Source organism: Nocardia sp. CA-135953 (assembly GCF_050955735.1).
GTDB lineage: Bacteria > Actinomycetota > Actinomycetes > Mycobacteriales > Mycobacteriaceae > Nocardia.
The window spans coordinates 6,095,798-6,211,140 of the sequence record NZ_CP192082.1; the positions used below are offsets into that span (position 1 = coordinate 6,095,798).

A 115,343-nucleotide genomic window follows, 5' to 3' on the forward strand; every position below is an offset into this window, starting at 1 on the left:
CTGCAGCGTCGAATCCGGACCGGCCACCACGCCCGCGGCGCCGATCTCGGCGATCCAGCTCAGCCCGAGCGACTGTGCCTTCTCCTCGCTCATCACGACCACCGCGGCCGCACCGTCGGAGATCTGCGAGGCGGTGCCCGCGGTGATGCTGCCGTCCTTGCGGAAGGCCGGGCGCAGCTTGGCCAGCGATTCGACGGTGGTCTCCGCGCGAATGCCCTCGTCGGTGCTCACCACGATCGGATCGCCCTTGCGCTGCGGCACCGACACCGGGACCACCTCGTCATCGAAGACGCCGTTCTTCCACGCTGCCGCCGCCCGCTGATGCGAGGCCGCCGCGAACGCGTCCTGATCCTCGCGGCTGACCGGCTCGGCGTCGTTGCGCTGTTCGGTCAGCGCGCCCATCGGCTGGTCGGTGAAGATGTCGTGCAGACCGTCGTAGGCCATGCTGTCGCGCAACGTCACATCGCCGTATTTGTAACCCTCCCTGCTCTTTTCGAGCAGATGCGGGGCCTGGCTCATGGATTCCTGACCGCCCGCGACGACGATCTCGTACTCGCCTGCACGAATCAGCTGATCCGCGAGCGCGATCGCGTTGATGCCGGACAGGCACACCTTGTTCACCGTCAGCGTGGGGACGTCCATCGGGATGCCCGCGGCGACCGCCGCCTGCCGGGCCGGGATCTGCCCCGCACCCGCGGTGAGCACCTGGCCCATGATCACGTAGTCGACCTGCTCCGGCGCGACGCCGCTCTTCTCCAGCGCCGCCTTGATGGCGAAACCGCCCAGGTCGGAACCGGTGAAATCCTTCAGACCCCCGAGCAGCCGACCGACCGGGGTACGCGCACCGGAAACGATCACGGTTGTGGTCACGACGAGCCTCGCATTCATTGATCGAACAGCGTCGCGCACCGAGCACCCGCGACGTCAACCTCTGTAACCCACGGTAGCTTGTCCTGCTCGAACACCCTTACCAGGTTCGCGCTACGTTCGAAGGGTGAGCAACGTTATCGACCCGTCGAACTTCATCCCCGGCGACTACGTCATCGCCGTCGACCACGTGGGCATCGCGGTACCCGACCTGGATGCCGCAATTGCCTGGTATGCCGACAATCTCGGCATGATCGAGACCCATCGGGAGGTGAACGAGGCCCAAGGTGTGCACGAGGCGATGCTGTCATTGCCCGGCGCACCGGACGGCGCGACTGCCCTGCAGTTGCTGGCGCCACTCAACGCGGACTCCACCATCGCCAAGTTCATCGACCGCAGCGGACCAGGCCTGCAGCAACTCGCCTATCGAGTTACCGATATCGAGGCCGCCTCCATGTATCTTCGTGATCGAGGTCTGCGTTTGCTGTACGACACCCCGCGTCACGGAACCGCCGATTCCCGCATCAATTTCATTCACCCGAAGGATGCTGGCGGTGTGCTGATCGAGTTGGTCGAACCGAGCGCGAATGTTACGCACTAGTATCAAGATCGGGCCTGAAAAACTCGTCCGCATCACATTCGCGGTCGAGTCACCATGATGTGCAAGTAGGCTGTAGTTTGTGTGCCATGTCGTCACCTGAGTCCGATCGCAATCGCTTCGTTGCACTGCCCTTCACCGTTGTGCGCAAGGGTTATGCGCAAGACGAGGTACGCAACTACTTCGACCGTTTCGATGCCGAGTTAAGGGTCACCGCCACAGATCGGGATGCCGCTGCGGCGCAAGCCCGTAACCTCGCCAGCCAGCTGGAGGACGCGCGGGACGAGATCGACGAGCTCCGTAAGGAAGTCGATCGCCTTTCGGTTCCGCCGACCACTGCGGAAGGCATGTCCGACCGCATCTCTCGGATGCTGCGCCTGGCTTCCGACGAGGCGTCCGAGGTCCGCGCGCTCGCGCAGGCCGAGGCGGCGGAAATGGTGTCGATCGCCGAGCAGCAGGCCACCGAAATGCGTGGCAAGTACGAATCGTTGCTCGCCGAGACCAAGGAGAAGCGCGAGGCGCTCGAAATCGAATTCGAGCAGACCCTGGCGAATGCGCGTACCGAGTCTGCCAAGATCATCGAGGCCGCTCAGGCCGAGGCCGACCGCCTCGGCAAGGAAGCCGATGCCAAGCGCAAGGCGACCCAGCAGGACTTCGAGGCCACCATGGCGGAGCGTCGCACCAAGCTCACCCGCGCGATGGAGGAGCTCGAGGCCACCAGCCGCGCCGAGGCCGCTCAGCGGATCAAGGACGCGACCGACGAGTCCAACCGCCTCATCACCTCCGCCACGCAGACCTCCGAGCGCAAGATCGCGCACGCCAAGGAACTCGCCGAGGAGATGCGCGTGCTGCGCGGCCGGGTGCTCGCCCAGCTGCTCGGTATCCGCGGCCAGCTCGACTCGGTGCCCGCCATGCTCGCGGCCGTCAACCGGGAAAGCGAACTGCTGGACGGGGTTCCGGATCAGCGCAAGTCCATCGGCGGTGGCACCAAGTCGGTCACCGGCGGTTCGCGCGCCAAGGCCATCCCCGAGGTCTCGGCCGAGGAAGACGACATCGACGAGCGCGAGAACGCCGAAATCACCAACTGACGACGGCGGGCTGAGCGGCGACAAACGCAACACCCCAACCGAATTCACACCAAGGCCGCCCCACACCGGGGCGGCCTTCCTGATGTCCCGAGTAAGCGGACACCGCTTCGCTACAAGACAGACACCACCACAACGACATTCCGTCCACCGAGGCACCCAGCGCCGCTGGAAAATTCAGGTTTGCGGCCATGACCCGCTCCCCCAAGGAGATCCACAGACCCACCGGAATCCCCCGCCGTCCGACGACGGGTGCCGTGTCCAAGCCCTGACTCGGACACGCACCGTTTGTCGTAGCCGCACACCGTCTACGCGGAGTCCGCAGTGGCAACGCGGGTGCGCTGTGGGTTGCTCTGGGGCACAGGGGGATTCAGGACCAGCGGCGGGTGATCCGGCGAGTGCGGCGGCCGTTCCAGCAGCCGCGGTGCCAGTGTCTGCGGTCGTCTTCGCCGTCGTCGACCGCCCAGGCGACGATATGGGCTACGCCGGGCGGGATTTCGTGATCGCAGCCCGGGCAGCGATAGGTTTTGACGGCCCGGCTACCTGGGATGGCTCGCACAATGTACATATCGTCGCTGTCCGGCCCGGCCTCCCGCCTGCCGAAGACATCGCCGATCGGCGGGTTGCCCTCCTGCGAGCGGCCCACCTGGCGTTCCGTCCGCGGTTTCCGTCGGGGCATCCCATAAGCCTAGGTCGTGACCTACTTCACGCAGCGCCCGCCGCCCTTCCCTTCCCACACACCACCCACGCCGCGCACGTCGAATCCATGCGCACGCGCGAGCCGACGAACAGGCCGCAAATCCATGCCCAGCCCCGCCCCCCAGTACTAGAAGAGGCGGAACTAGAAGAGGCGGAATTCGTTGCTCTCGGTGCCGCGTAGAGCGTCGTAATCGAGGGTCAGACAGCGGATGCCGCGGTCCTCGGCGAGGGTGCGGGCTTGGGGCTTGATCTGTTGGGCGGCGAAGACGCCGGCGACAGGTGCGAGGAGTGGGTCCCGGTTCAGGAGTTCGAGGTAGCGGGTGAGTTGTTCGACACCGTCGATTTCACCGCGGCGCTTGATCTCGACGGCCACGGTTGCACCGTCGGCATCACGGCACAGCAGGTCGACCGGGCCGATGGCGGTCATGTACTCACGGCGGATCAGTGTGTAGCCGGGGCCCAGGGTCTGCACGTGTTCGGCGAGCAGCTCCTGGAGATGGGCCTCCACACCGTCTTTCACCAGACCGGGGTCCACACCCAGCTCGTGCGCGGAGTCATGCTCGATGCCCTCGATGGTGATGCGCAGTTCCTCACCGGCTCTATTGGTAACCACCCAGAAGGCCTTCGCTCCCTCGGGCACCGCATCACCGTCACGCTCCTCCAACCAGCACGGCGGGCTCATCCAGTTCAGCGGCTTATACGAGCCGCCGTCGGAATGCACGAGGACCGATCCGTCCGCTTTGATCAGCAACAATCGGCGGGCCATCGCGAGATGGGCGGTGAGTCGCCCTACGTAGTCGACCTGACAGCGAGCAATCACTAGGCGCACCCAAGCACTGTAGGTGAGCGCCCGGCCCGACCCGGCGTCACCCCTGCTGCGTCGGCTGTCAGCCCATGAGCAGAATTGCCGCGAGGAACGCGCTCACGGCGAGCAGACCGGATTCGATCCGGGTGAGTCGGCGGGTAGATGCCGCGTTTGCGCGCAGCATGCCGAAGCCGACCCCAGTTCCGATACAGAAGGCAAGCAGGTGACCGACATTGGTGAAGGTCTGTTCGATCAGCACGCCCTCGGCCGCAACGATAAACCACACCGTCGACCAAGCGATTCGCCAGCGATGCGGAATGGCGACCACAATCGCCCCGACCAACGCCATGGCGCCGTAACTCACGCCGACGTCCTGCGCCCAGCGGATGCTCGCGGGCAACCAATCGGCCTCGATCGCGATCCACAGACCGACCGCGACAAGGAGGGTGGCACCGATATGCCCAGCCAGGAATACCCGCACCATGTGGACCGCGCCGAAGCGCAGTTCGGCTAGCGCGAGCAGACAACCGAGCAAGGGAATCAGCACCCACGCGGCACTGACATCACCGATCACCAGTGCGCTCGAGAGCACGGTGCCGACTCGGCCATTCAGCAGATTGTGCAGATTCGTGCTCGCGTGCAGCACCACCCGTGCCTGCGAGGTCTCACTCATCGCGGAGAAGACAGCGGTGACAGCGACAAGGGCCGCCACGTATCCGAACGTCGCCGGGAGCCTCAACTGCCACCAGCGCAAGCGAAGTGGTCTGAGGGGTTCGACCGGCGCGCGGTCGGCGGTTGTCGTCGCTGCGACCATCAACACCTCCATGCGCATCGACCGCTCCTATCGAGCATGCCGACGCTGATTACTACTTACTGTCACTCTCCATGATGAACGCCGGAGCGCCGCATAGGGTGACTGTTCCCTGTGAGATTGCTACGAAACCTCGTGGCATACAGCACACAAAGAAGATATGAAAGCAAAAAGGCCCCCAAACTGGTGTTGGGGGCCTTTCGCAATGATGTTCCGGCGGTGTCCTACTCTCCCACACCCTGTCGAGTGCAGTACCATCGGCGCTGGTGGGCTTAGCTTCCGGGTTCGGAATGGGACCGGGCGTTTCCCCACCGCTATAGCCGCCGTAACTCTATGAAACTATCCACACCCACAACACCCTCGAGAACACACGATCCTCGGGATACCAGCGGGTGTTTGTGTGTTGTTTCAGATACCGCACAGTGGACGCGTAGCTTCTTCGTTGGTAAGTCCTCGGCCTATTAGTACCAGTCACCTCCACCCGTTACCGGGCTTCCAGTTCTGGCCTATCAACCCCATGGTCTGTAGGGGGCCTTAACCACTCGAAGGTGGTGAGAAACCTCATCTTGGAACAGGCTTCCCGCTTAGATGCTTTCAGCGGTTATCCCTCCCGAACGTAGCTAACCAGCAGTGCCCTTGGCAGGACAACTGGCACACCAGAGGTTCGTCCGTCCCGGTCCTCTCGTACTAGGGACAGCCTTCCTCAAGTTTCTGACGCGCGCGGCGGATAGAGACCGAACTGTCTCACGACGTTCTAAACCCAGCTCGCGTGCCGCTTTAATGGGCGAACAGCCCAACCCTTGGGACCTACTCCAGCCCCAGGATGCGACGAGCCGACATCGAGGTGCCAAACCATCCCGTCGATATGGACTCTTGGGGAAGATCAGCCTGTTATCCCCGGGGTACCTTTTATCCGTTGAGCGACACCGCTTCCACTTGCCGGTGCCGGATCACTAGTCCCGACTTTCGTCCCTGCTCGAGCTGTCACTCTCACAGTCAAGCTCCCTTGTGCACTTGCACTCGACACCTGATTGCCAACCAGGCTGAGGGAACCTTTGGGCGCCTCCGTTACATTTTAGGAGGCAACCGCCCCAGTTAAACTACCCACCAGGCACTGTCCCTGAACCAGATCATGGCCCGAGGTTAGAAGTCCAATACGATCAGAGTGGTATTTCAACGACGACTCCACAAACACTGGCGTGCCCGCTTCACAGTCTCCCACCTATCCTACACAAACCGCACCGAACACCAATACCAAGCTATAGTGAAGGTCCCGGGGTCTTTTCGTCCTGCCGCGCGTAACGAGCATCTTTACTCGTAATGCAATTTCGCCGAGTCTGTGGTTGAGACAGCAGAGAAGTCGTTACGCCATTCGTGCAGGTCGGAACTTACCCGACAAGGAATTTCGCTACCTTAGGATGGTTATAGTTACCACCGCCGTTTACCGGGGCTTAAATTCTCAGCTTCGCCCTTTACAGGCTAACCGGTCCTCTTAACCTTCCGGCACCGGGCAGGCGTCAGTCCGTATACATCGTCTTACGACTTCGCACGGACCTGTGTTTTTAGTAAACAGTCGCTTCTCTCTGGTCTCTGCGACCACCCCCAGCTCAGGCTGCAAGAACCATCACCAGACGTGGTCCCCCTTCTCCCGAAGTTACGGGGGCATTTTGCCGAGTTCCTTAACCACAGTTCTCTCGATCGCCTCAGTATTCTCTACCTGACCACCTGTGTCGGTTTGGGGTACGGGCCGTGCACCAACTCACTAGAGGCTTTTCTCGGCAGCATAGGATCACTGAATTCACCTCAATCGGCTACGCATCACCTCTCAGGCACAAGAGACACGGATTTGCCTATGCCTCGCCCTACAGGCTTACACCAGTACAACCACTGACTGGCCCAGCTACCTTCCTGCGTCACCCCATCGCTTGACTACTACAGCAAGGGTCGTATGCAGCCACTTCCGGCTCCCCGAAGGAAGTCCATCCGCTTTTGGATACTTAGCACCACTGATTCGCCACTGGGCGCGGATACACGGGTACGGGAATATCAACCCGTTGTCCATCGACTACGCCTGTCGGCCTCGCCTTAGGTCCCGACTCACCCTGGGCGGATTAACCTGGCCCAGGAACCCTTGGTCATTCGGCGGACGAGTTTCTCACTCGTCTTTCGCTACTCATGCCTGCATTCTCACTCCCACAGCCTCCACAACTAGCTCACACTGCTGCTTCCATGGCTGCAGGACGCTCCCCTACCCATCCACACCACTACACCACAAACCGTAATCTGTGGCGGATGTATTGTGTGAATGCCGCGGCTTCGGCGGTGTACTTGAGCCCCGCTACATTGTCGGCGCAGAATCACTTGACCAGTGAGCTATTACGCACTCTTTCAAGGATGGCTGCTTCTAAGCCAACCTCCTGGTTGTCTTCGCGACTCCACATCCTTTTCCACTTAGTACACGCTTAGGGGCCTTAGCCGGCGATCTGGGCTGTTTCCCTCTCGACTACGAAGCTTATCCCCCGCAGTCTCACTGCCACGCTCTCACACACCGGCATTCGGAGTTTGGCTGATTTCGGTAAGCTTGTAGGCCCCCTAGACCATCCAGTAGCTCTACCTCCGGCGTGAAACACGTGACGCTGCACCTAAATGCATTTCGGGGAGAACCAGCTATCACGGAGTTTGATTGGCCTTTCACCCCTACCCACAACTCATCCCCTCAGTTTTCAACCTAAGTGGGTTCGGGCCTCCACGACGTCTTACCGTCGCTTCACCCTGGCCATGGGTAGATCACTCCGCTTCGGGTCTAGAACACGCGACTGAAACGCCCTCTTCGGACTCGCTTTCGCTACGGCTACCCCACACGGGTTAACCTCGCCACATGCCACTAACTCGCAGGCTCATTCTTCAAAAGGCACGCCATCACCCACCACAACAAGTTGTGCGCAGGCCCTGACGGATTGTAAGCGCACGGTTTCAGGTACTATTTCACTCCCCTCCCGGGGTACTTTTCACCTTTCCCTCACGGTACTAGTCCGCTATCGGTCACCAGGGAGTATTCAGGCTTACCGGGTGGTCCCGGCAGATTCACAGCAGATTTCACGGGCCCGCTGCTACTCGGGCACCCACTACAACAGAGCACGCGTTTTCACCTACCGGGCTATCACCGTCTACGGCGGGCCGTTCCAGACCACTTCAACTAACACGCACTTTTCTGACTGTCGCTCGACTCGGCAGAATCGAGAAAGTGAGCCCCACAACCCCAGAAACACAACCCCTGCCGGGTATCACATGCCCCTGGTTTAGCCTCATCCGCTTTCGCTCGCCACTACTCACGGAATCACAATTGTTTTCTCTTCCTGCGGGTACTGAGATGTTTCACTTCCCCACGTTCCCTCCACACACCCTATATATTCAGATGCGGGTAACACGACATCACTCGTGCTGGGTTTCCCCATTCGGAAATCCTCGGATCTCAGCTCGGTTGACAGCTCCCCGAGGCATATCGCAGCCTCCAACGTCCTTCATCGGCTCCTGGTGCCAAGGCATCCACCGTACGCTCTTAAACACTTACAAACAAAGATGCTCGCGTCCACTGTGCAGTTCTCAAACAACACACAAGATCGAAACCCGATGCAGCACCAGCACTTCCGAAGAAGCCGGTATGACTACGGCCCAATCTCGTCGTTACCTTGCCTGGAAAGAAACACTCGCGTGTTCTCTCAGGACCCAACAGTGTGCCGATATATTCACCGCGACCAACCACACAGGATTGACCGAACACGATAAAACCTGTCAGCGTTCCACCCATGAGCATCCGCCGGAAAACACATGTTCCCGAAACGGTCTCTGACACAGTCGTTCTCGACTCTTCGAGCCGACCATGTAGAAGTGCTCCTTAGAAAGGAGGTGATCCAGCCGCACCTTCCGGTACGGCTACCTTGTTACGACTTCGTCCCAATCGCCAATCCCACCTTCGACGGCTCCCTCCACAAGGGTTAGGCCACCGGCTTCGGGTGTTACCGACTTTCATGACGTGACGGGCGGTGTGTACAAGGCCCGGGAACGTATTCACCGCAGCGTTGCTGATCTGCGATTACTAGCGACTCCAACTTCACGGGGTCGAGTTGCAGACCCCGATCCGAACTGAGACCGGCTTTAAGGGATTCGCTCCACCTCACGGTATCGCAGCCCTCTGTACCAGCCATTGTAGCATGTGTGAAGCCCTGGACATAAGGGGCATGATGACTTGACGTCGTCCCCACCTTCCTCCGAGTTGACCCCGGCAGTCTCTCACGAGTCCCCGCCATAACGCGCTGGCAACATAAGATAAGGGTTGCGCTCGTTGCGGGACTTAACCCAACATCTCACGACACGAGCTGACGACAGCCATGCACCACCTGTACACCAACCACAAGGGGGCACCTATCTCTAGGCGTTTCTGGTGTATGTCAAACCCAGGTAAGGTTCTTCGCGTTGCATCGAATTAATCCACATGCTCCGCCGCTTGTGCGGGCCCCCGTCAATTCCTTTGAGTTTTAGCCTTGCGGCCGTACTCCCCAGGCGGGGTACTTAATGCGTTAGCTACGGCACGGATCCCGTGGAAGGAAACCCACACCTAGTACCCACCGTTTACGGCGTGGACTACCAGGGTATCTAATCCTGTTCGCTACCCACGCTTTCGCTTCTCAGCGTCAGTTACTTCCCAGAGACCCGCCTTCGCCACCGGTGTTCCTCCTGATATCTGCGCATTTCACCGCTACACCAGGAATTCCAGTCTCCCCTGAAGTACTCTAGTCCGCCCGTATCGACCGCAAGCCCACCGTTGAGCGGCAGGTTTTCACGAACGACGCGACGAACCGCCTACAAGCTCTTTACGCCCAGTAATTCCGGACAACGCTCGCACCCTACGTATTACCGCGGCTGCTGGCACGTAGTTGGCCGGTGCTTCTTCTACTCCTACCGTCACTCCCGCTTCGTCGGAGTCGAAAGAGGTTTACAACCCGAAGGCCGTCATCCCTCACGCGGCGTCGCTGCATCAGGCTTCCGCCCATTGTGCAATATTCCCCACTGCTGCCTCCCGTAGGAGTCTGGGCCGTGTCTCAGTCCCAGTGTGGCCGGTCACCCTCTCAGGTCGGCTACCCGTCGTCGCCTTGGTAGGCCATTACCCCACCAACAAGCTGATAGGCCGCGGGCCCATCCTGCACCGATAAATCTTTCCACCACAAGACATGCATCCTGCAGTCATATCCGGTATTAGACCCAGTTTCCCAAGCTTATCCCGAAGTACAGGGCAGATCACCCACGTGTTACTCACCCGTTCGCCGCTCGTGTACCCCGAAGGGCCTTACCGCTCGACTTGCATGTGTTAAGCACGCCGCCAGCGTTCGTCCTGAGCCAGGATCAAACTCTCCGTTGAAGACTCACAACCACACCCCCAAAAAAAGGGGCGCAATCAGAAGAAATAACCAGAGTCCGAAAACCTTGGCAAAACCAAACGCCAGCAAAAAGTATTCGCTGACTAAAATATCCAACCTCACCACACGGGGGTATGAGAGGCCGGAACCAAAAATATTTGGCACTGACATTCATCGACACACTATTGAGTTCTCAAAGAACACACGCACACACCATCTAGCGGGTTTGACCCCGGTCGATCGGTGAGACAACTTATCCAGCTTAGCTCAGCCGTGAACCCGATTCAAAATCGGGGTCTCGTTCGAGCTAGTGTGATCGTCAGGCGCTCAACGTCCTACCTCGTTTCCCTGGTCCTTCGCTCAGCCTTTCGGCTCAGCGCGTCGGCCCCGGGTCGGTGTCCGTGTCGCTCTGACTCGGATAAAGTTACGTGTCGGTGTGCACGATGTCAAATCGCCTGGTCAGTAATGGTTTTCGGCAAGAGGTGATCGTCGCCTTCCGTTCACATGATCAATCCCCGGCACCGACGCGCTCGACCTGACCACCCAACGCCTGCAGCTGCTCGACGAAATTCGGGTAGCCGCGGTCGATATGGAAGACGTCGTGCACCTCGGTGGTGCCATCGGCAACCAGACCGGCAAGTACCAAACCGGCGCCGGCCCGAATATCCGACGACCACACCGGCGCGCTCGACAGCCGCGGAATTCCGCGCACCACCGCGTGATGTCCATCGGTCCGCGCGTCGGCGCCCAGCCGGATCATCTCCTCCACGAAACGGAACCGCGCCTCGAAGATGTTCTCGGTGATCATCGAGGTGCCGTCGGCAATCGCCGCCAGACCGATGGCCATCGGCTGCAGATCGGTCGGGAATCCGGGGAAAGGCAGCGTCGAGAAATTCACCGCGCGCGGCCGATCGGCCTGGATCACCCGGAAACCATCCGGTTCGAACGAAATACGCGCACCCGCCGAGCGCAGCTTGTCCAGCACGAGGGACAGATGTTTGGGGTTCACACCGGTGACCCGGACATCGCCCATGGTCATCACGGCGGCGATCCCCCAAGTCGCGGCCACGATCCGGTCGCCGATCACCTGGTGCGTCGTCGGCGCGAGCCGCTCGACCCCCTGAATGGTGAGCACCGAGGTACCCGCACCGCTGATCCGCGCGCCCATCCGAACGAGCATGTTGCACAGATCGACGATGTCGGGTTCACGGGCCGCGTTATCGATGACCGTCTCCCCCTCGGCCAGCACGGCCGCCATGAGGATGTTCTCGGTGGCGCCCACCGAGGGAAAATCCAGCCTGATCCGCGCACCCTGTAGTTCTTCGGCGCGCGCGACCACACAACCGTGCTCGATTTCGCTGGTCGCGCCGAGCAGACGCAGACCCGCCTGGTGCATATCCAATGGTCGCGAACCGATCGCGTCACCGCCGGGCAGGGCGACAACAGCTCGCTTACAACGCGCCATCAGTGGACCCAGCACACAGACCGAAGCACGGAACTGCGTAACCGCCGGAAAATCGGCGTGGTACTTGGGCTCCGCAGGCGTGTTGATCATGACGACCGACCCGTCGATCGTGACGTCGCAGCCGAGGCCGCGCAGCACATCACCCATCAACGGCACATCGAGGATGTCCGGGCAGTTCGTAATGGTGGTCGTGCCTTCGGCCAGCAATGCAGCCGCCATCAGTTTGAGGACGCTGTTCTTCGCACCCCCGACCGCGACCTCACCGACGAGTCGATTCCCGCCAGTAACCAAAAACCGTTCCATGCCGCCTCTCCGCGTATTCGGCGCACTGTTGGTGCAAAGGATAGTTGCGTTGCGGGCCGGTGGTAGCAGTGCCGGGGTTATATCCAGGTAGCTGGGACGACTTTCGGGGTGTCCAGCAACTTTTGCGCGTGTCGGTGCGGATCGGACAGTTCACGAACCACCTTGTTCGCCACCAGGCTTCCACAACACGTCACCGCCCGGGTTGGCGACACGGCTGAGGATGAACAGCAGGTCGGAGAGGCGGTTCAGGTACTTGGCCGGAAGGATATTCGTATCGTCCGGATGCGCCTGCACCGCGGCCCATGCCGAACGCTCCGCCCGCCGCGCCACTGTACGAGCAGTATGCAGCAGGGCGGCGAGCGGCGTACCGCCGGGCAGAATGAACGAATTCAGTGCGGGCAGATCGGCATTGAATTCGTCGCACCAGGCTTCGAGACGGTCGATATAGGGCTGGGTGATGCGCAGCGGCGGATACTTCGGCTCCTCGACCACCGGGGTCGAAAGATCCGCGCCCGCATCGAACAGATCGTTCTGCACTTGGCGCAATACCTTCAGCAATTTTGGGGCAGGGTCACCGAGCGCGACGGCGACACCGATGGCGGCGTTCGTTTCGTCACAGTCGGCATAGGCGACCAGCCGCGGATCGGTTTTGGCCACCCGCGAGAAATCGCTGAGACCGGTCGACCCGTCATCGCCGGTTCGCGTATAAATCCGCGTCAGGTGCACACTCACCTGCCCACCCTATCGCTACACACGCCGCAACTGATTTGGTAAGTACAAGGGCAACTCGTCGGGGACAGGCTACTGTGCCCCACAGCTCACCACCGCCCGCCAACATCACAGTTGCCGCGACTGAATCTGGCGCCCAATGATTCGGGGAGGCGGAGGAGCCTAGAGTCCGGGCAGCCGACGGGTGCGATCCGAGGGCCGGGATTCGACCCAGGAGAGGAAGGCGGCCAGTGAGCCGCGGTCCAGGGCCAATTCGTAATTGCCGTCACTATCGGAAACCGCGGTCACCGCGATCTCGTCGGTCATGATGTCGTATTCGTCGCCACGCGGGCCGCGCCGATCACCGATCTCGATGCCCTGGCGTCGAATGGTGGAGTCGGGTCCGAGTTTCAGACTGGAGAGCTTGTAGAAGACGAGGCGATCCTCGTCATATCGAATCAGGCCGTGCCGCCACCCCTGACCGCCGCGCGCGGGCAGCACCCGCAGAATCGCGGCGGTGCCGCCGCGGCGCAGCATGATCAGCCGGTAGGTGGAGGCCAACGCCAGCAGAACGAGCGTGAGCACCAGAATGATCAGGAGAACCATCCCGGTCTGCAATGCCGTTCGTCCCTTCGTTCCGCCGCCGTTTCGACGACGCGGTATTCGATGGCGGTGTTCGCGGGCCCTCCGTGGCCACGCAGGCTACCGCCTCCGGGCCTGACGCTCACACCGCGTCCGGCCATTCAACCACGACCCCGAGTTTACAAATGGCGGGGCCTTGTCTTTGAACATTCGAAGCCGGGAACGGCGCTGTCGGCGGCAAATACCTTCGCCGCCGACAGCGCCGTGCTATCGGGTCGTACCCAATCCTGGTGCGGTACTACGCCTTCGCCTCTTCGACCGCGCGCACCTGGCCCTGGGCCGCGATCTTCGCTTCCTCGGAGGCATCGGCGTCGGCCAGCACCCGACGGGCCGCCTCGATGTCGATTTCATCGGCGAACTCCGCCGATTCGGCCAGCACCCGGACCGAGGTCGCGGTCACCGAGAAGAACCCACCATGCACCGCCGCGGTGATCCGCTCACCCTCGGTGGGCACGATGCTCACGATTCCGCCCTCGACCAGCTGGCCGAGCAGCGGCTCATGACCCGCCATGATGCCGATCTGACCTTCGGTGGTCTGCGCGCTGACGAACGTCGCCTGGCCGGACCAGAGCAAACGTTCGACGGCGACCAGATCAACTGACATCTCCGCCATGGGTGACTACTTTCCGGCGATCTTCTTCGCGGCCGCCTCGACGTCGTCGAGACCACCGCAGGAGTTGAACGCCTGCTCCGGGAAGTGGTCGAACTCGCCCTTGCAGACGCGGTCGAACGCCTCGATGGTGTCGGTCAGCGGCACCACGGAGCCCGGCTGGCCGGTGAACTTCTCGGCCACGATGAAGTTCTGGCCGAGGAACTTCTCCAGACGACGGGCCCGGCCTACGAGGACCTTGTCCTCTTCGGAGAGTTCGTCCATGCCGAGGATGGCGATGATGTCCTGCAGTTCCTTGTACTTCTGCAGGATCCGCTTCACCTCGTTGGCGACCCGGAAGTGCTCCGCACCGACGATCGAGGCCTCCAGGATGCGGGAGGTCGAGGTCAGCGGGTCGACGGCCGGGTAGATGCCCTTCTGCGAGATCGGGCGGGAGAGCTCGGTCGTCGCATCGAGGTGGGCGAAGGTGGTCGCCGGGGCCGGGTCGGTGTAGTCGTCGGCGGGCACGTAGATGGCCTGCAGCGAGGTGATGGACCGACCACGGGTCGAGGTGATGCGCTCCTGCAGCTCACCCATCTCGTCGGCCAGCGTGGGCTGGTAACCGACGGCCGAAGGCATGCGGCCGAGCAGGGTCGACACCTCGGACCCGGCCTGGGTGAACCGGAAGATGTTGTCGATGAACAGCAGCACGTCCTGGTGCTGCACGTCACGGAAGTACTCGGCCATGGTCAGGGCCGAGAGCGCGACGCGCATGCGGGTGCCCGGCGGCTCGTCCATCTGACCGAAGACGAGGGCGGTGTCCTGGAGGACGCCCATCTCTTCCATTTCCAGGTGCAGGTCGGTGCCCTCACGGGTGCGCTCACCGACGCCGGCGAACACCGACGTGCCGGAGAACTCACGCGCGATACGGGTGATCATCTCCTGGATCAGCACGGTCTTGCCGACACCGGCACCACCGAACAGACCGATCTTGCCGCCCTTCACGTACGGGGTCAGCAGGTCGATGACCTTGATGCCCGTCTCCAGGATCTCGGTCTTACCCTCGAGCTGGTCGAATGACGGAGGCTTGCGGTGAATGCCCCACTGCTCACCGTCGCGGCCGAGGCCAGGGGTGTCGAGACAGTCGCCGAGGGCGTTGAACACGTGGCCCTTGGTGATGTCGCCGACGGGCACCGAGATCGGCTTGCCGGTGTCGGTGACGGTGGCGCCACGGACCAGACCGTCGGTGGGCTGCATCGAGATGGTGCGCACGATGTTGTCACCGAGGTGCTGGGCGACCTCGAGGGTCAGGGTCTTGGCCACCGAGGTCAGGGTGATCTCGGCGTGCAGAGCGTTGAACAGCTCAGGGATGGAACCCCGCGGGAACTCGACGTCCACGACGGGGCCGATGACGCGGACGACGCGACCTGTTTTCGCGCCGGTCCGGCTCTCTTGTGTGACTGCTGCAGTCATTTTTCTCTTCCGTGTCCTATTCGCGGCCTTCGGGGGCCCTCCGTGGTTACGCTGCGCTTCCGCCTCCGGGCCCTGACCTCAGGCCGCGGGCAGCCTTTAGTCGCGGTCCGAGCTCGAAGCCAGCGCGTTCACGCCGCCGACGATTTCGCTGATTTCCTGCGTGATCTGGGCCTGCCGCACCGAATTCGCCTGCCGGGTAAGCACATTGGCCAGTTCGTTGGCGTTGTCGGTGGCTGCCTTCATTGCGGTGCGCCGAGCCGCGGACTCGGATGCCGCTGCCTCGAGCAACGATGAGTAGATGCGCGTGTTGATGTACTTGGGCAGCAGCGCCGCCAGCAGCACATCGGCATCGGGCTCGAACTCGTACTGCGCGGTGAGTTCCGCGGTCGGCGAGTCGGTGAAGCTGTCCTCACCCATGTCGTAGTCTTCGTCGACATAGCTGACCTGGATCGGCGCCAGGCGACGCACCTCGGGGGTCTGGGTCAGCATCGAGACGAAACGGGTGTACACGATGTGCAACTCGTCGACGCCCTCGATATTGCCCACCCCGTTCGGGGCCGGAACTTCAGCCTCGGAGCCTGCCATGAACGCGTCCACCAGGTGGTGGCATGCGGCCGTGGCATCGTTGTACTTCGGCTGCTGGGAGAACCCGGTCCACGCGTTGACCACCGGCCGATTCCGGAAGGTGTAGTACGTGAGGCCCTTATTGCCCATCACGTAGAGCACCGGCTCCTTGCCCTCGCCACGCAGGGTGACCATGAGCTCCTCGGCGCGCTTGAGCACGTTGGAGTTGTAGCCACCACACATGCCGCTGTCACTGGTGATCACCAGGACGGCGGCGCGGCGCGGGTTGGCCCGCTCGGTCAGCAGCGGGTGCGACAGATTCGTCGACGCACTCGCGAGTTCACCGAGGACCTTGGTGATCTCCTCGGCGAACGGCTTCGCGGCCGCTACCCTGGCCTGGGCCTTGGAGATTCGCGAGGTCGCGATCAGCTCCTGGGCCTTGGTGATCTTCTTGATCGAACTCACACCACGAATGCGGGAGCGCAATTCACGCAAGCTTGCCATCAGCGGTTCACACTCCCTTCATTCGACGGTGTCGGATTACAGCATTCACGAGGCACTGCGTGGTTACGCAAGCTACCGCCTCCGTGCCCGTCGCTCATGCTGCGGATCGAATAACGCATCAGCGGGCTCGATTACTTCTCGACGTGCTTGCGGGTCACCGACAGCGATTCGACCTCTTCGTGGTCGAGCTCACCGGCGGCGGCCTCGTTCACGACGCGCGAGCCGTCGGAAGCGAGAAAGCCCTGCTTGAACTTGTCGGTGGCCGCCTTGATGGCATCGCCGTTCTCGTTGTCGAGGACCTTGCCGCCCTGGATCGACTTGAAGGCGTCGGCCGCACTGCGGTGCAGATCCTCGAGCAGTTCCACGTTGAAGCGACGGATGTCGGCAACCGGAACCGAGTCGAAGTAGCCGGCGTCGACCAGGAAGATCGAGACGATCTGGTCCTCGACCGGAACCGGCGAGTACTGGTCCTGCTTGAGCAACTCGACCCAGCGGGCACCGCGCTCCAGCTGTGCGAGCGAGGCGGCGTCGAGGTCGGAGGCGAAGGCGGAGAACGCCTCCAGCTCGCGGTACTGCGCCATCTCCAGACGCAGCGAACCGGCGACCTTCTTCATGCCCTTGGTCTGGGCGGCGCCACCGACACGGGAGACCGAGGTACCGACGTTGATCGCCGGACGGACACCCTTATTGAACAGGTCGGACTCGAGGAAGACCTGGCCGTCGGTGATGGAGATGACGTTGGTCGGGATGAACGCCGAGATGTCGTTGGCCTTGGTCTCGATGATCGGCAGACCCGTCATCGAGCCGGCGCCCATCTCGTCGGACAGCTTCGCGCAACGCTCCAGCAGACGCGAGTGCAGGTAGAAGACGTCACCCGGGTAGGCCTCGCGGCCTGGCGGACGACGCAGCAGCAGCGAGATGGCGCGGTACGCCTCGGCCTGCTTGGTCAGGTCGTCGAACACGATCAGGACGTGCTTGCCCTGGTACATCCAGTGCTGGCCGATCGCCGAACCGGTGTAGGGCGCAAGCCATTTGAAGCCGGCCGAGTCCGAGGCGGGGGCCGCGACGATGGTGGTGTACTCCATCGCACCGTGCGATTCCAGCGCGGTCTTCACGCCCGCGATGGTGGAACCCTTTTGGCCGACCGCGACGTAGATGCAGCGAACCTGCTTGGTCGGGTCGCCGGTCTCCCAGTTCGCCTTCTGCGCCAGGATCGCGTCGATGCAGACCGCGGTCTTACCGGTCTTGCGGTCGCCGATGATCAGCTGACGCTGACCACGGCCGATGGCGGTCAGGGCGTCGATGGCGGTGATACCGGTGGCGAGCGGTTCCTCGACCGGCTGACGCTGCAGCACGGTCGCGGCCTGCAGCTCCAGCACGCGCTGCTCTTCGGCCTCGATCTCGCCCAGGCCGTCGATCGGCTGGCCGAGCGGGTTGACCACGCGGCCGAGGAACTTGTCACCGACGGGGACCGAAAGCACGTCGCCGGTGCGGCGAACCTGCTGGCCCTCTTCGATTTCCGCGAACTCGCCGAGGATGACCGCACCGATCTCACGGTCCTCGAGGTTCAGCGCGACGCCGAGCACACCACCCGGGAATTCGAGCAGTTCATTGGCCATCGCCGAGGGCAGGCCGCTGACGTGCGCGATGCCGTCACTGCAGTCGGTGACAACACCGACTTCTTCGATGGAGGTTTCCGGGGTGTAGCTCTGGGTGTAGCTCTCGATCGCGCTACGGATCTCATCGGTGGAGATCGTCAGCTCCGCCATAGTCTTCCTGCTCTCGCTGTCTGGTGTGGATGTCGGGGGAGGTGGGTCGTCAGGCCAGAGCGCTGCGCTATGAGGCCAAGGCCCGACGCAGCCGTTCCAAGCGGCCGGTGGCGCTGCCGTCGATCAGGTCGTCGCCGACCTGTACCACGACGCCGGTCAGCAGACTTGGATCGACCTGCACGTGCACCGTGACCGGCTTGCCGTAGATGCGCTGCAACGACGCCCCGAGATGGTCGCGCTGCTGGTCGGTCAGCGCGACCGCGGCACGCACATGCGCGACGATCTGATCGCGCCGCGCGGCCGCGAGATCGGACAGTTCGCCGAACGCGCCGCCGATATTCGTCGACCGGGTGACCACCTGATCCGCCAGGGTCTGGGTGATGGTCTCGGTCTTGCCCGCGAGCAGCCGGTCGATCAGTTCGCGCTTGGCCGCTGCGGGCTTCGCACGATCCGAAAGTGCCTGCTCCAGTTCGGGATTGTCGCCGATGATCCGGCCGAGCCGGAACAATTCGTCCTCGACCGCCCCGAGTCGTCCGCTGTCGGCGGCGGACTCCAGCAACGCCTCCTGGCCGAGCAACACCAGGGTGTCGACCAAATCGGCGGTGCGCGACCAGTTCTGGGCCACCGCGGTGGTCAGCACCGCCAGGGTGGCGGGGCTGACCTTGCCGCTGAAGACCCGCTCGCTGAGTTCGGCGCGCACCGAGCCGGGCACCGACACGTCCGCGAGCGCAACACGCAGCGAACGCTGGTCATCCAGCACGGCGACAACGGCGAACAGTTCCGACCCCGTCGTGGCCGCAACACTGTCGCTTCCGGTCAGAGCGGCCCGAAGCGCCTCCCGTGCCCGGGAGCTTGCCTGGCGGCTCGCTGCGTACATGCTTCTCACTTTCACTGTGTTGGACCCTGCCTGCCCGGGGCGGCCTCCGTGGTAACGCTCCGCTGCCGCCTCCGGCCGCTGACCCGTTCAGGCATGGCTACCTTCCGACCCCGATGCCGGCATCCGACTGATCGAGTTCGGCCAGGAACCGGTCGATCGATGCCGCCTGCTTAGCTTCGTCCGAAACCGACTGTCCGATAATCTTTTCGGCCAAATCGACGGCAGTTTTGCCGACTTCGGCGCGCAGCTCGGTCAGGATCTGCTGGCGCTGTGCTTCCAGCTGGCTGTGACCGGCAGCGACGATGCGGTCGCTTTCGGCCTGTGCTTCCGCGCGCATCTGCGCGAGGATCTGCTGGCCCTGGGTGCGTGCGTCCTCACGGATGCGCGCGGCCTCGAGCCGGGCGTCAGCCAACTGCTGCTGGTACTGCTGCAGCGTCAGCTGGGCTTCTTCCTGCGCGGCCTCGGCCCGCTGGATTCCACCCTCGATCTTGTCCGCACGTTCATCCAACACCTTGATAAGGCGGGGGATGACGTACTTGTAGAAAATGGCGCCGATAATCGCAATGCAGACCACCGACCAGACGATGTCGTAGGTCTCGGGGATGAGGGGATTGATGTCCTCCCCTGTCTCCGCCGCGAGCATAGAAAGCGTGCTCATAGCAATCTCAGAAGATGAAGCCGGCCACAAGGCCGATCAGGGCGAGGGCCTCGGTGAACGCGATACCGAGGAACATGTTGGTGCGGATGGTGCCCTGGAGCTCGGGCTGCCGGGCGATGCCCTCGATGGCCTTACCGACCACGATGCCGACGCCGATGCCGGGGCCGATTGCGGCGAGACCGTAGCCGATGGCGCCGAAGCCCTTGAACTTCTCGGTGGTGGTGGCGGCTTCCTGGGCCAGGTACGCGAGGCTCATGAGTCTTCCATTCCCTTTCTTTTGCTCACCCGCCGGTCGGCGTGGTGCAGCAGATATCCGGTAGTTGTGCGGTCAGTGCGAATCGGCGTGTTGTGCGAGTCCGATGTAAACGGCGGTCAGCAGCGCGAAAACGTAGGCCTGCAGGAAGATGACCAGCATTTCGAACAGCGTGAACCCGAGTCCGGCCAGCAGCGAGAACGGCGAGAACACCTTCATCCAGGCCGCGGCGTCGAACAGGAAGAACCAGGTGGCGCTGAAGAACAGCACCAGCATGATGTGGCCGGCCAGCATATTCGCCATGAGTCGGACGGTCAGCGTGAACGGACGCAGGATGAATGTCGAGACGAACTCGATCGGAATCAGCAACACGTGCAATGCGGGCGGAACATTCGGAACGACGATGCTGCTGCGCATGTAGGTGACGAACCCATATTTCTTGATACCCACGAAGTTGAATGCGAGGTACGCGATGAGGGCCAGCACCAGCGGCATGCCGATTCGGGCGTTCGACGAGATGTTCAGCCCCGGAATGATGCCGGAGAAGTTGAGGAAGAGAACCGCGAAGAAGATCGTCGCGATCAATGGGAAGTACTTGCGACCGGATTCCTTGCCGAGCACCTCGTCACAGATCTGATCCTTGACGAAGACCAAAACGGTTTCGGCGATATTCTGCAGACCACGCGGGACGATGCGAGGATTGCGGAATGCCAGCACCATGACGAGTACCAATGCGGCGGTCATCACCAGCCGGATCAGCATCAAACGGTCGAGTTCGAACGGCGTACCCTCGAACAGCACGGCTGGAGGGAAGAAGTCGGACAGCGATGGCGCGTGGAACTCGCCCGCCAAAGTGGTGACGCTCAGCGTTCTCTCCCGTGTTCGGGCCGCGGGTACGGTTCTTCCCGCGGTTCGATCGGACATTGACGATCAATTGGGTCGACTCAGGTCGGCTCGAAAATTCGTCAGCAGCTGTGCGGCATCCCCGCCCGGGCGTCTGTACGTAGTGTCGGCGACATTCGTCGACATGCAGAACCGGAACCTCTCGAAGCCCGGCACGGCAGTAAGCATAGCGGCAGTCAGCGGGATCTCGGTGATCCCCCTTGCTTGGTCGCTTGCTTACCAACACTTTACCAAGTTATCTACGACAGCGTGTAGGTGGGGGTGATTATTGCTGCGCAGAGGGCAAATCAGACTCACCGGTCGGTACGTTTACGTACGGAACCTTCTGCCGCAGAACGCCATACGTCTCCGCGCCGAGGACGATGAGCAAGGACCCGACCACGGTCAGGAACAGCGCCATTCGATCGTAGAAGTCGAACCGCTGCAGCACCGCGATCACGATCATCGCGACCAGCAGCTTGCCCACCCAACTCACCAGCATGACCAGGCCCGCGGTGCTCGCCGGCAGCTTCGCGCCGAACAGCACGACGGCCGCGGTGGTGAGAATGAAGCCACCGCCGATGGCCGCGCCGAGCAGTGCGCCCCAGAGTCCGGACAGGCCAGCGACGGCCGAGGCAATGGCCACCGAAACCACCACCAACACGGCCGATCCGATCACGCCGTAGCGCAGCGCCGCCTTCAGCGGGGCGTCGGGACCGGGGACAGGGTTGATGAGACTCACGACTGCGCCTCGCCGACGCTTGGCTCCGTCGTTCCTCTGGACGCTGTGTTCATGGTTCGCTCGCTTCGATCCCTCACGACCCGAACTTTACCTGGAGCTTGCCTTACGAATCTGCGGGCTCCTTGCGCCGCAGGCCCGGTATGGCGGTCACCACCAGCGCGAAAACCAGCCCGCCCGCCATCATCAACACCACAATCCGGCGATCATGGATCAGCGAAGTGCCGACGGCGCCGAAGGCGAGCACACCGACCCATAAATAGATCACCAGCACAACGCGACGGTGTGAATGTCCGATCTGCAACAGCCGGTGATGCAAGTGCATTTTGTCCGGTGTCGAGAAACTCACACCGGCCCGAACCCGGCGCACGATCGCCAACAGCAGGTCCAATACCGGAATGAACATCACCGCACCGACGAGCAGCAGCGGCGAAAGCAGACCGACGATGTCGCGAGGTCCGTAGCCCGCCAAATTGATTCGGCCCGAGGCACCCGTCGACACCGCGGCCAACATGAGCCCGATCAACATCGATCCGGAATCACCCATGAATATCCGGGCGGGCGAAAAGTTGTGTGGCAGGAATCCCATGCATGCGCCCGCGAGCGCGGCGGCGAGCAGGGCAGGCGGATAGGTGTCGACCGAACCGCCCTGGCTGTAGAGCAAGCCGACGGTGAATACGAAGACCGCGCCCGCGCAGATCAGGCCCAATCCAGCCGCGAGACCGTCGAGTCCGTCGACGAAATTCATCGCGTTGACCAGCGTCACAGTGATGCCGACGGTGACCAAGCCGCCCTGCAGCGCGTCCAGCACCACCGTCGTGTCGTTGAACGGGTTGTAGATGACGTACCAGCTCAGGCCCATCACCGCCATCACACCGGCGGCGGTGACCTGACCCGCGAATTTGGTCAGCGCGTCCAGGCCCCAGCGGTCGTCGACGATGCCGACGAGCACGATGAGGGTGGCCGCCACCAGTACGGCCGGAATATCCGGCGCGTAATCGAAGCCCCTTCGCAGCGCGGGCAATTGGTGCGCGAACAGCACCGCCGCTACCACCCCGATGTACATGCCGACGCCGCCCATTCGCGGAATGGGTTTGACGTGCACATCGCGCTCGCGCGGCACCGCCACCGCGCCGAAGGCGATGGCGAGCACCCGGATTCCGCCGGTGGCCAGGAAGGTCACCGTGCCCGAGATGAGAAGCACGAGCAGCAGCTCGCGCAAAGGAACTACCGCACCCGAACCGATCATCCGTTTATCTGATCCGCCATCTGATCACTGGGTCCCGAGGTCACCGCGTCGCGACGCCGGTCAGCGCCTCCGGGGACATTCCGAGCACATCGGCGATATCGCCCACCGGTACCGCGCCCGCGCGCAGGATCCGCGGCTGATCGGCGGTGAGGTCGACGATGGTCGACGCGACCGCATGTTCGGCCGAGCCACCGTCGAGATAGACGCCGACCAGATCGCCGAGCTGATCGCGCGCCTCGGCGGCGGTCTTGGCGGGTGGCTGTCCGGAGACATTGGCGCTGGAAACCGCAAGCGGGCCGACCTCGCGCAGCAGTTCCAGCGCGACCGGGTGCAGCGGCATCCGGAGCATAACCGTGCCACGGGTGTCACCGAGGTCCCAGGCGAGCGAAGGCGCCTGCTGCACAACGAGACTCAACCCACCGGGCCAGAATGCCCGGATCAGCTCGCGGGCTTGCGGGCGCACCGAGAACACCAGGCCGTCGATGGTGTGCCAGGAGCCGACCAGCACCGGTACCGGCATATCGCGACCACGCCGCTTCGCGGCGAGCAGATCGCTCACCGCGGTGGAATCGAACGCGTCCGCGGCCAGACCGTACAAGGTATCGGTCGGCAGTACGACCAGCCGACCGGATTTCAGGGCACTGGTGGCCGCGGTCAGTCCGGCGGCGCGCGAGTCGGGATCCGCGCAGTCGTAGACGGTACTCACGGCCACCATCCTGTCACGCGTGCCACTCGATGCCACCATCGGCGGGGTGCCCAAACTCCCGCCACCCACGAACCACTCTCCGACGCTAGTCGAATGGTCGCTCCTCCAGGGCTTCGGAACCACCATTCGACTCCCCTCGGCGACCTGCCGGGTTCCAGGGTGGCGATCAGGGGCGGGTGGCGGTGACGAAGCGGGGTTTACCCGCGAGGTCGGGGTGTTCGATGATGTGGGTGAAGTCACCGTGCTCGGCCAGCAGAGCGGCGAGATCGGAGCCGTTGGTGTCGTCGTGTTCGATGGCGCAGGAGCCGCCGGGACGCAGGAGACGGGTAATCGTGGGGATCATCCGACGGATGACATCCAGCCCGTCCGGACCGCCGAAGAGGGCCAGATGCGGATCGTGATCGGCGACCTCGGGATCGAGTTCGGCGCCTTCGGGAATGTACGGCGGATTGGCGACGATGAGATCGACCTCACCGTTCCGTTCGGTAAGCAGAGTCGGATCGGTGACATCGTCGGCGTACAGGGTGATCGGGGTGTCGCCCTCGGCAATGCGCAGATCGGCATTGCGGCGCGCCCATTGCAGGGCGGCGGGATCGATTTCGATCGCGTGCACGTCCGCATCCGGGCGGGCACGGGCAATGGCAAGTGCCAGCGCACCGGAACCGGTGCACAGATCGACGACGACCGGTGTGTGATCGTGCGGCAGCGCCTCCAATTGCGCCAATGCCCAGGCGAACAGCAGCTCGGTCTCGGGACGCGGCACGAAGACGCCGGGGCCGACCGCGACCTCGATTTCGCCGATCGCCGCGGTGCCGGTCAGGTGCTGCAGCGGAATACGTTGGGCGCGCCGGTCCACCAGGGCGCGATAGGCCTCGAGTAGCTCCGGGGCGACCAGCGGTGTCAGCACCAGCCGGGTCCGATCGACACCGAGCAGGTGGGCGGCCAAATGTTCGGCGTCGGCCTGCGGACTGTGCACGCCCGCCGCCCTCAGAGTCTCCACCGCCTGGTTGATGGCCGGGCGCAACGCCACACGCGTCATGGGCTCGTCCGCCTCTTCCTTTGCCGGTCGTACATACTCGCATCGCGGGACGCGGATCGATTACCGGGATGAGTTATGGGCCTACCCGGCGGAGTTACCCATGTTCTTACCAAACTTCGCCGGATCCAGCGGTCGGGACCGGATTACTCCGCGGCCATTCGGGCTTCGCGATCCGCCTTGCCCAGGGCATCCAGGAGTGCGTCCATATCACCGTCGAGTACGGCGTCGAGGTTGTGCGCCTTGAAGCCGATGCGGTGATCGGTAATGCGGTTTTCCGGGAAGTTGTAGGTGCGGATCCGCTCGGAGCGGTCCACGGTGCGGATCTGGGAGGCCCTGCCTGCCGCCGCTTCCTGATCGGCCTGCTCCTCGGCGAGCGCCTGCAGTCGAGCCGCGAGCACCTGCATGGCGCGGGCCTTGTTCTGCAGCTGGGAGCGCTCGTTCTGGCAGGTCACCACAATGCCCGAGGGCAGGTGGGTGATGCGGACCGCGGAGTCGGTGGTGTTGACGCCCTGGCCCCCCTTGCCGGAGGAACGGTAGACGTCGATGCGCAGATCCGATTCGTCGATCTGCACCTCTTCGACCTCGTCGGGCTCCGGGTAGATCAGGACACCGGCCGCCGAGGTGTGGATGCGGCCCTGCGATTCGGTCACCGGAACCCGCTGGACGCGGTGCACGCCACCCTCGAATTTGAAGCGGGACCAGACACCGTCGCGCGCGGCGTCGCGACTCTTGATGGAGATGGTCGCTTCCTTGTAGCCGCCCAGGTCGGAAATGTTCACATCGAGAATCTCGACCTTCCACCCGTGCCGCTCGGCATACCGGACGTACATGCGGGCCAGATCCGAGGCGAACAGCGCCGATTCCTCGCCGCCCTCACCGGATTTCACCTCGAGCACCACATCGTCGCCATCGTGCGGGTCACGCGGAGCCAGCAGATCCGCGAGGGTCTGCTCCAGCTCGGTGACCTGTTGTTCCAAGTCCGGCACCTCGGCGGCGAAGGACGCGTCGTCGGCCGCGAGTTCCTGCGCGGCGGCGAGATCCTCACGGGCGGACTTCAGCTTGTTGTAGGTGGCCATGATCGGGGCCAGCTCGGCGAACCGTTTGCCGACCCGGCGCGCGGCACCCGGATCGTTGTGCAGCGCCGGATCGGCGAGCTGCGTCTCCAGGCCCGCGTGCTCGGCCAGAATGTCATCGATCGCGGACGGTTGCGTCACGGTGCTTCCTCTCGTTATCCGTACTGGCCACACAAAAGCGCCGACGCCCGGCCTGCAGTGCAGGACCGGGCGTCGGCGGGGAAGCTACTTTGCGTCGGCCTTCTTGCCGGCACGCTTGCCGTAGCGAGCCTCGAAGCGGGCCACGCGACCACCGGTGTCGAGGATCTTCTGCTTGCCGGTGTAGAACGGGTGGCACTGCGAGCAGACCTCGACGGTGATGTGTCCCGACTCCTTGGTGCTGCGAGTCTGGAAGGTGTTGCCGCAACCACAGACGACCGTGGTGTCGACATACGACGGGTGGATTCCTGCCTTCATGGGTGTCCTCTCGATATTGGCCGCCGGGTCGCCCGCGCAGATCGCGAGGACGTGAACCGGAGCCGACTTAGGCGGGAGGCCTGCTCGTCGGAGCAGACGCAACGACCGCTCAGTATGCCAGAACGGTGGTTACGCACTCAAAACACCCCAGACCTCCGGTTTGTTCCCGCCCCCTGGGTAGTCCCCAAGTCCTGTTGCCAACTGAACTACTGGCACGCGTTGATCGTGTTCTTACGGAACCCTTAATACAGGTAGTCAACTACTCGTGGATACGAACACTAATGTTCATAGAGTTTAAGGCCTGATGCACATCGGCGTGCCGAGACAGAAGGGAGAACACTGTGAACAGCCGCGTTGCTCTGGCGGTCTTCGTTTCGTTGATTCTCGCTGTCGCGGTCGGCTGGTCAACCACTCCGGATCGCCCGGACACCTACGCGTACACGAAACCCACTGCCGCACAGTTCGACCCGGCCACTACCGCCGCGAACAGCGGTAGCCCCGCCGCCACGACCGCGATCATCCTGGCCTTCATGATCGCGGGCGCGGCAGGCATAGGTCTGGCATTCTTCAGCCCGAGAACGCCGAAAGGGCGCTCCCACGCCTCCCCGCGCCTTTTGCCGGATGCCATGTGCGTGGAGACCACCGCAGCGGACCGGCGGCAGGCAGTGGACTTCAGTTCTGGATGTACCCAACGGGTTATCCATGTGCCCACGAAATCAGTTGTGACGTTTGCGCAAAAAGCACGGGGACTCCGCCTCCGCGGAGTCCCCGTTCACTCATTCGTCCAGCGCGCCCGGCGCGGTCTTGCTGACCTGCATCAGGAACTCGAGGTTGTTCTTGGACTTCTTCAGACGGTCGATCAGCAGATCGATCGCCTGGTGCGAGTCCAGGCCGGACAGTACGCGACGCAACTTGTGCAGCACCGCCGCCTCGTCGGGGCTGAGCAGTAGCTCATCCTTACGAGTACCGGACGGGTTGACGTCGACGGCCGGGAACACGCGCCGTTCCGCGATCTTGCGGTCCAGCTTGAGCTCGGCGTTACCGGTGCCCTTGAACTCCTCGAAGATCACCGTGTCACCGGTCGAACCGGTCTCGACCATGGCGGTCGCGATGATGGTGAGCGAGCCGCCGTTCTCGATATTGCGCGCCGCGCCGAGGAACCGCTTGGGCGGGTACAGCGCGGTCGAGTCGACACCACCGGAGAGGATGCGGCCCGATGCCGGCGAGGAGTTGTTGTACGCGCGGCCCAATCGGGTGATCGAGTCGAGCAGCACCACAACGTCTTTGCCCATTTCCACCAGGCGCTTGGCGCGCTCGATGGCCAGTTCGGCGACCGAGGTGTGATCTGACGGCGGACGGTCGAAGGTCGAGGCGATGACCTCGCCCTTCACCGAACGCTGCATATCGGTGACCTCTTCCGGACGCTCGTCGACCAGCACAACCATGAGGTACACCTCCGGGTTGTTGATGGCGATGGCGTTCGCGATGTCCTGCATGATCGTCGTCTTACCGGCCTTGGGCGGGGAGACGATCAGGGCGCGCTGGCCCTTGCCGATCGGCATGATCAGGTCGATGACGCGGGTGGTCAGCTTGTTCGGCTGGGTCTCCAGGCGCAGACGCTGGTTCGGGTACAGCGGGGTGAGCTTGCTGAACTCGGGCCGCCGCTTGGCCGCGTCGACCTCACCGCCGTTCACCGTGTCCAGGCGCACCAGCGGATCGAACTTCTGGCGCTGGTTGCTCTGCTCACCGTCACGCGGGGCGCGCACCGCACCGGTGATCGCGTCACCGCGGCGCAGGCCGTTCTTGCGGACCAGATTCATCGAGACGTAGACGTCGTTCGGTCCGGCCAGGTAGCCGGAGGTGCGCACGAAGGCGTAGTTGTCCAGCACGTCGAGAATGCCCGCGACCGGCTGCAGGACATCGTCCTCACGGATCTCGAGCTCGCGGGCCTCACCGCCACCGGTGCCACCCTCGCGGTCGCGACCACGACGACGTTCCCGGAACCGGCGTCCACGCCGTCCGCGACCGCCCTCGTCCTCGTCACCGCCACGGTTGGCCTCGCCGCGGCCGCCGCCCTCGCCCCCACGGCCGCTGTTGGCACTGCCGTTCTGGTTGCGGTCGCCGCCCTGATTGCGGTCGCCGCCCTGATTGCGGTCGCCGCCCTGATTGCGGTCGCCGCCTTGGCTGCGCTCGCGGCGGCGTTCGCCCTGCTCCTGCTCCTGCTTGGGCTCGTCACCACGGGCCTCGCCGGCAGCGGCATCGCCACCGGCGCGCGCCTGGTCGCGACCGCGACGCTGCCTGCCGCGACCGCGCTGACCGCCCTCGCGACCGGAATCCTCGGTGGTCTCCGCCGGCGCGGCGTCGGCCTGGGTCTGATCGGACTTCGACTCGGCAGACTTCTCGGCGGCCTTCGGCGCTGCGTCCGCGACGGCCTCCTTCGCGACAGCCTGTTTCGCCGGAGCGTCCTTGGCCTGGGCCTCCTTCGCCGGAGCGGGAGCGTCCTTCGCCGGGGCGGAAGCGGCGGGCGTCACGTCGAGGGTGCCCTGCTCGGCCTTCGCCGGCGCCGCCTTGGCGGCGTCCACATCGGACTTCACCTCGCCTCGCGCGGACTTTTCCGCCTTCGCCGACTTTCCGGCCTGATTTTCCTTGATGGCGGCGATCAAATCGCCCTTGCGCATTCCAGAGGTGCCTCGGATACCGAGCTCCCCCGCGAGCGCGCGCAATTGCGGCAACAGCATTCCAGTCAGCCCCGATCGTGCGACGTCGGTTTGTTCGCTCATCTTCGAAATCTGTCCGGAGTCACTTTCGCGGTCCCCGGTCGGGTTGGAATCCACCCCGGGTGTCGCGAGCAGGTCCGTATCTGTCACGGAAATCCTTTCCTTCCCTCGATTGCCGTGTGCTGTTTCGAGGGTTTCGTCCCGCAGTCCGTGCGTTCTGCCGGACTCGGATGCGAGGGCCGAGCACAAAGCTCGGACCGGCGCTTTTTGCCGTATCACCTGCCCCGCCGGACCGGCGGCTTCGCCACCAGTTCCCGAAAGGTGGGAGAGATCATTCCAGTTGCGCAGCTACGCAGCACCCCCATGGCCTGGAGGCTCGAGCCTGGAGCCTGCTGGAGCGATTGCCCTGATGAAGCACCGGCGTCTGATGCGCACGATGTACGGACGTGCTCAGGATAGCTGGCAACCTGGAACATCGGCAAGGCAGACGCGCCGTCAGTCGACCTGGACGCCTTCTGCGAGTCCCGGCTCGACCACGCGGAGCCCGTCGATGGCCGCGAGTTGGCGGAGTTCGGCGGGGAATTCGCTGGTACCCAAGGCCAGTACGGTCGGTCCCGCGCCGGATACCGTGGCCGCGATCCCGGCCGCACGCAGCCTGGCGATCCATTCGGTGGTCAACGGCAGTGCGGGCGCGCGCTGGGTCTGATGCAGACGATCGGCCGTCGCGGGCAGGAGCAGGTCGGTACGTTGCGTCAGGGCGACCACCGCGAGCGCGGCGCGGCTGACATTGAATGCGGCATCGCCATGCGGCACGACCTCGGGCAACAGGCCGCGAGTATGCGCGGTCGAGGAGCGCTCTTCGGGAATCAGCACCACCGGACGCAGCGTGGGATGCGGATCGAGGCGCACCGCACGGTAGACGCGGCCGTGATCGAGCGCCACGGCACCGTCGTCGGCGGCGTCGGCAGCGGTTTCGGTCCAGGACACCACGATTCCGCCGAGCACGCTGGCCGCGGCATTGTCGGGGTGACCTTCGAATTCCGATGCGAGCTGGACCAATTGGTCACTGCCGATGGCCAATGCCGGATCCAATTTCGCGGCGAGCCCGCAGCCCGCGGCGAGCCCGCCGACGACCGCCGAGGCCGACGAACCGAGACCACGCGAATGCGGAATTACGTTGCGGCACACCACATCGAGACCATCGGCCCAGACGCCGGCCGCCTCCAGGCCGCGCTCGATCGCGCGCACCACGAGATGTGAAGGGCCCCATGGCACATCGTCGGCGCCCTCGCCCTCCACTCGGATGGTAAGGCCGGAATCGGTAGTGCGCACCTCGATCTCGTCGTAGATGCCCAAAGCCATACCGAGCGAATCGAATCCGGGGCCGAGATTGGCGCTGGACGCGGGCACCCGCGCGGTCACGGACAGACCGGCGGGCAGCGTCCTCGTCATCAGTTGGCTTTCGCGCGAATTCAACTCAGGCCAGCTCGAGTTCGTGGGCGACCGCGATCGGGTCGACCGGAATCGCCTGCACCCGCGGCATTCCCGCGAGCGCGTTGTCCGGATCCTTGAGGCCGTTGCCGGTCACCGTGCACACGACGGTCAGCCCGGAATCCAGCCACCCCTCCTTGCGCGCGGCGAGCAGGCCGGCGATGCTGGCCGCCGACGCGGGCTCGACGAAAACTCCCTCGGTCGCGGCGACCAGTCGGTACGCCTCCAGGATCTCCTCGTCGGTGGCGGCGCGGAAGGCGCCATCGGACTGCTCCTTGGCCTCCACCGCGCCGTTCCAGGACGCGGGCGCGCCGATCCGGATGGCGGTCGCGATGGTCTCGGGATCCTTGACCGGTGCACCGTTGACCAGCGGCGCAGCGCCCGCGGCCTGCACACCGAGCATGCGCGGCAGGCCGGTGGTGATGCCGTCGGCGTAGTACTCGCGGTAACCGCGCCAGTAGGCGGTGATATTGCCCGCATTGCCCACCGGAAGGGCGTGCACGTCGGGCGCCTTGCCGAGCACATCGCAGATCTCGAACGAGGCGGTCTTCTGGCCCTCGATACGGGCCGGATTCACCGAATTCACCAGACCGACGGTCGGGAATTCCGCGGTGACCTTGCGCGCCAGCTCGAGACAGTCGTCGAAATTACCGTCGACCTGGATGATCTTCGCACCGAGCATGACGGCCTGGGCCAGCTTGCCCATGGCGATCTTGCCCTGCGGAATCAGCACCGCACAGCTCATCCCGGCCCGGGTCGCGTAGGCGGCCGCCGATGCCGAGGTATTGCCGGTGGACGCGCACAGCACGGCCTTCTGCCCGCGGTACTTCGCGTCGGTGATGGCCATGGTCATGCCGCGGTCCTTGAAGGATCCGGTCGGATTCAGGCCCTCGACCTTGAGGTAAACATCACAGCCGGTGAGGCGCGAGAGGTGCGGTGCGGGCACCAGCGGGGTGCCGCCCTCGTACAGGGTGACCGGGTCCCAGTCGGCGGTGCCCGCCAGGCGATCACGGTAGGCGGCGATCAGGCCGGGCCACCGCGAGTGCACTCCCGCCTGCGGCGCAACGCCAGTCGTAGGCCCACCCGTCGCCCGACCGCCGCCCCTCACGGAATCGCTGCGCGATGCAGTTGTCATTCGTTGGTGCCTTCCAATCTCAGAACGCTGGTCACGGATGTGACGGATTCCATTTCCGCCAGGGCGGCGACGGTGTCCGCGAGCGCCGACTCCGACGCCTGGTGGGTAACCACGACCAGGCGCGCACCCGCGCCGTGTCCTTCCTGACGGACCGTGGAAATGCTCACCTCGTGGTTGGCGAATTCGCCCGCCACCTTGGCCAGCACCCCGGGTCGGTCCGCGACCTGCAGGTTCACGTGGTACCGCGTGGGTGTATCGCCGATCGGCGCGATCGGTAGCTCAGCATAAACCGACTCGCCTGGAGCACGGCCACCGAAGAACTTGTTGCGCGCCGCCATCACCAGATCGCCGAGCACCGCCGACGCCGTCGGGGCGCCGCCCGCGCCCTGGCCGTAGAACATCAGCCGACCGGCGTTCTCCGCCTCGACGACCACCGCGTTGAATGCGCCGGTGACCGTGGCAAGGGGGTGCTTGCGCGGTATGAGGGCCGGGTAGACGCGCACCGAGACGCGCTCCTTGCCGCCCTCCTCCGGTCCCGGTTCGCCCGGACCCGCGGCGACCCGCTCGCAGATGGCGAGCAGTTTGACGGTGCAGTCCAGTGCGGAGGCGGTCTCGAGATCCTCGGCGGTGATCTTGGAAATGCCCTCGCGGTACACATCGGCCGCGGTCACTCGGGTGTGGAAGGCCAGCGAGGCCAGGATCGCGGCCTTGGCGGCGGCGTCGTAGCCCTCGACGTCGGCGGTCGGATCGGCCTCCGCGTAGCCGAGGCGGGTGGCCTCTTCCAGGGTGATCTCGTAGTCCGCACCGGTCTCGTCCATCGCGGAGAGGATGAAGTTGGTGGTGCCGTTGACGATGCCGACGACCTTGTTCACCCGGTCACCGGACAGCGACTGGATCAGCGGGCGCACCACCGGGATCGCGCCGGCGACGGCGGCCTCGAAATACAGGTCGGCGCGGTGGTGCTCGGCGGCGGCGGCGAGTTCGCCGGTGTAGTCGGCCAGCAGTGCCTTATTGGCGGTCACCACGGATTTGCTCGCGTTGAGTGCGGCCAGAATGAGGCGGCGGGCCGGATCGATGCCGCCGATGACCTCGACCACCAGGTCGACATCCTCGCGGGCGACCAGCGCATCCGCGTCGGTGGTCAGCAATTCGGCCGGGATACCGCGGTCGGCATCCAGGTTGCGCACGGCGACACCGCGCAGCACCACCGGCGCGCCGACGCGCGCACGCAGGTCATCGGCGTGGTCGCGCAGAATGCGCACCACCTCGGTGCCGACATTGCCCATGCCGAGGACCGCGACTCCGATCGGACGATCGGTCCCCCATACGCCGAATTTCGCAGCGTCCGTCATGATTCCACCTCCAGGCTGAGCAGGTCCGCCACCGTTTCCCGGCGCAGAATGAGTCGCGGCACACCGCCTCGCACCGCGACGACCGCCGGCCGAGTCAGCTGGTTGTACCGGCTGGACATCGAGTAGCAGTACGCGCCGGTCGCGGCGACGGCCACCAGGTCGCCGGGGCCGACATCGGCGGGCATCCACGTATCGCGGATGACGATATCCCCACTCTCGCAATGCTTTCCGACGACCCGGGCGACCACGGGCGCGGCGTCGGAGGAGCGCGAAACCAGGCGGCAGTCATAGTCGGCCTGATACAGCGCGGGGCGGATGTTGTCGCTCATGCCGCCGTCGACGCTGACGTAGCGCCTGCGCAGTCCGGCATCGAGCGAGACGTCCTTGATGGTGCCGACCTCGTAGAGGGTGACGGTGCCCGGTCCGGCGATGGCGCGGCCGGGTTCCACGGCGATCTTCGGCTCGGGCAGTCCGGCACGGCTCGCCTCGGTGGCGACAAGCTTGCGCAGGCTCGCGGCGAATTCGTCGAGCGGTGGCGGGTCGTCGTGGGGTAGGTACGAAATGCCAAGTCCGCCACCGAGATCCAGGGTGGCGATCTGCGCGGTGCGCTCGATGCCGAACTTGTCGATGGCCTCGCGCAGCAGGCCGAGCATGCGGCGCGCGGCGATCTCGAAACCATCGATTTCGAAGATCTGCGAACCGATGTGGCTGTGCAGACCGACGAGTCGGAGATTATCCGCCTCGAAGACGCGCGCGAGCGCCTCCATGGCATCGCCGCCCGCGATCGAGAAGCCGAACTTCTGATCCTCGTGTGCGGTCGAAATGTATTCGTGGGTATGGGCTTCCACGCCGACGGTGACGCGGACGAGCACATCCTGAACGACTCCGGCGCGGCCCGCGATGGCCTCCAGGCGCTCGATCTCGATCAGCGAGTCGACCACCACATGCCCGACGCCCGCCTCGACCGCGGCCGCCAGCTCGACGACCGATTTATTGTTGCCGTGCAATGCGATTCGGTTCGCGGGGAAGCCCGCGTGCAGTGCGATGGCCAGTTCGCCGCCGGAGCAGACATCGAGAGAAAGGCCCTCGTCGCGAATCCAGCGAGCGATCTCGCCGCACAGGAATGCCTTGGAGGCGTAGTGAACCCGCGCGTCCGGGCCGAAGGCGGCGACCATATCGCGGCAGCGGGAACGGAAGTCGTCCTCGTCGACCACGAACAGCGGGGTGCCGAACTGCTCGGCGAGCTCGTGCACCGGCACACCGGCCAGGTGCACGACACCCTCGGCATCGCGAGAAGCGTTGCGCGGCCATACATTCGCGGGCAGATCGATCATTTGTTTCGGATCGCTCGGACGCTCGGCGAGACTGGGTGCGTGTGGAATATCTGCATGCCGAGGACCGGCGGGATGGACGCTCACGACTCCACCTCGCTGACGCTCGGCTCCGCCGTGACCGTCCGAGACGCTGTGTCTATGGTTCGCTCGCTGTGCTCGCTCACTACATTCGCTCCGGTGCACTAACGCCGAGCAGTTCGAGGCCGTTGCTCAGCACCTGACGGGTGGCATTGGCCAGGGCCAGCCTGGCGGCATTGGTCGGCGTGACGGGTTCGTCGCCGAGGGGCAGTACGCGCAGGTTCTTGTTGGTCTGGAACCGGTGGTAGGCACCGGCCAGTTCCTCCAGATACCGTGCGACGCGGTGCGGTTCGCGCAGGCTCGCGGCGCTGGCGACGGCACGCGGGTATTCGCCGATGGTGCGGATGAGTTCACCCTCTTCATCGGCGGTGAGCAGACCGAAATCCGGTGTCACCGTGTCGTATTCGAATTCGGCCGCATTGCGTGCGATGGACGCGGTCCTGGCGTGCGCGTATTGCACGTAGTAGACCGGGTTCTCGTTGCTCTGGCTGGTCCACAGGTTCAGGTCGATATCGATGCTCGAGTTCACCGAGCTGCGCACCAGCGAGTACCGGGAGGCATCGACGCCGATGGCCTCGACCAGATCGTCGAGGGTCACCACGGTGCCGGCACGCTTGGACATTCGCACGGCCACACCGCCTTTGACGAGATTCACCATCTGTCCGATGAGCACCTCGACGGTGGCCGGATCATCGCCGAAGGCGGCCGCGGCGGCCTTCAAACGTCCGATATAGCCGTGATGGTCCGCACCGAGCATGTAGATGCACAGATCGAAACCGCGCGCACGTTTGTTCTGGAAGTAGGCGATATCACCGGCGATATAGGCGGCATTGCCGTCGCTCTTGAGAACGACGCGGTCCTGATCGTCACCGTATTCGGAGCTGGCGATCCACCAGGCGCCGTCCTTTTCGTAGAGGTCACCGGAATTCTCGAGCTTGGTGACCGCCTGTTCGACGGCACCGGATTCGAATAGCGAACTCTCGTTGAAGTACACATCGAAATCGGTGCCGAATTCGTGCAGCGATTCCTTGATATGGGCGAACATCAACTCGACGCCCTCGGCCCGGAAAAGTTCGAGCTGCTCGTTTTCCGGCAGCGTCGGCGCCTCGGGGTGCGCGGCCACGATCTCGGCGGCGATCTCGCCGATGTATTCACCCGCGTAGCCGTTTTCCGGGGTCGGCGCGCCGGTAGCGGCGGCGACCAGGGATTTGGCGAAGCGGTCGATCTGCGCGCCGTGGTCGTTGAAGTAGTACTCGCGGGTCACGTCGGCGCCCTGCGCGGCCAGGATGCGGCCGAGCGCATCACCGACGGAGGCCCAGCGGGTGCCGCCGAGATGCACCGGACCGGTCGGATTGGCCGACACGAATTCCAGATTGATCCGGGTGCCCCTCAGGGGGTCCGAGGTGCCGTAGGCCGCGCCCGCGGTCAATACCTGTTGCAGGATCGCGCCCTGCGCGGAGGCGGCGAGCCGGATATTGAGGAAGCCGGGACCGGCGACCTCGGCGGTATCGATGGCGTCCGTAGTAGCCAGCGCGTCGGCCAGCCAGGTCGCCAACTCGCGCGGATTCGTTCCGGCCTTCTTGCCTACCTGCATGGCCACATTCGTGGCATAGTCGCCATGTTCCGGATTACGGGGGCGCTCCACGTTGACCTCGTCGGGCAGGACCGCAGGGTCCAGTCCACGTTCGACAAGCACCTTCGCCGCGGTCGCGCGAAGGAGATCTGCAAGGTCAGCTGGAGTCACGAGTCTCTATCCTATGGTCTGGGCAGGTGTACGCCTCGAGTGGGCACCTCCGCGGAGTCCTCCGCAACCACCCAGCACCGTGGATCAATACGTGGAAAGAGCACAGCGAGCATGCCGAGCAGCACGAGCGCCAAATCGGCCAAGGCCGTCCGGGCCGCAGGGAAGGTCGCACCGTCGCGGAAAAAGGGCGGCGGCAAGGTTCCGATGGGCAAGGGCCCGTTGAAGAAGCGCCAGGTCCCCTGGTTGGTCATCGGAGCCGCCGTGGTGATCGTCGCATTGATCGGCGCGCTCGCGTTCAGCCTGGTGCCGAAGTATCGGGACAAGGCCGAACTCGAGAAATTCACGCCGAGTGCACAGAAGAAGGATCCGTCGGATCAGATCGCCGGGGTGACCAAGAAGGACTACCCGGCGGGACTGCACGTCGCGGGTACACAGCGCGTCGCGTACGACCAGACCCCGCCGTTCGGTGGTCCGCACGATCAGGTCTGGGCGAACTGCATGGGCGTGGTCTACAGCAAGCCGGTCCGGGTCGAGAACGCGGTGCATTCGCTCGAGCACGGTGCGGTGTGGATCGCCTACAACCCCGACAAGGTCGACGCGGCGGGCATCGACACGCTGAAGCAGCAGGTCGAAGGTAAGCCGTTCACGTTGATGTCGCCGTTCCCCGGACTTGCCTCGGCGATATCGCTGCAATCCTGGGGGCATCAGCTGAAGCTGGACAGCGCCGACGACAAGCGGGTCAACCAGTTCATCACCGCCTTGCGCGCGAACCAATACGCCTACCCCGAGGTGGGCGCGAGCTGCTCGAACCCCGCGTTCGACGCGAACAACCCGACGCCGTACGACCCGACGCCGCCCGGACCGGATGCGGTGCCGATGGACGGTAAGGGCCTGTCGCAGGACCGCACCGAACTCGGCGGGGCTTCGGGTGGACTGCCCGGTATGCCGAACATTCCGGGTGTGCCGAATATCCCGGGCGTGCCCGGCGGAATTCCGACCCAGCCGACGGAAGGTCAGTAGATGCCCGTGGATACCGAAATCGAGCCTGACGTGGCGAGCGATTCCACGGGTTTGGCCGCACAGGCACGGCGGCAGCGCACTCCGCTGCTGGTGCTCGGCGCGATCGGCATCCTGCTGATCGGTTTCGCGGTCGGCGTGCTGGCCCGGCTCCCGCTGGACAGCAATAGCGAACCCGATCCCGGCGCGGTCGATATCGGATTCAGCCAGGACATGTCGGCACACCACGCGCAGGCCGTCGAACTGGCCGGTATCGCGCTGATCGCTTCCACCGATAACGATGTGCGCAGGCTGGCCTACGACATTCTGACCACCCAGCAGGAACAGATCGGCCGGATGCAGGGCTGGCTGCAGATGTGGGGTAAACCGAACCAGAATGTGGACGGCTATATGGGCTGGATGACCGAAGAGCCGGGCCATTCGCATTCCGGTGCGTCCACCGACCACGCGATGTCGGGACCATCGGCGTCCATGCCGGGCATGGCGACCACCGCGGAAGTAACCGCGCTGCGCCAGGCCACCGGTCCCACGCTGGACACGATGTTCCTGCAGCTGATGCTGCGCCACCATCAGGGCGGACTCTCGATGACCGAATACGCCGCCCAGCACGCCGAAACCACCGCGGTGCGCACACTCGCAGCCGCCATGGCGACCACTCAGCAGGGCGAAGCACAGCTCATCACCACCATGCTGGCCGCTCGCAACGCGAAACCACTGCCGCAGAACTGATCCATCGCATCGGGCCGGGAACCGAAACTCCCCGGCCCGACACGCTTTTTGGCGGACGCCCCGCAATGCGATACGCTTGGCCCCGCCCGAACGGCCGCCCCCACCGGCACCGTTCGAAACCTATCCCGCCCTCGTAGCTCAGGGGATAGAGCGTCTGCCTCCGGAGCAGAAGGCCGCAGGTTCGAATCCTGCCGAGGGCACAACGAGAAGGCCCTGACCAGCGCACATATGGTCAGGGCCTTTCTCTGCGATACACGTTGCGCAGTTGCCGGATTCGCAGGAGACGGGCGGGTGCGTCCGGCGCGGAGTCGAAGGTAAGGGTGGCGCTGTTGCGTGCGCGCACAATCGTGTGTCGCTGTGAGCTGATCGGTGTTCCGGTCGTGGCGGTCCGAGTTGCCGTAATCTCACACACAGTTGGGCAGCGGGAGGACGGGACGATGACATATCCGCCGGGTGGGCAGCCGCCGTTCGGGGCGCCGCAGGGGCAGCCGCAGCAGCCGTATGGCTATCCGCAGCAGGGTGGCTATCCGCAGCAGGGTGGTCCGGGATATGGACCGCAGCAGGGGTATCCGCCGCCTGGTGGTTATCAGCAGCCGGGGTATCCGCCGCCGAAGAAGCGCAGGACGGGGCTGATCATCGGTCTGTTGGTACTGGTGCTCGTCATCGCGGGTGCGGTCGCCGCGGGCGTGGTGCTGACTGTGCAGGGCAAGACGCCACTGGCCTCGGACGAGAAGAAGATCCAGGCGGCCATCCACGACTTCTACGACACACTCGAGTCGAACGGGTTCGCCGCCGCGGCGGACAAGGCATGCGCGGCCGACCGTGCCGAGTTCGACACGCTGACCGATGAGCAGAAGAAGGAATTCGATACTGCCAAGATCGAGGTCAGCATCGACAAGATCGATGACATCGTCGTCACCGGCGACCGTGCGACGGCCCGGATCACCGGCAAACTCACGCTGACCGTCCCGGGTGAGACGCCGGATACCGATACGGGAACCACCGAACACCTGCGCAAGGAAGACGGGAAGTGGAAGATCTGCTCGGCGGAGTCGGGTAAGAACTGACGTAATCTCGTCGGATGAGCTGCTGCGGACCGTCGCGCCGGACCCTCCTCAGCGCCCTCGGGCTGGCCGCGCTCGCGAGCCTCGCGGACCCGGGTTCGGTTCGGGCTCAGCCGAATCCGCTCTTCGCGACCGATCTGGAAGTCGTCACGGTCACCGATCGATCGGTGATTCTCACCTGGACGACGGTGGCTCCGGATCCGAGCGGCCGACTGCTGCCGATCGACACGGCCGCCGAAGTGCGCCTCGGTCCGGCCGATTCAGCGCTGACCACCGGCTATGCCGAGGAGGAGCCCACCCCGTTCCACTATGCGCAGATCGACGGTCTGGATCCAGGCCGTCCCTACCGATTCGAGGCATGGTCGAACGGCGTCCGCGCTGTCCCCGCGCTCTCGCTGACCACTCGCATCCCCGGAAGTCCGGAATCCACCGGCGAATTCACCACCCTGACACCACCGCCCGGTCGTCCGCTGCGCACCGTCACACTAGCCAATGACGTGCACTACGGCGAGCAGGTCAGCGGCCTCGTCGTCGAAAACCTGCCGCCAGGTTTCCGGCAGGAGCCCGGCCTGCCGCCCTACCCGGAGGTGATGCTCGCGGCCATGCTCGATGATCTGCGCCGCACCGACCGCGCCGCCGACGTCCTGCTCATCGCGGGCGATCTCACCGCCGAGGCGACGCCGGAGCAATCGCGTTCGGTTCGCAGGCACCTGGACTCCTGGGGTGCGCAGGGCCGCGACTACCTCGCCGTGCGCGGCAATCACGACCGTCCGCACATGGGCTCGGAATATCAGGGCTGCATTCCCGCGCCCGCGGATCATTACGATTGCTGGGCAGAGCAATTCAATCCCCGCCAGCAACTGATCGAGCACGAGTTGGGCGGCCTGCGGCTGCTCGGACTGGACACCAGCGAACTCGACGGTTCGGGCGGCAGCATCGAACGCCCGCAATTCGACCGGCTCGGCGAACTGCTTCGCGCTGACCCGGACCGCCCGACGCTGGTCTTCGGACATCACCCGGTGACCATCGAATCCGGTCTGACCAATACCGCCGGACCGGGTTTCGTCCTCAACCGCCCCGACAGCATCGAGCTCCAGACGCTCTACTCGCGCGCACCCGGGGTATTCCTGCAGCACAGTGGCCATACCCACCGAAACCGTCGCACCCGCCCCGACACCGGTGCCGCGGTGGAATTCCTGGAGGTCGCCGCCGTCAAGGAGTATCCGGGCGGCTACAGCTTGCTGCGCCTGTACGAGGGCGGGTACATGATCAACTTCTACAAGACACGCACCGCGGCCGCCCGCCGCTGGAGTGCGACCACCCGCGGCGAATACTTCGGCCTGCTGCCGGATTACACGCTCGGCACCTTCGCCGACCGCAATCACGTTGTGCTGCGGGACTTCTCGGGTCTGTCCTGACCGGCAGACAAACGCACGTCCGCCGCGGCCGTACCGATACCATCGCCGCAGTTCGGACGCGGTATCTTGCTTAGGTAAGCCTCATCATATGAAGTGAAACCTTGCACGCGTCGGAAGGACTCGAACATGTCGATCAGATGGAAAGCGATTTCCGCAGCGCTGGCCGTCGCTGTCGCGGCGCTCGGCGTGACGGCCTGTTCGAATTCCTCGGACGACAAGAACGAGATCACCGTCTACAACGCCCAGCACGAATCGCTGACCAAGGAGTGGGTGGACGCGTTCACCAAGGAGACCGGCATCAAGGTCACACTGCGCCAGGGCGGTGACACCGCACTGGGCAACCAGCTGGTCGCCGAGGGCGCGGCGTCCCCCGCCGATGTCTTCCTCACCGAGAACTCCCCCGCGATGGCGCTGGTGGAGAATGCCGGACTATTCGCCGATGTCGACAAGAAGACCCTGGAACAGGTCCCCGCGCAGTTCCGCCCGTCCACCGGGAAGTGGACCGGAATCGCCGCCCGCTCAACGGTTTTCGTCTACAACAAGGATAAGATCGCGGCCGATCAGCTGCCCGCGTCGCTGCTCGATCTGGCGCGGCCGCAGTGGAAGGGACGCTGGGGTGCCGGCGTTTCCGGCGCCGACTTCCAGGCCATTGCGGCGGCCTTGCTCGCGCTCGAGGGCGAAGACGTCACGAAGGCGTGGCTAAAGGGCATGAAGGACAACGCCACCGCATTCCCGAACAATGTCGCCACCATGAAGGCGGTCGACTCGGGACAGCCCGACGGCGGCGTGATCTACCACTACTACTGGTACCGCGATCAGGCCAACACCAAGGAGAGCAGCAGCCACACCGGACTGCACTACTTCAAGAACCAGGATCCGGGCGCCTTCGTCTCGGTTTCCGGTGGCGGCGTGCTGAAGTCGAGTAAGAAGCAGGAGTCGGCGCAGAGGTTCCTGGAATTCATCACCGCCAAGGCCGGCCAGGAGATCCTGCGCGACGGCACCTCGTTGGAGTACCCGGTCGCCAGTGACGTCGCGGCCAATCCGGCGCTGCCGCCCCTCGCCTCGCTGCAGGCGCCCGCCGTCGATCCGAGCAAGCTCGATGCCAAGAAGGTGACGGCGCTGATGACCGAGGCAGGTCTGCTCTAGCCATGGCCGTCCGGACCGCCGTCGCCGCACCCCGGGTCGGAAGACCAGGGCCACTCGTCACGACCGTCGCGCTGCTATTGGTGGCGGCGACGTTCGTGCCGCTCGGCTATATCGTGTCCACTGTCTTCTCCACCGGTCTGCACGAGGCGGCGGAATTGGTTTTCCGCCCGAGGGTCGGTGATCTGCTGCGCAATACGGCCGGGCTGGTAGTCGTCACCGTCCCGATCTGTGTGGTGCTAGGGGTCGGGCTGGCCTGGGTGGTGGAGCGGACGAATGTGCCGGGCGCGGCGTGGTGGGGGCCGGTATTCGCGGCACCGCTCGCCGTGCCCGCGTTCGTGAACAGCTACGGCTGGGTCAGCGTTTTCCCGACCATGCACGGGCTGTGGGCGGGCGTGGTGATCTCCACCATGTCGTATTTCCCGCTGGTGTATCTGCCCGCGGCGGCCACACTGCGCCGCCTCGATCCGGCGGTGGAGGAATCGGCGCGTGCGCTGGGTTCGGGTCCGGTCGCGGTCTTCACCCGAATCGTCCTGCCGCAGTTGCGATTGGCGATCCTCGGCGGCGGACTGCTCATCTCGCTGCATCTGCTCGCCGAATACGGCGCGTTCGTGATGATCCGGTTCGACACCTTCACGACCGCGATCTTCGAGCAGTATCAATCCAGCTTCGCCGGTCCGGCAGGCAGCATGCTGGCCGGTGTGCTGGTGCTGTGCTGTCTGGTGTTGCTGGCGGGCGAGGCGGGCGCGCGCGGTAAGGCGCGTTACGCCAGGATCGGCAGCGGTGCGCCCCGGGCAGCTGTCCGGATTGCGTTGGGGCCCAGCACCATTCCGGTTCTGGCCGCATTGGCCGCAGTGGTCGTCGGCTCGATCGGTGTGCCGCTGTGGACCATCGTGCGCTGGCTACGCATCGGCGGTGCACAAGTCTGGGATTACACCGAGATCGGCACGGCACTCGGACAGACCATCGCCCTTGCGGCGATGGCCGCGCTGCTCACCACACTGTGCGCGTTCCCGGTGGCCTGGATCGCGGTGCGCTCGACATCGGCTTTCGCCCGAATGGTGGAGGGCGCCAACTACATTACGAGTTCGCTGCCGGGCATCGTGATCGCGCTGGCCATGGTGACGGTCACGATTCGGTGGGCGCCGCCGCTCTATCAGACGGTGACCATGGTCGTGGCCGCCTATGTGCTGATGTTTCTGCCGCGGGCGCTGGTCAGCGTGCGGGCCGGGCTGGCGCAGGTGCCGGTCGGGCTGGAGGAAGTGTCGCGCTCGCTCGGCCAGTCGGGGCCGGTCACCTTCGTGCGCGTCACGCTGCGGTTGACCGCGCCCGCCGCGGCCTCGGCCGGTGCGCTGGTATTCGTTGCGGTCGCGACCGAATTGACCGCGACATTGCTGTTGGCGCCCAGCGGAACTCGCACGCTGGCTATGCGATTCTGGTCGCTCTCGGGCGAATTGGACTATGCCGCGGCCGCGCCCTACGCACTCATCATGATCGTCGCGGCCGTGCCGGTGACGTATCTGCTGTTCACCCAATCCAGGAAGGCGGCCGGGTTATGAGTCGGCTTGTCGTGGCGGACGTTTCGAAGACATTCGGCCACCACCGGGTACTCGGCGGGATCGATCTCGAAGTGCCGAACGGCAGTTCGACGGCGGTGGTCGGGTCATCGGGGTGCGGAAAAACCACGCTCTTGCGGGTGATCGCCGGATTCGAGACGCCGGACACGGGTTCGGTCGCGATCGGCACCGAAACCGTGACCCGCGACCGGTTTTCGGTACCGCCGCAGCGGCGCAATGTCGGGTATGTCGCGCAGGACGGTGCGCTGTTCCCGCATCTGACCGTCGGCCAGAACATCGCCTACGGTCTGCACAACGGATTCTTCGGGATGCGACGCGGCCGGAATCGGGTGAACGAGCTGCTGGAGATGGTCTCGCTCGATCCGTCCTACGCTGACCGCCGCCCCCATCAGCTTTCCGGCGGCCAGCAGCAGCGCGTCGCGCTCGCGCGTGCGCTCGCCCGCAAACCCGATGTGATGCTGCTCGATGAGCCGTTCAGCGCACTCGATGCCGGGCTGCGAGCCACCACCAGGCAGGCCGTTGCCGAGACGCTGCGCGCGGCGGGCATGACGAGCATCCTGGTCACCCACGACCAGGAGGAGGCACTCTGCTTCGCCGAACAGGTCGCGGTCATGCGCGAGGGGGTATTCACCCAGGTCGGCGCACCAGAAGAGGTCTACGCCGCGCCCACCGATCTGTTCACCGCCAAATTCCTCGGCGATTGCGTACTGCTCGATGCGGTGGTCGACGGCGATGTGGCCAAATGCGCGCTCGGCCGGGTTCCCGTGCAGAAGTCCGCGCCAACCGGGTCGACGACTATCATGATCCGTCCGGAACAGCTCGTGGCGCAGGTGGTTTCGGATAGCGAAGCGAGTAGCGGGATCGTGCACGAGGTGGAGTTCCGCGGGGCGGATGTGATGCTGACCATCGCGCTGGACGACGATGTCGATCCGGTGCGGGTGCGCCGGGCCAGCGTTGCGGCGCCGACCACGGGCGAGCGCGTCCGTCTGGAGGTGCTCGGGAACGCCGTGGCCTTCGAACCGGCCTGAACCACGGACACCCGACCCGGCGGTGGCGTATCACCGGGTCGGGCACCCATGGCGCACCCTCACCTTTGGAGCGAGCGGCGGGAATTGAACCCGCGTAAACGGCTTTGCAGACCGTTGCCTCAACCACTCAGCCACGCCCGCCTCGCAATGAATATTGCCGTCGCCGGATCGGAATGCCCACGTTTGCGCTCAGTGTGATCCGAACCGATGACGCTCGGCTCTTCGGAATCCGACTTCTGCGGCGCTCACCGATCGGGAGAAGATCCGGAGCGGGCGGAACGTGGAATGATCAAGACCATGTCGCGGCCACGCCCACTTCCGATTGATCCGATCGAGGAGGCCCATCGTCAATGGGTCGGCCACGGCTGGGGCGATTTCGCCGACGGAATGGCGACGGTGACCTCGCTGGTTCGCGCCCAGCAAATCGTGATGGCTCGAGTGGACGAGGCCCTGAAACCGACCGGTCTGACATTCTCGCGATATGAACTCCTCATGCTGCTCGCTTTCAGCAAGACGGGCGCACTGCCCATGGCGAAGGCCAGTGCGCGACTGCAGGTGCACCCGACCAGCGTGACGAATACCGTCGATCGACTCGAAGCAGCCGGGCTCGTCGAGCGGGTGCCACACCCTAGCGATCGACGTGCTACTTTGATCGAAATCACGTCCGCAGGAAGGAAATTGGTTGCCGAGGCGACCGAGGAACTCAACGCGAAAGTGTTCGCGATTCCCGGTCTTCCGCCGGACCGGCTGCACACGCTGTTGCAGTTGCTCGCGGAATTCCGCCATGCCGCAGGGGACTTCGACACCGGCGATGAACCGGCCCGATGGTCGGCGCACGAGCAGTAGCCAAACAGCCGGACCGGTCGGTCTTTACACCGCGCGCACGGCCGTGCGGTAACGGTCTGGCATCCAACTAGCGAATTTACTGCCCCGTCTTCTTGGCAGCGGAGGCGAAAGGGTCCACCATGGAATCCATGGTGCTGGTCTTGGGAGTATCGGCGGGCGCTGGTGGTGCCCGCGCGATGCTGACGCATTCCGATCAGCCGCATCTCCCCCCGATCGATCGATGCCAGGTGCCGCGTCGGGCGGGCGGTGGGGTCGAGGAACCGGTCTTCGAGGCGATCCGCCAGATGCGCGTGGCCGCCGACCGGCGCGACGAGCTCATTACCGGAACCGCCGTGACCTGCCGCTGTCCGCTGCACGCCGACGCTATTCGCACCACTGCGGGCCGCACCCGGCTCGCCATCGTCGACGAACCGCTGGCCCAGCTGCGCTACCTGCGCTTCACCGGCTGCCTGCCCACCACCGGCTCGGTCATCCTCTACGACCTCGGCAGTTCCGGCCTGACCATCACCCACGCCGACTGCCGCACCGACACCATCCTGTCCAGCAAACGCAGCACCGTACTCGGCGGCGACGGCTACGACGCACTGCTGCGCTGGCAATTGGCCCGCAGCGGTGTACTCACCGACAAACTGACCAGCCGCAGGCATCGCGAAGAACTCAGCAGCGCCCGGGTAATTACCGCCACAGACACCAGTTCCGGCGGACGCGCCGTGGTCACCCGCAGCGACCTCGCCGAACTGTGCGCCGCGGGCATCCACCACTCCGCATCATTCGTCCGCCAACTGATCGAGGAGACCGGCGTCCAACCGGAAGCTCTGATCTTGCTCGGCGGCTGCACCCGCAGCCCCGATATCCGCGACGAATTGTCCGAAATGATCGAACTGCCGGTCATCTACGACGAGGAGCCCGAATACGTTTCGGCCCGCGGGGCGGTATTGCTTGCCGCGGAACGTCCCACCGGCGATGTGCGGATGGCGCGCCTACGCAGCGGAGCACTGACCGGTTCACTGGTGCCGACCACCACCGGCCGCCGCAAACTCATTGCCGCCGTTGCGGTTACGATCGCCTTGGGCGCGACGATCGCCGGACTGCTCGCCATGGACCACAGCTCCGCCCCGCCACCCGGTGGCGTCAACGCGCCGACCCCCGTCGAAGTCGCGGAAATCCCGGCGACGTCCTTCAACTGAACCTGACCGGTATACGAAGACCGACGGTGCCTTTCAAGGCAGGTGGTGACATTCCTGGTATTGCCGAAGATCGTGCTGGAGGATCGTAATGTGGTTGCGGCGGTGAAGGATTCTTCGGCGGCTTTGAAACGGACCTGGGGAATCTGGTCGGCAATGCCGGGCTCGGATTGTTCGGCTTGCAGTTCGCCCTGCCGGCCATTCCGGTGATGTTCGTCGGATTCGTGATGCTCGGCACGGGTGCGGTAGCCGGGCCGGCAGTGATCGCGCTCGGCGTCGCATGGCTCATGGCGACCGGGGTTATCGTGTCCGCGCTGTCGGGCATCTACCAGACGACGCTGTACCGGCACAGCGTCGATGGCAGCGCGGTCGATGGCAGCGCGCCGATCGCGTTCGCCACGGCTGATCTGTCGCATTCGTTCCGGCAATGTGGCCGCCGCTGATCGAATACACCTGTGCCCGGTCGAGATTCACTCGACCGGGCACAGTGCTGTACATCGGCGCTAGCTGTTGCTGAACTTCGCCGGACGCTTCTCGACGAAGGCGCTCATGCCTTCCTTCTGATCGTCGATTGCGAAGAGCGAGTGGAAGACTCGGCGTTCGAAGCGCAGGCCCTCGGCGAGGGTGGTTTCGAAGGAGCGGTCCACGGCTTCCTTGGCGATCATGGTGACCGGCAGTGACATCGAGGCGATGGTCTCGGCGACCTCGAGCGCGGTGTCGAGCAGTTCGGCGGCGGGCACGATGCGGGATACGAGGCCGGCGCGCTCGGCCTCCTCCGCATCCATATTGCGGCCGGTCAGCACCAGATCCATGGCCTTGGCCTTGCCGACGGCGCGGGTCAGGCGCTGTGAGCCGCCGATGCCCGGGATGACGCCGAGCTTGATTTCGGGCTGGCCGAATTTCGCGTTGTCCGCCGCGAGCAGGATGTCGCAGATCATGGCCAGCTCACAGCCACCGCCCAGGGCATAACCTGCGACGGCGGCGATGGTGGGCTTGCGGAACTGCGCCAGCCGGTCCCAGCGGGCGAAGTAGTCGTTCATGAACATGTCCATGTACGACTTGGGCTGCATCTCCTTGATATCGGCACCGGCCGCGAAGGCCCGCTCCGAACCGGTGATGACGATGGCGCCGATCGCGTCATCGTGCTCGAGTTCGTCGAGCGCGGCGATGACGTCGTCGAGGACCTGCGCGTTCAGCGCGTTCAACGCCTTCGGCCGGTTCAGCGTGATCCAGCCGACCCGGCCCTTGCGCTCCAGCAGAATCGTCTCGAAGTCACTCACTTGACACCCTCTTCATCGGAACGGTCACGGATATCCGTGACGATAGCGGAGAAGTCCTTGCCGCCCTGCGACTGGTTGAACCGGGTGTAGATCTCGGCGGCGAGCATGCCGAGCCGGCCGTCGACGTCGTTATCGCGCAGGGCATTCGCGGCCAGACCCAGGTCCTTGGTCATCAATGCGGTGGCGAAACCGGGCTGGTAATCGTTGTTCGCGGGGCTGGTCGGCACCGGACCCGGAACCGGACAGTAGCTGGTCAGCGCCCAACTCTGGCCGGATGCGGTCGAGACCACATCGAAGAACGACTGGTGGCTCAGGCCCAGCTTCTCGCCGAGCACCAGGGCCTCGGACAGGCCGATCATCGAGATGCCGAGCAGCATGTTGTTGCAGATCTTCGCGGCCTGGCCGACACCGGAGCCACCGCAGTGCACGACCTTGCCGCCCATTACCTGGAGCACGTCGAGCGCATCGGCGAAGTCGGCCTCGGTGCCGCCGACCATGAAGGTGAGCGTGCCCGCCGCGGCACCCGCGACACCACCGGAGACTGGGGCGTCGAGTGCACGATGACCCGCGTCGACGGCGTTACCTGCGGCCGCTTTGGCGTCGGCGACATCGATGGTGGAGCAATCGATGAACAGAGTGCCCGGATCCGCGGCGGAGAGCAGATCGGCGTAGACGTCGAGGACGAGCTTGCCATTGGGCAACATGGTGATCACGACATCGCGGCCCGCAGCCGCCGCAGTGGCCGAATCCGCCACGGTGGCACCGTCTTTGCGTGCCTGCTCCTGTGCCGCGGGGACAGGATCGAAGGCGAGCACCTCATATCCGGCCTTCACCAAGTTCGCGGCCATCGGCCCGCCCATATGGCCGAGGCCGAGGAAACCGATCTTCTTCGTCACTTGTTCGCCTCCAAACCCAGTTCCTTATCGCCCAATTCGACGAAGTACGCGTCGACCTGCTCGGCGGTGACATCGGCGAGCGTCGCGGGCGACCACTGCGGGTTGCGGTCCTTGTCGATCACCTGCGCGCGGATGCCTTCGACCAGATCGTGCGAGGCCAGCGCGGCGATGGACACCCGGTACTCCTCGTTCAGCACCGCCTCGAGGCTCCGCGCGGCACGGGCGGCACGCAGCGAACGCAACGTCACCTTCAGTGCCACAGGCGATTTGGCGAGCAGTTCGGTCGCGGCCTTGGCAGCCTCCGGCGCGCCGTGCGACCGCAACCGATCGACGATCTCCTCAACGGAATCAGCGCTGTAGCAGGCGTCGATCCAGTCCTGCTGGGCGACCAGCTCGGATTCCGGCGCGTCCGTGGCGAATTTGGCAATCGCGATCTCCGCGGACTCGGTCCGCAGCGTTTCCAGCAGTGCCGGAATATGTTCCGAAGCCACGTAGTAATCGGCGAAACCCGCGGCAATGGCGTCACCGGCGCTCATTCGCGCGGTGGTCAGTGCGACGTGTGTGCCGATTTCGCCCGGCGTGCGGGCGAGCAGGTAGGTGCCACCGACATCCGGAATGAAGCCGATGCCGACCTCCGGCATGCCGATCTTGGAGCGCTCGGTGACGATCCGGTGGCTGCCGTGGCCGGAAAGACCGACGCCGCCGCCCATCACGATGCCGTCCATGACCACCACATAGGGCTTCGGATAGCGGCCGATCAGGGCATTGAGGATGTACTCGTCGCGCCAGAACACACCCGTGGCCGAATCCGCATCGGCGGCAATGCCCGGGGAGCCACCCCGCAATGCGGACGCGTCACTGTGGATGGCGACGATATCGCCGCCCGCGCAGAGCCCGCGGTCTCCCGCACCGGTGACGACGACGGTGCGCACCTCGTCGTCATCGGCCCACACCTGCAGTGCGGCGAAAATGGCGAGGGCCATCGGATGATTCAGTGCATTGATGGCCTTGGGCCGGTTCAGCGTGATCAGACCGAGTCCGTCGCGCTTATCGATGAGAACTTCGGATTCCGTCATGCTGCTCCTACCACCGAGCGGGCGACGACCACCCGCATGATTTCGTTGGTGCCCTCCAGAATCTGGTGCACCCGCAGATCGCGGACGATCTTTTCCACGCCGTATTCGGCCAGATATCCGTAGCCGCCGTGCATCTGCAGCGCTTTGTTCGCAACCTCGAATCCGGCATCGGTCGTGAATCGCTTTGCCATGGCACACAATTCGACCTTGTCGTCGGCATCGGCATCCAGTGCGGCCGCGGCCCGCCACAGCAGGGTCCGCGCCGCCTCCAGAGCGGTGCGCATATCCGCGAGCTGGAATTGCAATGCCGGGTTGTCCAGCAGTCGGCTGTCGAACGCCTTACGCTGAGCCAGGTAGGTCACGGATTTCTCGAGCGCCGCCTGGCCGCCGCCCAACGAGCAGGCCGCGATATTGAGTCGCCCGCCGTTGAGCCCGTTCATGGCGATGCGGAAGCCATTGCCCTCGACGCCCAGCATATTCGCGGCGGGCACCCTGGCGTTGTCCAGAATCACCTGACGAGTGGGCTGGGCATTCCAACCCATTTTCTTCTCGTTGGCGCCGAAGGAAATCCCCGGGGTATCGGCCGGAACAATGAATGCCGAAATCCCACGCGCACCCGCATCGCCGGTGCGCGCCATGATGACGTACACATCGGTGCTGCCCGCCCCGGAGATGAATTGCTTTACTCCGGTGAGCAAGTAATCGTCACCGTCGCGGACGGCCTTGGTGCTCAAGGCCGCCGCATCCGATCCGACGCCCGGCTCGGTGAGCGCGTAGCTGCCGAGCCATTCCATCGAGGTCAGCCGGGGCAGCCAATGGTTGCGCTGCTCGGCATTGCCGTAGTTGTCGATCATCCACCCAACCATGTTGTGGATGGAGATATACGCCGCGATAGCCGGGCAGCCGGTGGCCAGTTGTTCGAAGATGCGCACGGCGTCGAGCCTGCGCAGTCCGGATCCACCGACGTCCTCGCCGATATAGATGCCACCCATGCCGAGCGAACCCGCCTTGCGCAGCACATCCACTGGAAAGTGCTTTTGCTCATCCCATTCCAGGGCGTTCGGGGCGAGGTATTCGTCGGCGAAGTCGCGCGCCATTTCGGTAATGGCGCGCTCGTCGTCATTCAATGCGAACACGATCGTCGACCTCCCGTCCGTGGGCCATTCAGTCCATCGTCGGAATGACGAAGTGGTTGCTGTCCTTCAGCCCGGAAGGCCAGCGCTGGGTAACGGTCTTGGTCTTGGTGTAGAAGCGAATCGAATCCGGACCGTGCTGGTTCAGATCGCCGAAACCGGAGCGCTTCCAACCGCCGAAGGTGTGGTACGCGATCGGTACCGGAATCGGCACATTGATGCCGACCATGCCGACCTGCACGCGGGCGGCGAAATCCCGTGCGGTATCGCCGTCCCGGGTGAAGATCGCGACGCCGTTGCCGTATTCGTGCTCGTTGGGCAGGGCCAACGCTTCGTCGTAATCCTTGGCCCGCACGATCGCGAGCACCGGACCGAAGATCTCTTCCTTGTAGATCCGCATTTCCGGGGTGACATTGTCGAAAAGCGTTGCGCCGGTGAAGTACCCGCCTTCGCCGCCGTCGACAGCGAGGCCGCGCCCGTCGATCACCAGCTCGGCCCCCTCATCGACGCCGATCTGAATGTAGTTCTCGACCCGGCCGAGTGCATCCTTGGTGACCAGCGGGCCGAAATCGGCACCGGCATCGTCGGAGCGCCCGACATTCAGTTTGGCGATCCGCTCGATCAGCTTCTCGCGCAGGCGGTGCGCGGTCTCTTCGCCGACCGGGACAGCAACCGAGATGGCCATACAGCGCTCGCCCGCCGAGCCGTAGCCCGCGCCGATGAGCTGGTCGGCGACATCGTCGAGGTCGGCGTCCGGCATCACGATCGCGTGGTTCTTGGCACCGCCGAAGCACTGTGCGCGTTTGCCATTCGCGGTCGCGGTCTCGTAGATGTACTGCGCGATCGGGGTGGAGCCGACGAAGCCGACGGCCTTGACGGTCGGCGAGTGCAGGATCGCGTCGACGGCTTCCTTATCGCCGTTGACCACGTTGAACACCCCCGCGGGCAGGCCCGCCTCGAGGAAAAGCTCGGCGAGCCGCAGCGGCACCGATGGGTCGCGCTCGGATGGCTTGAGCACGAAGGCGTTTCCGCAGGCCAGCGCCGGACCGGCCTTCCACAGCGGAATCATGGCCGGGAAGTTGAACGGGGTAATGCCCGCGACCACACCGAGCGGCTGACGCATCGAGTAGACGTCGATGCCGGTGCCCGCGCTCTCGGTGTACTCCCCCTTGAGCAGATGCGGAATACCCGCCGCGAATTCGATGACCTCGATACCGCGCTGGATATCACCCCTGGCGTCGGGGATGGTCTTGCCGTGTTCGGCGGACAGCAGCGCCGCAAGGGAGTCCATCTCGTCCTGCACGAGCGTCAGGAACTTCATCAGCACCCGGGCCCGCTTCTGCGGGTTGAACGCGGCCCACACCTGCTGCGCCTCGGCCGCATTCGCGATGACGGCATCGACCTCGGCCTTACTCGCCAGCGGCACCCGTGCCTGCACCTGTCCGCTATTCGGATCGAAGACATCGGCGAAGTTGCCCGAGGCCCCGGCGACATGCTGTCCGCCGATGTAATGAGTGAGTTCGCGAACCATGCCAGTCCTGTTCTCGTAGTGGACGCCGCGCATCGCGCGATTTACGGTCATCCTATAGTTGGATGTCCAAGTAAATATAGGCACGCGAGCAGACTGTGATTCATCCCACGGCAACTAACCAGCGCACCGAGTCGCCCCGGCAACCTCGTCGGTCGCCCGACCAGCAGAACTGATCAGCCGCTCAGGCGGAGGACTTCGACGAGCGGGTGAGCGGCCACGCACCGGCGGCGAGGACCACCGCGCCGATGATCAGGATTCGGACCATCGCGCCGACCGCATCGTCGAACCAGTGCACGACCGCCGAGCCCACGGCCAGCGCGATCATCGCAGCGCCACCGATCATGAGCACCGCCGAGCGCTGCGTTGCGTGCAGTGCTGAGCAGCCGCCCGGCGGGTACGAAACCCGTGCGCTCGGCGGCGACGTAGACCTGGTTAGCGCGACTTCACAGGCCGCCACCGCCTGCCACATTCCGCCGAGCCGGCGAACCGAATTCGGTGACAGCTGCGGCCATGACCGCATTGCGCATCCCGGTCGTGACTGTCGGGGCTTCGACTGCGGTCCATGCCCCGGCACTGATATCGCACCAACGTGAGATCCGATCGACACCAGCGGCGCACCACCGCCGGACAACCTGCGAGTTCATTTCGACTCACCACCAATCGCATTCGTGCGGTGTGCGGAATCCCCACCCTCCATCGGAACTCGAGTCGGGGTGGATGTCGCGGGTTGCGGTCACGGTGAGCGGAATCCCCTGGCAATCATTCGGCCAACAATCCGGGCGCGGTTCACCTGGCGCTGTGACTGCCATCACCGTAATATTAGTTTGACGTCCTAGTATCGGGCGCCAAACAGGATCTCCCCCGGAGGACCCCCGTGGCCGACAGCACCGCGCTCCACACGCCCACCCATCCCGTCCGATTCGTGACCTCGGCCGCGCTCTTCGACGGGCACGATGCGGCGATCAACATCATGCGACGGATCCTGCAGACGCAGGGCGCCGAGGTCATCCACCTCGGACACAATCGCGCGGTCAGTGAGGTCGTGGACGCGGTACTCACCGAGGATGCCCAGGGTGTCGCGGTGAGTTCGTATCAAGGCGGACATGTCGAGTACTTCGAATACCTCGCCGACGCATTGAAAAAGGCCGGCGCCGGCCATGTCCGGATCTTCGGCGGTGGCGGCGGGGTGATCGTCGCCGAGGAGATCGCGCGTCTCGCCGAATCCGGGGTGACCATCTTCTCCCCCGAAGACGGCCAGCGACTCGGCCTGCCCGGCATGATCAATCAGCTGATCCGCACCTGCGATTTCGATCTCGCCGCCGAGCCGCCGGTGCTGGACGCGGTACTCGCCGGTGAACGGGCCGCGCTCGCCCGCACGATCACCTGCCTGCAACAGGACACGCTGTCGGAGTGTGATCGCCAGGCCCTGGCCTCGGCCGCCGCCGCACGCACGGTACCGGTGCTCGGCATCACCGGCACAGGTGGTTCCGGAAAGTCTTCCCTCACCGATGAATTGGTGCGCCGTCTGCGCTCCGATCAGCAGGACAAGTTGCGCGTCGCGATTCTCGCGGTGGATCCGACCCGGCGACGCGGCGGCGGTGCGCTGCTCGGCGACCGCATTCGGATGAACACCCTCGACGGCGATCACATCTTCTTCCGCTCACTGGCCACCCGCGGCGGCCATGAGCTGCCGCGGAATATCGACGCCATGGTGACCGCCTGCAAAGCCGCGAGCTACGACCTGGTCATCCTGGAAACTCCCGGCATCGGCCAGGGCGATGCCGCGGTCACCGACCACGTCGACGTCTCGATGTATGTGATGACACCGGAATTCGGCGCGGCCTCCCAGCTGGAGAAGATCGACATGCTGGATTACGCGGATGTGGTGGCGATCAATAAGTTCGAGCGGCGCGGCGCCGAGGATGCGCTGCGTGATGTCTCGCGCCAGTTGATTCGCAATCGCGAGGAATTCAGCAAATCTCCCGACGAGATGCCGGTATTCGGTACCAGTGCAGCCACTTTCAACGATGACGGTGTGACCGCGCTCTATCAGCACCTCACCGGATTGCTCGCCGAGCACGGTCTGCACCTGGAGCCCGGCGTACTTCCGAAAGTAGAAACCCGCTCCTCCACCAGGTTCGCACAGATCATCCCGCCCGCTCGGGTGCGCTACCTCGCCGAGATCGCCGATACGGTCCGCGACTATCACGCCGATACAGCTACCCAAATCGTCGCGGCACAGCGCCTGCAGCGGCTCGAGCAGGTGGCGGCCGAGCTGCCCGATGACATCGCGGTGGCCGAACTCGCCGAAAAGGCCCGCACCGCACTGCATGCCGACAATGCCGAACTGCTCGCGGGTTGGCCCGAACTGGCCGACTCCTACCGAGGCGATGAGCAGGTGGTCCGGGTTCGTGATCGGGAGATCCATACCCCGCTGCGCCGGGAGACGCTGTCCGGCAATTCCATTCCGCGCGTCGCGCTGCCGCGCTTCGCCGATCACGGTGAGCTGCTGCGATTCCTGCGCTCGGAGAACCTGCCCGGACGGTTCCCGTTCACCGCGGGCGTCTTCGCGTTCAAACGCGATAACGAGGATCCGGCGCGGATGTTCGCCGGTGAGGGCGATCCGTTCCGCACCAACCGGCGCTTCAAGACGCTCAGCGAACATGCCGAGGCAACACGGCTTTCCACCGCTTTCGATTCGGTGACGCTCTACGGTCACGATCCCGCCGAGCGCCCGGATATCTACGGCAAGGTCGGCACGTCCGGTGTCTCGATCGCCTCGCTCGAGGATATGAAGGCGCTCTACGACGGCTTCGACCTGATCGCGCCGACCACCTCGGTATCGATGACCATCAATGGCCCGGCACCGACCATCCTGGCCTACTTCCTCAATACCGCCATCGACCAAGCGCTGGCACAGTTCTCGACCGCCGAAGGCCGCGAACCGACCGCCGAGGAGACCGCCGATATCACGGCACGCACGCTGGCGACAGTGCGCGGCACCGTGCAGGCCGACATCCTCAAAGAGGATCAGGGCCAGAACACCTGCATCTTCTCCACCGAATTCAGCCTGCGCATGATGGCCGATATCCAGGAATGGTTCGTGCGCAAGGGTGTTCGCAACTTCTACTCGGTCTCGATTTCGGGCTATCACATCGCCGAGGCCGGTGCTGATCCGATCAGTCAGCTGGCCTTCACCCTCGCCAACGGATTCACTTATGTCGAGGCATATCTCGCACGCGGCATGCAGATCGATGACTTCGCACCGAATCTGTCGTTCTTCTTCTCCAACGGCATGGATCCGGAATATTCGGTGATCGGCCGGGTGGCGCGACGCATCTGGGCCGTTGCGATGCGAGATCGCTACGGCGCCAACGAGCGTTCGCAGAAGTTGAAGTACCACGTGCAGACCTCGGGTCGTTCGCTGCACGCACAGGAGATGAGCTTCAACGACATTCGCACCACCCTGCAGGCGCTCATCGCCATCTACGACAACTGCAACAGCCTGCACACCAACGCCTATGACGAGGCGGTCACCACACCCACCGAGGAATCGGTGCGCCGCGCGCTGGCCATTCAGCTCATCATCAATCGCGAGTGGGGCATCACGATGAACGAAAACCCGCTCCAGGGTAGTTTTCTCATCGATGAACTCACCGATCTCGTCGAGGAGGCCGTGCTCGCCGAATTCGATCGCATCAGCGAGCGCGGCGGGGTCCTCGGGGCCATGGAGACCGGCTACCAGCGGGGCAAGATCCAAGACGAATCCATGCGCTACGAGCATCGCAAACACGATGGCTCGCTGCCGATCATCGGCGTCAATACCTTCCGCAACCCGCACGGCGAACCGCATCGGGTCATCGAATTGGCGCGCGGCACCGAAGCGGAGAAGCAGTCACAACTGCAGCGCGTGCGCCAGTTCCAGAACGACCATCGCGATGCCGCACATGCCGCACTCGCCCGCCTGGACGCGGTGGCCCGCACCGACGACAACATTTTCGAGGTCCTGATGGACGCCGCCCGGGTCTGCACCCTGCAACAGATCACCGACGCCTTCTTCGCCGTCGGCGGCCAATACCGCCGCAACGTGTGAATTAGGTTGGTCCGTCAGAAGATTCGCACCTCCGGAATCGAATCCATCTGACGCGCCCACTCCGGATACTTCGCCACCTTGGCGTTGTGCAGGGCCATGATCTTGTCGCCAAGTTCGGGATCCGGCTCATCCGATACATCGGGACCGATGGCGATCTTCTGGAAGTGCGGGACGATATGCGGATCCCCGGCCAGGTGGACCGGATCGTGCAGGTAGCGCTCCATCGCATCGAGATCCTCGATGCCCACACAATAGGCATGGGTCAGCCCTTCGCTCACGTCGCCCAGATTCTGGCCGACGGTCGCGAACGACACCGATTCGACTGAGGCGGTGCGCTTCATCAACGCGAGTACCTCGGCCTTCTGCGCCTCGGTGGTCTCTTCGCGGAAGCCGAAGCGCAACAGATGAACGATCACGGATACCTCCCAGTTTTGAACCACTGAGTTCAATCTAGATAACTGCCTGGTAGATGCACAAGAGTGAACCCGCAAGTTCAACCGGGCGCTAGTATGCAGGGGTGACGGGTACGACGGCGGCGCGCGGGCGCATCGATAAGCGGCAGGCGATCCTGGACGTCGCATTCACCGTCTTCGCGCGGCGCGGCTACGACAAGGCCTGTGTGCAGGAGATCGCGGACGAGGCGGGCGTCGCGAAACCGACGGTCTACAACCACCTCAATGACAAGCAGACCCTGTTCCGGCACGCCGTGCTGGCCGCCGCCGATACCGTGGCCGCCGAAACCCTGGCGATCGTCGATCGCCTGCGCGAGCCAGGCGATGATCTGCCCGTCGCCCTCACTACGACGGCGCGCGCGCTGCTCGCGGAATGCTCCGGCGCGCGCGCCCGTTCGCTGCGTGCGCTGACCTACGCGCAGCTCGCCGCCTTTCCGGACCTGGCCGACACCGTGCTGGAGCGCACCTCGCGACACATAGCCGAGGCGCTGGCCGATCGACTTGCGCGACTCGCTCTGGCGGGTCGGCTGCGGACCAGCGATCCGGCGCAGGCCGCCGAACAGCTGCTCGCCCTGCTCACCGCACCGCTGGAGGCCCGGTCGCGGCTCGGCACTCGCGAGGTGAGCGACGCCGAGCAGGCCGATATCGCCGATGCGGCGGTGCGGACATTCTTGTCCGCATACGGTTCCCGCTGAACCCGAACGCGCCCGCCCGCGCGCGTGTGACAATCGCGATGTCAGGGCCTGCAGCGTGGTTGGGACGGCGGACATGGATCTCTCGAATATCCGGATTATCGACAGCCATATTCATCAGTGGGATCCGTTCCGCACGCCGCGCGAATTCAGCCAGACGGCGAAGTTGCTCCGGATGCTGCCCATTCCGATCGATTGGGCCAAGCGGGTGGCACCGCGCCGGGACCGGGAATTCGTCGGGGATCCGACCGCCTATGCGAATCCATATCTGCCCGCGAATTACCGCGCGGATGCCGACGGTGTCCCGATCGAGTCGATCGTGCATATCGAGGTCGGATGGACCGGAAAGGGCGCGCTGGCCGGGGCCGACGAGACGAAGTGGGTGGCCGGGCTGCCATTCGGCGGCGACCATCCGGCACTCGGCGCGATCATCGGGAATGCCGATCCGGCGGCACCGGACTTCGCAGCGCTACTCGATGCCCATGTGGCCGCATCGCCGCTGGTGCGCGGCATTCGCGCGCATGTCGCACACCATCCCGATCCGGATGTCCGGCCCTATACCGAGCACGCGAGCGCGCTCACCACCAAGGAATTCCGCAACGGTTTCGCGGCACTTGCCGAGCGCGGGTTGTCTTTCGAGGCCTGGGTGTATTCGCATGCGCTACCCGATGTGACGGCGCTTGCCGAACGTTATCCGGAAGTCCCGATCGTGCTCGACCATCTCGCCACGCCCGCAGGGATTTTCGGCCCGGTCGGCAAACACACCGGAACGAATCCAGGTCTGCGCCGGGAACTATTCATCCGCTGGCGCGACGATCTCACCGCGCTCGCCGAAAACCCCAATGTGGTCGCGAAAGTCAGCGGATTGATGATGCCGATCCTCGGCCACCCGGTACCACCACCTGGCACGTCGACACCGATTCCGGTGCTGCTGGACCGAATTCGCCCGCTCGTCGCACATGCCTACGAAGTCTTCGGCGCGGACCGCCTGCTGTGGGGCTCCAATTTCCCGGTGGACAAACCGATTACGAGCATCGCCGACAGCGCCGAGCTCATTGCCACCGCAGTCGCCGAGCACAGCGCCGGACGCGATGAGCTCGAGCGGATCTTCCGAACCAACGCCCAACGGATCTACCGAATCGAATCCTGAACCGAACCGAAGCGCGGGAGCAAGGTTCGCGGCCCAGGATTCGGACCCGGCTGGTACCGCTCGATCAAGGGATGAAGGCTTCGGCGATTTGGCGGGTCAAGGTGTCGCGGGCGCTGGCCAGGGATGGGCCGTACCAGGTGAGGCTGCGGCCTTCGACCAAAGCGACAGACAAGCCGGGGAATGCCTCCGGACCATCGGATCTGGTGAATACGTACGGTTCATCCGGGAGCAGGACGAGTTCCACATCGCGGGTCAGCTCGTCCTCGGAGACGTGCGGATAGCGCTCGGTGCGGTCGGCGTGCACGAGCCGGAGGCCGAGGCGCGCCGCCAGATCGCCGGTGAAGGTGTTGTGGCCGACGACCATCCAGGGGTTGCGCCAGATCGGAATGACCGTACCGCGCGTCGGCGCGGGAGCTGGTGCGGCCCAAGATATTTCGGCTTCGACAAGCCAGTCCGGCATCGGGCCGTCCAGCGCTTCGGTGAAGAGTCGGCGCAGCGAGGCGAAACCCTCTTCCAGCGTTTCGATTCTGGTGACCCACACCGGGATTCCCGCATCGCGCAGCCGCTCCACATCGATGCGGCGATTCTCCTCCTGATTGCACAGCACCAGATCCGGTGCCAGCTCGATGATTCGGCGCACATTCGGATTCTTGGTGCCGCGAACCCGCTCGACGTCCAAATCCGCGGGGTGTGTGCACCAATCCGTCGCCGCGACAAGGACTTCGGGGCGACTGACCGCGACGGCCTCGGTCAGTGACGGAACCAGCGACACCACCCGATGCACTGGGCGGTCGATGGGCACGGCCGCGCCCAAATCGTCGATCATGACAGCACCCGGCGGCAGAGGACGCGCAACTGTTCGGACGGCACCGGACGGCACAGACGGCACGGACGGCACAGACGGCACAGACGGCACAGACGGCACAGACGGCACAGACGGCACAGACGGCACAGACGGCACAGACGGCACAGACGGCACAGACGGCACAGACGGCACAGACGGCACAGACGGCACAGACGGCACAGACGGCACAGACGGCACGGACGGCACGGACGGCACGGACGGCACGGACGGCACGATATTGCCCGCGCCGAGAACTAGCAGATGAAGGATCTGCGCCGTCTGCTCGGCATCGGCGTATCCGCAGTCCGCGAGCAGCGCGCGCGACACACCGAGCCGGGTACCGACGCGCTCCTTGGCCGCGGCCGCGATCGGATCGTCCAGCGCCCAGGCCCGCACGGCCACCTCGATGGCGGCGGGCTCGTCGTCGTCGAGCACCAGATCGATGAACAGGTCGAGCCGACCGCGCGGATCGAGGTCGGCGGCCTGGATCTCGCGCAGGTACCGCGTGGTGTGCATTTGCGCACCATTATTCACGGCAGGTCGCGATGACCGCGCCAACCACACACACCGGCACATCCGCCCGGTGGGCCACACCCGTGCATATGGCCGGTGCCACGCTCATCGGCCTCATCGGAGCGGTTCATCTGCTCGTCGTGCACATCTTCAACGGCCCCGACTCCGCGGGCGAAGAGGTGGTCGACGAACTTGTCCAAACACACCTCCGCGACCTTGTTCGACAGCGACAGACGGGTCAGCTTCGTCGATCTGAATACCGCTAGAGCGCCGGAGTGGGCCTGTTGGGCTGCTGGTGATCAGCGCGGTCCGGGCCGCGCCACAGTTGATCGCCCGCTGGTCGTTGTCCAATCTCGGCTGTGTGGTGGCGGCGGGCGGTCTCTGCTGTGTTGCCGCGCTGTATTTCCGCTTTCGGTGATCGCGCTTTCCGGCATTGCCACACCGCGTTTGCGGCCGTGCCGGTAGCCGGGCCGATCGAACAGCACTGAACCGAACTCAGCGCCCCAGGGCTTCGTAAAGCGCGCGTATGTCGCGCAGCCCAGCCACGGCCGTCGGTTCGTCCTCGGCGATCATGCGCAGCGCGCGACGCAGCAAGGTCGGGTCCAGATCATCGATGGCGGGGCGGAATTCGAGCTTCGGGAGGTCGGGCAGTTGGATACGGTCGCCGTAGGGGTCGTCGGAAACCGTCGGGGTCGTATCGCGTTCGATGCCGACGATAAGGGTGTCCAGGTCGAGGCCGCGCAAGGTGAGGATTTCGCGAGGACGCTCATCAAGACGTTCGGCGAGCAGATAGCAGACCGCGGCCACATGTTTGCACGGCCAGCCGGGATCCGGGCAGGTGCAGGAGAAATCGAGATCGGCGGCCGTTGTCGGGAGCAGATGCTCGCCTAGGCTCGTCGGCAGCGCACCGGAGGCGATTTCGGCCAGTACGCCCGGCGTGGTCCGGATGGTCTCGATGAGCAGTTCGAGTTCCTCGTCGCGCAGTGGCCGGATGGCGAATACCGAGGTGAACGGGCGCAGCTGACTCCCTTGGACTTCCGCGGTGACCGCACCGGGTTCGATCCGATAGCTCACAACCTGTCCGGCTCGGGCGTAGGTGCGGCCGCGAGCGAGTCGACCGGGTTCGGCCATTTGCTCGACCGCCTCGATCAGCGCCTTGCCCCACCAGGTTCGTCCGAATCCGCCACGACGACTGCGTGCTGCTACCCCACCGCGCACCGGGCGGCGTTTGCCGTACTTGCTGTAATCCTCGAAGGGACTCAATCGCCGACCGCCTCCGCGCCGAGGGCGAAGAGCCGATGCAGTTCGTCCGTGCTCAATTCGGTGATCCAATTCTCGCCCGCACCGATGGCCAGATCGGCGAGTTGGCGTTTGCCGCTGATCATTTCGTCGATCTTCTCCTCGATGGTGTCGACGCAGATCAGTTTGCGCACCTGCACATTGCGCTGCTGACCGATCCGGAAGGCTCGATCGGTCGCTTGGTTCTCGACTGCCGGATTCCACCAACGATCCAGATGCACAACATGGTTGGCCGCCGTGAGATTCAAACCGGTGCCACCGGCCTTGAGCGACAACAGCATCAGCGGTGGGCCTTCCGGTTCCTGGAAGCGCTCGACCATGGTGTCTCGGTGCTTCTTCGGCACGCCACCGTGCAGGAACGGGATCTTCGTGCCGAAGCGCTCGATCAGATAGGGCGCGATGAGCTCGCCGAATTCGCGGAACTGGGTGAACAGCAATGCCTTCTCGCCATCTGCCAGCACCGCATCGAGGACGTCCTCCACCAGGCCGAGTTTGCCGGAGCGGTGACTGCCGCGATGCAGCACACCGGAGCCGTCGCCGAGGAAATGCGCGGGATGGTTGCAGACTTGCTTGAGCCTGGTCAGCGCGCCGAGGACCGCGCCCTTGCGGGCCATGCCCTTCGCATCCTTCAGTTTGGCCATCATGTCGTCGACGACCGCCTGGTAGAGCGCGGCCTGCTCTACGGTCAGGTTGGCGCGCACCGTCATCTCCAGTTTCTCCGGCAGATCGCTGATGACGGCGGGATCGGTCTTCACCCGGCGCAGTACGAACGGCTGCGTGACAGTGCGCAGCCGGCTGATGGCGTTCTCGTCCCGATCGCGTTCGATCGGCACGGCGAACCGGGCACGGAAAGTCTGTGCGCTACCGAGCACCTTCGGTAGCGTGAAGTCCAGAATCGAGCGCAATTCTTCGAGGCGGTTCTCCACCGGAGTTCCGGTGAGCGCCAACCGATGTCGGGCAGGCAGCGCCCGCGCCGCCTTCGCCTGTCTGGTTCCCGCGTTCTTGATGTGCTGCGCCTCGTCGAGCACCACGCGATCCCACTGCTGCCGCGCCAATTCGACTGCGTCCCTTGCCAGGAGCGAGTAGGTGGTGATCACCAGATCCGCACCCGCAACGGCTTCGTCCAGTTCCGTACCTGACTTGCGGCCGACACCGTGGTGCACCAAAACTCGCAGATCGGGGGCGAATCGCTCCGCCTCGCGCTGCCAGTTGCCGACGACCGACATGGGGCATACGAGCAGGGTCGGCCCTGGCGCACCGTCGCCACCGGGTGCCTCCTGCCCGCCAGCGCGCGCATCGCGGTCATCCCGGCGCCGGGCCGCACCCCGCTGCCTCACATCGCGTGCGCCCTCGGACCGCGCGGTACCGGTGTGCCGTTGCGTCAGTTGGCGATCGACCTCGCATTCATGCACCAAGAGCGCCAAGATCTGCACAGTCTTACCCAGCCCCATGTCATCGGCCAGGATTCCGCCCACCCCGTAGCGACTCATGGTGGCGAGCCAGGCCAACCCACGCTCCTGATACGGCCGCAACTGCGCCTTCAAACCGACCGGCGCAATCACCGGTACCGGCTCGCGGGTCCGGTCCAAAAGGTCCGCGGCCCAACCGGTTGCGCTGACCTCGGTGATCGGGACCTTCTCGACATGGCCGGTGACGAGTTCGCCGACCAGATCGGCGAAGGTGATTTCGGTGTCGTCGAGATGGGCGGCGACATAGCGGGCGGCGGCGGCCAGCACCTTGTGGTCGGCCTGCACCCATTCGCCGCGTAGTTGCACCAGATCCGATTTCGAGCGGACCAGCCGTTCCATCTCGGCCTTGGTCAGCACGGCATCGCCGAGGGCGAGTTCCCAGCGATAGGAGACGAGTCCGCGCATGCCGACGGTGCTCTCGGCAGCGGGTACGCCGCTCTCCACGCGCAGCCGCATGGTCGGGGCGCTGATATTCCAAGCGCGCGGCAGCAGCAGCCGCACACCCGCCGCCTGCAGCGCGTGTGCACCGTGTTCGACCAGGTCCGCGACTACCTCGGTCGGCAGCAGCAGGTCCATCGACTGCGGATCGTTCGGCAGGTCGCGCAGGCGCGGATAGGCCCGCGTCGCCTCCCCCAACTTCTCGATCGCGGTGCGGACCAGCACCGGATCACCCAGCAGCGGAACCGGATTCGGCGCTTCACCATCGGCGCGCAGACAGACCTGCAGCCGCCACAGCGCCACCACGTCATCGGCATCGGTATCGGCCTCGCCGAGCGCGATATCGCCCTCGGGCTCCAGCAGGCGCAGCACCAACTCGGGCTCGTCCCCGGTCAGACTCGCCCGCCAGCGTTCCAGCACCTCGGCCAGCTGATGGCTGCCGCCGTCCAAGGCGACGTCATCGATGAGTGCGGCCACCAGCGGATGCGCCGACGGCGGCGGATCCATCAACTCCCGGACGATCGGATCGGCGAGTTCGGTGACCATATCCTCGAGCAGCATCCCCGGCTTCCCCGCGACGCGCAGCGCGGGCGGCATCGCCACCGCCAACTCCGCCAGCCAAGCACGCTGACGCTCGCCGCCGACCAACCGCCAGCGCACCCACCACTGCCCGTCGTCGCGGCGCAGCTCGGGCACCACGCGCCCCGCCCGCACCCACCGTTCGACACCGTGCGCCACATGCGCGAGAAACCGCAGATCCCCCGAAACCGCATCGACCGGCAGCCGTTGTCGCAGTGCGACCGCGGCCGCCGCGGGCACCATCGCATGCGCCCTGACCTGCTCGGTCGTCCCCGGTGACCCGCTGACCAGTACCTGCGCCCGATGCCGGAACTTCGACGCCGCCAGCACCCCGCCCAACGGTTCGGGTAGCGCGACCGGGGCCTCCTGCCAGAGCAGCAAGCCCGATCCCGGCGACCACAGACCGTGCAACATCACCCCATCCAATCAGGCGGACCCGACAGACGCTGCGGCCATCCTCGCCCGCTGCTCAGTCGAGTTCGTAATCGAACCAGATGTGGTGCACACCGTCGGTGTCGACGGTGAGACCGCCGGTGCCGGTGATACCGGTCAGCTCACCGGCGCCGCTGGTCGGCACGATGGTGAAGAACTCGGCGGTGCGGTCGGTGCCGAGGGTGGTCGCCGAATGCGCGAAGCTGCCCACACGATCGTGCAGCGCGCCCTCGATCGATTCCATGGCGACATACATCCCCGCACCGGTCGCCTGGTCGAAGGCGAACAGGGTCGTCGACCGTCCGGTGATCTCGCCCGCGAACTCCTTCTCGATCTGCGCGATGCCGACCGGCAGCGCGGTCGCGACGGCCGGATCCGGCACGACATCGGTTGGGGTGCGGCAGGCGACGGAGAACGTGCCGATTGCTTTCATGCGGCGGAGCGTAACGGCAGGTACCGACATCTTTCACGAGTCTGGGTTCACGAGTCTGGGTTCATGAATCTGGGTTCACGAGTCTGGGCGGTGGGCGAGCACCCTGCGCACGACAAGACCGACGACCAGTGCCCAGAAGGCCGCGCCGATGCCGAGGAAGCCGACGCCGGACGCGGCGATCAGGAAGGTGACCACACCCGACTCGCGGTGCTGTTCGGATTTCAGGGCACCAGCAAGGGCGGCCGCGAGAGTGGCCAGCAGGGCAAGGCCCGCAACGGTTTCCAGCGTGCCCTTGGGCGCGGTGGCGATCAGGGTGACCAGCGCCGCCGAGCCGAGAGCGAGAATCAGATAGGAGGCACCCGCGGTGCAGGCCGCGATCCAGCGGCGCCGCGGATCCGGATGGGCGGCGGGGGCGGCCGAGAGCGCGGCACTGATCGCGGCCAGGTTGATGGCGTGCGCACCGGCCGGTGCACCCAGAATCGTGCCGATACCGGTGACGGACATCGAAGCGCGCCAAGGGACTTGATAGTCGAAGGACTTCATCACGGCGGTGCCCGGAATGTTCTGCGAGGCCATGGTGACGATGTAGAGCGGAATGGCGATACCGATCATCGCCTGCCAACTCCAATGCGGCACCGTCAGTACGAGCGAGGGGCGCATCGCCGCGAGATCGAGATGCTTGTGCTGCACCGCGATACTGATCCCCGCCCCGATCGCCGCGGTCGCGAAGGCCGCGATCACCGCCCAACGCTTGGCGAATCGATGCAGCACCAGCCACACCACGATCACCGGCACCACCACCGCCGGACTGGCCTGCACAGCCTTCACCGGCGCGAGACACAGCGGCAGCAGCACACCGGCGAGCATGGCCTGCGCGATCTCCACCGGAATCGCGGCGACCAGATTGCCCAGCCGCTGCCACAGTCCGGTGATCACGATCAGCACACCGGTTATCGCGAACGCCCCGACTGCCGCGGCCCAGCCACCGGCGACCGCGCCGGTGCCGGTGCCGGCGAGCAGTGCCGCACCGGGCGTCGACCAAGCCAGTGTGATCGGCAACCGATACCGATAACTGAGCAGCATCATTCCGATGGCCAGCGTGAGGCAGAGCACGAGCAGTCCCGACGCCGCCTGTGCCGGGGTGGCCCCGACCGCCGTCAATCCGCTCAGCACCACCGCGAATGAGCTGGTGAATCCGACCAGCGCGGTAACGACTCCGGCCCCGACCGGCTGGGCGAGCCGCGCCTCACGGTGGACCGGTGTCGGGATGTCGGCGAGCGCCGGGGAAAGCCTGGACATTTCTGCAATCCTCCCCGGTCATCAGTCCAGTTGTCACAGCCAGTCCCCGGAAACTGGACTGAATTGCGTGGGATCCGGCTAGGGCGCATCACCGAAACCGCACTCGATTCGAACGTGGACGTACCAACTGATTCGGCGTGTACACGGGTAGCTCGTCGGGTACACCCAAAACTGATGTGGCACACGACGCAGGACCTGTACACAGGCATAGCGGCTCTTACTAGTATGGCCTGAATATTCGGGGAGGCGGAACGGAGAGGCGGAACAGAGCTTTGTTGAGCGCGGTACTGATCTCGGCGGATGAGCTTCGGGAAGTATTGGCGGACAAGCGGGTTCGTCTACTCGATGTGCGGTGGGCGCTCGGTGATCCGGACGGCCCGCAGCATTATCTGGACGGACATATTCCGGGCGCGGTCTTCGTCGATCTGGAGACCGAACTGGCCGCACCCCCGTCCCCCGCGCGCGGGCGGCATCCGCTGCCCGATCCCGCGCAGCTCGAAAAATGCGCACGCAGCTGGGGTTTGCGGACCGGCGATCCGGTGGTCGTCTACGACGCGACGGGCGGCATGGCGGCGGCGCGGGCCTGGTGGCTGCTGCGCTGGGCCGGGATCGCTGACGTGCGGATTCTCGACGGCGGTCTGCCGGCGTGGACCGATTCGGGCGGTGCGATCGCCTCCGGCGAGGAGGACGATCCCGAACTCGGTGACGTCGAGGTGAATCCGGGGCAGCTGCCGGTCATCAATGCCGATGCGGCCGCCAAATGGTCCGGCGTACTGCTCGACGCACGCGCCGGCGAACGCTACCGCGGCGAGGTGGAGCCGGTCGATCCGCAGGCGGGCCACATTCCGGGCGCGATCAGCGCACCGACCGCGGAGAACCTCGACGCCGACGGGCGATTCCGCAGCGTGGAAGTCTTGCAAGACCGCTTCGCCGCATTCGGGTCCGGGTCGGTCGCGGTCTACTGCGGATCCGGTGTGACCGCCGCCCACCAGATCGCCGCACTCGCCGCCGCAGGCATCGAAGCGGCACTGTATCCGGGCTCGTGGTCGCAATGGTCGAACGACCCGAAACGCCCGGTCGCCACCGGGGCATAGCTCGCTACGGACACGAGCGGGCAATGTCGTTCAGTACGGCATTGTCCGCAGCGGTCACCGGTAGGTCGTACCGGACCGCGACCGTCAGGTATTTGCCCGCATAGAAACAATGGTTCGTGCGCGGCGCCCATTCCGATGGTGTGCCGTCCCCCTTGGCCTGGTTGGCATTCGCTGCGGTGGCCAGCAGATTCACGTCGATATCGTTGGCGAAACGCACCCGCCGCTCGAGCGGCCAGGACGCCGCACCCATATCCCAGGCCGCGGCCAGCGGATAGACGTGGTCGATCTGGATATCGCCCGCGTCGGCCTTGCTGAAGGCGGTCCGCTCGCCGGTGTACGGATCGTCGAGCGTGCCCGCGGTGACCACGCAATCGTGGGTGCCCGGCCGGAAGCTCACCCCGATCAGCTGCGCGCTCAGTACGTTGTTGCGGGTATCGCAGCCGTCGTGACCGCCGGGACCGTCGTAGTCATCGGTCCATGACGGTCCGAACACGCACCGCTGCCCTTCCTTACAGCCGCGCTCATAACCGCCGGGATGTCCCCGTGCGGCAACGACTCGCACCGACGCCGACAGCTGCTCGAGCTGAACCCGGGTCGGACCGAGTTCACCCTGCCCGCTGCGAGATGTGGGCGCGGCCGGTCCACCGCTCACCTCGGCGCATCCGGACAGCGCGAACATCGCCGCCGCGATCAAGGCAGGCAACCATGGTCGGATGTCGGCACGCACGGTGCCAGATGTACCCGTATGGACCGACATTCGTAGAACCCGGCTGGAGCGCCTCGGAGCCGATCAAGACCTACAGCCAGGCGCGAGCCAGCAGATCGTCGTTGGCGACTTCACTTGACCGGGGTGGGAATCTGGTGGCCACAATGGACTCGGTGTGCGCGCCGTCGTGTCCTATCAGCCACGAACCACCGCGCTCCTCGCACTCGGCGATCTTCGCGAAGGTGGTGAGCAGGAACGTGACGGCGTCACGCGGGTCCAGAGTTCGGGCCAGGCGCTGTGATTCACCGGGCCGGGACAGGTCCAGCCACACGCCGGACTGTCCGTCCAGTCGCATGCCGACGATCTTGTCGGCATTGACAAAGGTGAATTTGCGCCGTTCCCACGGCGTGGTCGGCGTGAAGCTCTGCTCGAGTACCTGGAGCAGAATCGTCATGCTTTGCCCTCCGCTTTCCGTTGACGCCCAAATGCGGTTCTCATGCGATGACCAGCGGATATACCAGTATGTTCCGAAAGTGGTGCCAAGGGGTAGTAACTGGTCCATCTCGGCGAGTTCAGGGATCTTTCCGGCGACCGATTAGTTCGCCGACCGGGCCGCGTCTATATCTGCAAACGCAAAACGATCAGGGAGGACCCTCATGAATGCTCTGCCGCCCGTCGTCGGTGCTGAAACCTGGCAGCGCCAACTCGATGCACTGCGTGTCCGGGAGAAGGCAGCGACCCGAGAACTCGATGCGATCGCTGCCGAGCGGCGGCGCCTGCCGATGGTCGAAATGCCCGAATACACCCTCGAGGGCGAGGAGGGATCGGTCCGGCTGGCGGATATCTTCGACGGTAAGTCACAGCTGATCGTCTACAACCACATGTGGTTCCCGGGCGAGAAGTGGCAGTGCGGTGGTTGTACCGGGTTCACCTCGCAGTTCACCCGGTTGGGGTTCCTGGACAACTATGATGCCCGGTTCGTCATCGTCACCCAGGGGCCGATCGAGGAGGCACTCGCGTACAAGCGGCGGGTCGGGAACAAAATGGCCTGGTATTCCACGGCGAACAGTTCGTTCGGCACCGACGTCGGCGCACCGCCCGGTGGCGGATTCGCGGTCAACGTATTCCTGCGCGACGGCGACACGGTCTATCGCACCTGGCACACCAACGGCCGTGGCACCGAGCAGCTCAGTCACAGCTTCGCGCTGATCGACGTGCTGCCGTACGGGCGGCAGGAGCAGTGGCAGGACTCGCCCGAGGGGTGGCCGCAGTCGCCGACCTACAGCCGATGGAGCGGCTCCGAAGACATCGCCGCGCACTACGGCGAACCGGGGGCGTGACTACATCCGGCCCAATAGCGTGAGCGGATCCTCGAGCAATCCGGCGACGGTCGCGAGGAAGCGCGCCGCCAGCTCACCGTCGATCATCCGGTGGTCGAAACTGATGCCGATGGTGGTGACCCATCGGATGGCGAGTTCGTCGCGGAATACCCACGGACGCTTGCGAATCGAGCCGAGGCACAGGATCGCGGCCTCACCCGGATCGACCAGCGGAACACCGGCGTCGACACCGAAGACGCCGACATTGGTGATGGTGAAGGTGCCGCCGCGCAGGTCGGTCGGGGTGGCGCTGCCCGAACGCGCCGTCTCCGCGAGCCAGCCGATCTCGCGGCACAGGTCGCGCAGACTCAATGCCTGGGCTTCCTTGAGATTGGGCACCAGCAGGCCGCGTTCGGTGGCGACCGCGATACCGAGATTCACATAATGCTTGGTGACGATCTGCTGATTCGCCTCGTCCCAGAATGCGTTGATGCCGGGATATTCCGCGAGGGCGGCGAGGACGGATTTGGCGACCAGGGCCAGCGGTGTCAGCGTCAGGCCCACGAAGGATTTGGTGGTGCGCAGGTGGTCGAGCAGTTCCATCGATGCGGTGAAGTCGATGGTGACGAAGGTGCTGGCCTGCGGGATGGTGCGCGCGCTCGCCACCATGGCGGCCGCGGTGCGTTTACGAATGCCGTGGATCGGCGTGCGTTCCTCACGGGTCGCGGGGCGGATGATGCCAGCATTCGGATCGGTGACCGATGACGTCGTCGGCGTGGCCGGGCCGTCGGTGTGGGTCGCCGCGGCGCGCGGCTGCGATACCGGGACCGCCCCGCGCACGTCCTCGACCGTTACCGCACCCTCGGGACCCGAACCCGCGACGTACCAGAGGTCGATGCCGAGTTCCTTGGCGAGTTTGCGCGCACCGGGGGTCGCCGCAGCCCTGGCCGTTCCCGACTCGACCGGCTCAGCGGCCGAACTCTCCTGCGGCGCGGTCGGTTCCGCGACCCTTCTGCGCCGCCGGGACACCGTCTCGTCCTCGGGCCCATATCCGACCAGTACCGACGTCCGCCCGTTCGCCCCTTCCTGCGCGACCGCCAGATCACTGCGCACCCGGATCAGCGGCGCCCCGACCGCAACCGTCTCACCGGGCTGCGCGAGCAATTCGATCACCGTGCCCGAGAACGGCGACGGCAGCGAGACCACCGCCTTGGCCGTCTCGACGTCGGCGATCGTCTGATTCAACTGCACGGTATCGCCGACGCCCACCGACCACGACACCAACTCCGCATCGGCCAGTCCCTCGCCGAGATCGGGTAGCCGGAATTCCAGGATATTTCCCTGATCATCCTCGGGGGCACGATCTTCCACTGTGGCACCTCTCAGTGAGCGGTAGTCAGGCGGCGAGTGAGCGATCGACCGCGGCGAGGATGCGGTCCGGATCGGGCAGGTGGTGCTTTTCGAGCTTAGCCGGGGGGTAGGGGATGTCGAAGCCACCGACGCGCAGCACCGGCGCCTCCAGGTAGTAGAAGCAGCGCTCGGTGATCCGCGCGGCGATCTCGGCGCCGAGCCCGCCGAAGACCGGCGCTTCGTGTGTCACGATCAACCTGCCGGTCTTGGCCACCGAGGCCTCGATGGTGTCGAAATCGATCGGCGACAAACTGCGCAGATCGATCACCTCGAGCGAATGCCCCTCTTCGGCAGCGATTTTCGCGGCGGCAATTGCCGAGGCCACGGTGCCGCCATAAGCGAGGACGGTGGCATCGGTACCGCTGACGCGGACGCGGGCCCGATCCACCGGCATGGCCTCGGCGTCGAAATCGACCTCGGCCTTATCCCAGTAGCGTCGCTTGGGTTCGAAGAAGATCACCGGATCATCGAGCGCGATCGCCTGGCGGATCATGGAATACGCGTCGGCGGGATTGCTCGGCGTCATGACACGTAGTCCCGCGGTATGGGCGAAATACGCCTCCGGCGACTCGGAGTGATGCTCCACCGAACCGATTCCACCGCCGAACGGAATGCGAATCGTGATGGGCGCGGTCACCTTTCCCTGTGTCCGGTAGTGGATCTTGGCGACGTGCGAAACGATCTGGTCGAAGGCCGGATAGACGAAGCCGTCGAATTGAATCTCGCAGACCGGCCGGTAGCCGCGCAGCGCCATACCGAACGCCGTTCCGACAATGCCGGATTCGGCGAGCGGCGTATCGATGACACGGCGGTTTCCGAAATCCTTTTGCAGCGTATCGGTTACTCGGAAGACCCCGCCGAGGCGGCCGATATCCTCGCCCATCAGAACGACTTTCGGATCGTCGTCCATGGCCCGCCGCAGCCCGGCATTGAGCGCTGCGGCGAAAGTCGTGATCATGTGGGGACTCCTTCCGGTCGCGCGGCACTGTCACCGGGATCGCCGGCCAGATACTCCGCGTACTCGCTCCGCTCCTGGGTGATCAGCGGATGCGGGGTGGCATAGACGTGATCGAACAGCTGTGTCGGCGCCGGATCCGGCATATCGATGGTCGCGGTGCGCACCTGTTGCGCGACTTCGTCGGCGCGCGCATCGACGTGGCGCTCGAATGCGTTGTCCCACAGAGACTCTCGTTCCAGCAGCTGGCGCAGCCGCGCGATCGGGTCGCGGCGCGCCCATTCTTCGGTCTCAGCGGCGGAGCGGTACCGCGTCGGATCGTCTGCGGTGGTGTGCGGACCCATCCGATAGGTGAGCGCCTCGATGAACGACGGTCCGCCACCGGTGCGGGCGCGGGCGGCGGCCTGCCTGGTGACGGCGAGGACGGCGAGCACATCATTGCCGTCGACCTGCAGGCCGGGAATGCCATAACCGTAGGCACGCCGCGCGATCGGGGTCGCGCTCTGGATCCGGACGGGGGAACTGATCGCCCAGTGGTTGTTCTGACAGAAGAAGATGACCGGTGCGCTCCAACTCGCGGCGAAGCCCAATGCCTCGGCGAGATCGCCCTGACTCGAGGCGCCGTCACCGAAGTAGGCGATGGTCGCGATCTCCGCGCCGTCGAGGTGGGCGGCATAGGCGTAACCGGTCGCGTGCAGGCCTTGCGAGCCGACGATGATATTCGGGTTGGTCATATTGACCGCTTCGGGATCCCAGCAGGAATGCGCGACCCCACGCCACATCCGGGTGAGTTCGGTGGGATGGACGCCGCGGCAGTAGGCGACGGCGTGCTCGCGGTAGCTGCAGAAGACGTAGTCGTCGGGGCGCAACGCGTATGCCGAGCCGACCTGGGCGGCCTCCTGCCCGATCATCGGCGCCCACAGTCCGAGCTGGCCCTGGCGTTGCAGAGCGGTTGCCTCGGTGTCGATCCGGCGGGTCACAACCAGGTCCGTGTACATCGCGCGCAACTGGGCGGGCCCGATGTCGGTGATCAGGGCCGCGTGTTCTCGGTCGAATACGCGGCGGCCGTCGGGTTGGACCAACTGAACCGGATAGTCGGATTTGTTCGTCATTCGGGATCGCCTCCTGACAATGAGCGCAGGGCTGGTGTGCCCCATATCACATAGCATCCACGAGTAGGCGAAGTGCGCAAGTGATCAACGCACGAGTAAGCAGAATGCCCAAATCTGGGCGGCGAACTGATGTCATACTGCGTTGTATGACCAGTAGAGAACCCGCCGACGTGACACTGGACGCCACCGACGCGCGGCTGTTGCTCGAGCTGGTCGCCAACCCACGCGCGACCGGTGTCGAGCTGGCGACCCGGCTCGGGTTGTCCCGCAATACCGTGCAGGCGCGGTTGTCGCGCTGGGAGGCGGCCGGTGTGCTCGCCAGCTTCGAACGTCGAGTGCAACCGCAGGCGCTGGGCTACCCGCTGGCGGCCTTCGTCGCCGTCGTCGTCGATCAACACCGATTGGATTCGGTGGTCGCCGAACTCGCCCGGGTGCCGGAGGTGACCGAGGTGTGCGGCATGACCGGCCTGACCGATCTCACCGTGCGCGTGGTGGCGCGGGATGCGGACGATCTGTACCGGATCGCCGGTCAGATATTGAAGATTCCAGGGGTGGAACGCACCAACATGGCTTTGGTGATGCAGCAATTTGTCGGACCGCGCACGGCTCCACTACTGGATCGTCTGGCCGGCACCGCCGATCGCTCGCTACGAGCCTGATCCGGACGCCTCGTCAGCGCAAGTGTCGCTCGCGCTCTTCGATCGCATCCTTGGCCTCCCGCAGACCGCGGCCCGTCAGAGTGCGATAGAGCTTGATGGCGTGGATCTTTTTGCCCTGCCGAATGAGTTCGTCGATTTCGTCATAGGGCGTCGCCGGGTCATGGTTCGGGAGACCGAGGTGCTTGATGATCATGTCGAGCTTGCGTTCGAGCTGATCGATCCGGCGCTCGAGTCTGTTGTTGTCGAACATCTTTCGAACTTACCGACGCTATCCGATTGGACGACGCGTGGCATCCACGACAACCCGCAGCGATCCGGATGCTCCGGATGGGTGCAGCGCCGAGCTGCCAGTGCGTGCTCACTGCCGATCCGACCGAGCTGGCCCCTGCCGCAAATGGCGTGAGTTCGCCGCGCTTGCCCGGGAATCAGCTGCTATCCGGTAGTCCGTTGTGGGACAACCGCACCCGCGTAGCCACAGCAGAGCAGGACCGCGATGAGCGGAACGACCATTGCGGCGGTGAGTGGGACCAGTGCGGTAAGCCAGCCGATGATGGAGGGGCCCGCGAGCAGGCCGAGGTAACCGAGGCTGAATACCCGCGACATATCGGTAGCCGCCGTGGTCGAGCCGAGATTGCCTGCGGCGGTGAAGATTTGCGGGATGCCGCCAGAGAGGCCGAGGCCGCACATCGCCCAGCCGAGCAGCGTCAGCGGCACCCATCCCGAAGCCATGATCAGGCCCAATCCGAATGCGGCGATCAAGGTGCCGTAGCGGACGACGGCGACACGTCCGAACGCACCCGCGACGCGGTCGGCGGTGAAACGGCCCGCGGTCATGGTGCAGGAGAATGCGCCGAATGCCAGTGCGGCGGTGGCATCGTCGACATCGAGGTGGTCGCGGACCTGCAGGGCGCTCCAGTCGGCGGCGACGCCCTCGGTGAGGAGCAGCGCGAAGGCGATCGCGGCCAGCGCCCAAACTTTTCGGGAGCGGTTCGGTGCGGTCGTCGACCGGGCTGTTCCGTCATCATGCGGTGCCGCTTCGGACTCACGACCGTGGTCCGTGCTTTCCGGAATGTGGTCGGGTGGCCCGCTTTCCAGGAGCGCGTCCGAATTCGTCTCTCGTGCCGGAGATCCGGTGCCGACCAGCAGACGTGGCACCAGCGCGGCGGTAATCGCCAACCCCGCCACCGAGGCGAGCGACAAGCTCAGGCGCACATCCCATCCCGCACCCTGAGCCGCCGCACCCAGCAGCGAGCCGAGGAATCCGCCACCGGAGAACAAAGCGTGGAACGCCGACATGATCGGTCGGTCATAGGCCCGCTCGACATGCACCGCTTGGGTATTCATCGAAACGTCGAGCGCGCCGTTGCCGAAACCGAAGCAGGCCAAGGCAGTCGCCAGGCTGACAGGTCCGGTCGCGAGTCCGGGGCCGAGCACGGATATCGAGACGATCGCCGCGGCGGCCGCGACCACGGTCCGGCTGCCGAATCGGTCGGCGAGCGGGCCCGCGATGCGCATGCCGACAATGCCCGCACCGGCCAGCATCAGAATGAACATGCCGAGTGTGGAATGCGCGATACCGGTCCGGTCGGTAATTGCCGGTATGTGCACCACCCAATTGGCCAGCAGGAAACCGTTCAACGCGAACACCACGAATACCGCGGCGCGTGCTATCCGTATCTGCGGATCGATCGTCGTGGTCGCCACCGATTCGACGGTACCGCGTCGGGCGCGATCTCGCGGCCGCACGGGGAGCCGGTCAAGGACATCATCGGCCGAGGGTCCGGCTCCGCGGATCTCGTCGTTGAGATCGGGCGTCCGTGCGGCGGTCTTACTTCCTACAACCACCTACTCGCTCGAGATGTTCCAAATTCCGGTGGCCGCAGTCTCGTCGGCGTAATCCCGGAAGTCTTTCGGTGCCCGGCCGAGCGCACGCTGGACGCCGTCCGTGGTCTCGGCGTTCCTGCCGTCCAGGATCGTGCCGAACAGGTAGTCCAGCAGGCTGACGGCGTCGGCGGGAACCCGGTACTCGGTCAGTGCCGCAACGAAATCCGTGCGCGAGATCGGGATGAAAGCGACTTCGCGTCCGGTCGCCGAGGCGATTTCCGCGACGGCTTCGGAGAACGTCAACGACCTGGGGCCGGTCAGTTCGTAGAGTTCGCCGCTGTGCGCGTCCTCGGTCAACGCGGCGAACGCGACATCGGCGATATCGTCGGCATGCACGAACGGTTCCGGCACATCGCCATTGGGCAGCGCCACCGCACCGGCGAGCACATACTCCAGGAATGCGCCTTCGCTGAAGTTCTGTGCGAAGAAGCTGCAGCGCACGATGGTCCAGTCGAGCCCCGAACCCTGCACGATCTGCTCACACGCCACGGCCTCCGGTTCGCCGCGTCCGGAGAGCAGCACGAGTTTGCGCACACCGTTGACCTTGGCCGCATTGATGAATGCGCGGATGATCTCGGGCGCACCCGGTACCGCCAGATCCGGCTGGAAGGCGATGTACACCGTGTCCACGCCGAACAGTGCCGGTGTCCACGTGCTGCGGTCGGCCCAGTCGAAGGGGATCTCGGCCGCGCGCGATCCGATCCGGATCCGATGACCGGCCTGCCGGAGCCGGGTCGCGATGCGGCTGCCGGTCTTGCCCGTACCGCCGGTGACGAGGATGAGGCGCTGGTGGGAGGTGCTGTTTGTCATGTTTCCAGTACATCGGCGCGGCGCGCGACGAAACATACTTCAGCGACTCGTGATCATGCGTCAGCGTCTACTGTTTGTGGTGTGGATGCGCTCGCCAGTCTGCTCGAAGGTCCACGCGCCCGAGGTGCGTTCGTCATGTGTTCACTGCTCGACCCGCCGTGGTCGCTGCGCATCCAGGATCGGGCGCCGCTGACGGTGGTGTCGATGGTCCGCGGCACCGCCTGGATCATGACCGATGCCGCGGGCAGTAAGCCGCGACAAGTGAGCGCCGGCGATATCGCGATCTTCCGCGGTCCCGATCCGTATACGGTCGCCGACGATCCGGCCACCGCACCGCAGATCTTCATCGATCCAGGCAACATCACCAAGACGGCCGACGGTGAAATCCTCTGCGAGACATTGAGTCTCGGCGTGCGCCAGTGGGGCACCGATGCGGACGGCGCCACCCTGATGGTCACGGGCACCTATGAGTCGGCCGGCGCGGCGAGTCAGCGGCTGTTGCGTGCCCTCCCGCCGGTAATCATCTTGCAGCGCGGCGATTTCGACACCCGGCTGCTCGACATCCTGGTCGATGAAGCCATCAAGGACGAGCCGGCACAAGGTGTCGTCCTGGACCGACTGCTCGATATGGTGCTGATCGCGGCCCTGCGCGCCTGGTTCGCCCGCAATGACGCGCCCGCCTGGTATCACGCCTACAGCGATCCGCTGGTCGGCAAGGCGCTGCGGCTGTTGCAGCACAATCCGGGGCACGGCTGGACGGTCGCCAGCTTGGCGGAGGCGGTGGGGGTTTCGCGGGCTGCGCTCGCTCGCCGGTTCACCGATCTGGTCGGTGAACCGCCGATGGCGTTCCTCACCGAATGGCGGCTGGCTTTGGCCGCGGACCTGCTACAGGAATCCGATGCCACCATCGAATCCATTGCCCGCCAGGTCGGCTACGGCAGCGCGTTCGCACTGAGCACGGCATTCAAACGCCACTTCGGTGTGAGTCCGCGCGACCACCGGCAGGGCAGCACCCCGGCTGAGCTAACGTCGGCCGGGTGACGCAGCAGTATCCGGTCCTCTGGCCGATGCCGACCCGGTGGGCAGATAACGACCACTACGGCCATGTGAACAACGTGACGTACTACTCGTACTTCGACACCGCGGTCAACGCCTGGCTCATGCACGCCACGGGCACGGATGTCCGCGAACTGCCCGCCCTCGGGGTGGTTGCCCAGACCTCCTGCCAGTACCACGGCTCGCTCAGCTTTCCGGACCAACTCCAGGTAGGCCTGCGTATCTCCCGCCTCGGCCGCTCCAGCATCACCTACGACCTGGCCATCTTCCGCGAAACGGGCGACGCGCTGGAACTGGCCGCCACCGGCACCTTCGTCCACGTCTACGTGGACAACGAAACCCGCAAACCAGTAGAAATACCGGAAGTAATTCGCACCGCTGCCAGTGCCCTGGTCACTGATTGAACATGCCGGATTTGTCGGCACAGAGACCACTGTGGGACACCTGTTTTCGTGGCTGAACAACGAATATTCCCGAGAAGGTACAGGAATTGCCCGTGGTTCAAATTTGCTTCGTTCGTTTGCGCGCTTGCGCAACAGCATCGGCGTAAAGGTCGGTAGTCAGTTCGTCTTCCGACACACCGAGTTCGGCCAGCCGATCGGCGGATGCCGCGCTCCCGAACGGCCGACGTGCGGCATTACAGAGCGTTCACCCACCCAAGATAGGGGCACAGTCGCGTCGTGAGGCAGCAGGTAGTTCTGTCCGCGCTTGGCGTGCATGAGGACCGCTCAGCGCTGTAGATCCGCCGGTTGATCCACTTCTTATGGTTCTTCACGTCTGGCGCCTCCAGGGCAACGTGGTAGCCGGTGAACGATCGCTCAGCGCCATATGTTGCGATGGCCCTGTGCAGTAGTGGATGCTCAGGCGGCGTGGGTTGGCAGCTCATCCGTAACGCACATGGCGTTGATAGGTTGATAGCTAGGAAAAGCGGCTGCGACAGCAGGGTTGCACAACTAGCCTTACGACGCGCAGAGTGCGGCCCCGAGAGGCCTCATGCCAGAATGCTCGATATGAGTGCGGCTTACGCGGGTCTGGTCGTCTGGGATGTTGACGGCACCTTGATACCGGCTGACTTGCGTTGGCTCCGAAGGGCTGTCGCCCGCACATATGGTCTTCAAGAGGAGTCGATCGTCTTCCCGAAGGCGCGCGTGCATGGCTACACCGACGAGTCGATTGTTGTGGATACAGCTATCGGTTCGGGCGTGCAGTCGGAAGTTGCCGAAGAGGGCGTCGAGCGGTTTCACGAGGTACTGGCCCATGTGATGTTCGAGGGGGAACAGGAACTCGCCCGAGAGCAGCCAGCGTATCCCGGTGCGTTTGATTCCATTGCCTCACTGCACGAACACGGGTTCGTGCAGACTGTCTTGACCGGAAATCTGCGTGTAGCAGCCGAAGTCAAGCTTCGCGTATCGGGCCTGGACCGACACCTGGATCTGGGTATCGGCGCGTTCGGCGATGACGCGCGTGACCGGTTCGAGCTTCCTGCCGTCGTTGTCGAACGGTTCGCCGCTCAATACGGCACTACGCTGGATGCGAGTCGGACGGTTGTCATTGGTGATGCCCCGAACGACATTGCTTGTGCTCGTCATGCAGGTTTTCACGTTATCGCGGTCGCGCATCGAATGCCCCGTAATGAGCTAGAACTGCATTCTCCCGACGCGGCCTTGGATCGGCTGGACACAGATATGGTGGTCTCGGCCGTAGCTTCCTTAGCAGGTAATTAGGAGACCTTTAGGGTTTCTATCCTCTCCCGAAGCTCCCGAACCGGCGTTTCAGTTTTCCATGGCTCCAGTCGGCTGAGCGCGCGCTGAGCGCGTTCAATCCCTCGCGAATTTCCCATTGCAACAAGATTTTCGTATGCGTCTCCCAGCATGCGGCACCCTTCTTCTAGTTCGCCACTCAGTACGTGGGCGCTCGCGAGGTCGACTCGAGCGGCGAGAGCGACATTCCGATTATCTGCTGTGGTTGTACTGATGGCTTGATTCAGTGCACTTATCGCTTTCCGAGGTTCGTTAAGGAGTAGCCAGCATGTTCCTTCATAGACCATAAGCCGCGTCGGATTCCAATCGCTGAAGAGACCGGTCTGATCGGGCTCGGCGATCTCGTCTACAGCGCGGCGTGCGCGCGCTAGTGCTTCTCGACATTCCCTGGCCAGCTCCAACACTGCGAATGCCTGTGCCTGCTCCGCTGCTATCCGAGCTTGCGCGGAGGGCGGAAGAACATCGGCGACGGCCGCGGCTTCCCCGAGCAGCTGGAGACCGTCCACGATGTCGCCGTCTGAACCGATCAGCGTCGCGGCGTCCGAGCGAAGATTGCTTTCGAAGATTCTTGCAATCCCACCGAGGGCCGGGTCTCTAATATCGTCCGCTAGACGTTTTGCGAATGCGCAACTCGCCAGCGCCATCGAACGATCTCCAGTTGCGCTCCAGAGTCGACTCGCCACGATTGAGGTTTCGCCAAGGAGGAAACCGATCTGATTTTTGACCCGTTCGTCGGCGGCGCTCCGAAACAGCGCTGTCACCGAATTCCGATGCGCCGAAATGAGTGTCAGTAGCGCATCGGGCGCAATGCTTTGTCTTTGGCCTGCAAGTAAGCGGGTCACGGCCGCAAAGCTAGTAAGGGTGCGTTCAGAAACGTGTCTTGAACGAACGACAGCCTCTACGGGGTCAGAGTTACGAATAAGGTCGGGGTCTAATACGCCAGTTGCCGCGACCGCAATTCCATGCGTGAGGAGTGTGCGACGGTCTATCACAGAAAAATCCCCATCGTCTTCGGATTTGCCAGCGGGTCCGGCAAGTCCGCCACCCGCTAGACCGACGATATGCGGATCGAGAGGCAGTGATGCAACTCGGCCGTCGACGATAACCGGCAACATGACGGCGGTGCCGCTGCCCGTGTCCTCCAGGGCGGTCGACCTGTTGCGCATGCGCGTGGCGCGTTGCACGTCGTGGGCCTGCGCGCGCAGTGCCACCAGTGCGCCGTCCGCACCGAGCCCGGCGTCCAGCGCGGCCACAAGCTCGCGCGATGGGAGCACGGCGTCCTGACTCTCGGCCATGCCGACGTACTGACGTGTATAGCGAATCTTGGCAGCAAGCTGGCGCTGACTCAGACCCGCCGCCTGCCTGCGAAGCTTGATTTCGCATGCCAACTGGTCGGCGATGGTTGCCGATTGCCGTTCTGATTCGCTGGTCGGGTTGTTCATCGGTACCCCCTGCATCGGTTCATTCTTACCTACCGCACGGGGGCGGCAAATCGGCTTTCCGGCGATTTGCCTTCTTCCTTGCCTGGGGGGTGCGGCGGTCTGCTCGATGTAGGCACCGCAAACCGGTGGCCTGGAATCGAATGGGAGGCACAGGCCATGACAACGACTACCCGCCACGGTGTTCCGCTGCTGGACGTGGCACAGCGAGCGAGGATGCGGCCGGAACTGCTGGAGGTAATCGAGTACCGCAAGTCCGGGCTCAGTCTGAACTGGATTGTGGGGTGCCCGCTGGATTGCGGGTATTGCGTGCGGCATCTGTTCGACAACTTCGAGATGAAGGTTCCGCGAGCGCTGATGGACGACCAGGAGGCCGCCGACCTGCTCACCCGTCATCGGTACTTCCGGCCGCACGCGACACCGATCCAGCTGCTGAACCGGGCTACCGACCCGATGTTGCCCAGGGTCAAGCAGCACACCTTCACCATGCTGAAACTGCTGGATGCGCGCGGGTTGACAAACCACGTTCTGGTGATCACCCGGTGGCGGATCGAGCCGGAGGACTGCGCGGTCCTGAACTCGATCAGGAATCTGAAAGTCACTGTGCTGGTGACGCATTCGGGTATCGATGACCCCCGTGTGGAGCCGGTGGATTCGGCGATCGCGGCGCAGTCGCTGGCGACGGCTTTCGAGCGCGCGAACCGGTATCGGGTGGTGTTGTATTGGCGGCCGATCGTGCCGGGTCTAAACGACTCGGACGAGCATCTACGCCGTGCGCTCGCGCTGAGCCACCACGCGCACGCGACGGTGTTCACTGGCCTGTTCTTCAAAGACCAGATCCGCGACTATTACCGGGCGAACGGACTGCCCGAACCGTATCCGGACGGTGCCCGGCGCAAGGTGTTTCCCGAGGCGCTGGAACGACGGATTCTCGATGCTGTCGACACGAGTCGGCCCGGTTCGCCGTTGTTCCGCAAGACCAGTTGCGCGGTCGCCTACGCACACGGAATCGCCGACTACAACGGCCATTACGGCATCCGCGAACTGTGCGACATCTGTCCGGTCGCGCAGCTACAGCGGTGCGCTCGTGCATGGCGACGCCCCGACGAACGGCATGTCGCCGATCAGGCCGCCGACCTGGGCGGCACCCTCGTAGAGATCAACGACCGCGCTGTGGTCGTGGCCGGGCTGGACGACCAACGCCGCTACTGCCTCCAGCACGGTCACGGCTACCAGGTCCACGACATCGACAAACCACACCACCACAACCGGCACGGCCGCGCCGACCTGGGCTGGCCCACCACGAGGGAGCACACGCCATCATGACGACACCGATTCCGTTCCCGAACACCCTGCACGAGCGGCAATTGGCCGTGGTCGACGTGGAGGGCAACGGGCAGAACCCACCCGAGATCATCGAGATCGCGGTGTTGCCGGTGGACGGGCCGACGACCCCGGATGCGTTGCGGTCGTGGCTGATCCAGCCGCAACAGCCGGTGACATCGATCGTCACGCGCAAGGTCCACGGAATCACCAACTCCGATCTGTCCGACTGCCCGCCCTGGCGAGAGGTTGCCGACGAGATCGACGAAGCCCTGTGCGGGCGGGTGCTGGTCGCCCACAACGCCACTGTCGAACGCAAGGTCCTCACGGCGCATCTGCCGGACTGGAACCCGCCGTTGATTCTGGACACGCTGCGGCTGGCAAAGACGGTCTGGCAGGGGCTGGATTCGTATGCGCTGGACAAACTCATCGAACGCGGCCAACTCGACACCAGCACCATTGACGGACCGGGCTACCACCGCGCCGGATACGACACCTGGGCCGCGTGGCAGTTGCTGTGCGCATTGATCACCGATGGCGAACTGGACTGGCCCGAGTTGGTTACTGCGGCTGGCCTTCCCGAGTTCCTGCCTGTTCCAGAACCCGAAGGAGGTTTGTGGTGAATTCCCTCGATCAGCCGGTCACCGTCGCGGTGGTCGGCACCCATTCCACCGGCAAGAGCACCTTCCTTGCCCGGCTCGCTCACGAGCTACGCCGGACGGGCCTGCAAGTCTCCACGGTCGCGGACCTGGGTGAACAAGCGCAACGCTTGGGGTTGCCGATCCTGTGGAATCACACCTGGACCTCCACGTTGTGGATCATGACGCGCGGGATCAGCAACGAGCTCGAGGCGTGGCTGCACGGTGATGTGGTGCTGGTCGACCGCGCGGTCCCCGACGCGCTGGGCTACTACCGGGCCGCTCTGGACTATCGCGGCGATACCCCGGACCCTGATGGATGGGCGTATCTGGAGACGCTGGCTCGCGCCCATAGCGACCGCTATCACCTCGTCTTCCGCACGCAACTCGACCCGGATATTCCGTTGGGCACCAACAAGACCCGCGACGGCAACCAGAAATTCCGGACACTGGCCGACTACCACGTCGGGGCGGTGCTGAATGAGTTGGCGCTCCCATGCCTGCCTCTGGCTGCCGATGGCCACGAGGCCGCGCTGGCACTGGCGACTGGTTTCGTCGCCGAACAACTCGGTGACGACGCGATCCCCGGCCCTGCCAGCGCGACCGCGTGAGCGGCCTGATCCTCCCTATTCCCCTTCACTCGCAATGCAACTGACAGTTACTGGTGGTGAGAGCATGCAACCCGCAGAACCTGACATCCCAGACGAAGACCGCCGACCGAAAGCGATCGGATTCGTGCGCGGGGCCATCTCCGGACTCGAGGCGCCCCGACACGCACTCGCGGTCGAGCGGCACGCCCGATCGCTGGGCTTGCGCTACCTCTACACGGTGCGGCCCCCACAAGGGGCTACCGACCCGATCGGCTACGCGCTGGGTATCGCGGCGGGGCTGGGCGTGGCGGCGATTGTGGTGTACGACCTGGCCCACGTCGATAACCAACCGGCGCGGGTCTGCGAAGACTTCGACCTGCAAACCGTGTGCCCGCCACAGACTTGGGCGCGGGTCATGTACCCGGCACCGATCGAAACGGGGGCGGCGTGATGAACGGGACCGTGATCGTGACGCCCGCGCAGGTCTGCGACAACGCCGATGTCGAACTGGCACACAAGCAGATGCAACGTCATCTCACCTGCCGGGTCGCCTACTGCCTATGGAAAGCGGCAGCATACCGCACGTTGGTGGATGCGGGGCGACTCGCACCGCAGACTTCTAGCCCACGCGAGCGCGCCGCCGCGCGGGGGCTCGCGTTCCCGCCACTGGACAGCCAGTCGTGGGCACACAACGGGCCGACGACACAGACGATTCGCGAAGTGTTGAGCAGGCTTTCGGAGTTGGCATCACCCGCCCCGGGCGCGAACACTCCCGGTAGCGAAGGCAATCAATAACTTCTTGGGGGCTGGTATGAGCGAGCGCTGTACAGAAGTGGACGGCTGGGTCGCACACTGGCTACTCGATCACCACCGCATTCGAATAAAGCTGGTGGGTAACGAATCCGAGACACAACCTTTGTTTTCGGCTACTGCGCACGCCGCTGCCCCCGACTTGGCGGACATGCGTGAGCGGTTCCCGAAACTATCAGGATTGTGGGATTCGATCCGTCGAGAGTACTGGGCGGAATTCTTTACAGCTCAAGAGAATTCACGCGGAACGATCTGAACGGAAGGGTGGCATGGGTCGAGTATCGGATCCCCGAACATAGCAACGTGAACGCGAACGCACCGAACGCGAGAGCCCACATCGGAGCCGGGTACGTAGAAGCGCGAAAGGCCCTCGGGCGGAGGGCCTTTCGCGCACAGGTAGTTACAGGGCCTTGAGTTCCTCGGTGACCGCACCGACCGACTTCTTCGCATCACCGAAGAGCATCGAGGTGTGGTCAGCGTAGAAGAGTGGGTTGTCGATACCGGCGAAACCAGAATTCATGGAACGCTTGAGCACGATCACGCTCTTGGCCTGGTCGACGTTCAACACGGGCATGCCGTAGATCGGGGAGGAGGAGTCCTCGCGGGCGGCGGGGTTGGTGACGTCGTTGGCGCCGATCACCAAAGCCACGTCGGTGCGCGAGAATTCGCCGTTGATGTCGTCCATTTCCTTGAGCGCGTCATAGGACACCTCGGCCTCGGCGAGCAGGACGTTCATGTGGCCGGGCATACGACCGGCGACGGGGTGGATGGCGTATTTGACCTCGACGCCCTTGGCTTCCAACAAGGACGCCATTTCCTTGACCGCGTGCTGAGCCTGGGCCACGGCCATACCGTAGCCGGGGACCACGATGACCTGGTTCGCGTAGGCCATCTGGATCGCGGCATCGGCCGCGGAGGTGGCCTTGGCCTGCTTCTGCTCCCCATCCGAAGCGCCGGGAGCTGTTCCGCCGCCACCGAATCCACCCGCGACGATGGCGGGGATGGAGCGGTTCATGGCCTTGGCCATCAGGTTGGTCAGGATGGTGCCGGACGCGCCGACGATCATGCCCGCCACGATCATCGCGGTGTTGTTCAACGCCAAACCCGCTGCGGCCGCCGACAAACCGGTCAACGCGTTCAACAGCGAAATAACCACCGGCATATCCGCGCCACCGATCGGCAACACGACCATCAAGCCGAGCACACCGGCGAGCACGAGCACCGCGATCATCCAGTACTGGGGCACACCGTCTTTGGTGGCGCCGATACCGATCACCACTGCGGCGGCGATCGCACCGAGTAGCAGCAGCAGGTTCAACGGCTGCTGAAGTTTGCCCACACCGATCGGACGTCCGGGCAGGATCTCCTGCAGTTTGCCGAACGCGATCAGCGAGCCCCAGAACGACACCGAACCGATGATCGCCGCGAACAGCGAACCGATCACGATGTGCACGGTGGGTTCTTCATCGAAATGCGAAAAACCATTGCTGTTGATGAACTCCGACCACGCGATCAACGCGACCGTGCCACCACCGACACCGTTGAACGCGGCCACCAACTGCGGCATCGCGGTCATCTTCGTGTACTTCGCCGGCGGCACACCCAGTACCACGCCGACCACGAGCCCGGCCACGATCAGGATCCAGTTGGAGGTGTGGCGGATGGAGATCAGCGTCGCCACCACGGCGATCACCATGCCCGCCGCGGCGATCAAGTTGCCGCGCACCGCGGTATTCGGCCCGGTCAAACCCATCAGACCGTAGATGAACATGCCGAAGGCGATGATGTAGAGCCCGTTGACCAGATAGGTCACATTGTCGAAGGTATGCATCACGCTGCTCCCTCTGACCGCTCCGCGGAGGCAGCCTTCACCGGTGCGGCCTTCTTACCCTTGAACATCCCCAGCATCCGGTCGGTCACCACGAAACCACCGATGACGTTCAGGGTTCCGAACACGACCGCGACGAACAGAATGATCTGGGTCAGGACCGAAGGATCCTTGACATTCCCGAGAGTGACCAGCGCACCCAACACGACGATGCCGTGAATGGCGTTGGTACCCGACATGAGTGGGGTATGCAGGGTATTGGGGACCTTGGAGATGACGGCGAACCCGACGAACCCGGACAGCACCAGGATCGCGATATTCGCCAGCAGTTCGGTATACATCAGTTCTTCACCTTCGCCTCAGTCGTCTCCGTCGCCTCACCGGACTCCGTCGCCTCACCGGACTCCGTCGCCTCACCGGACTCCGCCACCTCGGCGGGCTCCGCAGTCTCAGCTGACGCCACGGCCTCGGTCGCGTCGACCGATTCGGTCGAATCACGGGTGACGCAGGAATCGGCGAGCACCTGATCATCGAAATCCGGCGCGAGCTTTCCGTCGACCAGCATCAACTCCAGCAACGCCGCGATATTCTTCGAGTACAACTCCGAGGCATGCTCGGGCATCGTCGCGGGCAGGTTCAACGGCGAGGCGATCGTCACCTCGTGCTTGACCACGACCTCACCGGGCTCGGTCAACTCGCAGTTGCCGCCGGTCTCACCGGCCAGATCCACGATCACACTGCCGGGCTTCATCCCCTCCACCGCTGCCGCGGTGACCAAGCGGGGCGCGGGACGTCCGGGCACGAGCGCGGTGGTGATCACCACGTCGAAGCCCTTGATCGCATCCTCCAACGCCTGCTGCTGCTTGGCCTTCTCCTCGTCGGTGAGCTCACGGGCATAACCACCCTCACCGGCGGCATCGATGCCCAGATCCAGCCACTGCGCACCGACCGACCGCACCTGATCAGCGACCTCGGGGCGCACGTCGTAGCCGGTGGTCCGCCCACCCAGACGCTTCGCCGTCGCCAGAGCCTGCAGACCCGCGACACCTACACCGAGCACCAGCACGGTCGCGGGTTTCACCGTGCCTGCGGCGGTGGTGAGCATCGGGAAGAAGCGGGTGGATTCCGACGCCGCCAGCAGCACAGCCTTGTATCCGGAGACATTGGCCTGCGAGGACAGCGCATCCATCACCTGCGCCCGCGAGATACGCGGAATCGCCTCCACGGCGAAGGCCTGCACCCCGGCCGATTTCAGCGCGGGAATCTGGTTGTCGGCATTGCGCGGAGCGAGGAAGCCGATCAGGGTCTGCCCGCTGCGCAACTGCGCCACCTCGGCGTCACTGGGCGGAGCAACCTTCACGACCACATCGGCCGACCACGGATCACCGATGGTCGCGCCCGCATCCACATAGGCCGCGTCCGGAATGAGCGCACCGATACCGGCACCCGCCTCGACCACCACCTCCACGCCCTGCTTCAGCAGGCTCGGGATGATCTTGGGCACCAATGCGACACGCCGCTCGCCCGCGTTTGACTCGCGAACGACTCCGACACGCGCTCCGCGCGGCGACTGGTCGCCTGCGCTCTGCGTTGTCTCCACTTGTCAGACTTCCTTCTCTGGCTGAGCTTCAACCAACCGGTCGACGGCCGGACGATGTTACTGTTGAGTAAGTTCGTCCAAAATCCTCGCAACTGTACCCGGCTAGCGGTGAGCGTGCTGAGATGGCGGTCACAATTTGCGGCCGGATTCCACCGTTATGTCGGATTCGCGACCAACACCAAGGTTCGAATCCTGGTCGGTGCGGCGCAATACCTTCGCATAGTGACATGCGTCATGCCGAGTATGTTCCCGGTGCGCGGTACGCCGTATGGTCGGCGGTGTGAACGACTGCGTCTTCTGCCGCATCGCTGCGGGGCAGGCCCCGGCGACCAAGGTCTACGAGGACGACACGCTGTGCGCGTTCCTGGACATTCGCCCGATCGCCCGCGGCCACACCCTGATCATCCCGAAGCGACACGCATCCGAACTGGAGGATCTGGACGCCGAATCGGGAGCGCAAATTTTCCGCGCCGGACACCGGCTCGCGCTGGCTATCAGGCGTAGCGACCTGGCCGCGGACGGCGCGAATCTCGTCCTCAATGACGGCGCCGCCGCCTTCCAGACCGTCCCGCACGTCCACCTGCACGTGATACCGCGCCGGCACGGGGACAAACTGAGTTTCGCCGCCGGACTGCTGCTGCGGCGTCCGCACGACCCCGAGTCCACCGCGACCGCCATCCGCGCCGGTATATCGGCATTGGCAAACGAAGACGAGACCAGCGCCGAGGAGCGAGAATGACCGACCCGACCCAGGACCGGCACGAGCTGACCGGCCTGCTGTCCGAGCAATGGGAGACGATCGCGACGCTGGTCGCCGATCTCGACGAAGAGCGTTGGCGCACACCGTCTCCGCTGCCGGGCTGGTCGCTGTTCGATGTGGTGGCACACGTCGTCGGGACGGAATCCTGGTTGCTCGGTGAGCGCCCGCCCGCGCACGATCCGATCCGACCCAAAATCGATGTGACCACGCTCCCGCATGTGCGCAACGAGACCGGCGTGCTCAACGAGATCTGGGTCGACCGGCTGCGGCCGCTGTCGGGTACGCGACTGCTCGAGCTGTACCGCGAAGTTACCGACCGCAGGCGCGCGGCGCTCGCATCCTTCGGTGATGCGGAATGGCAGGCCGAGACCGTATCGCCGATCGGCAAGGTCAGCTATGGCCGGTTCATGCGGGTGCGGCTGTTCGACTGCTGGATGCACGAACTCGATATCGCTGACGCGCTCGGCATATCCGTCGACGAGGGCGGACCGCGGGCCGAGCGGGCCTTCGGCGAACTCACCGCCACCATCGGGCGGGCGGTGGCCAAGGGTGCGCAGGCGCCGGACGGATCGCGCATCGCCTTCGAGCTGACCGGCCCGTTGCCGCGGACGCTGCACGTCGCGGTGGACGGCCGCGCCAATATCGTGAAAACCCTGGATGCGCCCGCAACTGTGGTGGTCGGCATGGACTCCGGCCTGTTCGCACGGCTACGCGGCGGACGCACCGAGGCGGATGCGCACCTTGGCGAGTTCACCATCTCTGGTGACGATGAACTCGGCAACCGCCTGATCCGCAATCTGGCCTTCACCATCTGACAGCATGTCTGGGAACCCCTTTCGGCATTTCCAAACACCATCCTTCTCGGATGTCCTCCGCGCACAGCACGAGACTGCGCACATCGGTTTCCGCTTCATCCGGGCTGGTTTCACCCGCACCAGCGTGCGGGCCAGCGCCCTCCCGTCCACGGACGCTGGTCACCGGGGCTCGCGCTTCGGGCTCCCGGACCTGGGGCCAGTGTCGTTGCCCCAGATAGACGGCGGTCTGCCACAGGGCACCGACAGAGTCATCAGACGCGATCTGAGCCGGTGACCTCGGTGCGACTTTTCCTGTCCAGCTACCGATTCGGCGCACACTACGACCGGCTCGCCGCACTCGTCGGCGAGCCGTGCCGAGTCGCGGTGATTCCCAACGCATGTGACGCCTGGCCGGCAGCCTGGGCGGGTGCGGTCGCCAGTGACGTGATCCCGCTGCGCAAGCTCGGCTACTCCCCCGAGGTGCTGGATCTACGCGAATTCGTCGGTCGTGCGACCGAACTGGAAGCCACGCTGGCGAAATACCCACTGGTATGGGTGCGCGGCGGCAATACCTTCGTCTTGCGCGCCCAATTCGCCCGCAGCGGAGCAGATTTCGTACTGCCGAAGCTGCTCTCCGCCGACGCGCTGGCGTATGCCGGGTACAGCGCGGGCGCCTGTCTGCTGACCCCGGATCTGCACGGGCTGGAATCCACCGACGACCCGGCCGAGGTCCAACCGGCGTGCGGTATCGAACCACGATGGGACGGACTGGGTCTGGTCGACCATCGCATCGTGCCGCACCTGAATTCCGCGACCGATCCGGACGGTGCGTCCGTGCTACTCGCCGCCCGCTACCGGGCCGAGGGCATCGCGCACTGGGCGCTCACCGACGACGATGTCGTCGTGGTCGACGGCAGCGATATCGAGATCTTGCGATAGCCCGCGGAACACCACCCAGCGCATCGCGCAGTACATATAGACCGCCTCACAGGCCCCGGCCAGCAGCCGCGACAGGTGATATTCCAAGCCCAGCGCGGCCAGTCCGCTGCCGACGCCGAGGATGAAGGCGACGTAGTTGATCACGACAACCACCACATACACCACCGCTTGCCTGCCGACCGGTGCGTGCGAGTGGAAGTTGAACGTGCGGTTGAGCACGAAGCTGAGCCCGAACGCGCAGATATAGGCCACCGTGACCGATAGCCATACGGGCAGTCCGATCCAGCCGTGCAGCACCGTGAGCAGCGCCAGATCGATACCGAAGGTGAAGCCGTTGATCAGCGCGAAGCCGAGAAACGTCGGGGCGACAAGGCGATTCAGCCCCAACGGCAGCCGCGCGACGACGGCCTCGCACCAGCGAGAGAAGCCCGCTACCAGGGACTCGGTGCTCGTCACGCCGCCAGCATGCCAGCGGCAGGTGTCCATCAGGTGATCGTCCAGGAAACAAGATCGGGTGGCACCCGATCCCGATCAGCCGATCTGGGTGAGGGGCGAACGGTGGTCCAGAGCGGACCAGGCGACGAGGCAGCGGCGGCGGGTGACGTCGTCGACGTCTTCCAGGAGGGCCTCGAGCAGGAGGCGGGGTTTGCGCTGCCACTGATCGGACAGGGTGGCGATCACGGTCTTGCCGAACATGCCCGAGCGATCCAGTGCCGTGATCCATTCGGCGATATCGCCCGCGTGTATGCGGCGCAATGAGTCCGGGTCGATGCCCCCGTCGAGAACCTCGTAGGAGAACACCGCAGCGACCAAATCACGGTAATCCGGCGCCTCGACCTGCATGAGACCTCCTCGGCGCGCCTGCGCGCCTTATGGAATCGGACAGCGCCCCGAATGGGCGCCTTGTCCGGAATTCTTACCAGCGTACGCACCCGGTACCACTGGACCGGCCCACAATCCCGCCGGGCTCCGCGTTGTAGCAAACCTCCAGGGAGAACGGGACGCGCGGCTGTTACAGTCGGGCACTCACCCTGGCCCGTACCGCCGTATAGCGTGAGTCGTGTGGACCTGGATGACCTGATCTCCCGCCTGCCCGACGGCGCGGTACTCACCGATCCCGATCTGCTCGCCGGCTATCGGCAGGACTGGGCGCGCGATCCGAGCGCCGGCACACCGCTGGCCGTGGTCCGCGCGACCGGTACCGATGACGTCGCGGCGACGTTGCGGTGGGCGCACGAACACCGGGTCGCGGTGGTGCCGCGCGGGGCCGGGTCCGGATTGTCCGGCGGTGCGACGGCCGTCGACGGCGGCATCGTGCTCAGCACCGAACGTATGCGCGCGATCACCGTCGACCCGGTCACCCGCACCGCGGTGGTCCAGCCCGGCCTGCTCAATGCCGAGGTCAAACGCGCGGTCGCCGAGCGCGGCCTGTGGTATCCGCCGGACCCCTCCTCCTTCGAAATTTGCTCGATCGGCGGCAATGCGGCCACCAACGCGGGCGGCCTGTGCTGTGTGAAATACGGCGTGACCACCGATTACGTGCTCGGCATGGAGGTGGTGCTCGCCGATGGCACGGTGGTGCGGCTCGGCGGGCCACGACTCAAGGATTCGGCGGGCCTGTCGCTGACCAAGATGTTCGTCGGCAGCGAGGGCACGCTCGGGGTGATCACCGAACTCACCCTGCGACTGCTGCCCGCCCAACCGCCGCAGGCCACCGTGGTCGCGACCTTCGCGACGCTGACCGCCGCCACCGATGCCATTCTCGGCATCACCGGCACGCTGCGGCCCGCCATGCTCGAGTTCATGGATGCCGTCGCGATCAATGCGGTCGAGGACGAGATGCGGATGGGTCTGGATCGCGAGGCCGCCGCACTGCTGGTCGCCCGCTCCGACGCACCGGGCGAATTCGCCGGGCACGAAGCCGAAATCATGGTCGGCATCTGCGAAAAGGCCGGTGCCACCGAGGTTTTCCACACCGAAGACCCGGAGGAAGGCGAAGCCTTTACTGCCGCACGACGTTTCGCCATTCCGGCGGTGGAGAAGATCGGGCCGCTGCTGCTCGAGGATGTCGGTGTTCCGCTGCCGCGTCTCGCCGATCTGGTCAACGGTATCGCGGCCATCGGCGCACGCAATGACGTGCTGGTTTCGGTGATCGCGCACGCCGGGGACGGCAATACCCACCCGCTGATCGTGCACGATCCGACCGATGCGGAGATGACCGAACGCGCGCACCGCGCCTTCGGTGAGATCATGGATCTGGCCATCGAGCTCGGCGGCACCATTACCGGCGAACACGGCGTCGGCCGGTTGAAGAAGGCCTGGCTGCCCGATCAACTCGGACCCGATGTGATGACGCTCACTCGCCGGATCAAGGATGCGCTCGACCCGCATGGCATTCTCAACCCAGGCGCGATTCTGTAGACGGAACATTCCCGGCCGCTGAGGAGTTTGACCCGATCATGACCACCAGGCTCGAGCACAATGTCGCCGATACCCGATTCGAGATCTATCTCGACGACACCCTCGCCGGGTACGCCGACTACGCCGAACGCGATGACGCTGATCTCACCCGTCCCGCCGGCTCCGCCGACGACCATCCCCCTAAGGTCCGCGACTTCCACCACACCATGACCTTCCCGGAGTTCCGTGGCCGTGGCGTGGCCGCCCAGGTGGTCGAATACGCGCTGCAGGATTCGCGCGCACAGGGCTTCGCCATCATCCCGACCTGCTGGTACGTCGAGCAGTACATCGCCGAGCACCGCGAATACGCCGATCTGGTCGCCTGACTCGGGTAGCGCGATTCGGCGTGCATCACTGCGCCGAAAAGACCGGGTGTTCCCACCGCTCGGTACAGCGGCATGAACACCCGGCCGGAATGCGTTATCAGCCCCGCAGCAGGGCGCGCGACATGACGACGCGCTGAATCTGGTTGGTGCCCTCGTAGATCTGAGTGATCTTGGCGTCACGCATCATTCGCTCCACCGGGAAGTCGGTGGTGTAGCCAGCGCCGCCGAAGAGCTGCACGGCGTTGGTGGTGACCTCCATGGCCACATCGGAGGCGAAGCACTTGGCGGCGGCGGAGATGAAGCCGAGGTTCTTCTCGCCGCGCTCGGCGCGGGCCGCGGAGGTGTAGACCATGAGGCGGGCGGCCTCGATCTTCATCGCCATATCGGCGAGCATGAACTGGGTGTTCTGGAAGTCGGCGATCGCGGTGCCGAACTGCTTGCGGTCCTTGGTGTAGGCGATCGCGGCGTCCAGTGCGCCCTGCGCGATACCGACGGCCTGCGCGCCGATGGTCGGGCGGGTGTGATCGAGGGTCTGCAGCGCGGTCTTGAAGCCGGTGCCCGGCGCGCCGACGATGCGGTCACCCGGCACCCGGCAGTTCTCGAAATACAGTTCGGCGGTGGGCGATCCCTTGATGCCGAGCTTGTGCTCGAGCGGGCCGACCACGAACCCCTCGTCATCCTTGTGCACCAGGAATGCGGAGATGCCGTTGGCGCCCTTCTCCGCATCGGTCACCGCCATGACGGTGTACCAGGAAGACTTGCCGCCGTTGGTGATCCAGCACTTGGAGCCGTTGATGATCCAGTCGTCGCCGTCCTGCTCGGCGCGGGTGCGCATGCCTGCGGCGTCGGAGCCGGCCTCACGCTCGGACAGCGCGTAGGAGGCCATCTCGCCGTCGACGATATCCGGCAGCACCTTCTGCTTGAGCTCCTCGGAGCCATTGAGGATCAGGCCCATGGTGCCGAGCTTGTTGACCGCGGGGATCAGCGAGGACGAACCACAGACACGGGCGACCTCTTCGATCACGATGCAGGTGGCGACCGAATCCGCGCCCTGTCCGCCGTAGGCCTCGGGCACGTGCACCGCGTTGAAGCCCGCGGCGCTCAGCGCGGTGAGTGCCTCCTCCGGGAAGCGGGCGTTGCCGTCGACATCCTTGGCGTACGGAGCGATTTCCTTCTCCGCCAGTCCGCGGATGGCCGCACGCAGTTCGTCGTGGAAGTCCTCGAGCTGGAAAAGGTTGAAATCGGGGTTCCCCGCCATGGGACACACTCCTGGGTTTGTCGGTCGTGATTTGCTGGATCGGAGTTCCAACGGTCGGCACTCAGTGCCATACCTTGATCGAGTATACGCCCAGAGAGCAGCGTCAAGTGCGGTTACATCGTGGCACTGAGTGTCAGATAGGGCATATCATGACTCCGGTCACAGACTACCGAGCTGCCGCGCCACCAGATCCGCGACCTGTCGCGGCGGCATATCCCTCGGGAACACCGCGACCACCATTTCCGCCGCCCCCGATCCGCGCCCACGCGGAATCGCCGCCAACTCCTCGCGCAGATCCGTCGCACCCGCATCCGATTCGCCGCGCACCATCCGGCGCAGCAGGTAATTGTGCGTGGCCGTCACCACCGCCGTGAACTGCACCCGTGCCAGATCCGGCACCTCCGGTAGCCGCTCACGCAGATAGTCGGTGAACAACCGCTCGTACCGGAACACGGTCACGATCTCGCGCTCGCGCAGCGCGGGCACCTTGCGCACCACCCGATACCGACGCTCGGCAATCTCGCGCCACTGGGTGAACCGCTCGAACACCTGCACCACCGCGGCACAGACCGCCTCCCACGGATCCCCCTGCGCCGCCGCCAAGAACTCCGCCGCCCGGGCCAACTGCGACTCGTGATCTGCGAAGATCACATCCTCCTTCGACCTGAACTGCCGAAAGAACGTCCGCCGCGAAATCCCCGCCGCCTCCGCGATCTCATCCACGGTCGTCGCCTCATATCCCTGCTCGGCGAACAGCCGCAATGCCTGATCCACCACGGTCAGCCGAAACCTGGCCGCATCATCCCCGTTACGCCCCCGAACGGTTTCCTCAATCGCCACCGCATCACCGTACTGACCCCGGCTCATGCGCGATCCGCATGGCCGAAAAAGCTGTCAGCCTGCTGGCATTCATCCTCGCCCGAGCCGCTGGCGGTCGCGGGGTCTCGATAGTCCCGTCGCATGCCGAACTGACCACGCAACAAGCGGCGGCCATGCTGAATGTGTCGCGGCCGTACGTCGTCGGCCTCCTGGAGACAGGCGAAATCCCATTTCGACTGGTTGGGACGCACCGCAGAATCCGGTTCGACGACCTGAAGGAGTATCAGCGGCGCAGTGCGGCCACGAGCCGCGCCGCCGCTGACGAACTCGGCGTCTGACCATGACATCTGGGCGGCTCGGCTGACCAGCAAATCAGCTGTGGCCGAGGAGTTTGCCCCGCAGCGCATCGTCCTTCTCCAGGACCATGGCTTCCAGGCCGGCCTGGAACTGCTCCATCCGAGTGCGCAGGGCGGAGTCGGCGGTGGCGAGGATGCGGGCGGCGAGCAGGCCGGCGTTGCGGGCGCCGCCGATGGAGACGGTGGCCACCGGGACGCCCGCAGGCATCTGGACGATGGACAGCAGGGAGTCCATGCCGTCGAGATATTTGAGCGGGACGGGGACGCCGATCACCGGGAGCGGGGTGGCGGACGCGACCATACCGGGCAGGTGGGCGGCGCCGCCCGCGCCCGCGATGATGACCCTCAGGCCGCGGCCCGCCGCCTCGCGGGCGTAGTCGAGCATGCGCTGGGGCGTGCGATGCGCCGAGACGACGCCGACCTCGAAGCGAATATCGAACTCCGCCAAGGCGATTGCGGCGGCCTCCATGGTCGGCCAGTCGGAGTCGCTGCCCATGATCAGGCCAACTTGCGCATTACTCACCGTGGGGATCCCATCCGTCGGTCCAAATCGCGTGCGACATCCAGTACGCCGCACGCTCGGCCTGCTCGCGCACCGCGGCGACATCGTCGCCGAGCACGTTGATATGCCCGATCTTGCGATCCGGGCGTTCGCCCTTGCCATAGAGGTGCACCTTCGCCTCCGGCAGTCTGGCGAAGAGGTGGTGCAGCCGCTCGTCCATCGACATGGTCGGTGCCTCGGCCGCGCCGAGAATATTCGCCATCACCGTGACCGGCGCCAGCGGACTTGTGTCGCCGAGCGGATAGTCCAGCACCGCGCGCAGATGCTGTTCGAATTGGCCGGTGCACGCGCCGTCCATGCCCCAGTGTCCGGAGTTGTGCGGGCGCATGGCCAGTTCGTTGATCAGGATGGCGCCGTCGTTGGTTTCGAAGAGTTCGACGGCCATCGCACCGACCACACCGAGTTCCTCGGCCAGGTTCAGCGCGAGCGCCTCGGCCTGCGCGGCCAATTCGTCACTCAGGTCCGGTGCGGGCGCGATCACCACGGCGCACTGGCCGTTGCGCTGCACCGTCTCCACCACCGGCCAGGTCGCGGCCTGACCGAACGGCGAACGCGCCACCATCGCCGACAGTTCGCGCTTCAGATCCACCTTGGCCTCGGCGAGCAGCTGCACACCGTGTGCGAGCTGATCGGAAACGATCGCCGCGGCCGCGGCCGCCGACTCCGGCATCCAGACGCCGCGCCCGTCGTAGCCGCCGCGGACTGCCTTCAGCACGATCCGCCAGTCGTGCTCGTCACCGAAACGCACCGCATCGGCCGCCGAAGTAACTTGCACGAAGGCCGGCACAGGCAACCCGAGCTCGGACAGCTTCGTCCGCATGGCCAGCTTGTCCTGCGCGAAGACCAGCGCGTGCGGCGGCGGCTGCACATTCACGCCCTCGGCGACCAACGCCTCCAGATGTTCGGTCGGCACATGCTCGTGATCGAAGGTGAGGGCGTGCGAGCCGACAGCGGCCTTGCGCAGCGCGCTCAGATCGGTGTGGCTGCCGAGTACGACCTCGGGGCTCACCTGTGCGGCCGGGTCATCCGGATTCTCCGCCAGCACCCGCAGCCGCTGACCGAGCGCGATAGCGGCCTGGTGCGTCATGCGCGCGAGCTGGCCACCACCGATCATGGTGACGGTGGGCATGGCGGCAGGATCGAACGAACGGCTGGGGGTCACGCCTGCACCCTCCACCTCGCTGACGCTCGGTTCCGGCGTCCCCCCCATGGACGCTGTGTTGACGGTTCGCTCGCTTCGCTCCCTCACGTCGTCCAATCTTGTCACGTCCGGGCACCACGATCCCTACCGGTACACTCGGGCCTTGTGCCTTTCGTCGACGACGTGGTCAACGTCCTCCCCAAGCCCTTGCGGGAGATCGCTTACCGCCACCACGAACTGATCAAATTCGCCATCGTCGGCGCGACCACGTTCATCATCGACTCGGGCATCTTCTATGTGCTCAAGTGGACCGTGCTGGAGACCAAGCCGGTCACCGCGAAGATCATCTCCGGTGTGATCGCGGTCATCTGCTCCTACATCCTCAACCGCGAGTGGTCGTTCAAGAACCGCGGCGGGCGCGAGAAGCACCACGAGGCGCTGCTGTTCTTCGGCGTCAGCGGCGTCGGTGTCGTATTGAGCTTCATCCCGCTGTGGATCTCCAGCTACGTCTTCGACCTACGCCAGCCCGATGTGAGCTTCACTGTCGAGAACATCGCGGACTTCATCAGCGCCTTCATCATCGGCAACTTGCTGCAGATGGCGTTCCGCTTCTGGTCGATGCGGCGCTGGGTGTTCCCGGACGAAATCAGTGAGCTCGTCGAGGAAATCGAAGAGCTGCTCGAAGAAGAGCAGCTCGGCCACAGCTAGCGCGGCTCGGGCGCCTGCGCGCCGTTGGGTGTGCGTTGTGACGCGCTCGATCCGAGGAACATCGCGAACAGCGCAGGGCGGCGGCGCTGCAATTCCAAGCGCCCACCGTCGGCCTCGATGAGTGCCCTCGCAAGAGCGAGTCCGACACCGGTCGAGCCGCCTGCGGAGAAACCACGATCGAATATGTGCGGCGCGAGTTCGTCACGGACGCCGTCGCCCTCGTCGGCGACCTCGACCACCACCACGGGCTCGCGTTCGCTGACGGTGCGCACGGTGCGCACCGATACCGTGCAGGTGCCGCCGCCGTGCATCAGCGCATTGTCGACCAGCACGGCGAGTGCTTCGCGCAGCCGGGAACCGGTGATCGGGGCGCGCAGCGATTCGTCACCGATCAGCCGCAGGATCCGGCCCGCCTCGGTGAACGGATGCGACCATTCCTCGACAACGCCGCGCAGTTCGTCCATCACCGGCACCGGATCGCGATCGGCGGCATCCTCGTCGCGCGAGGCCCGCACCAGATCGTCGATCGCATCGGTCAGCCGGTCGACCTGCGCCATTGCCTCCTCGGCCTCGTGCACTACGGCCGGATCGGAATGCGCGGACAACTCGTCCAGCCGCAATCGCACCGCGGTCAGGCGACTGCGCAGCTGATGCGAAACGTCCGCGACCAGCGCGTGCTCGCGCTGCAGTCGCCCGGCGATCTCGACGGTCGCCGAATCGAGCACATCGGAAACCCGGTCCAGTTCGGAAATCCCGTGCCGCCGCGGATCCGGCCGGAAGTCGCCCATGGCCAGCCGAGCGGCGCGGGCCGCCACGTCGCGCAGCGGATCGGCGACCCGGCGCGCGGTGATCATGGCCACCGACACCGCCGCGCCCAGTGAGGCGAGCACCGCGAAGGCGACCACCGCGACGGCCTGGATCTGCCGCGTATGCATCGGCCCCGACGGCACCTCCAGGCGCAATGAACCCTTGGTGCCCATCGCCAGCGATTCCACCACCGGATCGTGAACCTGCTCCGCGCCGATATCGACCCGCGACGCATTGTCCTGCGGCGCCGGATAGATGATGGTCAGCTTGCCGTCCTTGGGGATCAGCGGCCGCACCAGACGGGTGTCGAGTTCGCCGAGCACCGCGCCGTCGCCGTGTTCCTGGGCGATGATCTCGGAGGCGACCCGCTCGAGCCGGTTTTCCAGATCGTTGCGGGTGATGTCCTCGACCCAGAGCCACGCGGTGTAGATCAGCGGGACGCCGAGCACCACCGTGGTGATGGTCAGCACGGTGAGTATCGATCGCAGAATTCTGCGTCTCATATCAGTTGCGCCGCACCATCAATCGGTGTTCAACCGGAACCCGACACCGCGCACGGTGACGATGCGTCGCTCGGCCATCGGGCCCTCGTCACCGATCTTGCGACGCAGCCAGGACATGTGCATATCCAAGGTTTTCGAACCGCGCAGCTCGGCGTCGCCCCACACCTCGCGCAGGATCGTCTCACGCGGCACCACCTGGCCCGCCCGATCGATCAACACCTTGAGCAGCTCGTATTCCTTGTTGGCCAAGCCGACTTCGACGCCGTTCACCAGCACCCGGCGCGCCGCAGGCTCCAGCCGGATACCGCCGACCTCGACCGCCTCGTCACCGATTCCGCTGCGCCGCAACAAAGCTCGCACCCGGGCGAGCAATTCGGCCAACCGGAACGGTTTGCCGACATAGTCATCCGCGCCCGCGTCCAACCCGACGACGAAGTCCACCTCATCGGTGCGCGCGGTGAGCATCAGCACGGCCAGATCGGCACCGCGGGCGCGCACCTGGCGGCACACCTCGAGCCCGTCCATACCCGGCAGGCCCAGATCGAGGATGAGCAGGTCGTGATCGCCCTCCAGTGCGCGTTCGAGTACCGCGGGCCCGAAGCGTTCCACGGTGACCGAATAGCCCTCGCGCCCGAGCGCACGCGACAGCGGTGCGGCGATGGCCTCATCGTCTTCGGCCAGCAGTACGGCGGTCATTGGCCCAGATTATCCCGGGATCCCTCGAACACCTGCCGGTACAGCAGTGCGTGCACCTTCTGCACCTGCGGGATGTCGTCGTATTCGAGCGGTTCCTCCGAGGACGATCCGATGATCAGGGTGCCGGTGCCGAGCATCCGGTCGAACAGCCCGTGCCGGAACTGCACACTCGAAATCCGGCTCATCGGGATATCGATGCCGGTGTGGGTGAGCACGCCCTGCCGGATGAGCACCCGGCGATCGGTCACGATGAAGTGCGTCGACTGCCAGCTGATAATCCTTGCGACACAACGCCATACGATGATGCCGAGCCAGACGACCAGCAACACGATCAGCAATACCGAGCGGGTCGTGCCTTCGGTCCTGCGCCAGATCAGTCCCCCGGCGAATCCGGCCAGCGCGGTCGCGATGATGAGCGTCACGATCGGCCAGAACAGCATTTTCCAATGCGGATGACGATGGAGTATCAACTGCTCGTCCGGGGCGAGCACCTCCTCCGGATAACCCATGCCGGAACCCTACCGCGAGAACACGCCGGAAAGCGTGGACAGCGACGCGCGCCGTGCTGCACAATCGGCACCTTGCGCCGTCACCACCTCGAGAGGCTCTCGAGCAACCTCGAGATTCCGCACAGGATCGCTCCATAGCCTCGATCCGACGGCAGCCGCTCGACCCGGCTCTGCCGTAGCTCTCGTTTTGTTCTGCTCAACGCTCTGCCTGTGAAAAGACAAGTCCGGCTTGACAAGACGTCGAAAACGATCGTGGAGGCGTGTATGACCAAAGATCTGACCCAGCTGGAAATCCTGACCGAACTCGAACCGGTGGCCGAAGCGAATCTGAACCGCCACCTGTCGATGACCAAGGACTGGCACCCACACGACTACGTCCCCTGGGACGAAGGTCGCAACTTCGCCGCGATGGGCGGCCAGGACTGGGAGCCGGAACAGTCCAAGCTGAACGAGGTCGCCAAGGCCGCGATGATCACCAACCTGCTCACCGAGGACAATCTGCCCTCCTACCACCGCGAGATCTCGGAGAACTTCTCCTCCCACGGCGCGTGGGGCACCTGGGTCGGGCGCTGGACCGCCGAGGAGAACCGGCACGGCATCGTCATGCGCGATTACCTGGTCGTCACCCGCGGCGTCGACCCGGTCGCGCTCGAGCAGGCCCGCATGATCCACATGACCCGCGGCGTGCATTCGCCCGACGCCTGGAGCGGATTCCTGGTGAATGTCGCATATGTGACCTTCCAGGAACTGGCCACCCGGGTCAGCCACCGCAATACCGGCCGGGTCTGCGACGACCCCATCGCCGATCGCATGCTGCAGCGCGTCGCCGCCGACGAGAACCTGCACATGATCTTCTACCGCAACCTCTGCGCCGCGGGCCTGGATCTGGCGCCCGACCAGGCCATGGCGGCGATCACCAAGATCCTCACCAACTTCGTCATGCCCGGCTACGGCATGCCCGACTTCCGCCGCAACGGCGCGCTGATGGCCAAGCACGGCATCTACGATCTGCGCCAGCACCTCGAAGAGGTGCTGCAGCCGGTGCTGAAGAAGTGGAATGTCTTCGACCGCAACGACTTCGGACCGCGGGGCGAACGGGCGCGCCAGGAACTCGGCGAGTTCCTGGAGAAGCTGGAGCAGGACGTACTGAAGTTCGAGGAACAGCGCGACCGCCTGCTCGCCCGCGAGGCGGCGCGCGGCATCATGCAACCGGTCTGATCCCCTGACGCCGGAAGTCCCTTGTCGAGTGCCCCGCAAGGGATTCCAGGTCAGTAGTCGGCGCGCAGGTGGGTTACATCGGCGGCGGAAACGACGTGCTCGCCGATGCGCAGGCGACCCGCGCTGTCGACATCGGTGGCAATGCCCTCGAGGGTCTGGCCGCCGGGCAGTTCGGCACGCACGGGTGCGCCGAGGGTGGCGCAGCGGTCGCGGTATACGCCGATCAGGTCGGTGGTGGCCCAACCGGCGTCCCGCCACGCGGTGAAGCGACGGGCGAATTCGGTCAGCAGTGACCGCACGAGCTCGGTGCGGTCGGTGACCTTCGCCCCCGCCAGCGTGAGCGAAGTGGCATGCGGCACCGGCAGTTCCGCCTCGGTGAGACCGACATTCAGGCCGATCCCGACGACAACGGCGGGCGCCCCACCACCGGAGGCGACTTCGGCCAGGATGCCCGCGACTTTGCGACCATCGATCAGCACATCGTTGGGCCACTTCAGATTCGCGTCCACACCGGCGGTCGCGCGCAGTGCGTCCACCACGGCGACACCGGTGAGCAGCGGCAGCCAGCCGAGCGCGGCAGGCTCGATGCCGGGCAGCCGCACCAACACCGACATCGCTATCTGTGCGCGCGGCGGGCTGACCCAGCTCCGAGCGTGCCGACCCCGGCCCTGCTCTTGGGTTTCGGCGAGCAGTACCGCGCGATCGGCGTCGAGTTCTCCGGCCCGAGCGATCAGGTCCGCATTGGTGGACCCGGTCGACTCCACCACGGCGATGTGGGAGAAGAACGACAGCTCGGGCGACTCGATGAGACTGCGCCGCAACTGCTCTGCATCCAACGGTGGCCTGTGCACACCGGCAGGCTATCCGACGAGGTCGTACTCGCGAATCGGCACCGCCACGGACATGCCGTCATCGGATCCGGCTTCGACCTCGGCCCACTCCTGCCGATCCACTACGGTCGGCTCGGTCTCCACGGTCTGCCAGCTGGTCCACGAGGTCGCCGCGGCGTGCTCGGCGACTCTGCTGCTCCATCCCCACATGATTTGCTCCTCAGCCAGGTGTGCTTCCTCCCATGCCCCGCACTGCCCCCATATCTCGAGCTGAAATGCGAACGCCCTCAGGGTATCCGGGCACCGCCGGGCCGCTCCACCGATTTTCCGGCCTCTAGCACCGCGTTCGGGTCGGCAATCGACCAGGAAGTTTGCCGCCATTCACATGTTGGAACATGATCTAGCTGCGGTTTTCTACTGACCGGTAAGCGACACTCGGTTACCGAGAGGTACTGGCACTGGTTACACTCCGGAGCCATGACGAGTGTCCAGCACCAGCCCGCATCGGAATCGGCGGGCGCCCCCGATATCCACACCACCGCTGGGAAGCTGGCTGATCTGCGGAATCGGCTCGAAGAGGCCAAGCACCCCATGGGTGAAGCCGCGGTCGACAAGGTGCACGCCAAGGGCAAGATGACCGCCCGCGAGCGCATCATCGCACTGCTGGACGAGGGCTCCTTCGTGGAACTGGACGCGCTGGCCCGCCACCGCAGCGTGAACTTCGGCCTGGAGCACAACCGGCCACTCGGCGACGGCGTGGTGACCGGCTACGGCACCATCGACGGCCGCGACGTCTGCATCTTCAGCCAGGACGTCACCGTCTTCGGCGGCAGCCTCGGCGAGGTCTACGGCGAGAAGATCGTCAAGGTGATGGATCTGGCGCTCAAGACCGGCCGCCCGCTCATCGGCATCAACGAGGGCGCGGGCGCGCGCATCCAGGAGGGCGTCGTCTCGCTGGGCCTCTACGGCGAGATCTTCCACCGCAATATCCAGGCCTCGGGTGTGGTCCCGCAGATCTCGCTGATCATGGGCCCGGCCGCCGGTGGGCACGTCTATTCGCCCGCGCTGACCGACTTCGTCGTGATGGTCGACGGCACCAGCCAGATGTTCGTCACCGGACCGGATGTCATCAAGACGGTCACCGGCGAGGACGTCACCATGGAGGATCTCGGCGGCGCGCACACCCACATGACGAAATCCGGTGTCGCGCACTACGTCGCCTCCGGCGAGCAGGACGCCCTGGACTACGTCAAGGATCTGCTGAGCTATCTGCCGAGCAACAACCGCGCCGAGGCCCCGCGCTTCCCGGCCACCGACCCGATCACCGGCGCCATCGAGGATTCGCTCACCGACGAGGACCTCGAGCTGGACACGATCATCCCGGATTCGCCGAACCAGCCCTATGACATGCACGAGGTCATCCGCCGGCTGCTCGACGACGACGAATTCCTCGAGGTGCAGGCCGAGCGCGCGATGAACATCATCGTCGGCTTCGGCCGGGTCGACGGCCGCAGCGTCGGCATCGTCGCCAACCAGCCGACCCAGTTCGCGGGCTGCCTCGATATCGACGCCTCGGAGAAGGCCGCGCGCTTCGTGCGCACCTGCGACGCCTTCAATATCCCGATCATCACCCTGGTCGATGTTCCCGGCTTCCTGCCGGGCACCGGCCAGGAGTACAACGGCATCATCCGGCGCGGCGCGAAGCTGCTCTACGCCTACGGCGAGGCTACTGTGGGCAAAATCACGATCATCACCCGTAAGGCTTACGGTGGCGCCTACGACGTCATGGGTTCCAAGCACATGGGCGCCGATGTGAACCTCGCGTGGCCGAGTGCTCAGATCGCGGTGATGGGCGCCTCGGGCGCCGTCGGCTTCGTCTACCGCAAACAGCTGCAAGAGGCCGCGAAGAGCGGAAACGATGTCGATGCGCTGCGCCTGGAGCTGCAGAACGAGTACGAGGACACCCTCGTGAACCCCTACGTCGCCGCCGAGCGCGGGTACGTCGACGCGGTCATCCCGCCCTCGCACACCCGCGGCCAGATCGTCTCGGCGCTGCGTTTACTCGAGCGCAAGATGGTCACCCTGCCGCCGAAGAAGCACGGCAACATTCCGCTGTGATCAAGCGATACCCTCGATGGGCCGCGCACACTGGTTGCAGAGACGCAATGAGTCGATTCGAGGATGATGATCGCTTGATCCATATGTCTTCGAGTTGGGCATGGGCTCGATCGAAATAGAGAGAGGATCTGGCACTGTGACGACCGTGGCAGATGAAGATGTGTTGACCGCCGTCGAACTGGATCTCACAGTCGACCCGATCGCGGATGCGGTCGAGGCGGCCGCACCGGCGGCAGCACCGGCCTCAGTGGTGGCCGAGCAGCCGTTCATCCGAGTCATCAAGGGTGCGCCGTCCGACGAGGAAGTCGCGGCGCTGGTGTGTGTGCTGTCGGCGGCCGCGAACGGCGGCGCGAGTAGCGGACCGGTCGGTCCGTCCGACTCCTGGGGTCGCCCGACCCTGATGCACCGCGGCACCTCGCCGTTCTCTCCGTACTCTTTCCCGCAACTGTCACACCTGCGCGACTGATCGGATGACGAGACTCGTTCTCGCCTCCGCGTCGCCCGCCCGCCGCGCGGTATTGCGCTCGGCGGGCATCGAACCCGTCGTCCGGATCTCCGATGTCGACGAGGACGCCGTCGCCGCGGCACTGCCGCCCGGCACGGCGCCCGAGGTCGTCGTGGTAGAACTCGCGCGGGCCAAGGCACGGTCGGTGGCCGCCACGATTCCGGATTTCGCCGCGGATTGCGTTGTGGTCGGCTGTGATTCGATGCTGCTCGTCGACGGCGAACTGCAGGGTAAGCCGCATACGCCCGAGGTCGCGCGGGCCCGCTGGGCCGAAATGGCCGGGCGCAGTGCGGATCTCATTACCGGCCACTGCGTCCTGCGCATCCGCGACGGCGAAATCGTCGCCGAATCCGTCGACTGCAGCTCCACCACAGTGCATTTCGCCAAGCCCGAACCCGAGGAACTGGACGCCTACATCGCGACCGGCGAGCCGTTGCAGGTGGCCGGTGCTTTCACCCTCGATGGCATGGGCGGTTGGTTCGTCGATCGCATCGATGGCGATCCGTCGAGCGTTATCGGGATCGGACTACCACTGCTGCGCCGACTGCTTGGCGACGTTGGGGTCGGCATTGCGCAGTTGTGGCGGCACTCGCCCAGCTGACGGCGGCGCGATCCGCGCCTCCGTCCCGGCCTCCGCGCCGATCGGCACCGGTGTCGCGTCGCGCTCCGGCTCCCGCCGCGCCATGAGTTCCAGTCGAACCACGCAGAGCTCCGGCTCGACGAATGGTTGCAGCCGGGCATTCACCTCACCACGCACCCCGTTGCGGTCGAGCACCTCTTTGATCAAGCCCAGGTGCACGCCGCACACCACCTCGGAATGGGTGCGCGCGAGTTCGCGCAGCGGGCAGGCGGTGAGCCGGATCAGCACCTGTTCATCGGTTTCGGCGGCCGCGTCACGCTCCGGCGCGAAACCCAGTTCGGACATCAGCGTCATGGTGACGTCCTTGGCGTCCACCAGCGATTCGACCGCATGGTCACCCGCGTCGAGTTTGGCGCCCCAGGCACGTCCGGCGGCAATGGCCGCCTCGGAGCGACGCCGCGGATCAGGGCCGAGCTGATCGGCCAGGACCTGGGCGAGTTCCTGATAACCAACCGATCGCTGGACCGCGCTGTAGCCGATGCGCGGGCGCCCACGGCCGCGCGGTGGTTGCTGGAACTGCCGCACCAGCGATTCCCTGGTAAGCACATCCAGATGGAACCGAACAGTGGTGACGTGCTGTCCGGTGATTCTGGCCAGTTCTTGGGCGTCGAGAGGTTCGCTGGCGCCACGTAGGATCGCGAGCAGTCGACGCCTCGGCCAAGAATCGGACATAGCTCACCCCTCCTCCCGGGAGACTTTATCGGATGAGGGTGCGATTTATTCGCCCATTCAGCCGATTTGTGATCTGAAACGAGTTTCACTAACGCCTCACACCCAACATCGGCGTGAGACCCGAACTGCTGTAACCACCCGTCTACCTCGTGTGAAGGACCCATATCGTGCCCGCTGCCCCGGACTCTCATCCAGCCTTCGGTTCGTACGCACATCCTCACCGACTAGTAACCACAGAGTGGCTGTCGGCAAACATCGGCACGCCGGGACTGAAGATCATCGAGTCCAACGAAGACATCCTGCTCTATGACATCGGACACGTTCCAGGCGCCACCAAGATCGACTGGCGGGGCGACCTCAACGATCCGGTCACGCGTGACTATATCGACGGTGCCCGGTTCACCGAGTTGATGCGCGCCAAGGGAATCGAGCGCGACGATACCGTGGTGATCTACGGCGATCGAGGCAACGCGCAAGCTGCGCATACGTTCTGGGTCTTCACCCTGTTCGGGCATCCGGATGTGCGACTGCTCGACGGCGGACGGGACGCGTGGATCTCCGAGGTGCGCGACACCACCTTCGACCCGCCTTATCTGCCGCGCAGCGAATATCCGACGGTCCGGCGCGATGACAGTTCGGTGCGGGCGTTCCGCGAGGATGTGCTGGCACACCTCGGCAAGCCGCTGATCGACGTGCGCTCCCCCGAGGAGTACTCCGGTGAGCTGATCCAGCCGCCTGCCGATCCCGAGCACGCGGCGCTGCGCGGCGGACATATTCCGACCGCGACCAACATTCCGTGGACCGAGGCATTCCACAGCGGCGGGCGCTTCCGCTCCCGGGCCGAATTGGACGATATCTATGGCGCGCTGGCGATCGCGGATGATCTGGTCGTCTACAGCCAGGTCGGCGAGCGGTCCAGCCACACCTGGTTCGTGCTGACCTATCTGCTCGGGTTCGAAAGCGTGCGCAAGTACGACGGGTCCTGGACCGAATGGGGCAACTCGGTTCGTATGCCGATTGCCAAGGGGTATGAACCGGGTGACGCACCGACGGCCGGTACCCGCAAGGCGCGCGCCCGATAGCCGTGATCTGGGCGCATCACAACGGAATGCGCATTGTGATGTGTGACCTACCGTGGAGTAGGGCTATCCGAGTGCGGCGGTTGTTGGCAGACTGCCTACACTCGCCCGAGACGGAAGTATGTCGACCACGGGCGACCAAGAAGATTGCTAACAGGAGGCTCAGTGCCCAGCCATGCCAGCGCGCGGATATCGAAGGTGCTCGTAGCTAACCGAGGCGAGATCGCCGTTCGCGTGATCCGGGCGGCCAAGGATGCCGGTATCGGCAGTGTCGCGGTGTACGCGGAGCCGGATGCCGATGCCCCCTTCGTGAAACTCGCCGACGAGGCATTCGCCCTCGGCGGGCAGACCTCGGCCGAGTCGTACCTCGTCTTCGACAAGATCCTCGACGCCGCGGCCAAGTCCGGCGCCGACGCCATCCACCCCGGCTACGGATTCCTTTCCGAGAACGCCGACTTCGCCCAGGCCGTCATCGACGCCGGGCTGATCTGGATCGGCCCCTCCCCGCAGTCCATCCGCGACCTCGGCGACAAGGTCACCGCGCGCCACATCGCCGAGCGCGCGAAGGCGCCGATGGCGGCGGGCACCAAGGATCCGGTCAAGAACGCGGCCGAGGTGGTGGAGTTCGCCAAGGAGTACGGCGTGCCCGTCGCGATCAAGGCCGCCTTCGGTGGTGGCGGTCGCGGTATGAAGGTCGCGCACACCATCGACGAGATTCCGGAGCTGTTCGACTCCGCTGTCCGCGAGGCCACCGCGGCGTTCGGTCGCGGTGAATGCTTCGTCGAGCAGTACCTGGACAAGGCCCGCCACGTCGAGGCGCAGGTCATCGCCGACAAGCACGGCAATGTCGTGGTCGCCGGTACCCGCGACTGCTCGCTGCAGCGCCGGTTCCAGAAACTGGTCGAGGAGGCGCCCGCGCCGTTCCTGACCGATGACCAGCGCGCGCGTATTCATGCTTCGGCCAAGGCCATCTGCAAGGAGGCCGGTTACTACGGTGCGGGCACCGTGGAGTACCTGGTGCAGGGCGACACCGTGTCGTTCCTCGAGGTGAACACCCGCCTGCAGGTCGAGCACCCGGTCACCGAGGAGACCGCGGGAATCGACCTGGTGCGTCAGCAGTTCCGCATCGCCGAGGGCCACGAGCTGGCGATCAAAGAGGATCCGACGCCGCGCGGGCACGCCTTCGAATTCCGGATCAACGGTGAGGACGCCGGCCGCGGCTTCCTGCCCGCGCCCGGTCCGGTGTCGGTGTACGAAGAGCCCAGCGGTCCGGGTGTGCGCGTCGATTCCGGTGTGGTGCAGGGCAGTGTGATCGGCGGTCAGTTCGACTCGATGCTGGCCAAGCTGATCGTCACCGGCGAGAACCGCGAGCAGGCGCTGCAGCGGGCCCGGCGCGCGCTGGCCGAATTCCACGTCGAGGGGCTGGCGACGGTCATCCCGTTCCACCGCGCGATCGTCGAGGACCCGGCGTTCATCGGTGACGGCGAGAAATTCGACGTCTACACCAAGTGGATCGAGACCGAGTGGGTCAACACCGTCGAGCCGTACACCCCGGCCGGTGCCGACGCTGACGAGGACGAGGATCTGCCGCGGCAGAAGGTCGTCGTCGAGGTCGGCGGACGCCGGGTCGAGGTGTCGCTGCCGGGCAACTTCACCGTCGGCGCCGGCGCCGCGGGTGCGGGCAGCAATGGCGCGGGAGTGATCCGCAAGAAGCCCAAGCCGCGCAAGCGTGGCGGCGCAGGCGGCGGTGCGGCCTCCGGTGACGCGGTCACCGCGCCGATGCAGGGCACCGTGGTCAAGGTCGCGGTCGAAGAGGGCCAGTCGGTCGAGGCGGGCGATCTGATCGTGGTGCTCGAGGCCATGAAGATGGAGAACCCCGTCAACGCGCACAAGGCCGGTGTGGTCACCGGACTGTCCGTGGAGGCGGGCGCGGCCATCACCCAGGGCACCGTGCTGGCAGAGATCAAGTAAACAGCTGGCGAAGACCGTCTCGGAGCGGGCGCTGGACACCTACGTCCGCGCCCGCTCTGTCGTATCGTGGATCGGTGACCAGCTCTGCCGTCGTGCCCACCGTCGCGGAGGTCATCCGCGGTCGACGTGAATCAGCCAGCCGCGCCGACGGATACCGCCTCGCCTTGGTCGTCGAGGGTGGCGGCAGCCGCGGCGTCTACTCCAGTGGGATGGTGCAGGCGCTCGAGGAACTCGGGCTCGCCGCGGTTTTCGATGCCGTATACGGCACATCGGCAGGGGCGATCAACGCGGCCTGGTTCTTGTGCGGGCGGGCAAAGTCGGGCATGCGGGCCTGGACCGATCCGGTGATCATGCGGCGCGCGGTCGATCCGGCCCGGCTGCTGCGCGGGCGTCCCGCCTTCGATCTGGACTACCTGGTGAACCAGGTCTACGACGGCATCGAGCCGATGGATTTTCCGGCGATTCTGGCCAATAGCACCACCTTTCATCCGATCGGCACCGATATCCGCAGCGGGCACGCGGTCGATCTGCGTCGGCATATCGTCGACAAGCCGACGCTGATGACCGCGCTGCGGGCCTCGGCGGGGCTGCCGATTCTCGCGGGTCCGCCGGTGCCGCTCGGGGGTGCCGAATATCTGGATGGTGGGCTGTCCGAAACCGTGCCGATCCGCACCGCGGTGCGCGACGGCGCGACGCACGCCTTGGTGCTGCGCACCCGACGCACCGATGAAAAGCGCCCACCCGCGCCGCGGCTGCACCAGGTCGTCGGGGGTAGCTATCTGCGCGTCAGGGCACCGGGGGCTTACCGCGCCTGGCTGCAGCGGCCCCATCAGCAGGCCGTCGAGGACAACTTCCTGGCGAGTCTCGGGGATGCGGCTCTGCAGATCCACCCGCCCCTCGGCTCCCCGGATGTGGATAGCGCCGCGCGCGATACCGCGCTGCTCTACCAGGCATTGACGATCGGGCGGCAAGCCGTGCATGCGTCCCTGGCCGCGCTAGTCCAGTTCGACGGTGGCGCCGTTGGAGAGCATGAAGTCGTGTAGTTCGAGCCGACTCGGAGTGGCATTCTGCGCGATGTCGAAGACCAGCTGGGTGGTGGCCGTTTGGCCGGGCTGGAGTTCGAACGAATAGCCGTAGCGGCGCTGGGTGGTCTGCCACATGGTCGCGATCGCGTTGTGGTCGACTTGGCGGCCCTCGGTGTCCACGAGACGTTGGCCGACCGGCAGGAACCACTTCGCCTCGTCGGAAGTATTGCGGACCTCGACGGTGACCACGGAATACGAGCCGCTCGCATTCTGCAATCCGATCCGCGGGACACCGGAATCCACCGAGGTGACCACGAATTCGAACTTGCCGTCGCGAACCGGGCTGTTCAAGCCGGCAGCTACCGGCGCGGGCGGCTCGGCTGATTGCGCGGTATCGCCGTCACGCACCGCGGCGGATGGATCGGCCGTGCGCGTGCCGCCGCCGCTACCGGTATTGCCGAAGGCGATCAGCGCGGCACATCCCGCAGCCAGCATGAACGGGGTCAGGAAGATCACCACGAGTGCGCCGACCAGCCTGGACAGGAAGGACTTACGCCGCCGACGCTGATACTTGCGCCGCGGTGGCGCGATCCATGGGCGGCGCTGTGAGACCGACCAGCGAGGGGCGAGCGGAGCCCGCCGCGGTTGTGGTGCAACGCGTTTCGCTGCGCGGACGACCGGCGTCGGTTGGACCGCAGGACGATTCGGTGACCATGGGGAATGCCGCGGTGCGGCGGGTATCACCGGCTGCGGTGCCAATCGGGTTGCCACGAGTGTCGGCGTCGGGCCGGGCTCGGGCAGGATCTTGGTGGGATCGAGTGGCTTCGGCGACTTGACGGGTGACGCTGGTGATTCTGCCGACGGAGACGGCGTGTGTGTCTTCACCTGTGGTGGCGCGTGGGTCTCCAGTCGCGTCCGCGCGGGTGTCTCCACTCGCGTCCGCGCGGGTGTCTCCGCGCGCGTCGGTGTCGGCTGCACATCTGCTGCCGGACGTCGAGTCTGGGGTAACGGCGCGTGCGGCTGTGGTGCGCCTGAGAGCGGAGGCTGGGGTGCCGACCGCGACGGATGCGACTGCGGCGCATCCGGGTGTGCAGGCTGGGCCGAAGCCGATTGCGACGCTTGCGGCCGCGGCGCATCTGGGAGTGGAGGCTGCGGGGCGAGCACCGCTGGTGGCCGAGCGGACGCAGTCGGCGCATTGGGTGTCGAGTGCTGGGCAGAGGGGGTGGCCACGTCGGGTGTCGATGGATGCGGTGTGGGGTCTGGGAGGCGCGCGAAGGCGGCGGCCGCGTATGCGGCGGCGGCGAATTCGCGGGCGGTGGGATAGCGGTGGGTCTGGTCCTTGGCCATGCCGCGGGCGATCACCGCGTCCAATTCCATTGGGACCGCGGGGTTCACGGTCGATACGCGGGGCGGGTCGGTCATCAGGTGGCCGTGCATCTGACGGGCCGGGTCGGTGTCGCCGTAGGGGCGGCGACCGGTCAGGCATTCGTAGAGGACGCAGGCCAGGGAGTAGACGTCGGAGCGGGCGTCGACGGTGCCGTTGAAACGTTCCGGCGCCATATAGGCCCAGCTGCCGATGGCCATGCCGGTGGCGGTGACGGCCGTCTGGCCCAGGCTCCGCGCAATGCCGAAGTCGATCAGATATGCATGCCCACCGGTGCCGACCAGGATGTTCGACGGTTTGACATCGCGGTGGATCAGCCCGGCTCGATGCGCCGCATCCAGACCCGAGGCCGCCTGCGTCACGAAGTCGACGGCCGCCGCAGGTGTCAAAGTGCCGACCCTGGTCAGCATTTCGGCCAGGTCGATGCCATCGATGTACTCCATATCGATGTACAACCGGCCGTCGAGTTCCCCGAAACCGTGGATCGGCACGATATGCGGATGTCGCAGACTCGATCCGAGCCGCGCCTCCCGCTGGAACCGCTTTCGATAGTCCGCATCGGCGGCCACCTGCTCCGCCAACACCTTCAGCGCGACCGTGCGCCCGGTTTCACTGTCATGCGCCAGCCATACCGCCCCCATACCGCCCCGTCCGAGCAAACGGTCGAGCCGGTACTTTCCGAACTGTTCCCCCATCACTGACCTCCATCGCTGGGACGAGGCGGATGGCCGCGCCATTGCGGAGTGGGGCGGCAACCCGATCGAAACCGCATCGCCGAACCTATCCCGACCCTAACCCCGCCACCCATCCTCGACCAGTGTGAGCTCCCCTACGTAGTCCTACTCAATCGGCGACACACGACCGCCGCAAACGCCGAGGTGCGCCCTTCGGCAATGCTTTACTTGCCCGGCTTGGCGCGGCCGCCATGGCCGGGCTTGCCCTTGTTCGGCTTGTCGTTGCCCGAGTCGCCATTGGCCGAGTTGTCCACATGCGGATTTCCATTGCCAACGATCGTGGGTTCGGACTGCTGTTCGGGTACCTCGCCGAAGGGCTGCGCGGGAACCCAATTCGCGTTGCCACCACCCGCAGTTCGACATGCGAGCGGTGTTCCGTCGGCAGCGGTACCAATGCCGTCGATATCCGGATTGCACAGTTGCCCCACACCCGGAATCACCAAATTCGGCGTCGCCGCCTGCGCCGACTGTGGCGGCACCAACGATGCGGGAACAGTAGGGGTAGTAGTCCTGCCAGACGACGGTGCCGCGGAACTTGTTTCGCCCCCCGGCCGCCCCAACCACAGCCCCAACCAGATCACAGCGACCAACGCAGCAATGGCAGCAGCCGCGTGCCCCGGCCCAACTCCCCACGCCAACTCGACATCTCGCCCCGGCTCCGCGACACCCCCGCCAACCCACGTCGACTCACTGGAGGCCCGAACATCCCGCGTCCGCTCGACTGCGGCCGCATCGCCGCGCCCCGGCTGACCCCCAGACCAGCCGCCCCACATCGAATGACGCATACCGCCGACATCACGTATTCCCTGCCCCTCGGCCTTACCGACCCGCATCGGCCCGCCCACAGACCCGGCGACCCTCGTCGGCTCGGGGACGCGTGGCTCGGCACCGACGCCGAGCGACTCGGCCGCACGCCACGGCTCGGGCAGGCCATAGTTTGTCGGCACACTTTCCGCTGCGATCTCGACGGTCGAGGCCTCGCGGCCGGTCACCGCGACATACGCCGCGGAGGCGAATTCGCCTGCGCTGGAATAGCGCTGGCTCGGGTCCTTGGCCATGGCGTGGGTGATGACGGCGTCCAGGGTCGCGGGTACGGCGGGGTTCAGGGTGGTGGCGCTGGGTGGGGCGGTCAGCAGGTGGGCGCGCAGTTGCTGTGGGGAGTCGACATCGCCGAAAGGTCTTTGGCCGGTGAGGCATTCGTACAGAACGCAGGCCAGTGAGTATTGGTCCGCGGGCGCGTCGGCGACACCGTCGAAGCGTTCCGGTGCCATATATGCCAGGGTGCCGACCACATTGCCGTGGGCCGTGATCGCGGGCTGATCAATGCGATGCGCGATGCCGAAGTCGATCAGGTGGACGAACCCGGTCGGGCCCACCATGATGTTGGAGGGCTTGACATCGCGGTGCACCAGGCCGACCCGGTGCATGGCATCGAGCGCCATCGCGGTCTGCGCGATGATCGCGACGGCACGCGCCGGATCCAGCGGCCCGCCGTCCCGCAGCAATGCGCTGACATCGGTGCCCTCGATGAACTCCATATCGATATAGAGGCGGCCGTCGAGTTCGCCGAAGGTGTGGATCGGAACCCGGTGCGGTCCCGGGGCCTGGGCCGCCAGGCGAGCCTCCCTGGTGAATCGCAGTCGGCAGGTCGGATCCGCGGCGTGCGAGCAGGCCAGCACCTTGAGTGCGACAGCGCGGTCGGCGACGGTGTCCCGGGCGAGCCAGACCTGCCCGGTCTCACCGGTGCCGAGCAACCGATCGAGGCGGTAGTGGCCGAACCACGTCTTGCCCATGTCGAACCTCCTACTACCTTCCGTTCATCTTTTGGCTACCCGAAATCCACACCGGCATTACAGAATCCGCCAATTGGTTCCGGTGGTATAGGCGATCATGACGCAACCTGCCCGCTCGGCGTCGTGAAATTCGACGAGTACGGCGTCGATGCGGGAGCACGGGAGCGTTCAGCAAAAGCCGCTAGCCTTGCTGTTATGAGTGACCTGCCCGAGATTCGCATCGGCACCGCGGAGCGTGAGCAAGCGATGCAGCGCTTGTCCGATCATTTCGCCGCCGGGCGGCTCAGCGTTGCGGAGTTCGACGAGCGCAGCGCCGTGGTCGCGGCCGCGCTGACTCGCGGCGAACTGGATAAAGTCTTCGTCGACCTGCCCGAACCCGCACCCGTTGCCGCGGCGCCCGCCAAACCCGATTCCGGGTTCATCGCCGAGTGGCCGGAGCGGGTGATGGCGGTGATCCCGATCCTCGCCGTCATCCTCTTCTTCGTCACCGGCAGCTGGCTCTGGTTCCTCGCCATCCCGCTCGCGGGCGCACTGCTGTTCGGCGGTCGGCACGAGCATCGACGTCGCCGCCCGCGCGACCGTCGCCGCCGTAGGGAGCTGGAGGACTGATGGAGCCCGTCGAAATCAATGCGGGCACCTGGTACCTGCGTGCTTTGCGCGCCGACGACCGTATCGATGACCGCCCCGCCCTCGCCGACGGCGGTATCACCGATCCCGACTACGTCTCCCGCCGCACCGAGCAGTGGGATGACGAATCCCATTTCTCCTGGGCCGTCTGCGAACCCACCACTGCCGAACTGGTCGCCGAAATCGTCGTCACACCCGGTGCAGGCAACACCGCCGAACTCACCGGCTGGGCCCGCCCCGGTTACGAGCCAGCCCTCGAAACCGGTACCACCGCGGTCCGCCGCTTCGTAGCAGGCGGACTCGGCCTCCGACTCCCTTGAGCCAGTGGCCGATTCAGCGCATCACACCGGTGTGTCCGGTTGAGTAGCGGCCCGGTTGCGGCCAGATGGTGAGTCCGTGCGCCCCACGCCCAACGGGAATGCGCGCCAGCAGGTTCCAGTTCTCGATATCGATGGCGTACACCTCACCGTGGTTTCGACCCGATACCCAGAAAACGCGGCCGTCCGCGGAGAGGTTGCCCATGTCAGGACTGCCGCCGCCCGGTATGAACCACTTGTGCACCAGGGCATTTGCGGCGAAATCCCAGACGGAAATGCTGCCCTCGCGGCGGTTGGTGATGAGCATCTGTTTGGAGTCGCGTGTGACATACAGGCCGTGGGTGCCTTTGCCGGTCGGCACGAAACCTGTGTTCTCCCAAGATGATGCGTCAATGGTGTAGATGCCGTCCGCGACCATATCGGCGATGAAGAAGGTGCGCCCGTCCGGGGACAGTTTGACGTCCTGCGGCATGCCGCCACGACCGCCCGGCAGGTCGATCATCTTGACCACCTCGCGCTCGGCCACATCGAAAACCAGCATGCGGCCGATGAATTCACAACTGACCACGGCGAATCGACCGTCGGCTGTGAAGTCCATATGGTCAACGCCCGCGCAGTCGGGCACCGCGAGGGCGTGCACCTTCTGCCAGGTGTGCGGATCGTAGAAGTCCAGCGACTTATCCGCCTCGGCGACGACCAGCGCGTATCGGCCATCCGGCGTGTAGTACATGTTGTAGGGGTCGCGCACCGGGAAGGGTTCGCCGGGTTTGCCGGTGCGCGGATCGATCGGCAGCAGGGTGCCTCCGCCGATCGGCAGATCATTGGTGACATACAGCGTCTGCATGTCATAGGACGGCACCACATGCTGGGGTTCGCGACCACCGGCCGGGAAATTGTCGATCACCTGGAAGGTTGCCGGGTCGATCACCGAAACCGAATGCGATTCACTGTTCGGCACGTAGACCAGGGGCCGATGATCGGCCACCGCCGGACTCAACTCCCGGTTCGCGGCATAGACGTCGGTCGGCGACAGCGGTGGCGGCATGCCGGGTAGCAGATTCTCCAGATGCGGCGGTGCCGCGCTGGTCGGGGCGGCGACCGTGGT

General features: G+C 65.1%; 109 protein-coding genes, 2 tRNA genes and 3 rRNA genes (2 of these 114 running past the window's edge). 43 read left to right on the plus strand and 71 right to left on the minus strand.

Going from position 1 to position 115,343, the window contains the following annotated elements; translation table 11 throughout:
* Positions 1-870, minus strand: partial view of an acetyl-CoA C-acetyltransferase gene (locus ACQPXH_RS28005; protein WP_433599461.1) — the 5' portion only. 309 nt of this gene lie to the left of the window's left edge; the window shows 870 of its 1,179 coding nt (coding positions 1-870); it begins with the start codon at positions 868-870; the stop codon falls past the left edge of the window.
* A 124-nt stretch (positions 871-994) separates the two neighbouring features.
* On the opposite strand from ACQPXH_RS28005, the gene mce reads away from it, so the two are divergent.
* Both mce and ACQPXH_RS28015 read left to right on the plus strand, forming a co-directional pair.
* The gene (gene mce / locus ACQPXH_RS28010; RefSeq protein WP_433599462.1) at positions 995-1,468 is read left to right on the plus strand and encodes a methylmalonyl-CoA epimerase; all 474 of its coding nucleotides are present in this window, start codon (positions 995-997) and stop codon (positions 1,466-1,468) included.
* Between the two features lie 86 nt (positions 1,469-1,554).
* The gene (locus tag ACQPXH_RS28015; protein ID WP_433599463.1) at positions 1,555-2,553 is read left to right on the plus strand and encodes a hypothetical protein; all 999 of its coding nucleotides are present in this window, start codon (positions 1,555-1,557) and stop codon (positions 2,551-2,553) included.
* A gap of 367 nt (positions 2,554-2,920) precedes the next feature.
* Here ACQPXH_RS28015 and ACQPXH_RS28020 read toward each other — a convergent pair whose 3' ends face one another.
* The 30 genes from ACQPXH_RS28020 to argS all read right to left on the minus strand — a co-directional run bounded on the left by ACQPXH_RS28020 (position 2,921) and on the right by argS (position 36,079).
* Positions 2,921-3,229 (minus strand): ATP/GTP-binding protein, encoded by a 309-nt coding sequence (locus tag ACQPXH_RS28020; protein WP_433599464.1) that lies wholly within the window; start codon positions 3,227-3,229, stop codon positions 2,921-2,923.
* A 162-nt stretch (positions 3,230-3,391) separates the two neighbouring features.
* Positions 3,392-4,078 (minus strand): endonuclease NucS, encoded by a 687-nt coding sequence (gene nucS, locus ACQPXH_RS28025; protein WP_433599465.1) that lies wholly within the window; start codon positions 4,076-4,078, stop codon positions 3,392-3,394.
* 58 nt (positions 4,079-4,136) lie between these two features.
* On the minus strand, positions 4,137-4,886 hold the full coding sequence (locus tag ACQPXH_RS28030; protein ID WP_433599466.1) for a rhomboid-like protein: 750 nt from the start codon (positions 4,884-4,886) through the stop codon (positions 4,137-4,139).
* Between the two features lie 190 nt (positions 4,887-5,076).
* Positions 5,077-5,193, minus strand: a 5S ribosomal RNA gene (gene rrf, locus ACQPXH_RS28035).
* A gap of 113 nt (positions 5,194-5,306) precedes the next feature.
* Positions 5,307-8,438, minus strand: a 23S ribosomal RNA gene (locus ACQPXH_RS28040).
* A 326-nt stretch (positions 8,439-8,764) separates the two neighbouring features.
* Positions 8,765-10,281: ribosomal RNA gene (locus ACQPXH_RS28045) — 16S ribosomal RNA — on the minus strand.
* The 16S, 23S and 5S rRNA genes sit together here, the layout of an rRNA operon.
* Positions 10,282-10,787: 506 nt before the next feature.
* Positions 10,788-12,047: a UDP-N-acetylglucosamine 1-carboxyvinyltransferase gene (murA, locus tag ACQPXH_RS28050; RefSeq protein WP_433599467.1), complete on the minus strand. Its 1,260-nt coding sequence runs from the start codon at positions 12,045-12,047 to the stop codon at positions 10,788-10,790.
* Between the two features lie 150 nt (positions 12,048-12,197).
* Positions 12,198-12,779 carry a cob(I)yrinic acid a,c-diamide adenosyltransferase gene (locus ACQPXH_RS28055; RefSeq protein ID WP_433599468.1) on the minus strand — a complete coding sequence of 194 codons (582 nt, stop codon included), beginning with the start codon at positions 12,777-12,779 and terminating at the stop codon, positions 12,198-12,200.
* Positions 12,780-12,938: 159 nt separating this feature from the next.
* A complete protein-coding gene (locus tag ACQPXH_RS28060) occupies positions 12,939-13,361 on the minus strand; it encodes a DUF2550 domain-containing protein (RefSeq protein WP_062982618.1) in 423 nt (140 codons plus the stop codon).
* A 274-nt stretch (positions 13,362-13,635) separates the two neighbouring features.
* Positions 13,636-14,010: a F0F1 ATP synthase subunit epsilon gene (locus ACQPXH_RS28065; protein ID WP_062982621.1), complete on the minus strand. Its 375-nt coding sequence runs from the start codon at positions 14,008-14,010 to the stop codon at positions 13,636-13,638.
* Between the two features lie 6 nt (positions 14,011-14,016).
* Entirely contained in the window at positions 14,017-15,459 is a 1,443-nt protein-coding gene (gene atpD, locus ACQPXH_RS28070) for a F0F1 ATP synthase subunit beta (RefSeq protein ID WP_063047772.1), read from the minus strand.
* Positions 15,460-15,555: 96 nt separating this feature from the next.
* Positions 15,556-16,527, minus strand: a complete 972-nt coding sequence (locus tag ACQPXH_RS28075; RefSeq protein WP_327095760.1) for a F0F1 ATP synthase subunit gamma — start codon at positions 16,525-16,527, stop codon at positions 15,556-15,558.
* Positions 16,528-16,658: 131 nt separating this feature from the next.
* Positions 16,659-18,296 (minus strand): F0F1 ATP synthase subunit alpha, encoded by a 1,638-nt coding sequence (atpA, locus tag ACQPXH_RS28080; protein WP_433599469.1) that lies wholly within the window; start codon positions 18,294-18,296, stop codon positions 16,659-16,661.
* Between the two features lie 67 nt (positions 18,297-18,363).
* Entirely contained in the window at positions 18,364-19,173 is an 810-nt protein-coding gene (locus tag ACQPXH_RS28085) for a F0F1 ATP synthase subunit delta (RefSeq protein WP_433599470.1), read from the minus strand.
* A gap of 97 nt (positions 19,174-19,270) precedes the next feature.
* Positions 19,271-19,831 (minus strand): F0F1 ATP synthase subunit B, encoded by a 561-nt coding sequence (locus ACQPXH_RS28090; protein ID WP_433599471.1) that lies wholly within the window; start codon positions 19,829-19,831, stop codon positions 19,271-19,273.
* Positions 19,832-19,838: 7 nt separating this feature from the next.
* Positions 19,839-20,087, minus strand: coding sequence for an ATP synthase F0 subunit C (locus ACQPXH_RS28095; RefSeq protein ID WP_063047767.1), 249 nt, complete (start codon positions 20,085-20,087; stop codon positions 19,839-19,841).
* A gap of 72 nt (positions 20,088-20,159) precedes the next feature.
* Positions 20,160-21,008 carry a F0F1 ATP synthase subunit A gene (gene atpB, locus ACQPXH_RS28100; protein ID WP_433599472.1) on the minus strand — a complete coding sequence of 283 codons (849 nt, stop codon included), beginning with the start codon at positions 21,006-21,008 and terminating at the stop codon, positions 20,160-20,162.
* Positions 21,009-21,252: 244 nt separating this feature from the next.
* Entirely contained in the window at positions 21,253-21,708 is a 456-nt protein-coding gene (locus tag ACQPXH_RS28105; RefSeq protein WP_433599473.1) for a hypothetical protein, read from the minus strand.
* Positions 21,709-21,811: 103 nt separating this feature from the next.
* The gene (locus tag ACQPXH_RS28110) at positions 21,812-22,954 is read right to left on the minus strand and encodes a glycosyltransferase family 4 protein (RefSeq protein ID WP_387294041.1); all 1,143 of its coding nucleotides are present in this window, start codon (positions 22,952-22,954) and stop codon (positions 21,812-21,814) included.
* Between the two features lie 40 nt (positions 22,955-22,994).
* Positions 22,995-23,660 (minus strand): L-threonylcarbamoyladenylate synthase, encoded by a 666-nt coding sequence (locus tag ACQPXH_RS28115; RefSeq protein WP_433599474.1) that lies wholly within the window; start codon positions 23,658-23,660, stop codon positions 22,995-22,997.
* Between the two features lie 166 nt (positions 23,661-23,826).
* Entirely contained in the window at positions 23,827-24,699 is an 873-nt protein-coding gene (prmC, locus tag ACQPXH_RS28120; protein ID WP_433599475.1) for a peptide chain release factor N(5)-glutamine methyltransferase, read from the minus strand.
* Between the two features lie 143 nt (positions 24,700-24,842).
* Complete coding sequence (gene prfA / locus ACQPXH_RS28125; protein ID WP_433599476.1) at positions 24,843-25,913, minus strand: peptide chain release factor 1; 1,071 nt, start codon at positions 25,911-25,913, stop codon at positions 24,843-24,845.
* Positions 25,914-25,997: 84 nt separating this feature from the next.
* Positions 25,998-26,228: a 50S ribosomal protein L31 gene (gene rpmE / locus ACQPXH_RS28130; RefSeq protein WP_433599477.1), complete on the minus strand. Its 231-nt coding sequence runs from the start codon at positions 26,226-26,228 to the stop codon at positions 25,998-26,000.
* A 430-nt stretch (positions 26,229-26,658) separates the two neighbouring features.
* Complete coding sequence (locus tag ACQPXH_RS28135; protein WP_433599478.1) at positions 26,659-26,781, minus strand: hypothetical protein; 123 nt, start codon at positions 26,779-26,781, stop codon at positions 26,659-26,661.
* Between the two features lie 223 nt (positions 26,782-27,004).
* The gene (rho, locus tag ACQPXH_RS28140; protein WP_433599479.1) at positions 27,005-29,095 is read right to left on the minus strand and encodes a transcription termination factor Rho; all 2,091 of its coding nucleotides are present in this window, start codon (positions 29,093-29,095) and stop codon (positions 27,005-27,007) included.
* Between the two features lie 345 nt (positions 29,096-29,440).
* Entirely contained in the window at positions 29,441-30,397 is a 957-nt protein-coding gene (thrB, locus tag ACQPXH_RS28145; RefSeq protein WP_433599480.1) for a homoserine kinase, read from the minus strand.
* 25 nt (positions 30,398-30,422) lie between these two features.
* Positions 30,423-31,484 carry a threonine synthase gene (gene thrC / locus ACQPXH_RS28150; RefSeq protein WP_433603602.1) on the minus strand — a complete coding sequence of 354 codons (1,062 nt, stop codon included), beginning with the start codon at positions 31,482-31,484 and terminating at the stop codon, positions 30,423-30,425.
* An 83-nt stretch (positions 31,485-31,567) separates the two neighbouring features.
* Positions 31,568-32,923, minus strand: coding sequence for a homoserine dehydrogenase (locus ACQPXH_RS28155; RefSeq protein WP_433599481.1), 1,356 nt, complete (start codon positions 32,921-32,923; stop codon positions 31,568-31,570).
* Positions 32,920-34,341: a diaminopimelate decarboxylase gene (gene lysA, locus ACQPXH_RS28160; RefSeq protein ID WP_433599482.1), complete on the minus strand. Its 1,422-nt coding sequence runs from the start codon at positions 34,339-34,341 to the stop codon at positions 32,920-32,922. Before lysA ends, ACQPXH_RS28155 begins: the two co-directional genes overlap by 4 nt.
* A gap of 79 nt (positions 34,342-34,420) precedes the next feature.
* Positions 34,421-36,079: an arginine--tRNA ligase gene (gene argS, locus ACQPXH_RS28165; protein ID WP_433599483.1), complete on the minus strand. Its 1,659-nt coding sequence runs from the start codon at positions 36,077-36,079 to the stop codon at positions 34,421-34,423.
* Between the two features lie 111 nt (positions 36,080-36,190).
* Between argS and ACQPXH_RS28170 the strand changes: the two genes are divergently transcribed.
* The 8 genes from ACQPXH_RS28170 to ACQPXH_RS28205 all read left to right on the plus strand — a co-directional run bounded on the left by ACQPXH_RS28170 (position 36,191) and on the right by ACQPXH_RS28205 (position 44,055).
* Positions 36,191-37,099, plus strand: a complete 909-nt coding sequence (locus tag ACQPXH_RS28170) for a DUF3105 domain-containing protein (protein ID WP_433599484.1) — start codon at positions 36,191-36,193, stop codon at positions 37,097-37,099.
* Entirely contained in the window at positions 37,100-37,825 is a 726-nt protein-coding gene (locus tag ACQPXH_RS28175) for a DUF305 domain-containing protein (RefSeq protein ID WP_433599485.1), read from the plus strand.
* Between the two features lie 127 nt (positions 37,826-37,952).
* Positions 37,953-38,025: transfer RNA gene (locus ACQPXH_RS28180), tRNA-Arg, on the plus strand.
* A 237-nt stretch (positions 38,026-38,262) separates the two neighbouring features.
* Positions 38,263-38,892, plus strand: a complete 630-nt coding sequence (locus tag ACQPXH_RS28185) for an Rv0361 family membrane protein (protein WP_433599486.1) — start codon at positions 38,263-38,265, stop codon at positions 38,890-38,892.
* Positions 38,893-38,906: 14 nt separating this feature from the next.
* The gene (locus ACQPXH_RS28190; RefSeq protein WP_433599487.1) at positions 38,907-40,307 is read left to right on the plus strand and encodes a metallophosphoesterase; all 1,401 of its coding nucleotides are present in this window, start codon (positions 38,907-38,909) and stop codon (positions 40,305-40,307) included.
* Between the two features lie 126 nt (positions 40,308-40,433).
* A complete protein-coding gene (locus tag ACQPXH_RS28195; RefSeq protein ID WP_433599488.1) occupies positions 40,434-41,453 on the plus strand; it encodes an iron ABC transporter substrate-binding protein in 1,020 nt (339 codons plus the stop codon).
* 2 nt (positions 41,454-41,455) lie between these two features.
* Positions 41,456-43,009 (plus strand): ABC transporter permease, encoded by a 1,554-nt coding sequence (locus ACQPXH_RS28200; protein WP_433599489.1) that lies wholly within the window; start codon positions 41,456-41,458, stop codon positions 43,007-43,009.
* Complete coding sequence (locus tag ACQPXH_RS28205; RefSeq protein ID WP_433599490.1) at positions 43,006-44,055, plus strand: ABC transporter ATP-binding protein; 1,050 nt, start codon at positions 43,006-43,008, stop codon at positions 44,053-44,055. Before ACQPXH_RS28200 ends, ACQPXH_RS28205 begins: the two co-directional genes overlap by 4 nt.
* A 66-nt stretch (positions 44,056-44,121) precedes the next feature.
* Here the strand turns inward: ACQPXH_RS28205 and ACQPXH_RS28210 are convergent.
* Positions 44,122-44,196 (minus strand) — tRNA-Cys (locus ACQPXH_RS28210).
* 156 nt (positions 44,197-44,352) lie between these two features.
* On the opposite strand from ACQPXH_RS28210, the gene ACQPXH_RS28215 reads away from it, so the two are divergent.
* The 3 genes from ACQPXH_RS28215 to ACQPXH_RS28225 all read left to right on the plus strand — a co-directional run bounded on the left by ACQPXH_RS28215 (position 44,353) and on the right by ACQPXH_RS28225 (position 46,528).
* Entirely contained in the window at positions 44,353-44,901 is a 549-nt protein-coding gene (locus tag ACQPXH_RS28215; protein ID WP_433599491.1) for a MarR family winged helix-turn-helix transcriptional regulator, read from the plus strand.
* A 119-nt stretch (positions 44,902-45,020) separates the two neighbouring features.
* Positions 45,021-46,088 carry an Hsp70 family protein gene (locus tag ACQPXH_RS28220; protein ID WP_433599492.1) on the plus strand — a complete coding sequence of 356 codons (1,068 nt, stop codon included), beginning with the start codon at positions 45,021-45,023 and terminating at the stop codon, positions 46,086-46,088.
* 176 nt (positions 46,089-46,264) lie between these two features.
* On the plus strand, positions 46,265-46,528 hold the full coding sequence (locus ACQPXH_RS28225; RefSeq protein ID WP_433599493.1) for a hypothetical protein: 264 nt from the start codon (positions 46,265-46,267) through the stop codon (positions 46,526-46,528).
* 60 nt (positions 46,529-46,588) lie between these two features.
* Here the strand turns inward: ACQPXH_RS28225 and ACQPXH_RS28230 are convergent, their stop codons facing one another.
* The 6 genes from ACQPXH_RS28230 to ACQPXH_RS28255 all read right to left on the minus strand — a co-directional run bounded on the left by ACQPXH_RS28230 (position 46,589) and on the right by ACQPXH_RS28255 (position 52,344).
* Positions 46,589-47,365: an enoyl-CoA hydratase gene (locus tag ACQPXH_RS28230; protein ID WP_433599494.1), complete on the minus strand. Its 777-nt coding sequence runs from the start codon at positions 47,363-47,365 to the stop codon at positions 46,589-46,591.
* Positions 47,362-48,261: a 3-hydroxyisobutyrate dehydrogenase gene (mmsB, locus tag ACQPXH_RS28235; protein ID WP_433599495.1), complete on the minus strand. Its 900-nt coding sequence runs from the start codon at positions 48,259-48,261 to the stop codon at positions 47,362-47,364. The genes ACQPXH_RS28230 and mmsB overlap by 4 nt, the downstream gene beginning before the upstream one ends.
* Complete coding sequence (locus ACQPXH_RS28240; RefSeq protein ID WP_433599496.1) at positions 48,258-49,337, minus strand: enoyl-CoA hydratase/isomerase family protein; 1,080 nt, start codon at positions 49,335-49,337, stop codon at positions 48,258-48,260. Before ACQPXH_RS28240 ends, mmsB begins: the two co-directional genes overlap by 4 nt.
* Positions 49,334-50,473, minus strand: coding sequence for an acyl-CoA dehydrogenase family protein (locus ACQPXH_RS28245; protein WP_433599497.1), 1,140 nt, complete (start codon positions 50,471-50,473; stop codon positions 49,334-49,336). Before ACQPXH_RS28245 ends, ACQPXH_RS28240 begins: the two co-directional genes overlap by 4 nt.
* 28 nt (positions 50,474-50,501) lie before the next feature.
* Positions 50,502-52,001 (minus strand): CoA-acylating methylmalonate-semialdehyde dehydrogenase, encoded by a 1,500-nt coding sequence (locus tag ACQPXH_RS28250; RefSeq protein WP_433599498.1) that lies wholly within the window; start codon positions 51,999-52,001, stop codon positions 50,502-50,504.
* A gap of 181 nt (positions 52,002-52,182) precedes the next feature.
* Positions 52,183-52,344 carry a hypothetical protein gene (locus ACQPXH_RS28255; protein ID WP_433599499.1) on the minus strand — a complete coding sequence of 54 codons (162 nt, stop codon included), beginning with the start codon at positions 52,342-52,344 and terminating at the stop codon, positions 52,183-52,185.
* A gap of 531 nt (positions 52,345-52,875) precedes the next feature.
* On the opposite strand from ACQPXH_RS28255, the gene icmF reads away from it, so the two are divergent.
* Positions 52,876-56,094, plus strand: coding sequence for a fused isobutyryl-CoA mutase/GTPase IcmF (gene icmF, locus ACQPXH_RS28260; protein ID WP_433599500.1), 3,219 nt, complete (start codon positions 52,876-52,878; stop codon positions 56,092-56,094).
* A gap of 14 nt (positions 56,095-56,108) precedes the next feature.
* Here the strand turns inward: icmF and ACQPXH_RS28265 are convergent, their stop codons facing one another.
* On the minus strand, positions 56,109-56,510 hold the full coding sequence (locus tag ACQPXH_RS28265; protein ID WP_433599501.1) for a Dabb family protein: 402 nt from the start codon (positions 56,508-56,510) through the stop codon (positions 56,109-56,111).
* A gap of 101 nt (positions 56,511-56,611) precedes the next feature.
* Between ACQPXH_RS28265 and ACQPXH_RS28270 the strand changes: the two genes are divergently transcribed.
* Together ACQPXH_RS28270 and ACQPXH_RS28275 are read left to right on the plus strand one after the other, a co-directional pair.
* Positions 56,612-57,241, plus strand: a complete 630-nt coding sequence (locus ACQPXH_RS28270; RefSeq protein ID WP_433599502.1) for a TetR/AcrR family transcriptional regulator — start codon at positions 56,612-56,614, stop codon at positions 57,239-57,241.
* Between the two features lie 73 nt (positions 57,242-57,314).
* On the plus strand, positions 57,315-58,388 hold the full coding sequence (locus tag ACQPXH_RS28275; protein WP_433599503.1) for an amidohydrolase family protein: 1,074 nt from the start codon (positions 57,315-57,317) through the stop codon (positions 58,386-58,388).
* Between the two features lie 64 nt (positions 58,389-58,452).
* On the opposite strand, the gene ACQPXH_RS28280 is transcribed toward ACQPXH_RS28275, so the two are convergent.
* The 5 genes from ACQPXH_RS28280 to ACQPXH_RS28300 form a co-directional block, all read right to left on the minus strand.
* Positions 58,453-59,748, minus strand: coding sequence for a helical backbone metal receptor (locus tag ACQPXH_RS28280; protein WP_433599504.1), 1,296 nt, complete (start codon positions 59,746-59,748; stop codon positions 58,453-58,455).
* A gap of 492 nt (positions 59,749-60,240) precedes the next feature.
* Complete coding sequence (locus tag ACQPXH_RS28285; RefSeq protein ID WP_433599505.1) at positions 60,241-61,008, minus strand: SWIM zinc finger family protein; 768 nt, start codon at positions 61,006-61,008, stop codon at positions 60,241-60,243.
* Positions 61,005-63,944, minus strand: coding sequence for a DEAD/DEAH box helicase (locus ACQPXH_RS28290; protein ID WP_433599506.1), 2,940 nt, complete (start codon positions 63,942-63,944; stop codon positions 61,005-61,007). The genes ACQPXH_RS28285 and ACQPXH_RS28290 overlap by 4 nt, the downstream gene beginning before the upstream one ends.
* A gap of 55 nt (positions 63,945-63,999) precedes the next feature.
* Positions 64,000-64,395 carry a DUF3224 domain-containing protein gene (locus ACQPXH_RS28295; RefSeq protein WP_433599507.1) on the minus strand — a complete coding sequence of 132 codons (396 nt, stop codon included), beginning with the start codon at positions 64,393-64,395 and terminating at the stop codon, positions 64,000-64,002.
* 75 nt (positions 64,396-64,470) lie between these two features.
* Positions 64,471-65,694 (minus strand): benzoate/H(+) symporter BenE family transporter, encoded by a 1,224-nt coding sequence (locus ACQPXH_RS28300; protein ID WP_433599508.1) that lies wholly within the window; start codon positions 65,692-65,694, stop codon positions 64,471-64,473.
* Between the two features lie 275 nt (positions 65,695-65,969).
* Here ACQPXH_RS28300 and ACQPXH_RS28305 point away from each other — a divergent pair, with 275 nt between their 5' ends.
* Positions 65,970-66,788 (plus strand): sulfurtransferase, encoded by an 819-nt coding sequence (locus ACQPXH_RS28305; protein WP_433599509.1) that lies wholly within the window; start codon positions 65,970-65,972, stop codon positions 66,786-66,788.
* 4 nt (positions 66,789-66,792) lie between these two features.
* On the opposite strand, the gene ACQPXH_RS28310 is transcribed toward ACQPXH_RS28305, so the two are convergent.
* Together ACQPXH_RS28310 and ACQPXH_RS28315 are read right to left on the minus strand one after the other, a co-directional pair.
* Positions 66,793-67,545 carry an HNH endonuclease family protein gene (locus ACQPXH_RS28310; RefSeq protein ID WP_433599510.1) on the minus strand — a complete coding sequence of 251 codons (753 nt, stop codon included), beginning with the start codon at positions 67,543-67,545 and terminating at the stop codon, positions 66,793-66,795.
* A gap of 40 nt (positions 67,546-67,585) precedes the next feature.
* The gene (locus tag ACQPXH_RS28315) at positions 67,586-67,948 is read right to left on the minus strand and encodes a hypothetical protein (protein WP_040687025.1); all 363 of its coding nucleotides are present in this window, start codon (positions 67,946-67,948) and stop codon (positions 67,586-67,588) included.
* Between the two features lie 202 nt (positions 67,949-68,150).
* On the opposite strand from ACQPXH_RS28315, the gene ACQPXH_RS28320 reads away from it, so the two are divergent.
* Entirely contained in the window at positions 68,151-68,834 is a 684-nt protein-coding gene (locus ACQPXH_RS28320; RefSeq protein WP_433599511.1) for a DUF899 domain-containing protein, read from the plus strand.
* Here ACQPXH_RS28320 and ACQPXH_RS28325 read toward each other — a convergent pair whose 3' ends face one another.
* From ACQPXH_RS28325 to pdhA, 3 genes are read right to left on the minus strand one after another with little or no spacing between them, the layout of a single operon-like run.
* Positions 68,835-70,184: a dihydrolipoamide acetyltransferase family protein gene (locus ACQPXH_RS28325; protein WP_433599512.1), complete on the minus strand. Its 1,350-nt coding sequence runs from the start codon at positions 70,182-70,184 to the stop codon at positions 68,835-68,837.
* A gap of 25 nt (positions 70,185-70,209) precedes the next feature.
* Positions 70,210-71,181 carry an alpha-ketoacid dehydrogenase subunit beta gene (locus ACQPXH_RS28330; RefSeq protein ID WP_433599513.1) on the minus strand — a complete coding sequence of 324 codons (972 nt, stop codon included), beginning with the start codon at positions 71,179-71,181 and terminating at the stop codon, positions 70,210-70,212.
* Positions 71,178-72,290, minus strand: coding sequence for a pyruvate dehydrogenase (acetyl-transferring) E1 component subunit alpha (gene pdhA, locus ACQPXH_RS28335; RefSeq protein ID WP_433599514.1), 1,113 nt, complete (start codon positions 72,288-72,290; stop codon positions 71,178-71,180). The genes ACQPXH_RS28330 and pdhA overlap by 4 nt, the downstream gene beginning before the upstream one ends.
* Positions 72,291-72,436: 146 nt before the next feature.
* Between pdhA and ACQPXH_RS28340 the strand changes: the two genes are divergently transcribed.
* Positions 72,437-72,949: an Lrp/AsnC family transcriptional regulator gene (locus tag ACQPXH_RS28340; RefSeq protein ID WP_433599515.1), complete on the plus strand. Its 513-nt coding sequence runs from the start codon at positions 72,437-72,439 to the stop codon at positions 72,947-72,949.
* Positions 72,950-72,962: 13 nt separating this feature from the next.
* Here the strand turns inward: ACQPXH_RS28340 and ACQPXH_RS28345 are convergent, their stop codons facing one another.
* From ACQPXH_RS28345 to ACQPXH_RS28355, 3 genes are all read right to left on the minus strand, one after another.
* Positions 72,963-73,199, minus strand: a complete 237-nt coding sequence (locus tag ACQPXH_RS28345) for a ribosomal protein L7/L12 (protein ID WP_433599516.1) — start codon at positions 73,197-73,199, stop codon at positions 72,963-72,965.
* 182 nt (positions 73,200-73,381) lie between these two features.
* Positions 73,382-74,638 (minus strand): MFS transporter, encoded by a 1,257-nt coding sequence (locus tag ACQPXH_RS28350; RefSeq protein ID WP_433603603.1) that lies wholly within the window; start codon positions 74,636-74,638, stop codon positions 73,382-73,384.
* A 156-nt stretch (positions 74,639-74,794) separates the two neighbouring features.
* Positions 74,795-75,643 (minus strand): NAD(P)H-binding protein, encoded by an 849-nt coding sequence (locus ACQPXH_RS28355; protein ID WP_433599517.1) that lies wholly within the window; start codon positions 75,641-75,643, stop codon positions 74,795-74,797.
* Between the two features lie 81 nt (positions 75,644-75,724).
* Between ACQPXH_RS28355 and ACQPXH_RS28360 the strand changes: the two genes are divergently transcribed.
* The 3 genes from ACQPXH_RS28360 (at position 75,725) to ACQPXH_RS28370 (ending at position 78,423) form a co-directional block, all read left to right on the plus strand.
* A complete protein-coding gene (locus ACQPXH_RS28360; RefSeq protein WP_433599518.1) occupies positions 75,725-76,684 on the plus strand; it encodes an AraC family transcriptional regulator in 960 nt (319 codons plus the stop codon).
* Between the two features lie 26 nt (positions 76,685-76,710).
* Positions 76,711-77,103, plus strand: a complete 393-nt coding sequence (locus tag ACQPXH_RS28365; RefSeq protein WP_433603604.1) for an acyl-CoA thioesterase — start codon at positions 76,711-76,713, stop codon at positions 77,101-77,103.
* A gap of 606 nt (positions 77,104-77,709) precedes the next feature.
* A complete protein-coding gene (locus ACQPXH_RS28370) occupies positions 77,710-78,423 on the plus strand; it encodes an HAD family hydrolase (RefSeq protein WP_433599519.1) in 714 nt (237 codons plus the stop codon).
* Here the strand turns inward: ACQPXH_RS28370 and ACQPXH_RS28375 are convergent.
* Entirely contained in the window at positions 78,420-79,901 is a 1,482-nt protein-coding gene (locus ACQPXH_RS28375) for a helix-turn-helix domain-containing protein (protein WP_433599520.1), read from the minus strand. The genes ACQPXH_RS28370 and ACQPXH_RS28375 overlap by 4 nt on opposite strands.
* 156 nt (positions 79,902-80,057) lie before the next feature.
* Between ACQPXH_RS28375 and ACQPXH_RS28380 the strand changes: the two genes are divergently transcribed.
* From ACQPXH_RS28380 to ACQPXH_RS28400, 5 genes are all read left to right on the plus strand, one after another.
* Positions 80,058-81,224, plus strand: a complete 1,167-nt coding sequence (locus ACQPXH_RS28380) for a radical SAM protein (RefSeq protein WP_433599521.1) — start codon at positions 80,058-80,060, stop codon at positions 81,222-81,224.
* Positions 81,221-81,844: a 3'-5' exonuclease gene (locus ACQPXH_RS28385; protein WP_433599522.1), complete on the plus strand. Its 624-nt coding sequence runs from the start codon at positions 81,221-81,223 to the stop codon at positions 81,842-81,844. The genes ACQPXH_RS28380 and ACQPXH_RS28385 overlap by 4 nt, the downstream gene beginning before the upstream one ends.
* On the plus strand, positions 81,841-82,470 hold the full coding sequence (locus ACQPXH_RS28390; RefSeq protein ID WP_433599523.1) for an AAA family ATPase: 630 nt from the start codon (positions 81,841-81,843) through the stop codon (positions 82,468-82,470). Before ACQPXH_RS28385 ends, ACQPXH_RS28390 begins: the two co-directional genes overlap by 4 nt.
* A 64-nt stretch (positions 82,471-82,534) precedes the next feature.
* On the plus strand, positions 82,535-82,900 hold the full coding sequence (locus ACQPXH_RS28395) for a hypothetical protein (protein ID WP_433599524.1): 366 nt from the start codon (positions 82,535-82,537) through the stop codon (positions 82,898-82,900).
* The gene (locus tag ACQPXH_RS28400; protein ID WP_433599525.1) at positions 82,897-83,244 is read left to right on the plus strand and encodes a hypothetical protein; all 348 of its coding nucleotides are present in this window, start codon (positions 82,897-82,899) and stop codon (positions 83,242-83,244) included. The genes ACQPXH_RS28395 and ACQPXH_RS28400 overlap by 4 nt, the downstream gene beginning before the upstream one ends.
* A 415-nt stretch (positions 83,245-83,659) precedes the next feature.
* Here the strand turns inward: ACQPXH_RS28400 and ACQPXH_RS28405 are convergent, their stop codons facing one another.
* From ACQPXH_RS28405 to ACQPXH_RS28415, 3 genes are read right to left on the minus strand one after another with little or no spacing between them, the layout of a single operon-like run.
* Positions 83,660-85,072 (minus strand): NAD(P)(+) transhydrogenase (Re/Si-specific) subunit beta, encoded by a 1,413-nt coding sequence (locus ACQPXH_RS28405; RefSeq protein WP_433603605.1) that lies wholly within the window; start codon positions 85,070-85,072, stop codon positions 83,660-83,662.
* Between the two features lie 17 nt (positions 85,073-85,089).
* Positions 85,090-85,428, minus strand: a complete 339-nt coding sequence (locus ACQPXH_RS28410; RefSeq protein WP_433599526.1) for an NAD(P) transhydrogenase subunit alpha — start codon at positions 85,426-85,428, stop codon at positions 85,090-85,092.
* Complete coding sequence (locus ACQPXH_RS28415; protein ID WP_433599527.1) at positions 85,428-86,687, minus strand: Re/Si-specific NAD(P)(+) transhydrogenase subunit alpha; 1,260 nt, start codon at positions 86,685-86,687, stop codon at positions 85,428-85,430. Before ACQPXH_RS28415 ends, ACQPXH_RS28410 begins: the two co-directional genes overlap by 1 nt.
* Positions 86,688-86,967: 280 nt before the next feature.
* Here ACQPXH_RS28415 and ACQPXH_RS28420 point away from each other — a divergent pair, with 280 nt between their 5' ends.
* From ACQPXH_RS28420 to ACQPXH_RS28430, 3 genes are all read left to right on the plus strand, one after another.
* The gene (locus ACQPXH_RS28420; RefSeq protein WP_433599528.1) at positions 86,968-87,426 is read left to right on the plus strand and encodes an HIT family protein; all 459 of its coding nucleotides are present in this window, start codon (positions 86,968-86,970) and stop codon (positions 87,424-87,426) included.
* On the plus strand, positions 87,423-88,262 hold the full coding sequence (locus tag ACQPXH_RS28425; RefSeq protein ID WP_433599529.1) for a maleylpyruvate isomerase family mycothiol-dependent enzyme: 840 nt from the start codon (positions 87,423-87,425) through the stop codon (positions 88,260-88,262). The genes ACQPXH_RS28420 and ACQPXH_RS28425 overlap by 4 nt, the downstream gene beginning before the upstream one ends.
* A 279-nt stretch (positions 88,263-88,541) precedes the next feature.
* The gene (locus ACQPXH_RS28430; protein WP_433603606.1) at positions 88,542-89,180 is read left to right on the plus strand and encodes a Type 1 glutamine amidotransferase-like domain-containing protein; all 639 of its coding nucleotides are present in this window, start codon (positions 88,542-88,544) and stop codon (positions 89,178-89,180) included.
* Here ACQPXH_RS28430 and ACQPXH_RS28435 read toward each other — a convergent pair.
* Both ACQPXH_RS28435 and ACQPXH_RS28440 read right to left on the minus strand, forming a co-directional pair.
* Positions 89,079-89,666, minus strand: a complete 588-nt coding sequence (locus ACQPXH_RS28435) for a GtrA family protein (protein ID WP_433599530.1) — start codon at positions 89,664-89,666, stop codon at positions 89,079-89,081. The genes ACQPXH_RS28430 and ACQPXH_RS28435 overlap by 102 nt on opposite strands.
* 45 nt (positions 89,667-89,711) lie before the next feature.
* A complete protein-coding gene (locus tag ACQPXH_RS28440) occupies positions 89,712-90,023 on the minus strand; it encodes a hypothetical protein (protein WP_433599531.1) in 312 nt (103 codons plus the stop codon).
* A gap of 219 nt (positions 90,024-90,242) precedes the next feature.
* Between ACQPXH_RS28440 and ACQPXH_RS28445 the strand changes: the two genes are divergently transcribed.
* Positions 90,243-91,601 (plus strand): FAD-binding oxidoreductase, encoded by a 1,359-nt coding sequence (locus ACQPXH_RS28445; RefSeq protein WP_433599532.1) that lies wholly within the window; start codon positions 90,243-90,245, stop codon positions 91,599-91,601.
* Between the two features lie 38 nt (positions 91,602-91,639).
* Positions 91,640-91,966: a GNAT family N-acetyltransferase gene (locus tag ACQPXH_RS28450; protein ID WP_433599533.1), complete on the plus strand. Its 327-nt coding sequence runs from the start codon at positions 91,640-91,642 to the stop codon at positions 91,964-91,966.
* A gap of 97 nt (positions 91,967-92,063) precedes the next feature.
* Here the strand turns inward: ACQPXH_RS28450 and ACQPXH_RS28455 are convergent, their stop codons facing one another.
* Both ACQPXH_RS28455 and ACQPXH_RS28460 read right to left on the minus strand, forming a co-directional pair.
* Positions 92,064-93,224 (minus strand): acyl-CoA dehydrogenase, encoded by a 1,161-nt coding sequence (locus ACQPXH_RS28455; protein WP_433599534.1) that lies wholly within the window; start codon positions 93,222-93,224, stop codon positions 92,064-92,066.
* A gap of 159 nt (positions 93,225-93,383) precedes the next feature.
* Positions 93,384-94,064, minus strand: a complete 681-nt coding sequence (locus ACQPXH_RS28460) for a TetR family transcriptional regulator (protein WP_433599535.1) — start codon at positions 94,062-94,064, stop codon at positions 93,384-93,386.
* 38 nt (positions 94,065-94,102) lie between these two features.
* Here ACQPXH_RS28460 and ACQPXH_RS28465 point away from each other — a divergent pair, with 38 nt between their 5' ends.
* The gene (locus ACQPXH_RS28465; protein WP_433599536.1) at positions 94,103-94,381 is read left to right on the plus strand and encodes a helix-turn-helix domain-containing protein; all 279 of its coding nucleotides are present in this window, start codon (positions 94,103-94,105) and stop codon (positions 94,379-94,381) included.
* Positions 94,382-94,415: 34 nt separating this feature from the next.
* Here ACQPXH_RS28465 and purE read toward each other — a convergent pair whose 3' ends face one another.
* Together purE and ACQPXH_RS28475 are read right to left on the minus strand one after the other, a co-directional pair.
* Positions 94,416-94,931, minus strand: a complete 516-nt coding sequence (gene purE / locus ACQPXH_RS28470) for a 5-(carboxyamino)imidazole ribonucleotide mutase (RefSeq protein WP_433603607.1) — start codon at positions 94,929-94,931, stop codon at positions 94,416-94,418.
* Positions 94,915-96,090 carry a 5-(carboxyamino)imidazole ribonucleotide synthase gene (locus tag ACQPXH_RS28475; protein ID WP_433603608.1) on the minus strand — a complete coding sequence of 392 codons (1,176 nt, stop codon included), beginning with the start codon at positions 96,088-96,090 and terminating at the stop codon, positions 94,915-94,917. Before ACQPXH_RS28475 ends, purE begins: the two co-directional genes overlap by 17 nt.
* 177 nt (positions 96,091-96,267) lie before the next feature.
* Between ACQPXH_RS28475 and ACQPXH_RS28480 the strand changes: the two genes are divergently transcribed.
* Entirely contained in the window at positions 96,268-96,810 is a 543-nt protein-coding gene (locus ACQPXH_RS28480; RefSeq protein ID WP_433599537.1) for a GtrA family protein, read from the plus strand.
* On the opposite strand, the gene ACQPXH_RS28485 is transcribed toward ACQPXH_RS28480, so the two are convergent.
* From ACQPXH_RS28485 to ACQPXH_RS28495, 3 genes are read right to left on the minus strand one after another with little or no spacing between them, the layout of a single operon-like run.
* Positions 96,807-98,120 (minus strand): sensor histidine kinase, encoded by a 1,314-nt coding sequence (locus ACQPXH_RS28485; protein ID WP_433599538.1) that lies wholly within the window; start codon positions 98,118-98,120, stop codon positions 96,807-96,809. The two genes, ACQPXH_RS28480 and ACQPXH_RS28485, sit on opposite strands and share 4 nt — an antisense overlap.
* An 18-nt stretch (positions 98,121-98,138) precedes the next feature.
* On the minus strand, positions 98,139-98,816 hold the full coding sequence (locus ACQPXH_RS28490) for a response regulator transcription factor (RefSeq protein ID WP_040686995.1): 678 nt from the start codon (positions 98,814-98,816) through the stop codon (positions 98,139-98,141).
* Positions 98,813-99,325, minus strand: coding sequence for a PH domain-containing protein (locus ACQPXH_RS28495; protein ID WP_433599539.1), 513 nt, complete (start codon positions 99,323-99,325; stop codon positions 98,813-98,815). The genes ACQPXH_RS28490 and ACQPXH_RS28495 overlap by 4 nt, the downstream gene beginning before the upstream one ends.
* A gap of 264 nt (positions 99,326-99,589) precedes the next feature.
* On the opposite strand from ACQPXH_RS28495, the gene ACQPXH_RS28500 reads away from it, so the two are divergent.
* On the plus strand, positions 99,590-100,543 hold the full coding sequence (locus tag ACQPXH_RS28500; RefSeq protein ID WP_433599540.1) for an acyl-ACP desaturase: 954 nt from the start codon (positions 99,590-99,592) through the stop codon (positions 100,541-100,543).
* Between the two features lie 50 nt (positions 100,544-100,593).
* On the opposite strand, the gene ACQPXH_RS28505 is transcribed toward ACQPXH_RS28500, so the two are convergent.
* On the minus strand, positions 100,594-101,394 hold the full coding sequence (locus tag ACQPXH_RS28505) for a biotin--[acetyl-CoA-carboxylase] ligase (RefSeq protein ID WP_433599541.1): 801 nt from the start codon (positions 101,392-101,394) through the stop codon (positions 100,594-100,596).
* 9 nt (positions 101,395-101,403) lie between these two features.
* On the minus strand, positions 101,404-101,583 hold the full coding sequence (locus tag ACQPXH_RS28510) for a hypothetical protein (RefSeq protein ID WP_433599542.1): 180 nt from the start codon (positions 101,581-101,583) through the stop codon (positions 101,404-101,406).
* A 267-nt stretch (positions 101,584-101,850) separates the two neighbouring features.
* Between ACQPXH_RS28510 and ACQPXH_RS28515 the strand changes: the two genes are divergently transcribed.
* From ACQPXH_RS28515 to ACQPXH_RS28525, 3 genes are all read left to right on the plus strand, one after another.
* Positions 101,851-103,491, plus strand: a complete 1,641-nt coding sequence (locus ACQPXH_RS28515) for an acyl-CoA carboxylase subunit beta (RefSeq protein ID WP_433599543.1) — start codon at positions 101,851-101,853, stop codon at positions 103,489-103,491.
* Between the two features lie 136 nt (positions 103,492-103,627).
* On the plus strand, positions 103,628-103,957 hold the full coding sequence (locus tag ACQPXH_RS28520; RefSeq protein WP_433599544.1) for an acyl-CoA carboxylase subunit epsilon: 330 nt from the start codon (positions 103,628-103,630) through the stop codon (positions 103,955-103,957).
* Between the two features lie 4 nt (positions 103,958-103,961).
* On the plus strand, positions 103,962-104,597 hold the full coding sequence (locus ACQPXH_RS28525) for a Maf family protein (RefSeq protein ID WP_433599545.1): 636 nt from the start codon (positions 103,962-103,964) through the stop codon (positions 104,595-104,597).
* Here the strand turns inward: ACQPXH_RS28525 and ACQPXH_RS28530 are convergent.
* Positions 104,523-105,308 (minus strand): helix-turn-helix transcriptional regulator, encoded by a 786-nt coding sequence (locus tag ACQPXH_RS28530; RefSeq protein WP_433599546.1) that lies wholly within the window; start codon positions 105,306-105,308, stop codon positions 104,523-104,525. The genes ACQPXH_RS28525 and ACQPXH_RS28530 overlap by 75 nt on opposite strands.
* Before the next feature lie 167 nt (positions 105,309-105,475).
* On the opposite strand from ACQPXH_RS28530, the gene ACQPXH_RS28535 reads away from it, so the two are divergent.
* The 3 genes from ACQPXH_RS28535 to ACQPXH_RS28545 all read left to right on the plus strand — a co-directional run bounded on the left by ACQPXH_RS28535 (position 105,476) and on the right by ACQPXH_RS28545 (position 109,401).
* A complete protein-coding gene (locus tag ACQPXH_RS28535; protein ID WP_433599547.1) occupies positions 105,476-106,390 on the plus strand; it encodes a sulfurtransferase in 915 nt (304 codons plus the stop codon).
* Between the two features lie 162 nt (positions 106,391-106,552).
* Entirely contained in the window at positions 106,553-108,358 is a 1,806-nt protein-coding gene (locus ACQPXH_RS28540) for an acetyl/propionyl/methylcrotonyl-CoA carboxylase subunit alpha (protein WP_433599548.1), read from the plus strand.
* 74 nt (positions 108,359-108,432) lie between these two features.
* Complete coding sequence (locus ACQPXH_RS28545) at positions 108,433-109,401, plus strand: patatin-like phospholipase family protein (protein ID WP_433599549.1); 969 nt, start codon at positions 108,433-108,435, stop codon at positions 109,399-109,401.
* Here ACQPXH_RS28545 and ACQPXH_RS28550 read toward each other — a convergent pair.
* Positions 109,354-111,462, minus strand: coding sequence for a protein kinase domain-containing protein (locus tag ACQPXH_RS28550; protein WP_433599550.1), 2,109 nt, complete (start codon positions 111,460-111,462; stop codon positions 109,354-109,356). The two genes, ACQPXH_RS28545 and ACQPXH_RS28550, sit on opposite strands and share 48 nt — an antisense overlap.
* Positions 111,463-111,665: 203 nt before the next feature.
* Positions 111,666-113,294, minus strand: coding sequence for a serine/threonine-protein kinase (locus tag ACQPXH_RS28555; RefSeq protein ID WP_433599551.1), 1,629 nt, complete (start codon positions 113,292-113,294; stop codon positions 111,666-111,668).
* A gap of 195 nt (positions 113,295-113,489) precedes the next feature.
* Between ACQPXH_RS28555 and ACQPXH_RS28560 the strand changes: the two genes are divergently transcribed.
* The gene (locus ACQPXH_RS28560; protein WP_433599552.1) at positions 113,490-113,903 is read left to right on the plus strand and encodes a DUF1707 SHOCT-like domain-containing protein; all 414 of its coding nucleotides are present in this window, start codon (positions 113,490-113,492) and stop codon (positions 113,901-113,903) included.
* Positions 113,903-114,241, plus strand: a complete 339-nt coding sequence (locus tag ACQPXH_RS28565) for a hypothetical protein (protein WP_433599553.1) — start codon at positions 113,903-113,905, stop codon at positions 114,239-114,241. The genes ACQPXH_RS28560 and ACQPXH_RS28565 overlap by 1 nt, the downstream gene beginning before the upstream one ends.
* Before the next feature lie 13 nt (positions 114,242-114,254).
* Here ACQPXH_RS28565 and ACQPXH_RS28570 read toward each other — a convergent pair whose 3' ends face one another.
* Positions 114,255-115,343, minus strand: the 3' portion of a protein-coding gene (locus ACQPXH_RS28570) for a hypothetical protein (RefSeq protein WP_433599554.1). It continues 123 nt past the right edge of the window; 1,089 of the gene's 1,212 nt are visible here — the last part of the coding sequence; its start codon lies off the right edge, out of view; it ends in the stop codon at positions 114,255-114,257.

Coding starts and splice junctions, on each gene's coding strand:
- ACQPXH_RS28015 (WP_433599463.1), top strand. CDS start 1,555: ATGTCGTCACCTGAGTCCGATCGCAATCGCTTCGTTGCACTGCCCTTC.
- ACQPXH_RS28020 (WP_433599464.1), bottom strand. CDS start 3,229: ATGCCCCGACGGAAACCGCGGACGGAACGCCAGGTGGGCCGCTCGCAG.
- ACQPXH_RS28030 (WP_433599466.1), bottom strand. CDS start 4,886: ATGCGCATGGAGGTGTTGATGGTCGCAGCGACGACAACCGCCGACCGC.
- murA (WP_433599467.1), bottom strand. CDS start 12,047: ATGGAACGGTTTTTGGTTACTGGCGGGAATCGACTCGTCGGTGAGGTC.
- ACQPXH_RS28060 (WP_062982618.1), bottom strand. CDS start 13,361: ATGGTTCTCCTGATCATTCTGGTGCTCACGCTCGTTCTGCTGGCGTTG.
- ACQPXH_RS28065 (WP_062982621.1), bottom strand. CDS start 14,010: ATGGCGGAGATGTCAGTTGATCTGGTCGCCGTCGAACGTTTGCTCTGG.
- atpD (WP_063047772.1), bottom strand. CDS start 15,459: ATGACTGCAGCAGTCACACAAGAGAGCCGGACCGGCGCGAAAACAGGT.
- ACQPXH_RS28075 (WP_327095760.1), bottom strand. CDS start 16,527: ATGGCAAGCTTGCGTGAATTGCGCTCCCGCATTCGTGGTGTGAGTTCG.
- atpA (WP_433599469.1), bottom strand. CDS start 18,296: ATGGCGGAGCTGACGATCTCCACCGATGAGATCCGTAGCGCGATCGAG.
- ACQPXH_RS28085 (WP_433599470.1), bottom strand. CDS start 19,173: ATGTACGCAGCGAGCCGCCAGGCAAGCTCCCGGGCACGGGAGGCGCTT.
- ACQPXH_RS28090 (WP_433599471.1), bottom strand. CDS start 19,831: ATGAGCACGCTTTCTATGCTCGCGGCGGAGACAGGGGAGGACATCAAT.
- ACQPXH_RS28095 (WP_063047767.1), bottom strand. CDS start 20,087: ATGAGCCTCGCGTACCTGGCCCAGGAAGCCGCCACCACCACCGAGAAG.
- atpB (WP_433599472.1), bottom strand. CDS start 21,008: ATGTCCGATCGAACCGCGGGAAGAACCGTACCCGCGGCCCGAACACGG.
- ACQPXH_RS28110 (WP_387294041.1), bottom strand. CDS start 22,954: ATGATCGGTTCGGGTGCGGTAGTTCCTTTGCGCGAGCTGCTGCTCGTG.
- prmC (WP_433599475.1), bottom strand. CDS start 24,699: ATGACGCGTGTGGCGTTGCGCCCGGCCATCAACCAGGCGGTGGAGACT.
- rpmE (WP_433599477.1), bottom strand. CDS start 26,228: ATGAAGGCAGGAATCCACCCGTCGTATGTCGACACCACGGTCGTCTGT.
- ACQPXH_RS28135 (WP_433599478.1), bottom strand. CDS start 26,781: ATGCCTGCCGCGCCCGCGATCATGAAGGCCAGGATGATCGCGGTCGTG.
- thrB (WP_433599480.1), bottom strand. CDS start 30,397: ATGACGAGGACGCTGCCCGCCGGTCTGTCCGTGACCGCGCGGGTGCCC.
- ACQPXH_RS28155 (WP_433599481.1), bottom strand. CDS start 32,923: ATGACGGACGCTGCGAAATTCGGCGTATGGGGGACCGATCGTCCGATC.
- ACQPXH_RS28170 (WP_433599484.1), top strand. CDS start 36,191: ATGCCGAGCAGCACGAGCGCCAAATCGGCCAAGGCCGTCCGGGCCGCA.
- ACQPXH_RS28175 (WP_433599485.1), top strand. CDS start 37,100: ATGCCCGTGGATACCGAAATCGAGCCTGACGTGGCGAGCGATTCCACG.
- ACQPXH_RS28185 (WP_433599486.1), top strand. CDS start 38,263: ATGACATATCCGCCGGGTGGGCAGCCGCCGTTCGGGGCGCCGCAGGGG.
- ACQPXH_RS28190 (WP_433599487.1), top strand. CDS start 38,907: ATGAGCTGCTGCGGACCGTCGCGCCGGACCCTCCTCAGCGCCCTCGGG.
- ACQPXH_RS28195 (WP_433599488.1), top strand. CDS start 40,434: ATGTCGATCAGATGGAAAGCGATTTCCGCAGCGCTGGCCGTCGCTGTC.
- ACQPXH_RS28200 (WP_433599489.1), top strand. CDS start 41,456: ATGGCCGTCCGGACCGCCGTCGCCGCACCCCGGGTCGGAAGACCAGGG.
- ACQPXH_RS28205 (WP_433599490.1), top strand. CDS start 43,006: ATGAGTCGGCTTGTCGTGGCGGACGTTTCGAAGACATTCGGCCACCAC.
- ACQPXH_RS28215 (WP_433599491.1), top strand. CDS start 44,353: ATGTCGCGGCCACGCCCACTTCCGATTGATCCGATCGAGGAGGCCCAT.
- ACQPXH_RS28220 (WP_433599492.1), top strand. CDS start 45,021: ATGGAATCCATGGTGCTGGTCTTGGGAGTATCGGCGGGCGCTGGTGGT.
- ACQPXH_RS28240 (WP_433599496.1), bottom strand. CDS start 49,337: ATGACGGAATCCGAAGTTCTCATCGATAAGCGCGACGGACTCGGTCTG.
- ACQPXH_RS28250 (WP_433599498.1), bottom strand. CDS start 52,001: ATGGTTCGCGAACTCACTCATTACATCGGCGGACAGCATGTCGCCGGG.
- ACQPXH_RS28255 (WP_433599499.1), bottom strand. CDS start 52,344: ATGATCGGTGGCGCTGCGATGATCGCGCTGGCCGTGGGCTCGGCGGTC.
- ACQPXH_RS28275 (WP_433599503.1), top strand. CDS start 57,315: ATGGATCTCTCGAATATCCGGATTATCGACAGCCATATTCATCAGTGG.
- ACQPXH_RS28280 (WP_433599504.1), bottom strand. CDS start 59,748: ATGCACACCACGCGGTACCTGCGCGAGATCCAGGCCGCCGACCTCGAT.
- ACQPXH_RS28290 (WP_433599506.1), bottom strand. CDS start 63,944: ATGTTGCACGGTCTGTGGTCGCCGGGATCGGGCTTGCTGCTCTGGCAG.
- ACQPXH_RS28295 (WP_433599507.1), bottom strand. CDS start 64,395: ATGAAAGCAATCGGCACGTTCTCCGTCGCCTGCCGCACCCCAACCGAT.
- ACQPXH_RS28300 (WP_433599508.1), bottom strand. CDS start 65,694: ATGTCCAGGCTTTCCCCGGCGCTCGCCGACATCCCGACACCGGTCCAC.
- ACQPXH_RS28310 (WP_433599510.1), bottom strand. CDS start 67,545: ATGTCGGTCCATACGGGTACATCTGGCACCGTGCGTGCCGACATCCGA.
- ACQPXH_RS28315 (WP_040687025.1), bottom strand. CDS start 67,948: ATGACGATTCTGCTCCAGGTACTCGAGCAGAGCTTCACGCCGACCACG.
- ACQPXH_RS28320 (WP_433599511.1), top strand. CDS start 68,151: ATGAATGCTCTGCCGCCCGTCGTCGGTGCTGAAACCTGGCAGCGCCAA.
- ACQPXH_RS28330 (WP_433599513.1), bottom strand. CDS start 71,181: ATGATCACGACTTTCGCCGCAGCGCTCAATGCCGGGCTGCGGCGGGCC.
- pdhA (WP_433599514.1), bottom strand. CDS start 72,290: ATGACGAACAAATCCGACTATCCGGTTCAGTTGGTCCAACCCGACGGC.
- ACQPXH_RS28340 (WP_433599515.1), top strand. CDS start 72,437: ATGACCAGTAGAGAACCCGCCGACGTGACACTGGACGCCACCGACGCG.
- ACQPXH_RS28345 (WP_433599516.1), bottom strand. CDS start 73,199: ATGTTCGACAACAACAGACTCGAGCGCCGGATCGATCAGCTCGAACGC.
- ACQPXH_RS28355 (WP_433599517.1), bottom strand. CDS start 75,643: ATGACAAACAGCACCTCCCACCAGCGCCTCATCCTCGTCACCGGCGGT.
- ACQPXH_RS28365 (WP_433603604.1), top strand. CDS start 76,711: ATGCCGACCCGGTGGGCAGATAACGACCACTACGGCCATGTGAACAAC.
- ACQPXH_RS28370 (WP_433599519.1), top strand. CDS start 77,710: ATGAGTGCGGCTTACGCGGGTCTGGTCGTCTGGGATGTTGACGGCACC.
- ACQPXH_RS28375 (WP_433599520.1), bottom strand. CDS start 79,901: ATGAACAACCCGACCAGCGAATCAGAACGGCAATCGGCAACCATCGCC.
- ACQPXH_RS28380 (WP_433599521.1), top strand. CDS start 80,058: ATGACAACGACTACCCGCCACGGTGTTCCGCTGCTGGACGTGGCACAG.
- ACQPXH_RS28385 (WP_433599522.1), top strand. CDS start 81,221: ATGACGACACCGATTCCGTTCCCGAACACCCTGCACGAGCGGCAATTG.
- ACQPXH_RS28395 (WP_433599524.1), top strand. CDS start 82,535: ATGCAACCCGCAGAACCTGACATCCCAGACGAAGACCGCCGACCGAAA.
- ACQPXH_RS28410 (WP_433599526.1), bottom strand. CDS start 85,428: ATGTATACCGAACTGCTGGCGAATATCGCGATCCTGGTGCTGTCCGGG.
- ACQPXH_RS28425 (WP_433599529.1), top strand. CDS start 87,423: ATGACCGACCCGACCCAGGACCGGCACGAGCTGACCGGCCTGCTGTCC.
- ACQPXH_RS28435 (WP_433599530.1), bottom strand. CDS start 89,666: ATGGACACCTGCCGCTGGCATGCTGGCGGCGTGACGAGCACCGAGTCC.
- ACQPXH_RS28440 (WP_433599531.1), bottom strand. CDS start 90,023: ATGCAGGTCGAGGCGCCGGATTACCGTGATTTGGTCGCTGCGGTGTTC.
- ACQPXH_RS28450 (WP_433599533.1), top strand. CDS start 91,640: ATGACCACCAGGCTCGAGCACAATGTCGCCGATACCCGATTCGAGATC.
- ACQPXH_RS28455 (WP_433599534.1), bottom strand. CDS start 93,224: ATGGCGGGGAACCCCGATTTCAACCTTTTCCAGCTCGAGGACTTCCAC.
- ACQPXH_RS28465 (WP_433599536.1), top strand. CDS start 94,103: ATGGCCGAAAAAGCTGTCAGCCTGCTGGCATTCATCCTCGCCCGAGCC.
- ACQPXH_RS28475 (WP_433603608.1), bottom strand. CDS start 96,090: ATGCCCACCGTCACCATGATCGGTGGTGGCCAGCTCGCGCGCATGACG.
- ACQPXH_RS28485 (WP_433599538.1), bottom strand. CDS start 98,120: ATGAGACGCAGAATTCTGCGATCGATACTCACCGTGCTGACCATCACC.
- ACQPXH_RS28490 (WP_040686995.1), bottom strand. CDS start 98,816: ATGACCGCCGTACTGCTGGCCGAAGACGATGAGGCCATCGCCGCACCG.
- ACQPXH_RS28495 (WP_433599539.1), bottom strand. CDS start 99,325: ATGGGTTATCCGGAGGAGGTGCTCGCCCCGGACGAGCAGTTGATACTC.
- ACQPXH_RS28500 (WP_433599540.1), top strand. CDS start 99,590: ATGACCAAAGATCTGACCCAGCTGGAAATCCTGACCGAACTCGAACCG.
- ACQPXH_RS28510 (WP_433599542.1), bottom strand. CDS start 101,583: ATGTGGGGATGGAGCAGCAGAGTCGCCGAGCACGCCGCGGCGACCTCG.
- ACQPXH_RS28515 (WP_433599543.1), top strand. CDS start 101,851: ATGACGAGTGTCCAGCACCAGCCCGCATCGGAATCGGCGGGCGCCCCC.
- ACQPXH_RS28525 (WP_433599545.1), top strand. CDS start 103,962: ATGACGAGACTCGTTCTCGCCTCCGCGTCGCCCGCCCGCCGCGCGGTA.
- ACQPXH_RS28530 (WP_433599546.1), bottom strand. CDS start 105,308: ATGTCCGATTCTTGGCCGAGGCGTCGACTGCTCGCGATCCTACGTGGC.
- ACQPXH_RS28550 (WP_433599550.1), bottom strand. CDS start 111,462: ATGGGGGAACAGTTCGGAAAGTACCGGCTCGACCGTTTGCTCGGACGG.
- ACQPXH_RS28555 (WP_433599551.1), bottom strand. CDS start 113,294: ATGGGCAAGACGTGGTTCGGCCACTACCGCCTCGATCGGTTGCTCGGC.
- ACQPXH_RS28560 (WP_433599552.1), top strand. CDS start 113,490: ATGAGTGACCTGCCCGAGATTCGCATCGGCACCGCGGAGCGTGAGCAA.
- ACQPXH_RS28565 (WP_433599553.1), top strand. CDS start 113,903: ATGGAGCCCGTCGAAATCAATGCGGGCACCTGGTACCTGCGTGCTTTG.